Source organism: Amycolatopsis sp. CA-211722 (assembly GCF_056828465.1).
This window is the reverse complement of the sequence record NZ_CP184752.1, coordinates 2,409,279-2,523,050: the sequence shown is the minus strand read 5'-3', so window position 1 is coordinate 2,523,050 and position 113,772 is coordinate 2,409,279. Positions and strand designations below refer to the sequence as shown.

Annotated in this window: 107 protein-coding genes (2 of these 107 running past the window's edge); 39 read left to right on the top strand and 68 right to left on the bottom strand. The window is 69.3% G+C overall.

Annotated features, from left to right (window positions below):
• The 5 genes from ACOCEP_RS12365 to ACOCEP_RS12345 form a co-directional block, all read right to left on the bottom strand.
• Positions 1-4,333, bottom strand: the start of a protein-coding gene (locus tag ACOCEP_RS12365; protein ID WP_482337352.1) for a polymorphic toxin-type HINT domain-containing protein. It extends 5,369 nt beyond the left edge of the window; the window shows 4,333 of its 9,702 coding nt (coding positions 1-4,333); the start codon lies at positions 4,331-4,333; its stop codon lies beyond the left edge, outside the window.
• Between the two features lie 352 nt (positions 4,334-4,685).
• The gene (locus tag ACOCEP_RS12360; protein WP_482337351.1) at positions 4,686-6,149 is read right to left on the bottom strand and encodes a hypothetical protein; all 1,464 of its coding nucleotides are present in this window, start codon (positions 6,147-6,149) and stop codon (positions 4,686-4,688) included.
• A 12-nt stretch (positions 6,150-6,161) separates the two neighbouring features.
• Entirely contained in the window at positions 6,162-6,710 is a 549-nt protein-coding gene (locus tag ACOCEP_RS12355) for a DUF3558 family protein (RefSeq protein WP_482337350.1), read from the bottom strand.
• A 6-nt stretch (positions 6,711-6,716) separates the two neighbouring features.
• Positions 6,717-7,193 (bottom strand): hypothetical protein, encoded by a 477-nt coding sequence (locus ACOCEP_RS12350; RefSeq protein ID WP_482337349.1) that lies wholly within the window; start codon positions 7,191-7,193, stop codon positions 6,717-6,719.
• A gap of 145 nt (positions 7,194-7,338) precedes the next feature.
• Complete coding sequence (locus ACOCEP_RS12345; protein ID WP_482337348.1) at positions 7,339-8,103, bottom strand: ESX secretion-associated protein EspG; 765 nt, start codon at positions 8,101-8,103, stop codon at positions 7,339-7,341.
• Between the two features lie 114 nt (positions 8,104-8,217).
• Between ACOCEP_RS12345 and ACOCEP_RS12340 the strand changes: the two genes are divergently transcribed.
• The gene (locus ACOCEP_RS12340) at positions 8,218-8,460 is read left to right on the top strand and encodes a hypothetical protein (protein WP_126732425.1); all 243 of its coding nucleotides are present in this window, start codon (positions 8,218-8,220) and stop codon (positions 8,458-8,460) included.
• On the opposite strand, the gene ACOCEP_RS12335 is transcribed toward ACOCEP_RS12340, so the two are convergent.
• The 3 genes from ACOCEP_RS12335 to ACOCEP_RS12325 form a co-directional block, all read right to left on the bottom strand.
• Positions 8,457-9,473: an acyl-CoA dehydrogenase family protein gene (locus ACOCEP_RS12335; RefSeq protein ID WP_482337347.1), complete on the bottom strand. Its 1,017-nt coding sequence runs from the start codon at positions 9,471-9,473 to the stop codon at positions 8,457-8,459. The two genes, ACOCEP_RS12340 and ACOCEP_RS12335, sit on opposite strands and share 4 nt — an antisense overlap.
• Before the next feature lie 261 nt (positions 9,474-9,734).
• Positions 9,735-11,660 carry a glycosyltransferase gene (locus tag ACOCEP_RS12330; RefSeq protein ID WP_482337346.1) on the bottom strand — a complete coding sequence of 642 codons (1,926 nt, stop codon included), beginning with the start codon at positions 11,658-11,660 and terminating at the stop codon, positions 9,735-9,737.
• Positions 11,661-11,666: 6 nt separating this feature from the next.
• Positions 11,667-12,149, bottom strand: a complete 483-nt coding sequence (locus ACOCEP_RS12325) for a GtrA family protein (RefSeq protein ID WP_192747497.1) — start codon at positions 12,147-12,149, stop codon at positions 11,667-11,669.
• Between the two features lie 101 nt (positions 12,150-12,250).
• Between ACOCEP_RS12325 and dprE1 the strand changes: the two genes are divergently transcribed.
• From dprE1 to ACOCEP_RS12295, 6 genes are all read left to right on the top strand, one after another.
• The gene (gene dprE1, locus ACOCEP_RS12320; RefSeq protein ID WP_482337345.1) at positions 12,251-13,621 is read left to right on the top strand and encodes a decaprenylphosphoryl-beta-D-ribose oxidase; all 1,371 of its coding nucleotides are present in this window, start codon (positions 12,251-12,253) and stop codon (positions 13,619-13,621) included.
• The gene (dprE2, locus tag ACOCEP_RS12315) at positions 13,618-14,373 is read left to right on the top strand and encodes a decaprenylphospho-beta-D-erythro-pentofuranosid-2-ulose 2-reductase (RefSeq protein WP_482337344.1); all 756 of its coding nucleotides are present in this window, start codon (positions 13,618-13,620) and stop codon (positions 14,371-14,373) included. Before dprE1 ends, dprE2 begins: the two co-directional genes overlap by 4 nt.
• Before the next feature lie 71 nt (positions 14,374-14,444).
• Positions 14,445-14,930, top strand: a complete 486-nt coding sequence (locus ACOCEP_RS12310; protein WP_257483709.1) for a YbaB/EbfC family nucleoid-associated protein — start codon at positions 14,445-14,447, stop codon at positions 14,928-14,930.
• The gene (locus ACOCEP_RS12305; RefSeq protein WP_482337343.1) at positions 14,927-16,417 is read left to right on the top strand and encodes a WXG100 family type VII secretion target; all 1,491 of its coding nucleotides are present in this window, start codon (positions 14,927-14,929) and stop codon (positions 16,415-16,417) included. The genes ACOCEP_RS12310 and ACOCEP_RS12305 overlap by 4 nt, the downstream gene beginning before the upstream one ends.
• The gene (locus tag ACOCEP_RS12300) at positions 16,414-17,100 is read left to right on the top strand and encodes a hypothetical protein (RefSeq protein WP_482337342.1); all 687 of its coding nucleotides are present in this window, start codon (positions 16,414-16,416) and stop codon (positions 17,098-17,100) included. Before ACOCEP_RS12305 ends, ACOCEP_RS12300 begins: the two co-directional genes overlap by 4 nt.
• On the top strand, positions 17,100-17,693 hold the full coding sequence (locus ACOCEP_RS12295; RefSeq protein WP_482337341.1) for a hypothetical protein: 594 nt from the start codon (positions 17,100-17,102) through the stop codon (positions 17,691-17,693). Before ACOCEP_RS12300 ends, ACOCEP_RS12295 begins: the two co-directional genes overlap by 1 nt.
• Before the next feature lie 76 nt (positions 17,694-17,769).
• Here ACOCEP_RS12295 and ACOCEP_RS12290 read toward each other — a convergent pair whose 3' ends face one another.
• The 5 genes from ACOCEP_RS12290 to glf form a co-directional block, all read right to left on the bottom strand.
• Positions 17,770-19,275, bottom strand: a complete 1,506-nt coding sequence (locus tag ACOCEP_RS12290) for a hypothetical protein (RefSeq protein ID WP_482337340.1) — start codon at positions 19,273-19,275, stop codon at positions 17,770-17,772.
• 38 nt (positions 19,276-19,313) lie between these two features.
• Positions 19,314-19,670: a hypothetical protein gene (locus ACOCEP_RS12285; protein WP_482337339.1), complete on the bottom strand. Its 357-nt coding sequence runs from the start codon at positions 19,668-19,670 to the stop codon at positions 19,314-19,316.
• Positions 19,671-19,766: 96 nt separating this feature from the next.
• Positions 19,767-20,726 carry a decaprenyl-phosphate phosphoribosyltransferase gene (locus ACOCEP_RS12280; RefSeq protein ID WP_125679113.1) on the bottom strand — a complete coding sequence of 320 codons (960 nt, stop codon included), beginning with the start codon at positions 20,724-20,726 and terminating at the stop codon, positions 19,767-19,769.
• Positions 20,723-21,238, bottom strand: a complete 516-nt coding sequence (locus tag ACOCEP_RS12275; RefSeq protein WP_037333445.1) for a phosphatase PAP2 family protein — start codon at positions 21,236-21,238, stop codon at positions 20,723-20,725. The genes ACOCEP_RS12280 and ACOCEP_RS12275 overlap by 4 nt, the downstream gene beginning before the upstream one ends.
• Positions 21,231-22,457 carry a UDP-galactopyranose mutase gene (gene glf / locus ACOCEP_RS12270; RefSeq protein ID WP_482337338.1) on the bottom strand — a complete coding sequence of 409 codons (1,227 nt, stop codon included), beginning with the start codon at positions 22,455-22,457 and terminating at the stop codon, positions 21,231-21,233. Before glf ends, ACOCEP_RS12275 begins: the two co-directional genes overlap by 8 nt.
• 81 nt (positions 22,458-22,538) lie before the next feature.
• Between glf and ACOCEP_RS12265 the strand changes: the two genes are divergently transcribed.
• Positions 22,539-24,548 (top strand): DUF6541 family protein, encoded by a 2,010-nt coding sequence (locus ACOCEP_RS12265; RefSeq protein ID WP_482337337.1) that lies wholly within the window; start codon positions 22,539-22,541, stop codon positions 24,546-24,548.
• Positions 24,549-24,784: 236 nt separating this feature from the next.
• Here ACOCEP_RS12265 and ACOCEP_RS12260 read toward each other — a convergent pair whose 3' ends face one another.
• The gene (locus tag ACOCEP_RS12260) at positions 24,785-25,678 is read right to left on the bottom strand and encodes an LLM class flavin-dependent oxidoreductase (protein WP_482337336.1); all 894 of its coding nucleotides are present in this window, start codon (positions 25,676-25,678) and stop codon (positions 24,785-24,787) included.
• 81 nt (positions 25,679-25,759) lie between these two features.
• Between ACOCEP_RS12260 and ACOCEP_RS12255 the strand changes: the two genes are divergently transcribed.
• Positions 25,760-26,560 carry an HAD family hydrolase gene (locus ACOCEP_RS12255; protein WP_482339695.1) on the top strand — a complete coding sequence of 267 codons (801 nt, stop codon included), beginning with the start codon at positions 25,760-25,762 and terminating at the stop codon, positions 26,558-26,560.
• Here the strand turns inward: ACOCEP_RS12255 and ACOCEP_RS12250 are convergent.
• Genes ACOCEP_RS12250 through ACOCEP_RS12235 form a run of 4 tightly spaced genes read right to left on the bottom strand, consistent with a single transcriptional unit; the run spans position 26,557 to position 30,655 of the window.
• The gene (locus ACOCEP_RS12250; protein ID WP_482337335.1) at positions 26,557-26,823 is read right to left on the bottom strand and encodes a DUF7683 domain-containing protein; all 267 of its coding nucleotides are present in this window, start codon (positions 26,821-26,823) and stop codon (positions 26,557-26,559) included. The two genes, ACOCEP_RS12255 and ACOCEP_RS12250, sit on opposite strands and share 4 nt — an antisense overlap.
• Before the next feature lie 9 nt (positions 26,824-26,832).
• Positions 26,833-27,567, bottom strand: coding sequence for a lysophospholipid acyltransferase family protein (locus ACOCEP_RS12245; RefSeq protein WP_482337334.1), 735 nt, complete (start codon positions 27,565-27,567; stop codon positions 26,833-26,835).
• A 53-nt stretch (positions 27,568-27,620) separates the two neighbouring features.
• A complete protein-coding gene (gene wsfD, locus ACOCEP_RS12240) occupies positions 27,621-29,048 on the bottom strand; it encodes a glycan biosynthesis hexose transferase WsfD (protein WP_482337333.1) in 1,428 nt (475 codons plus the stop codon).
• Complete coding sequence (locus ACOCEP_RS12235; RefSeq protein ID WP_482337332.1) at positions 29,045-30,655, bottom strand: hypothetical protein; 1,611 nt, start codon at positions 30,653-30,655, stop codon at positions 29,045-29,047. The genes wsfD and ACOCEP_RS12235 overlap by 4 nt, the downstream gene beginning before the upstream one ends.
• 259 nt (positions 30,656-30,914) lie before the next feature.
• Between ACOCEP_RS12235 and ACOCEP_RS12230 the strand changes: the two genes are divergently transcribed.
• Entirely contained in the window at positions 30,915-32,852 is a 1,938-nt protein-coding gene (locus ACOCEP_RS12230) for a DUF6541 family protein (protein ID WP_482337331.1), read from the top strand.
• Between the two features lie 55 nt (positions 32,853-32,907).
• On the opposite strand, the gene ACOCEP_RS12225 is transcribed toward ACOCEP_RS12230, so the two are convergent.
• Genes ACOCEP_RS12225 through ACOCEP_RS12195 form a run of 7 tightly spaced genes read right to left on the bottom strand, consistent with a single transcriptional unit; the run spans position 32,908 to position 39,304 of the window.
• Complete coding sequence (locus ACOCEP_RS12225) at positions 32,908-33,879, bottom strand: lysylphosphatidylglycerol synthase transmembrane domain-containing protein (protein WP_063275944.1); 972 nt, start codon at positions 33,877-33,879, stop codon at positions 32,908-32,910.
• Positions 33,880-33,913: 34 nt separating this feature from the next.
• A complete protein-coding gene (locus ACOCEP_RS12220) occupies positions 33,914-35,155 on the bottom strand; it encodes an acyl-CoA reductase (protein ID WP_482337330.1) in 1,242 nt (413 codons plus the stop codon).
• Positions 35,152-36,204, bottom strand: coding sequence for a LuxE/PaaK family acyltransferase (locus ACOCEP_RS12215; protein WP_482337329.1), 1,053 nt, complete (start codon positions 36,202-36,204; stop codon positions 35,152-35,154). Before ACOCEP_RS12215 ends, ACOCEP_RS12220 begins: the two co-directional genes overlap by 4 nt.
• The gene (locus ACOCEP_RS12210; protein WP_482337328.1) at positions 36,201-37,598 is read right to left on the bottom strand and encodes an AMP-binding protein; all 1,398 of its coding nucleotides are present in this window, start codon (positions 37,596-37,598) and stop codon (positions 36,201-36,203) included. The genes ACOCEP_RS12215 and ACOCEP_RS12210 overlap by 4 nt, the downstream gene beginning before the upstream one ends.
• Complete coding sequence (locus ACOCEP_RS12205) at positions 37,598-38,323, bottom strand: SDR family NAD(P)-dependent oxidoreductase (RefSeq protein ID WP_020632875.1); 726 nt, start codon at positions 38,321-38,323, stop codon at positions 37,598-37,600. Before ACOCEP_RS12205 ends, ACOCEP_RS12210 begins: the two co-directional genes overlap by 1 nt.
• Positions 38,323-38,562 (bottom strand): acyl carrier protein, encoded by a 240-nt coding sequence (locus ACOCEP_RS12200; protein ID WP_482337327.1) that lies wholly within the window; start codon positions 38,560-38,562, stop codon positions 38,323-38,325. Before ACOCEP_RS12200 ends, ACOCEP_RS12205 begins: the two co-directional genes overlap by 1 nt.
• 10 nt (positions 38,563-38,572) lie before the next feature.
• On the bottom strand, positions 38,573-39,304 hold the full coding sequence (locus ACOCEP_RS12195; protein ID WP_482337326.1) for a UDP-N-acetylglucosamine acyltransferase: 732 nt from the start codon (positions 39,302-39,304) through the stop codon (positions 38,573-38,575).
• A gap of 158 nt (positions 39,305-39,462) precedes the next feature.
• On the opposite strand from ACOCEP_RS12195, the gene ACOCEP_RS12190 reads away from it, so the two are divergent.
• Together ACOCEP_RS12190 and ACOCEP_RS12185 are read left to right on the top strand one after the other, a co-directional pair.
• The gene (locus ACOCEP_RS12190) at positions 39,463-40,569 is read left to right on the top strand and encodes a DegT/DnrJ/EryC1/StrS family aminotransferase (RefSeq protein ID WP_482337325.1); all 1,107 of its coding nucleotides are present in this window, start codon (positions 39,463-39,465) and stop codon (positions 40,567-40,569) included.
• Positions 40,566-41,525, top strand: a complete 960-nt coding sequence (locus ACOCEP_RS12185) for a Gfo/Idh/MocA family protein (RefSeq protein WP_482337324.1) — start codon at positions 40,566-40,568, stop codon at positions 41,523-41,525. Before ACOCEP_RS12190 ends, ACOCEP_RS12185 begins: the two co-directional genes overlap by 4 nt.
• Positions 41,526-41,594: 69 nt before the next feature.
• Here ACOCEP_RS12185 and ACOCEP_RS12180 read toward each other — a convergent pair whose 3' ends face one another.
• The 8 genes from ACOCEP_RS12180 to ACOCEP_RS12145 all read right to left on the bottom strand — a co-directional run bounded on the left by ACOCEP_RS12180 (position 41,595) and on the right by ACOCEP_RS12145 (position 48,212).
• On the bottom strand, positions 41,595-42,332 hold the full coding sequence (locus tag ACOCEP_RS12180; protein WP_482337323.1) for a hypothetical protein: 738 nt from the start codon (positions 42,330-42,332) through the stop codon (positions 41,595-41,597).
• Complete coding sequence (locus ACOCEP_RS12175) at positions 42,329-42,838, bottom strand: SigE family RNA polymerase sigma factor (protein ID WP_482337322.1); 510 nt, start codon at positions 42,836-42,838, stop codon at positions 42,329-42,331. Before ACOCEP_RS12175 ends, ACOCEP_RS12180 begins: the two co-directional genes overlap by 4 nt.
• 45 nt (positions 42,839-42,883) lie before the next feature.
• Positions 42,884-43,459, bottom strand: a complete 576-nt coding sequence (locus ACOCEP_RS12170; RefSeq protein ID WP_482337321.1) for a copper resistance CopC family protein — start codon at positions 43,457-43,459, stop codon at positions 42,884-42,886.
• 146 nt (positions 43,460-43,605) lie between these two features.
• Positions 43,606-44,121, bottom strand: coding sequence for a Uma2 family endonuclease (locus ACOCEP_RS12165; RefSeq protein ID WP_482337320.1), 516 nt, complete (start codon positions 44,119-44,121; stop codon positions 43,606-43,608).
• Positions 44,122-44,308: 187 nt separating this feature from the next.
• Positions 44,309-44,935, bottom strand: coding sequence for an acyltransferase (locus tag ACOCEP_RS12160; protein ID WP_038507474.1), 627 nt, complete (start codon positions 44,933-44,935; stop codon positions 44,309-44,311).
• Positions 44,922-46,118, bottom strand: coding sequence for a glycosyltransferase family 4 protein (locus ACOCEP_RS12155; protein WP_482337319.1), 1,197 nt, complete (start codon positions 46,116-46,118; stop codon positions 44,922-44,924). The genes ACOCEP_RS12160 and ACOCEP_RS12155 overlap by 14 nt, the downstream gene beginning before the upstream one ends.
• Before the next feature lie 26 nt (positions 46,119-46,144).
• Positions 46,145-47,074 carry an NAD-dependent epimerase/dehydratase family protein gene (locus ACOCEP_RS12150; protein ID WP_482337318.1) on the bottom strand — a complete coding sequence of 310 codons (930 nt, stop codon included), beginning with the start codon at positions 47,072-47,074 and terminating at the stop codon, positions 46,145-46,147.
• A gap of 7 nt (positions 47,075-47,081) precedes the next feature.
• Complete coding sequence (locus ACOCEP_RS12145) at positions 47,082-48,212, bottom strand: DegT/DnrJ/EryC1/StrS family aminotransferase (protein ID WP_482337317.1); 1,131 nt, start codon at positions 48,210-48,212, stop codon at positions 47,082-47,084.
• Between the two features lie 160 nt (positions 48,213-48,372).
• Between ACOCEP_RS12145 and ACOCEP_RS12140 the strand changes: the two genes are divergently transcribed.
• Positions 48,373-51,486, top strand: coding sequence for an AfsR/SARP family transcriptional regulator (locus ACOCEP_RS12140; RefSeq protein WP_482337316.1), 3,114 nt, complete (start codon positions 48,373-48,375; stop codon positions 51,484-51,486).
• On the opposite strand, the gene ACOCEP_RS12135 is transcribed toward ACOCEP_RS12140, so the two are convergent.
• Positions 51,483-52,151 carry a hypothetical protein gene (locus ACOCEP_RS12135; protein WP_482337315.1) on the bottom strand — a complete coding sequence of 223 codons (669 nt, stop codon included), beginning with the start codon at positions 52,149-52,151 and terminating at the stop codon, positions 51,483-51,485. The two genes, ACOCEP_RS12140 and ACOCEP_RS12135, sit on opposite strands and share 4 nt — an antisense overlap.
• Positions 52,148-52,363: a hypothetical protein gene (locus ACOCEP_RS12130; protein ID WP_482337314.1), complete on the bottom strand. Its 216-nt coding sequence runs from the start codon at positions 52,361-52,363 to the stop codon at positions 52,148-52,150. Before ACOCEP_RS12130 ends, ACOCEP_RS12135 begins: the two co-directional genes overlap by 4 nt.
• Before the next feature lie 133 nt (positions 52,364-52,496).
• Between ACOCEP_RS12130 and ACOCEP_RS12125 the strand changes: the two genes are divergently transcribed.
• Together ACOCEP_RS12125 and ACOCEP_RS12120 are read left to right on the top strand one after the other, a co-directional pair.
• On the top strand, positions 52,497-53,588 hold the full coding sequence (locus ACOCEP_RS12125) for a C45 family autoproteolytic acyltransferase/hydrolase (protein ID WP_482337313.1): 1,092 nt from the start codon (positions 52,497-52,499) through the stop codon (positions 53,586-53,588).
• On the top strand, positions 53,585-55,135 hold the full coding sequence (locus tag ACOCEP_RS12120; RefSeq protein ID WP_482337312.1) for an MFS transporter: 1,551 nt from the start codon (positions 53,585-53,587) through the stop codon (positions 55,133-55,135). The genes ACOCEP_RS12125 and ACOCEP_RS12120 overlap by 4 nt, the downstream gene beginning before the upstream one ends.
• Positions 55,136-55,197: 62 nt before the next feature.
• Here the strand turns inward: ACOCEP_RS12120 and ACOCEP_RS12115 are convergent, their stop codons facing one another.
• The gene (locus ACOCEP_RS12115) at positions 55,198-55,686 is read right to left on the bottom strand and encodes a nuclear transport factor 2 family protein (RefSeq protein ID WP_482337311.1); all 489 of its coding nucleotides are present in this window, start codon (positions 55,684-55,686) and stop codon (positions 55,198-55,200) included.
• Complete coding sequence (locus tag ACOCEP_RS12110; protein WP_482337310.1) at positions 55,683-56,279, bottom strand: TetR/AcrR family transcriptional regulator; 597 nt, start codon at positions 56,277-56,279, stop codon at positions 55,683-55,685. Before ACOCEP_RS12110 ends, ACOCEP_RS12115 begins: the two co-directional genes overlap by 4 nt.
• A gap of 8 nt (positions 56,280-56,287) precedes the next feature.
• Here ACOCEP_RS12110 and lhgO point away from each other — a divergent pair, with 8 nt between their 5' ends.
• A complete protein-coding gene (gene lhgO / locus ACOCEP_RS12105) occupies positions 56,288-57,541 on the top strand; it encodes an L-2-hydroxyglutarate oxidase (protein WP_482339694.1) in 1,254 nt (417 codons plus the stop codon).
• On the opposite strand, the gene ACOCEP_RS12100 is transcribed toward lhgO, so the two are convergent.
• On the bottom strand, positions 57,538-58,530 hold the full coding sequence (locus ACOCEP_RS12100; protein WP_482337309.1) for a DUF3558 family protein: 993 nt from the start codon (positions 58,528-58,530) through the stop codon (positions 57,538-57,540). The genes lhgO and ACOCEP_RS12100 overlap by 4 nt on opposite strands.
• A 27-nt stretch (positions 58,531-58,557) precedes the next feature.
• Complete coding sequence (gene serS, locus ACOCEP_RS12095) at positions 58,558-59,826, bottom strand: serine--tRNA ligase (protein ID WP_482337308.1); 1,269 nt, start codon at positions 59,824-59,826, stop codon at positions 58,558-58,560.
• A gap of 133 nt (positions 59,827-59,959) precedes the next feature.
• Between serS and ACOCEP_RS12090 the strand changes: the two genes are divergently transcribed.
• Positions 59,960-61,243, top strand: coding sequence for an aspartate aminotransferase family protein (locus tag ACOCEP_RS12090; RefSeq protein ID WP_482337307.1), 1,284 nt, complete (start codon positions 59,960-59,962; stop codon positions 61,241-61,243).
• 69 nt (positions 61,244-61,312) lie between these two features.
• Here the strand turns inward: ACOCEP_RS12090 and ACOCEP_RS12085 are convergent, their stop codons facing one another.
• Genes ACOCEP_RS12085 through ACOCEP_RS12070 form a run of 4 tightly spaced genes read right to left on the bottom strand, consistent with a single transcriptional unit; the run spans position 61,313 to position 64,497 of the window.
• Entirely contained in the window at positions 61,313-62,218 is a 906-nt protein-coding gene (locus ACOCEP_RS12085) for a haloalkane dehalogenase (RefSeq protein WP_482337306.1), read from the bottom strand.
• Between the two features lie 55 nt (positions 62,219-62,273).
• Positions 62,274-62,726 carry a DUF350 domain-containing protein gene (locus ACOCEP_RS12080; RefSeq protein WP_482337305.1) on the bottom strand — a complete coding sequence of 151 codons (453 nt, stop codon included), beginning with the start codon at positions 62,724-62,726 and terminating at the stop codon, positions 62,274-62,276.
• Between the two features lie 58 nt (positions 62,727-62,784).
• On the bottom strand, positions 62,785-63,951 hold the full coding sequence (locus ACOCEP_RS12075; RefSeq protein ID WP_340685924.1) for a glutathionylspermidine synthase family protein: 1,167 nt from the start codon (positions 63,949-63,951) through the stop codon (positions 62,785-62,787).
• Entirely contained in the window at positions 63,952-64,497 is a 546-nt protein-coding gene (locus ACOCEP_RS12070; RefSeq protein WP_482339693.1) for a hypothetical protein, read from the bottom strand. It abuts the gene before it with no gap.
• 193 nt (positions 64,498-64,690) lie between these two features.
• Here ACOCEP_RS12070 and ACOCEP_RS12065 point away from each other — a divergent pair, with 193 nt between their 5' ends.
• From ACOCEP_RS12065 to ACOCEP_RS12050, 4 genes are all read left to right on the top strand, one after another.
• A complete protein-coding gene (locus tag ACOCEP_RS12065) occupies positions 64,691-65,671 on the top strand; it encodes a septum formation family protein (RefSeq protein ID WP_482337304.1) in 981 nt (326 codons plus the stop codon).
• A 4-nt stretch (positions 65,672-65,675) separates the two neighbouring features.
• Positions 65,676-66,026, top strand: a complete 351-nt coding sequence (locus tag ACOCEP_RS12060) for a metallopeptidase family protein (protein ID WP_410647158.1) — start codon at positions 65,676-65,678, stop codon at positions 66,024-66,026.
• A gap of 216 nt (positions 66,027-66,242) precedes the next feature.
• Positions 66,243-67,502: an MFS transporter gene (locus ACOCEP_RS12055; protein ID WP_482337303.1), complete on the top strand. Its 1,260-nt coding sequence runs from the start codon at positions 66,243-66,245 to the stop codon at positions 67,500-67,502.
• A gap of 61 nt (positions 67,503-67,563) precedes the next feature.
• The gene (locus ACOCEP_RS12050) at positions 67,564-68,001 is read left to right on the top strand and encodes a hypothetical protein (protein ID WP_482337302.1); all 438 of its coding nucleotides are present in this window, start codon (positions 67,564-67,566) and stop codon (positions 67,999-68,001) included.
• A gap of 123 nt (positions 68,002-68,124) precedes the next feature.
• Here the strand turns inward: ACOCEP_RS12050 and ACOCEP_RS12045 are convergent, their stop codons facing one another.
• From ACOCEP_RS12045 to pheA, 3 genes are all read right to left on the bottom strand, one after another.
• Entirely contained in the window at positions 68,125-68,775 is a 651-nt protein-coding gene (locus ACOCEP_RS12045) for a DUF4232 domain-containing protein (RefSeq protein WP_482337301.1), read from the bottom strand.
• A 213-nt stretch (positions 68,776-68,988) separates the two neighbouring features.
• On the bottom strand, positions 68,989-69,609 hold the full coding sequence (locus tag ACOCEP_RS12040) for a histidine phosphatase family protein (protein ID WP_482337300.1): 621 nt from the start codon (positions 69,607-69,609) through the stop codon (positions 68,989-68,991).
• Positions 69,606-70,514 carry a prephenate dehydratase gene (gene pheA, locus ACOCEP_RS12035; RefSeq protein ID WP_482337299.1) on the bottom strand — a complete coding sequence of 303 codons (909 nt, stop codon included), beginning with the start codon at positions 70,512-70,514 and terminating at the stop codon, positions 69,606-69,608. Before pheA ends, ACOCEP_RS12040 begins: the two co-directional genes overlap by 4 nt.
• Before the next feature lie 97 nt (positions 70,515-70,611).
• On the opposite strand from pheA, the gene ACOCEP_RS12030 reads away from it, so the two are divergent.
• The 3 genes from ACOCEP_RS12030 (at position 70,612) to ACOCEP_RS12020 (ending at position 73,089) form a co-directional block, all read left to right on the top strand.
• On the top strand, positions 70,612-71,253 hold the full coding sequence (locus ACOCEP_RS12030) for a macro domain-containing protein (protein WP_482337298.1): 642 nt from the start codon (positions 70,612-70,614) through the stop codon (positions 71,251-71,253).
• 157 nt (positions 71,254-71,410) lie between these two features.
• Positions 71,411-72,343 carry a type I pantothenate kinase gene (gene coaA, locus ACOCEP_RS12025; protein ID WP_482337297.1) on the top strand — a complete coding sequence of 311 codons (933 nt, stop codon included), beginning with the start codon at positions 71,411-71,413 and terminating at the stop codon, positions 72,341-72,343.
• A gap of 575 nt (positions 72,344-72,918) precedes the next feature.
• The gene (locus ACOCEP_RS12020) at positions 72,919-73,089 is read left to right on the top strand and encodes a hypothetical protein (RefSeq protein WP_482337296.1); all 171 of its coding nucleotides are present in this window, start codon (positions 72,919-72,921) and stop codon (positions 73,087-73,089) included.
• A 122-nt stretch (positions 73,090-73,211) separates the two neighbouring features.
• On the opposite strand, the gene ACOCEP_RS12015 is transcribed toward ACOCEP_RS12020, so the two are convergent.
• The 5 genes from ACOCEP_RS12015 to ACOCEP_RS11995 form a co-directional block, all read right to left on the bottom strand.
• Positions 73,212-73,628: a PIN domain-containing protein gene (locus tag ACOCEP_RS12015; RefSeq protein ID WP_482337295.1), complete on the bottom strand. Its 417-nt coding sequence runs from the start codon at positions 73,626-73,628 to the stop codon at positions 73,212-73,214.
• Positions 73,625-73,924 carry a type II toxin-antitoxin system Phd/YefM family antitoxin gene (locus tag ACOCEP_RS12010; protein WP_482337294.1) on the bottom strand — a complete coding sequence of 100 codons (300 nt, stop codon included), beginning with the start codon at positions 73,922-73,924 and terminating at the stop codon, positions 73,625-73,627. Before ACOCEP_RS12010 ends, ACOCEP_RS12015 begins: the two co-directional genes overlap by 4 nt.
• 64 nt (positions 73,925-73,988) lie before the next feature.
• On the bottom strand, positions 73,989-75,545 hold the full coding sequence (locus tag ACOCEP_RS12005; protein WP_482337293.1) for a DUF1841 family protein: 1,557 nt from the start codon (positions 75,543-75,545) through the stop codon (positions 73,989-73,991).
• 166 nt (positions 75,546-75,711) lie between these two features.
• Positions 75,712-77,019 (bottom strand): hypothetical protein, encoded by a 1,308-nt coding sequence (locus tag ACOCEP_RS12000; protein ID WP_482337292.1) that lies wholly within the window; start codon positions 77,017-77,019, stop codon positions 75,712-75,714.
• Complete coding sequence (locus tag ACOCEP_RS11995) at positions 77,016-77,876, bottom strand: nitrate- and nitrite sensing domain-containing protein (protein WP_482337291.1); 861 nt, start codon at positions 77,874-77,876, stop codon at positions 77,016-77,018. The genes ACOCEP_RS12000 and ACOCEP_RS11995 overlap by 4 nt, the downstream gene beginning before the upstream one ends.
• A gap of 151 nt (positions 77,877-78,027) precedes the next feature.
• Between ACOCEP_RS11995 and ACOCEP_RS11990 the strand changes: the two genes are divergently transcribed.
• On the top strand, positions 78,028-78,348 hold the full coding sequence (locus ACOCEP_RS11990) for a nucleotide pyrophosphohydrolase (RefSeq protein WP_482337290.1): 321 nt from the start codon (positions 78,028-78,030) through the stop codon (positions 78,346-78,348).
• Here ACOCEP_RS11990 and ACOCEP_RS11985 read toward each other — a convergent pair.
• On the bottom strand, positions 78,335-79,852 hold the full coding sequence (locus ACOCEP_RS11985; RefSeq protein WP_482337289.1) for a 3'-5' exonuclease: 1,518 nt from the start codon (positions 79,850-79,852) through the stop codon (positions 78,335-78,337). The two genes, ACOCEP_RS11990 and ACOCEP_RS11985, sit on opposite strands and share 14 nt — an antisense overlap.
• Positions 79,853-80,039: 187 nt before the next feature.
• Between ACOCEP_RS11985 and ACOCEP_RS11980 the strand changes: the two genes are divergently transcribed.
• From ACOCEP_RS11980 to ACOCEP_RS11960, 5 genes are all read left to right on the top strand, one after another.
• Complete coding sequence (locus ACOCEP_RS11980) at positions 80,040-80,879, top strand: thermonuclease family protein (protein WP_482337288.1); 840 nt, start codon at positions 80,040-80,042, stop codon at positions 80,877-80,879.
• A gap of 107 nt (positions 80,880-80,986) precedes the next feature.
• On the top strand, positions 80,987-83,485 hold the full coding sequence (locus ACOCEP_RS11975) for a M14 family zinc carboxypeptidase (protein ID WP_482337287.1): 2,499 nt from the start codon (positions 80,987-80,989) through the stop codon (positions 83,483-83,485).
• Between the two features lie 9 nt (positions 83,486-83,494).
• A complete protein-coding gene (locus ACOCEP_RS11970) occupies positions 83,495-84,637 on the top strand; it encodes a hypothetical protein (protein ID WP_482337286.1) in 1,143 nt (380 codons plus the stop codon).
• A gap of 9 nt (positions 84,638-84,646) precedes the next feature.
• Entirely contained in the window at positions 84,647-85,273 is a 627-nt protein-coding gene (locus ACOCEP_RS11965; RefSeq protein WP_034309658.1) for a response regulator, read from the top strand.
• A 71-nt stretch (positions 85,274-85,344) separates the two neighbouring features.
• The gene (locus tag ACOCEP_RS11960) at positions 85,345-86,877 is read left to right on the top strand and encodes a hypothetical protein (protein ID WP_482337285.1); all 1,533 of its coding nucleotides are present in this window, start codon (positions 85,345-85,347) and stop codon (positions 86,875-86,877) included.
• Here ACOCEP_RS11960 and ACOCEP_RS11955 read toward each other — a convergent pair.
• From ACOCEP_RS11955 to ACOCEP_RS11915, 9 genes are all read right to left on the bottom strand, one after another.
• Complete coding sequence (locus tag ACOCEP_RS11955; RefSeq protein WP_482337284.1) at positions 86,858-88,975, bottom strand: AAA family ATPase; 2,118 nt, start codon at positions 88,973-88,975, stop codon at positions 86,858-86,860. The two genes, ACOCEP_RS11960 and ACOCEP_RS11955, sit on opposite strands and share 20 nt — an antisense overlap.
• 63 nt (positions 88,976-89,038) lie before the next feature.
• On the bottom strand, positions 89,039-89,665 hold the full coding sequence (locus tag ACOCEP_RS11950) for a histidine phosphatase family protein (protein ID WP_482337283.1): 627 nt from the start codon (positions 89,663-89,665) through the stop codon (positions 89,039-89,041).
• Positions 89,666-89,674: 9 nt separating this feature from the next.
• Positions 89,675-90,307, bottom strand: coding sequence for a class F sortase (locus ACOCEP_RS11945; RefSeq protein ID WP_482337282.1), 633 nt, complete (start codon positions 90,305-90,307; stop codon positions 89,675-89,677).
• Entirely contained in the window at positions 90,304-90,930 is a 627-nt protein-coding gene (locus ACOCEP_RS11940) for an excalibur calcium-binding domain-containing protein (RefSeq protein WP_482337281.1), read from the bottom strand. The genes ACOCEP_RS11945 and ACOCEP_RS11940 overlap by 4 nt, the downstream gene beginning before the upstream one ends.
• A gap of 86 nt (positions 90,931-91,016) precedes the next feature.
• Entirely contained in the window at positions 91,017-92,162 is a 1,146-nt protein-coding gene (locus ACOCEP_RS11935) for a GAF domain-containing sensor histidine kinase (RefSeq protein ID WP_482337280.1), read from the bottom strand.
• A 14-nt stretch (positions 92,163-92,176) separates the two neighbouring features.
• Positions 92,177-95,428, bottom strand: a complete 3,252-nt coding sequence (cydD, locus tag ACOCEP_RS11930) for a thiol reductant ABC exporter subunit CydD (RefSeq protein ID WP_482337279.1) — start codon at positions 95,426-95,428, stop codon at positions 92,177-92,179.
• Positions 95,425-96,432 carry a cytochrome d ubiquinol oxidase subunit II gene (gene cydB / locus ACOCEP_RS11925; protein WP_482337278.1) on the bottom strand — a complete coding sequence of 336 codons (1,008 nt, stop codon included), beginning with the start codon at positions 96,430-96,432 and terminating at the stop codon, positions 95,425-95,427. The genes cydD and cydB overlap by 4 nt, the downstream gene beginning before the upstream one ends.
• A 365-nt stretch (positions 96,433-96,797) precedes the next feature.
• The gene (locus ACOCEP_RS11920) at positions 96,798-98,309 is read right to left on the bottom strand and encodes a cytochrome ubiquinol oxidase subunit I (protein WP_482337277.1); all 1,512 of its coding nucleotides are present in this window, start codon (positions 98,307-98,309) and stop codon (positions 96,798-96,800) included.
• 81 nt (positions 98,310-98,390) lie between these two features.
• The gene (locus ACOCEP_RS11915; RefSeq protein ID WP_482337276.1) at positions 98,391-99,344 is read right to left on the bottom strand and encodes a S41 family peptidase; all 954 of its coding nucleotides are present in this window, start codon (positions 99,342-99,344) and stop codon (positions 98,391-98,393) included.
• Positions 99,345-99,532: 188 nt separating this feature from the next.
• Here ACOCEP_RS11915 and ACOCEP_RS11910 point away from each other — a divergent pair, with 188 nt between their 5' ends.
• Positions 99,533-100,120, top strand: a complete 588-nt coding sequence (locus ACOCEP_RS11910; protein ID WP_482339692.1) for a TMEM165/GDT1 family protein — start codon at positions 99,533-99,535, stop codon at positions 100,118-100,120.
• A gap of 88 nt (positions 100,121-100,208) precedes the next feature.
• A complete protein-coding gene (locus tag ACOCEP_RS11905; protein WP_482337275.1) occupies positions 100,209-100,871 on the top strand; it encodes a DUF998 domain-containing protein in 663 nt (220 codons plus the stop codon).
• A gap of 4 nt (positions 100,872-100,875) precedes the next feature.
• Here ACOCEP_RS11905 and ACOCEP_RS11900 read toward each other — a convergent pair whose 3' ends face one another.
• Together ACOCEP_RS11900 and ACOCEP_RS11895 are read right to left on the bottom strand one after the other, a co-directional pair.
• Positions 100,876-101,517: an IclR family transcriptional regulator gene (locus tag ACOCEP_RS11900; RefSeq protein WP_482337274.1), complete on the bottom strand. Its 642-nt coding sequence runs from the start codon at positions 101,515-101,517 to the stop codon at positions 100,876-100,878.
• Positions 101,518-101,674: 157 nt separating this feature from the next.
• Complete coding sequence (locus ACOCEP_RS11895) at positions 101,675-102,529, bottom strand: hypothetical protein (RefSeq protein WP_016330606.1); 855 nt, start codon at positions 102,527-102,529, stop codon at positions 101,675-101,677.
• An 85-nt stretch (positions 102,530-102,614) separates the two neighbouring features.
• On the opposite strand from ACOCEP_RS11895, the gene ACOCEP_RS11890 reads away from it, so the two are divergent.
• From ACOCEP_RS11890 to ACOCEP_RS11880, 3 genes are all read left to right on the top strand, one after another.
• The gene (locus tag ACOCEP_RS11890; RefSeq protein ID WP_482337273.1) at positions 102,615-103,790 is read left to right on the top strand and encodes a homogentisate 1,2-dioxygenase domain-containing protein; all 1,176 of its coding nucleotides are present in this window, start codon (positions 102,615-102,617) and stop codon (positions 103,788-103,790) included.
• A gap of 186 nt (positions 103,791-103,976) precedes the next feature.
• Positions 103,977-105,794, top strand: a complete 1,818-nt coding sequence (locus tag ACOCEP_RS11885) for a substrate-binding and vWA domain-containing protein (protein WP_482337272.1) — start codon at positions 103,977-103,979, stop codon at positions 105,792-105,794.
• Positions 105,795-105,805: 11 nt separating this feature from the next.
• A complete protein-coding gene (locus ACOCEP_RS11880) occupies positions 105,806-106,546 on the top strand; it encodes a hypothetical protein (RefSeq protein WP_482337271.1) in 741 nt (246 codons plus the stop codon).
• Positions 106,547-106,548: 2 nt separating this feature from the next.
• Here the strand turns inward: ACOCEP_RS11880 and ACOCEP_RS11875 are convergent, their stop codons facing one another.
• The gene (locus ACOCEP_RS11875) at positions 106,549-107,556 is read right to left on the bottom strand and encodes a hypothetical protein (RefSeq protein WP_482337270.1); all 1,008 of its coding nucleotides are present in this window, start codon (positions 107,554-107,556) and stop codon (positions 106,549-106,551) included.
• A gap of 94 nt (positions 107,557-107,650) precedes the next feature.
• Here ACOCEP_RS11875 and ACOCEP_RS11870 point away from each other — a divergent pair, with 94 nt between their 5' ends.
• Positions 107,651-108,442, top strand: coding sequence for a DUF2470 domain-containing protein (locus ACOCEP_RS11870; protein ID WP_257483647.1), 792 nt, complete (start codon positions 107,651-107,653; stop codon positions 108,440-108,442).
• Here the strand turns inward: ACOCEP_RS11870 and ACOCEP_RS11865 are convergent.
• Positions 108,439-108,900 (bottom strand): PPOX class F420-dependent oxidoreductase, encoded by a 462-nt coding sequence (locus ACOCEP_RS11865; protein ID WP_482337269.1) that lies wholly within the window; start codon positions 108,898-108,900, stop codon positions 108,439-108,441. The two genes, ACOCEP_RS11870 and ACOCEP_RS11865, sit on opposite strands and share 4 nt — an antisense overlap.
• 147 nt (positions 108,901-109,047) lie before the next feature.
• Here ACOCEP_RS11865 and ACOCEP_RS11860 point away from each other — a divergent pair, with 147 nt between their 5' ends.
• From ACOCEP_RS11860 to ACOCEP_RS11850, 3 genes are all read left to right on the top strand, one after another.
• On the top strand, positions 109,048-109,845 hold the full coding sequence (locus ACOCEP_RS11860; protein ID WP_482337268.1) for a CPBP family intramembrane glutamic endopeptidase: 798 nt from the start codon (positions 109,048-109,050) through the stop codon (positions 109,843-109,845).
• 67 nt (positions 109,846-109,912) lie between these two features.
• Entirely contained in the window at positions 109,913-111,124 is a 1,212-nt protein-coding gene (locus ACOCEP_RS11855) for an arginine deiminase (protein ID WP_482337267.1), read from the top strand.
• Positions 111,125-111,281: 157 nt separating this feature from the next.
• Positions 111,282-111,833, top strand: coding sequence for a ferritin (locus tag ACOCEP_RS11850; RefSeq protein ID WP_482337266.1), 552 nt, complete (start codon positions 111,282-111,284; stop codon positions 111,831-111,833).
• 69 nt (positions 111,834-111,902) lie between these two features.
• On the opposite strand, the gene ACOCEP_RS11845 is transcribed toward ACOCEP_RS11850, so the two are convergent.
• The 3 genes from ACOCEP_RS11845 to ACOCEP_RS11835 form a co-directional block, all read right to left on the bottom strand.
• The gene (locus tag ACOCEP_RS11845; RefSeq protein ID WP_482337265.1) at positions 111,903-112,745 is read right to left on the bottom strand and encodes a hypothetical protein; all 843 of its coding nucleotides are present in this window, start codon (positions 112,743-112,745) and stop codon (positions 111,903-111,905) included.
• Positions 112,742-113,254, bottom strand: coding sequence for a SigE family RNA polymerase sigma factor (locus ACOCEP_RS11840; protein WP_482339691.1), 513 nt, complete (start codon positions 113,252-113,254; stop codon positions 112,742-112,744). Before ACOCEP_RS11840 ends, ACOCEP_RS11845 begins: the two co-directional genes overlap by 4 nt.
• Positions 113,255-113,438: 184 nt before the next feature.
• Positions 113,439-113,772, bottom strand: partial view of a DUF952 domain-containing protein gene (locus ACOCEP_RS11835; RefSeq protein ID WP_482337264.1) — the 3' portion only. Its footprint extends 20 nt past the window's final position; 334 of the gene's 354 nt are visible here — the last part of the coding sequence; the start codon falls outside the window, past its right edge; the stop codon is at positions 113,439-113,441.

Below are 113,772 nucleotides of genomic sequence, written 5' to 3'. Positions count from 1 at the left end.
CAGCGCTCTCACCGTCGGTGTAGAAGTGCTTCACCGTCGAGCCGTCGGGCGTGACCTGGCTGTCCAGATCACCACGCGGCGTGTAGGCGAACGTGGTGCGGTAGGTGTTGTCGGTCGCGCTCGTGGACCGGCCGTCGCGCGCTTCGAGCTGCTTGTCGATCCGCGGGTCGGTGTCGTTCGCCTTACCCGGAGCGGGCTTGTAGTAGGTGAAGTACTCCGTGTCGCACACGCCGGGCTCACGGCACGTCCGGCGAGACAGGACGTTGCCTCGCTCGTCGTTGTGGAGCACGACCTGGTGGCCGTTCTCGTCGGTGATGGTCTGCTGGAATCCGCTTTCGTCGTAGTCGTAGCTACGCACGCCGATTCCCTGAACCGGGCCACCGACCCAGTCCGGCGTGTTGTGGCCGGGGCCGCCGCAGTAGACCGGGCTGCCGTCCGGGTTCGGTGGCGGCGTTCCGGTACACGCCGGCGCCGTCGTCGGGGGTGAGGTCGGCACCACCGACGGGTCGGGCCGGTCTTCGTCACGGGTGCCCAGCCCGAGCGGGCTCGACGTGCGGATGACCCGGCCGCGGATCGGGTCGTAGTCGTAGAACCTCGACCGGTTCGCGGGATCGGTGACCTCGATCGACCGGACGAGGTTACGGATGGGACGCTTCTGCTCGTCGAGCTTCTCGGTCCCGCTCACGTTCGGCACGCCGAGGGTCCATTTGCCGCCGTTGTCGTCCGTGTAGGTCCGGATCCGGTCGTTGACCGTGTCGTAGGCGAGCTGCGCGGCCACCCGGCCGCCCGGCATGGTGACCTTGGTGAGCTGGTCGGCGGCGGCACGGGCGGCGAAGTGCGCTTTCGCCGCCGACTCGCCCAGCGGATGCTGGTAGAGGGCGACCTCGTCGATCTCGCCCGCGAAATGCTTGACCGCCTGTCCCGGCCACCATCCGGCGGGTTCCCAGTTGGCCGGGCCGACGACGTGCGAAGCACCGATCTGCCCGTAGGTGAGCAGGCTGTCGTCGATCTCGCCGTCGGTGGTGCCCACCTTCACGCCGTCGAGGAACATCGTCTGGGTCGCCAGCGAACCGGACAGCACGACGTGATGCCACTGCCCGTCGTTCACCGCGCCGGTGGTGGTGATCGGCGCGACGCGGCCGTGCCAGAACTGACCGCGCAGCTTCCCGTCGCGGTCGACGTAGAGCGCCGGGACCGCGCCGCCGGGCGCCCGGTCGAACGGCTGGTGCTGGAAACCGACCAGCGGCCCGCCGCTGGTGGTCTTGAACCACATCTCGATGGAGAGATCCCGGCTTTTCTTGATCGCGCCGTCGGGGAGCTTGACGTAGGAATTGGTGCCGTTGAAGGTCGAGGCGGTGTCGGGGCTGCCCGCCGCCATGCCCGGGCTCCCGAGCTGGACGGTGCGATAGGCGCCGTGGTCCTTGCCGAGATTCGTGGCGACCTGGCTCTTCGCGACGTCGCCTTCCGTCTCGCCAAGGCGCCAGTAGGAATCCGGCTTGGCGTCGATAACCGCACTGCGATAGTGCGAGCCGGTGTCGTACTCGTAGGACGTACAACCGTTCTTCGGATCGCACACCCGGGTCAGCCGGTCGCCGTCGTACTCGTACTTCCAGCTGATGGCCGCGCCGTCGACCGGATCGGTCTTGACCTCGGTGACATGCGCGCCGGTCCAGGTGAAGTACAGCGTCCTGCCGCTGGTCCGGCTGATCGCCCGCTTGAGCTGCCCCGTGGCGCCGTAGTCGAACTCGACCCATCGGCCCGCGTTGTCGTGGACGGTGATGAGCTTTCCGTCGAACGGGCGGAACGTGTAGGTGGTGTTGGACTTGTCGATCAGCACGTAGTTCTGCGCCGGCGTCACGACGTCCTGGTAGAACGTCGCGAACCTGCCGGGCGGCGGCGCGAAACTGCCGTTCTCGGCGTTGTGCCCGAACCGGACCTGCTGGCCGTCCGGGTAGGTGACGACGACGTTGCCGGAACCGTCGAGATCCGGGACGACCCGCATGTCGTACCGCGTCGCCCAGCCCGCCCCGAACGCGAGATCCTTGCGTGGGTCCAGGCTGTTGTACGTGCGGGCGACGTTCAGGTCCGGGCCGGTGACCCCGACCGCCGCGTCGATCGCGCCGGTCGTGTAGTTGCCGACCTGCGGATCGAAGTCCAGGTCACCGGCGCTGTAGGGCGCGCCTCCGAGGTGCGAGGTGATGTCCGGCTGAGGAACCGCCGTGAGCAACGCGCTGAACGGGAGCTGTTCGCTGCGGGTTCCGCTCGGATCGACCGCGAACGCGCGCCAGTGGTACGTCTCGCTCCACCGCAACCGTCCTTTGGGGACGGTCCAGGTCTTCGCCTTGGTACGCGGGGAAAGCGTGCAACCGAAATCGATCGCGCCGGTGGCCTCGTTGCGCTGGCAGATCTCGAACTCGTAGTCGATCGTCGTGTTCGGAGGCGCGTCGATGTCCACCGCGTCGGCCCACAGCTGCGGGGTCAACGTCGGCGCGGTGTGCCCGGCGGGCGGGTACTGCCCCTTGACCACGGGCGGCAGTTCGAACACCGTCATCGAAAGCCGGGCGGGCGGGATCTGCTCGTCGGTGAAGAAGGTGTTGTTGTGCACCATGCTGAAATCGAGCAGGTAATCGCCCGGTTCCATCCCGAACACCGTGGCGTCGAGAGTCACCGTGTCACCCGGCGGCACGTCACGCGGCAGCTTCGCCGACTCACGTGCGTCCTTCGGCCTGCCGTCGGTGGTGAACGCCCGGTAGGACAAGCGGTACTCGGCAGGAGTCCAGGTCCGTGAGCCCCGGTTGGTCACCGCGATCCGCACCTTCGCCTTGTCACCGCTGGTGCGGTGCACGGGCGGTTCCGGTGTACCTCGTTCGATGCGATAGCCGGCGTCGTAGGGAGTATGCGTCACGAACAGGCGCGGCTTGTTCGCCGTCTGGTGTCCGGTGAACTTCTTCCAGCCGCGGACGGCCTTCACCGCCAGCCCGTGGTTCGGCTGGCCCTTGACCCAGCCCTGCACCAGGTCGCGGCCTCCGTCGCCGAGGTCGATCGCGTGCGCGGCGGTGGGGCACGGCGAATACGACTGCCCAAGGCCGACGTAGCCGTGCGCGAAGCTCGCGCCACCGAGCGGTCCACCGGTCGGCGGGGTCCCGGACGTGCCCCATGGCGCGGTCACCGGATGCACGGTGATCGGCTCCGGACGGCAGGACGGCGCGTCGAAGTTGGTCAAGTACAGCTGGGCGCCGAAGATCTTGTGCCCGGACAGCGCGCCCGACACCCCGCCGAAGTCGAAGTAACCGACCGAGCCGTTGCCCACCAGCAGCTCGCTCGCGCCGCTGCGCCGCTGACCACCGGAGACGTACATGCTGTTGCCTGCCACGCCCTGGTGCACGCTGGGATCCACCAGCACCGGATAGTGCCTGGCCGGGTCACGCAGCCATGCCTGGTCGAGGTCGACCTTCAGCGCCTGTCCACCGCCGTGCGGCACGAGCGAGTAGGTGACGCCGTAGGACGTGGCGGGGTTCTCCGCGGCCGAATCCGTCATGAATCCCGCGGGGATGTGCGCCTGCTCGGCACCCGCACCGTCGAGCAGCGCGACCCGGCCGTCGATCAGTTTCGGAGTCAGACCACCGAGACGCAACGGGAAGAGCCAGCTGGTGGCGGCTTGGGGAGAACCGAGAACCAGTGTTTCCTTGATCCCGCCGGGCAGGACGTCGATCCGCAGATCGGCGCCGCCCGCCACCCCCGGATAGGTGATGGCGCTGCCTTCGACACGGGCGGGGACGGCCTGCGCGCCCGCCAGGCCGAAGGCGAATTCCTGGGCGCCGGGCAGCCGCATCGACACGAACGGCTCGGGCGACGCCTTACCGGCGAACCTGGTGTCGACCTGGTCCGCCGCGTTGCGCCAGCCGCCTCCGTCGGGAACGACGGCCGGGTCGATGGGCTGCCAGCCGCCGTCAGGGCGACGGAAGTTCAGCGGCCCCTCGGAGAACTCCGTGGTCTCCGTCCCGTCGGGATTGGCGAAGGTCCGTTCCCTCGGCCCACGGCGGTCCGGCAGTTCACGGCTGGCCCGCTCGTCGAACCCGGTGACCTTGGCGGACACCGGTTGTTCGGCCACCGGGTTCGGCTTGGGCTTGTCCGAGTGGAAGACCGGCTGGGGGTACTTCGCGAGTTCGGACTTCGGCTCGGCACGGTTCCCCGTCGCGGACTCGACCTCGTGCTGCTGTCCCTCCGCGGTCCCCCACTCCTGCCGGGGCGCGAGATCACTCGGGTTAGCCGGGTCCACGCTTCCGGGATGGAGGGCGTCGGCGCTCACCATCCCGAGTAGAAGCACGATCACCAATCCAAGGGCACCTAGTGCTCCACCGAATCGGGATCCGGAAAAAGGCATGCGTCTACCCTGAATTCGGCCGGCGGCCATCAGCGATCCCCCCTGCTCACAGGCGGACATCCGTCGCCGCCCAAGGCAAAACCTCAGCTAACGTAGCGGCCGCTGATCATCGGAACAATAGTTGTCCAGACAACTTTCTTATTACCGCGAGACTCACGGAAAGTAACGCTCGCGAACGTTACCTTTTTCGACGGAGATCACACTTCGAAAAGGGCGGCGGCACCCATTCAGACGATTCAATTCTCCCCGGAACACGAATGGCCCCCTTGCTCGTGAGCAAGGGGGCCATTCGCCAGAAGAGCTACTCGCCGATGACCGGCGGAGCGGTGCGCATGTCGGTCCCGAAGACCTCGTCCGGGTCGCCCTCGACGAGGTACGTCGGACGCTGGTGCTCGGTGTCCTCGTCTCCGTCCGCGTGCTGGCCGCGACCACCCATACCGCCGCCCATACCCGGCCCGCCACGACCGGCGGCGCCACCGCCGAGACCGCCCATCCCGCGGCCTGCCGCCGCTTCGGCGGCACCGATACCGCCGGGGCGGGCCGCGCCGGACGCGGAGCCCGAACCGGGCGTGGAGCCCCCCGATCCACCGCCGGGGCCGAACCCGCTTCCGCCGCCACCGCGGGCGGTGCGGCTGTTGTGCTCCGCGTCGCCGAGGCCGCCGCCCATCATGGGCGGCGCCATCGGCATGGGGCTGATCGGCATCGAGGTGTTGTTGTTCGGGCCGGGACCGGTGATCGGTGCCGGCGTGTTCTGGAAGCCGGACGGCGTCGTCCCCGAAGGGATGCTGCCGGATCCCGTGCTGCTGCCGGGGCCGGGGAGGTTGGTCGAGCCGAGGCCCCCACCGCCGCCTCCACCGCCGCCGTTACCTCCGCCGCGGCTGCCTGGCGGGATGTAGGTGTTGCCGGGGTTGCTGGAACCGGGATTGCTGGAGCCGGGCGGAACCTGGTAGATACCGGCCCTGCCGGTGTCGTCACCGCCGCCACCCACGCCGAACTTCGGCGGCTCGGCGAAGGCCGGCTGCTTCGACGCGGCCTCGTACAGCGCCTTGTCGTAGCTGTGCATGGCGGAGGCCGCCTCGGTGTGCGCCTCCTGGCTGTCCTTCTGCTTCTGGATGGACTTGTCGATGTTCTCCCCGAGGTTGAACGGGTTCGACGTCATCCACCCCCCGACCTCGTCCTTCCAGTTGAAGGGGATCGGCTTGGGCATCGTGTTCTTCACGGTGGAAGCCGCGTTGCCCTGGTCGTAGATCGTCTCCGAAGCGAGCTTCGCGTTCTGGGAGTTCGCTTCGGACCACGTGCTGAGGCTCTTGAAGTAGCCCTGCGCGTTGCCCGCCGCGTCACCTTCCCAGGTGCCCTGGGACGAAGTGACGGCCTTGTCCATGGTCTTCGAGAAGGTGTCGAAGGCCTTGTGCAGGTCGTGGTACGCCGTGGAGACCTGGGTGACCTGCTCGACGTTCAGGTCCGTGTTGACGAACTGTTCGAGCCGCTCGTGGTCGTAGCCCTGGTAGTCCGCGTTCGACGGCTCCAGACCCTCGACGTACTGGACGTCGCCGTTCTGGGTCAGCTTGTCGACGTTCTTGTCGCCGACCTCCTGCGACTGCTGATGGGCCTTCCCGGAGGCGATGAACTGATTGACCGCGCCGAACAGCCAGCCGTCACTGGGGTCGACGCCCTCCTGCGCCTTCTGCTGGAAGTACGCGTCGCGAGCCGCCGGCGAAAGGTCGGAGACCTGCTGCTCGGTCAGGTTCGGTGTCTTGGTGGTCATCCTGGTTCCCCCTTAGCCCTTCGGAAGCTTCGGTTCGACGATGTCGGCGACCTTCTCGGCGATCCCGCACGCCTTCTGCGCGTCGTCGGCCGCGACGAGGAGATCGACCCGCGCGGACGGGCCGAGTTCGAGCGCCATCAGGCACCCACCCGGCGGCCTGGGCGCGAGGACCGCCTTGCGGCCGTTGACGTTGCCGGTGGTCTTGCCGTTGCCGGAGTCGCTCACGGTGTCGAGGCCCTGCGCGTCACGGACGCCGACACCGATCGAGAGCGTCTCCGAAGCGGTCGCCGCTTCCTTGTTCAGCGTGCAGAGCCGCGCCCCGCCCGCGGATTCGTTCGTCGGCGGCTTGAAGGTCCCGTAGGACGCCAGGTCCGCCGCGGTGACGAGCGAACACGGGTCGATCGACGCGGTGTCCCCGCCGGAAGCGGGCGCTGAGCTGGAAGCGCTCGACTGCGCCGGAGGAGCCGACGGCGCGGGACTGGCGCTGCCCGGCTTTTCGCTGGAACACGCGGCCAGTACCAGGGCGGCCGCGGCGAGCGGCAGCACGCAGAGTTTCTTCATCGTCCCTCAGGCCTGAATCTTCTTGGTGGCGTCGATCGCGCGGTCTTCGACGTCCTTGTACAGTCCGGCGGCCCTGGCCAGCGCCTCGTCGGCGTCCTTGACCACCTGCTCGAACTGCCCGATGATCGCGTTCGCCGAGTTGGCGGACTGGGCGGCGCCCTTGTGGTCGTGCGCGGCGACCGCCTTGCCGTACGGGTGGCCACCCAGCTGCGGGGCCTCGTTCAGCGCCATGGTCTTGACCTTGAGCGCGCTGAGCTCTTCCGACATGTTCGCGAGCGCCTCACGCAGCGGCTTGACCCCCTCGGCGGTGATCTTGAACCCGCCGCTCTTGGCGGCCGAGACCAGCTTCTGGGTCTCGGCGCTCACCTTGGCGATCGCGGCCTGGTTCAGGCCGCCGGCCGCCACGTAGTTGGCCGCCGCCCCCATGGCGGAGCCGATCGAGAAGTCCGGTGCCGCCTGTCCGCCGTCCGCTTCGAAAGCCATCGCCCGCCCCACTGCATCGTCTGCTCGCCCGTGCGTTCCGCCCGGAAGTCTACTAGCCGGGCACTCAGCGCAACGGTGATTCCCCGATCACCGAAGATCCCGCCGGAACTGTGACGAAACGGGCGTCACGCCGGTTCCCGTCGGTTCAGAACTGGCCTTCGAGCTGGGCGTACAGCTGCTGCGCGATCCTCGCGTTGTCGGCGGGAGCGTAGGTCAGCCAGCTCTGCCCGTCGGCCGCCTGGCGCGAAGTCATCATGAACCGGCCCGCCTCGGTGTCGAACCACGCCAGCGGCGGGAAGGCCTGGCCGCCGCGGATGAACACGCTGAACTGACCCACGCGCTTCATCGGCTTCTCGAAGATGCGCTCCACCTGCCGCTGCTGCGGGTTCGACCCGTGGGAGCGGGGTCCGCTGACCTGGGCGAACGGGTCGTACACGTCGTCGTTCCGGGGGCGCTTCGGCGCGCTCACCGGCTTCGCGATGGTGACCGATTGGCCAGGGCCCGCCGGGGTGAGCGGCAGAAGGTCGACGATCGACGCGACGATCGCGGTGGGCCGGGTCTCCTCGAAGATGAGCAGGTTCTCGTCCTGCCGCGCGAGGACCGCGAACTGCCCGTTCGTCGCCGCCCGCGCGAACAGCTGCTTGTCCTTGTCCATCTGCGCGACCGCCCAGACGGCGAGCTGCGGGTTGGCGAACGTGGCGAGCGCCAGCTCGACGTCGGCGTCGAGCCTGCCGCCGCGCATCATGCCGCGGCCTTCGAGGTCGCGGAAGACGGCCTCTCGCACCATCGCGCGCTGATCGGTCGTCGTGCCGATGTGCGGGACCTCGAACGGGACCGGCGCCGGACCGAACCGGCCGTGTTCGAGCAGGATGTCCACCGCCGCCAGCGACAGCGAGAACGAATGCGGCATCGCCATTTCCCCCCGCGGGTGTCTTGTTCGTCGGGATGAACGTAGTCCACACACCCGATACGCCCGCAGCGAACCCGCTTGCCCGGCCGTGATCACGGCTGGTGCCATGGATTCATGGCAGACCAGAAACCCGCGCTCGTCCTCCATCTCGCCGCCGGGGGCGAGCCGCTGCTCTTCGCGCTCACGGCGGAGGAAACCGAACGGCTGACCAAGGATCTCTCGCATTTCGTCCGCACCGGCGCGGTGCAGACGGTCCGGACGAGGGACGACTCCGAGGTGGCGATCAACTTCTCCCACGTCGCCGCCGCCTACATCGACGACCTGAACCGCAAGACGAGGGTGTTCGGGCTGCACTAGTTCCGGGAGAAGAGCTCCAGCAGGCCCGATTTGATCTCCGGGCGGCTGGCGGCGACCAGCAGGAAGGTGGCTTCCCGGACGAGCCGCTGGGGGTGTCGTCCGACGAGTACCGACGTGCTGCCGTTGGCCGCGACCAGCGCGCCCGCGGCCCGGAACGCGAGCTCCGCGCCCGCCGCCCTGGCCGCGGGCAGCGACGGCGGATCGGTGAGCGCCGCGTCGAGCCTGCCGCGAACGGCGTCGATCTCGGCCCGGATGCCGGCGGCGACGTCGGCCTTCCCGAGGTCTTCGAGGAGCCGCGCGGCACGGGCGGCCAGGCCGAGGGGCGCGCAGCCGTTGAGGCGGGAGGCGAAGGTGTTGCCCGCGACGAAGTCCGCGTGCGGGGTCTTCCCGTAGACGCGGTCGTCGGCGAGGAAGTAGCGGGTGAAGCCGAGGTGCACGGTGGACGTGCCCTGCGCCGCGACGAGGTCGAGCGGCTGGACCTCCAGCTGCTCCCCCTCGACCGGATCGATGATCGCGCCGACGACGGTGTCACCGTCGCGGGCGCTGAGCTGGAGCACGTCGATGACGCCCCAACCGCTGACGAAGGGCGCTTCGCCGTCGAGGAGGTAGCCGCCGTCGACGCGTTCCGCGCGCAGCCTTGGCGGGGTCGGGATCACCGCGGCGAACGCGGCACCGGCCTTGAGTTCGCCGCTGATCAGCGACGGGAGGTAGCGGTCGCGCAGTTCGGCGGCTGTCCCGGCGCCGGTGAGCGCCGCGACCAGGCCGTGGTGCTGGATCCAGGTGAACGTCGTGCTGAGGCAGCCGCCCGCCAGCGTCTCGAGGATCTCGACGATCTCCGGCAACCCGGCGCCCGGACCGCCGGCTTCTGTGGGCGCCGCCAGGCCGTAGAGGCCTTCGGCGGCGAGAGCGTCGAAGTGGCTTGAGGGGACTTCGCCCTTGAGGTCGACTTCGGTGGCTGCGGGGAAGAGGAGATCATCGGCGAGGGCGTGGGCTCGGGCGACCAGATCCGTCATGCGGGTAAGGCTACCCTTACTTGAGCTGGCGTGGTTCTAGCGGCGCTAGTAAAGCTAGCGGTACTAAAGGTCCCTTGCTCCCCCGTCCGGCGGCCGTGGCGCGGCGCGCGAGGGGTTGCGAAAGCCACTTTCGCAACGTTGAAGGTTGCGAAAGTGGCTTTCGCAACGTGCCGGCAGCGGTGACCAGAGCAGACAGAAAGCGAAGGGCCCTTCACCGCGCGTACGCAGTGAAGGGCCCTTTCAGCTCACGTCAGGCAGTGCCTACAGCTTGTAGAGGCGCTTCCAGTTGTCCCGCGAGGTCAGCTCGGGCATGGCGCGCTTGTACTGCTCCTGCACCGCCGCGCCTTCCTTCCGGAGCCGCTGGATCACCTTCGCGCCCCGGCGCGCCAGGTCGAACATCTTCGCGCGGTCGTACGAGCGGACCCGCACGCCTTCCTGCGAAGCGTCGGTGACGACGGCGGTGTCGAAGGTCGCGACGTGCCACCAGTGGGCCTCGTCGATCGGGATCGCGCCGAGCGAGTGGCGGCTGCGGCCGAGCACCCGGTCGAGGATCCGCTTGATCAGCACCAGCCGCTGCATGCTGGGCCGCGGCGCGCTGTTGATGATGCCGATGTCGTTCGACGCGATACCCGGGACGTCGGTGGCCTTGTGCCGTTTGGTCTCGGGGTACTCGTCGCGGATCCGGCGGATCTCCTTCATCGCGGCGACGCCGCCGTCACGCAGGACCTCCGGCCCTTCGAGGAAGTCCTCGACGGCCTTGATCAGCGTGGCGGACAGGCCGTACTGCATGCCGAGCAGGTACCGGACCAGCTGCGCGATGAGCACGCGCGAGAGCAGGTTCAGGTTGAACGGCGAGTGCAGCGCTGCGGTGATGATCGAGTTCCGCAGGTTGAAGTAGCGGTGCCACTCGTCCCAGTCCTTCCAGTGGAAGTCGGCGTGCCAGACGCCGGCGCCCGGAAGGGTGACCGTCGGGAAGCCGGCTCCGCGCGCGCGGTAGCTGTACTCCGCGTCGTCCCACTGGAAGAAGAACGGCAGCGGGTAGCCCGTGGCCTTGACGACCTCGTACGGGATCAGGCACGACCACCAGCCGTTGTACCCGGCGTCGAGGCGGCGCTCCTGGCGGTTCGGCTTGAGGGTCTCCTCGTCGACGCCGAGCAGGTCGGCGGTCGAGAGCGAGTGCTGCACCGGCTGACCGGGCTCCAGCGTGTTCAGCCGGGCGTATTCGGCGCCGACGTGCAGCTGGTTCGGGTGCAGCAGGTTCAGCATCTGCCCGCCGACGATGACCGGGTTGACCGTGCGGTTGGAGAACGCGGTCATCCGGATCACCAGATCCGGCTCCAGCAGCACGTCGTCGTCCATGAACAGGACGTTCGCGTGCTCGGTCTCGGTGTGCCCGGCGACCTCGTAGAGGCCGCGGGTGAACCCGCCGGCACCACCGAGGTTCGGCTGCTTGATGTAGTGCAGCTTGTCGCCGAGGTCCTTCGCGACCTGCTCGAAGCCGTCACGCGACTCGACGAGGTCGGTGCCCTGGTCGGCGACGTAGATCGCGTCGAGCGTCTCCAGCGAGGAGACGTCGGCGGCGAGCGCCTGCAGGTTGGACAGGCAGTCGTCGGCGCGGTTCATCGTGCAGATGGTCACCGCGGTCGGGCGGATCTTCTCCGGCGCTTCGACCGTCCAGCGGACCTTCTCGACGCTCAGCGACTGGCCGCCCTCGGTCTCGAGGTCGAGCCAGAGCGCGCCGCCGTCGTAGAACTTGTCGAGCTTCGCGGTGAGCGTCACCTTCTGCTGCTTCGCGCCCGAGACGATCTCGGCGGCGACCACGCGGGGGTCGCCCTCGATGTCGGAGGCACCGACGGACAGCTGGCCGTCACCGGAGACGACGGCCTCGACCTGGACCTCGGTCACATCGGTCCAGCGCTGCCAGTAGCTCGCGGGGAAACGGCCGAAATAGGTGTTGCCGGACACCTTCGACGCCGGCTCGATGGTGATGCCCGCACGCTCGCGCACGGCACTACCCCACTGGAGCTCGGCGTAGAGGTCTTTGCTGACGATGGGGGCCGGGCCGGCATAGAGCCCGCGCTGCGCGGTGAGACGGCCCTGCGGGGTGCGTTCCGCGAAGCGGGTGTCGTCGACAGTGCTCACCATGGCGCTCGGGGCCTCTCCGGTGACGGCGGCTTTACCGGGCATGAATCCTCAGTTCTCCTCTTTGCTGGTGGCGATGGCGCGGGGCTCACGGAAGACGACCCACTTGAGCATGACGAAATTGATCATGGTCGCGGTTGCCTGCGAAACGACCCAACCGAAAGTGGCCTTCCAGGCCGACTCCGGCAGGACGTGCAGCATCGTGCGGTTGACGCCGACGGCGACGAGGAACGTCACCGCGTACAGGAGCACGAAGCTACCGATCTGACGCGCGCCCTCCTGGCGTCCACCGGCGAAGGTGAACTTGCGGTTCAGGAAGAAGGCGGTCGTGGTGCCCACGATGAAGCTGAGCGCGCGGGCGATGTCCACCCACGGCGTCGCGTCCATTCCGAGGGCGCGAAGCCCCTGGTAGACGCCGAAATCGACCAAGGCGCAGAAGCCGCCGATGAGGCCGAAGCGGATGAGCTGCCCGAGCAGCCCAGGAGAGGACGGCGCTGCTGCCGTCACGCCGGCTTTCGGGTCGGTCGCCACCACTGCTCTACCTCATAAACTGCTGGGGCTGGTGCGCAAAGTGTAGAAGCGAGCACTTCAGGGTCACGTTCCGGGCATTGTTCGGCGTGGTTACCCTGGTCGGCGTGACCCAAGCACCCAAGACACAGCGGCAGTCGCTCATGGGCTGGGCAAGGACGTCGCCGAGTATCGCGGACGTCCTGAGCACCCCCGACGTGGAAGCCATCGCCCGCGCGGTGACGCGGGCCGGGGAGCGCGGGGTCATCGCGCGCGGTCTCGGCCGGTCCTACGGCGACCCCGCGCAGAACGCGGGCGGCCTGGTCGTCGACATGACCGCGCTGGACCGCATCCATTCGATCGACCCGGATTCCGGCATCGTCGACCTGGACGCGGGCGTCAGCCTCGACAAGCTGATGCGCGAGGGCCTCCCGTACGGCCTGTGGGTCCCGGTGCTGCCGGGCACGCGCCAGGTCACCATCGGCGGCGCGATCGCCAACGACATCCACGGCAAGAACCACCACTCGGCCGGCAGCTTCGGCAACCACGTGGTGTCGATGGACCTGATCACCGCCGACGGCCAGGTGCGCACGCTCACCCCGGACGGCCCCGACGCGGAGCTGTTCTGGGCGACCGTGGCCGGTATCGGCCTGACGGGCATCATCGTCCGCGCCAAGATCCGGATGACGAAGACCGAGACGGCCTACTTCAAGGCCGACATCCAGCGCACGGCGAACCTCGACGAGACGCTGGCGCTGGTCACCGACGGCTCCGAGGCCAACTACACGTACTCCTCGGGCTGGTTCGACTCGATCTCCAGGGGCGCGAAGCTCGGCCGCGCCGCCTTCCAGCGCGGCTCGCTCGCGAAGCTGGACGAGCTGCCGCCCAAGCTGCGGGCCGACCCGCTCAAGTTCAACCCGGGCACGCTGGCCACCCTGCCGGACATCTTTCCGAACGGACTGGCGAACAAGCTGTCGTTCTCCATGGTCGGCGAGCTGTACTACCGCAAGACCGCGAAGAACGCGCGCGACCAGATCCAGAGCCTGACCGCGTTCTACCACCCGCTCGACCTGTTCGGCGAGTGGAACCGCGCGTACGGCACCAAGGGTTTCCTGCAGTACCAGTTCAGCACGCCGCTGAACGCGCACGAGCCGCTGCGCCGGATCATCCAGAAGGTCGCCGACTCCGGGCACGTGTCGTTCCTCAACGTGTTCAAGCAGATGGGCGAGGGCAACGCGGCGCCGCTGTCGTTCCCGCACCCCGGCTGGATGGTCTGTCTCGACTTCCCGATCAAGGACGGGCTGAGCCGGTTCTGCCAGGAACTCGACGAGGACGTCCTCGCGCTCGGCGGCCGGCTGTACACGGCGAAGGACTCGCGCACCTCCGCGGAGAACTTCGCGAAGATGTACCCGCGGCTCGAAGAATGGCGCAAGGTCCGCGCCTCCGTTGACCCCGAAGGCGTTTTCGCCTCTGACATGTCCCGAAGGTTGGAACTGTGATCGACGCTGTGGGCAACCCCCAGTCCCTGCTGCTGCTCGGCGGCACCTCCGACATCGCGCTCGCGATCGCGGAGAAGTACCTGGCCGAGAAGCCGCTTCGGGTCGTGCTGGCCGGACGGCAGTCGCCCCGGCTCGACGCGGCCGCGCAGCGCCTGAAGGACAAGGGCGCCGAAGTGTCCACTGTGGACTTCGACGCCAAGGCCCTGGACACCCACCCCGCCGTGCTGGACAAGGCCTTCGAGGGTGGCGACATCGACGTCACCGTCGTGGCGTTCGGCCTGCTCGGCGACCAGGAAGAGCTGTGGCAGGACCACGCGAAGGCCGTCGAGGCGGCCACCGTGAACTACACGTCCGCGGTGTCCGTCGGGGTCGCGCTGTCGAACAAGCTCAAGAAGCAGGGCCACGGCAAGGTCATCGCGCTGTCGTCGGTCGCCGGTGAGCGGGTCCGCCGGTCGAACTTCGTCTACGGCTCCTCCAAGGCCGGTTTCGACGGCTTCTACCTCGGCCTCGGCGAGGCGCTGGCGGAGTTCGGCGTGCAGATCACCGTCGTCCGCTCCGGCCAGGTCCGGACCAAGATGACCGAAGGCCTCAAGGACGCCCCGCTGACGGTCGACGTCGAGCAGGTCGCCGAGACCGCGGTCGCCGCCTCGCGCGCCGGCAAGGAACTGGTGTGGTCGCCCGCGCCGTTCCGCCTGGTCATGTCCGCCCTGCGGCACATCCCCCGGCCGATCTTCCGGAAACTGCCGATCTAGGGAACGAGCGCGTTACGCCCTTCGTCTCACCCGGGCACGGACGTCCTCCGTACCCGGGTTGAGAGGAATCGATGGCTGACCAGGAAGCCAGGCTCGACGCGGCCATCCGGTCGTTTCAGGAGCAGGCCGCCAAAGCAGCGGAACTGAAGGACAAGATCGCCGGGCTGCGCGGATCCGCGCGCAACGCCGACGGCTCGGTGACGGTGACCGTCGCCCCGTCCGGCGCCCTGCTGGGACTCCAGCTGTCCCCCAAGGCGATGAACCGCACGCACACCGCGCTGCAGCAGGAGATCCTCACCGCGGTCAGAGAAGCGACCCAGCAGGCCGCGGCCGCGATGCAGCAGACCGTCCAGCCGATCCTCGGCGATCGCGCGGACCAGTTCAAAGAGGCGTTCAACGCCCACGTCGAACCGCTCGGGCCGAGCGCTCCCCCGCCCGCGGAATCCCTCGCCGGCCCGGCCGCGCAGCAGCCCGTCCGCACCCAGCGCCCGGCGCGCCCCGCTCCCGCCGACGATGACGACTTCGGTGGCCCGATCCTGCGGAGGGACTCGTTTTGACCGGCTTCGGCGTACAGACGGAAGCGCTCACCGCGCACGCGACAGGGTCCAAAGAGGCCTCGGGGAACTTCGGCAGCCTCGCGAGCCTGCTGGAGCAGGCCAGGGTCTCGGACGACTGTTTCGGCCCGCTCGGCGAACTCATGGCCTTCAAGTACTTCGAGGGGCTGCAGGAATGCCAGGGCCTCGCCGAGCAGGCGAAGTCCTTCATGGACCAGATCGCCGACAAGACCACCACCGCGGCGAAGACCTATCTCGACCACAACCAGGGCACCGCCGAGGTCATCACCGGCCTCGGCGCGGGGCTGGACGACGGCGGAAGCGGTCCCGGCAGCCTGAGCGACCTCAACAGCGCCGGCGACTCCGGCCGCAAGGGGTTCTGGGAGCAGAACGGCGGCTACGGCAGCTCGTGGATCAGCACGTCCTCGGAGGTCGCCAGGGCGAGCAGCCCGCCGGACGTCGCGATCGCCGCGGTGCACGCGCGGATGGAACAGCTCCAGCTCGTGACCAGCCCTGGCCAGTCCTTTCTGGACAACGGGCTCGGTTTCCTGATCGGGATCGTGATCAGCCCGCTGGTCGAGCTGGTGCTGGAACCCGCCATCGGCGACCCCGAGCAGATGCGCAGCACCGCCAAGGGCTGGGAGCAGACGGCGAAATGGCTCGACGGCGTCGCCGAGCACGAGCAGAAGCGCGCCGAAGGCACCACGGAAGCTTGGAAAGGCCAGGCGGGCGACGCGTTCCGCGGCCAGATGACCGAGTTCTCGGGAGGTGCCAAGGCGTTCGCGAACGACGTCCGCGGGCTGCAGCAGATCCTGGAGATCGCGGCCGACCTGTTCGACGCCTTCGTCGAGATCGTCATCGACATCATCCAGGAACTGGTGATGGGCCTGATCATCGAATGGCTGGCCGCGCTGGCCGCCTCGTGGATCACGGCGGGCGCCTCGGTCGGTGCGGCGGGGGCGGCGACGGCGGGCCAGGTCGCGGTGACCGGCGGACGGCTCGGGATGAAGGTGAAGCAGCTGCTCGGCAAGCTCAAGCCGTTGATCGACAAGCTCGAAGACATCCTTAAGGCACTCCGCAATGGCCCGCTGAAGAAGGTCGTCGAGCGCACCGAAGGGCTGCGCGACGGCAACTGGGTGCAGAAGCGGCTCGCCGACCAGATCGACAAGAACCCGCTGGCCAAGATCGTCACGAAGGCCAACCCCGCGACCGGGGCCTCCAAGACGGCCAACCGGTTCGCGGACCGGTACGGCGTCGGCGGCGAGGGCTCGGACGCGCTGACCACGAACCTCACCGAGGCCGGGCTGCGGGCGATGGGCATGAGCGGTACGACCAGCGTCGGCAAGGCCGCTTTCCGCGGCAGTGCCGGTAACCTGGCCGAACTGGGCGTCGAGCAGGGCGTCAAGGCGGGCTACCACGAGTCGCAGGACTCGTCGTCCGAGGAAGAGCGCCGCGCGGCGACCGACAGAGGGTTCACGATCGAAGAATGAATCTCGGCTACCCGCTCGGGGCCGCGTCGCAGGCCCTGCCTTCGCTGCACCCGGGCGAACGGTTGCTGTGGGCCGCGTACGGCCGGACGCTGAACTACGACGTGCGCGGCCTCGACCCCTGGGGTGTGCCGAAGAAGAGCGTGCTGGGCAAGATCGGCTCGGGTGCGGCGAACTTCGCGGGCGACGTGGTCGGCGCGGCGCTGGGCGGGGGCGACGACGGCGGCAAGTCGAATCCGCCGTCGCCGCAGGTCGTCGTGCTCGGCGAACAGGGCGGCCTCGCGCACGCGGCGGTGCGGGAGCTGCCCACCAGCGGCTCGCTTTCGCGGCTGTGGGCGCTGACCAGCGCACGGCTGCTGGTACTGGAGAAGTTCGTCGCGCCGGAACAGCCCTCGAAGAAGTCGTTCATGTCGAAGGCGATCGGGTTCGGCAAGGACATCGCTTCGATCATGACCACGAAGACCTACGGCGAGAACGCCGAGGGCGTCCCGATCGCGCGGCACGAGATGGTGCCGTGCGCCGAGATCCCGCGCGGGGCGATCGCCGGTTTCGCGGTGGCCGAGCACGGCAAGAAGAGGCGCCCGTGTCTTCGAGCGTCCTTTGTGGACGGTTCGGGAATGGATTTCCTTTTCGGCTGCGAGGATCCCGGGCAGTTCGCCTGGCTGCATTCGGTGACGGTGAGCTGATGGAGAACACCCTTCCGATCGCGAAGTCCGTCGACGAGATCGTCGAACGGGAGCTGCACCAGTTCTGGCTCGCGCCCGGCGAGCGGCTGGTCGTCGGCTGCCCGCCCGCGCACGGATACGTCGGCCTGCTGCTCGACGGGAAGCTCACGCTGCCGTATGAGCCGTCGCGGGAAACCCCTGCGGTGACAGGGAAAACGCGGTGGCCGCTACCCGCGTCCGACGTGCTCGAAGGCGACTGGACCGACGACCCGACAATCGCCTATTGGGCCGTCGCGCGGACCGAGGACCAGACCGCCGCGCGGCTCGCGGACCATCTCGCCGGTGGTAAGGGTGAGGCGCGGCTGACGCTGTCCGACCGGCGGCTGGCCGTCGTGTACCCGGCGAAGATGCTGGAGGGCGAGGACCCCGCCCAGCCGTTCCGGACCTTCGAGGAGATGCCGTCGGCGGTGGTCCGTTCGGTGTCCGCGCTCTACCTGGGGCGGAGTTTCCCGCCGCGGCCGGTGCTTCAGTTCGTCTTCGCCGACGGCTCCGTGATCTGCCAGCGGGACCTGCTGGCCGTCACGAAGGCCGATCGCGCCCGCTCCCGCCGCTGACCACCCTCGCATTTCGTCCTCTAAATGCGGTAGTTCGCGATGCCAACTACCGCATTTAGAGGACGAAATGCGGGAATCAGCGCGCCGGGAGGAGGTACAGGCTTTGGGTGCCCATCCAGGGTGAGCTGATCGTCCAGGTCGCCAGCGCGTTCGGCGGCGGCGCCTTCCTGGTGGTGGCCAGCACGAGATCCGGGGTCGCGGGCGGGACGCTGTGGTCGAAGAACCGGAAATTCGCCGCCAGCAAGGCCTTTCCGAGATCGCCGCTGCGGTTCTTCGTCTCGACGATCGCCGGGTCGACGGAGCCGCGGTCGGAGAACTGGTCGACGATGTCGCAATCGCAGGAGTACGCCAGCGCGCCGACCTCGCCCGCGCTCTCCACCTTGCGTCCCTTGGCCAGTTCGCCCAATCGCGCGCCGATCGCGCGGTATTCGTCGGACGCGGCGTGATTGCTGGTGATGGGCGCGAACCGGCGCGGCAGTTCGGGAGCCGCGTAGGCGACGGCGCTCACGAGAAGGAAGGCGCCCGCGAGAATTCCCGCGCCGAGCCGGGCCCGTCCGGGCACCGCGCAGGCTCCGGCGGCGAGGAAGATCGTCGCGCCGACGAGGCTCGGCGCGTAGTACCAGTGGTACGGCGGGACGTTCAGCCAGCAGTAGGCCAGGTAGTGCGCCGCACCGGCGATCGCGAGCGCGGCGAACGGAAGCAGCCGCTTCGCCCGCTCCGAACCGCGCCGGAAGTGGACCGTCCACAGTAGACCGGCGAGCCCGCCGATCACGAGCGGCAGGAAGGAAAGCGTCGCCGCCACCGGGAAGTTGCGCAGGTACAGCAGCGGGCCGTTGGTGAAGCTGAACGGCCCCCACGAGCGCTGCATGATCTTGATGACCAGGGTGTCCGGCACCGCCGAGCCCAGCACCAGCCAGCTGAACACGAACCACGGCAGCGTCACCGCGAGCGCGGCGAAGGTCATCCGCCAGATGCCCACCCAGAATTCGCGGCGCCCGAGGAACAGGACGAACGCGATCAGCAGCAGATCGATCCGGATCAGCGCGATCAGGCCGATCACCGCGCCCGCGGTGGCGGGGCGGCGTTCGTGCAGCAGCACCATCGACCAGACGACGGCGGTCGCGCCGAGGGCGACTTCGAGCCCGACCGACGACAGCAGCAGCGGATTCACCAGCAGCATGCCCAGCGCGAGCGGGGCGAACCAGCCGGAGAGCCCGGTCGCGGCGCCGATGCGGCGCAGGCCGAGGACGAGCGCCACCTGGCTCGCGACGAAGACGATCCCCGCGGCGAAGACGGCGTCCCGCACGATGAAGGTGACGAGCGCCAGCACGAGAACGTTCAGCGGCGACGTCGCGGTGTTGGCGGTGCCCTCTTCGATCAAGCCCCAGTGGCCGTGGAAGGCGAGGTTCTTCGCGTACGAGAGCGTGATGTACGTGTCGTCGATCAAATGCCCGCTGACCAGCACGAACACCAGGGCCGAAGCGACCGCCGCCCCGGCCGGGAGCACCCAGGGGCGGGTAAGGACGGCGGCTCCCGGCAGCGCACCGGGAGCCTGGGGCAGATCGGCGGAGGCGCTTCGCATCACGAACACCGTACACGGCGACGTGATGATTCCGTTATCTACCGGCCGTGGGACTCGTCACGCCAGCCGCGGTCGCCGGGACCGTCACGGAAGTCACGGTGCGCGCCGGGACCGCCGTGACCACGGTGTTCACGGGAGAAGCCGGGCCGGTCACCGTCGCGGGAGGCCAGGCCGACGGCGGTGCCGACGATGCCGCCGCCGAGGAGGAAACCGAGGGCGCCGACCGCGACCAGCTGCGTCGCACGGTGCCCGGCGAACCGGCGGAATCCGCCCTTCCGGGGCGGGGTCTGCGGCACCGGCGGAGGCGCGGCGGGCTGCTTCGGGGTTTCGTCCGCCACTGAAGGCTGCTCGACCGTCTTGTCCTCGTCTTCGGACGGCCGCTGCGGGTCGCTCATCTTTCGCTCCTCAAGGTGCTGGGGCGGGCTGTGTGCCCGCCCCCAGCACCGAGGATGCGTGCGCTTCCTATGGATGCGCTGTGTGTGAGCTGTCGATCAGAGATAGAACGACAGGAACAGCGTGACGACCCAGCTCGCGCCGAGCACCTGGAGCACGCGGTCCTTGAGCGCGATCTCCTCCGGCTCGCCCGCGTTGCCGCCGTCGACGTCGACGGCGTAGCGCAGGACGGCCACCACGAACGGGACCATCGAGACGACCGCCCAGACCGAGTCGTGCTCGACCTGGCGGATCTCGAACGCCCACAGGCAGTACGACATGATCAGGATGGCCGCGGACGTCGCCCAGACGAACCGCAGGTAGCTCGCCGAGTACTTCTTCAGCGAAGAGCGGATCTTCGCGCCCGTGCGCTCGAAGAGCATGATCTCGGCGTAGCGCTTGCCCGCCACCATGAACAGCGAGCCGAACGCGGTGACCAGCAGGAACCACTGCGAAAGCGCGATACCCGCGGCGACACCACCGGCGATCGACCGCATCAGGAAGCCCGAGCCGACGATGGCCAGATCGACCACCGGCTGGTGCTTGAGCCCGAAGCAGTAGCCGAGCTGGACGGCCTCGTAGACCGCCAGCACGACCGCGAGCTGCCAGCTGGCGAGGAACGAGATGCCGAGGCCGGCGGCGAAGAACACGGCCGCCGCGACGAACGCCACCGGCACCGGCACGATCCCGGCCGCGATGGGCCGGTTCCGCTTGGTCGGATGCGCCCGGTCGGCCTCGACGTCGATGGCGTCGTTGATGAGATAGACCGAGGAGGCCACCAGCGAGAACGCCGCGAAGGCGATCAGCGCGGCGATCAGCAGGCCGGTCCGGTCCGTCGACTTCGAAAAGGCGAAGAACGGTGCGGCGAACACCAGCACGTTCTTCACCCATTGACGCGGGCGTGCCGTCTTGATGATGCCGCCGACGAGACCGCCGGCGACCTTCTTCGGTTCGGCCGCCTCGGCCACGGGTTCTACGTCGTCAGGCTTGGAATCGGCCTTCTCGGTCGTTTCACTCATCGTCGCTTCAGCTTCCTACGTATCAAGCCGCCGACTACGCCCCCAAGGGCCGCTCCGGCCAGAACGTCGGTCGGGTAGTGGACGCCGAGCACGAGCCGGGAGGCCAGCATCGGCGGTACCAGGGCCGGGACCAGGTTACGCCCGGTCAATCCGGAGTAGAGCACCGCCGCCGCCGTAGTCGATGTCGCGTGCGAGGACGGGAAGCTCAGCTTGCTCGGCGTGGAGACCAGGACCTCGACGCTGGGGTGGTCCGGCCGGGGCCGCCTGACCACGCGTTTCACCGCGATGGACGCGGCGTGCGCGCCGACGACACCGGCCGCCGCGACCAGCCAGTCCTTGCGGCGCTTCTTGTCGACCGCCGCCCCGACGAGCCCCAGCGCGAACCATCCCGCGCTGTGCTCGCCGAAGTGCGAAAGACCCCGTGCCGCCTTCACCGTGACGTCGCTCTTCAGGACGCCCTGAGCCTTCGCGAGTACGGCTACCTCACCCGTGGGTGCGCCCTTCTCAAGCATCGAGGGACCCGTCGAGAGGCGCGCCATCGGTCAGGTGCGGCGCGATCTTGTTGTCGAACACCGACAGCGCGGAGCCGATGGCCATGTGCATGTCGAGGTACTTGTAGGTACCGAGACGGCCGCCGAACAGCACGTTCTTGTTCTTGGCCTCGGCCTTCGCCAGCTCGCGGTAGGCCTCGAGCTTCTCGCGGTTCTCCGGGGTGTTGATCGGGTAGTACGGCTCGTCGGCCTCGCCGGCGAAGCGGGAGTACTCGCGGAACACGACCGTCTTGTCGTTCGGGTAGTGCTTGCGCTCCGGGTGGAAGTGCCGGAACTCGATGATCCGGGTGTAGGGCACTTCTTCGTCGTTGTAGTTGACGACCGAGGCGCCCTGGAAGTCACCGGTTTCGACGACCTCGGACTCGAAGTCCACCGTGCGCCAGGTGAAGCGGCCCGCGGAGTAGTCGAAGTAGCGGTCCAGCGGCCCGGTGTAGACGGTCGGGGTGCCGGCGGGGATGTGCTCGCGGACGTCGAAGTAGTCGACGTTCAGCCGGACCTCGATGTTCTCGTGCGCGGCCATCTTCTCGAGCCACGCGGTGTAGCCGTCGACCGGCAGACCCTCGTAGGTGTCGTTGAAGTACCGGTTGTCGAAGGTGTAGCGGACCGGGAGCCGGGTGATGATGTCGGCGCCCAGGTTCTTCGGGTCGTTCTCCCACTGCTTGGCCGTGTAGCCGCGGATGAACGCCTCGTAGAGCGGGCGGCCGATCAGCGAGATGGCCTTTTCCTCGAGGTTCTGCGCGTTCGCGGTCTCGAACTCCGACGCCTGCTTGGCGATCAGCTCGCGGGCCTCGTCCGGCGTGTGGGACTTGCCGAAGAACTGGTTGATCAGCGCCAGGTTCATCGGCAGCGGGTACACCTGACCCTGGTACTTGCCGAACACGCGGTGCTGGTAGTTCGTGAACTCGGTGAAGCGGTTGACGTACTCCCACACACGCTTGTTGGAGGTGTGGAACAGGTGCGCACCGTAACGGTGCACCTCGATCCCGGTCTCCGGCTCGGCCTCGGAGTAGGCGTTACCACCGAGATGGTGCCGCCGCTCCAGCACGAGGACCTTCTTGCCGAGCTCGGCCGCGGCCCGCTCGGCGACGGTCAGCCCGAAGAATCCGGAGCCGACCACGATGAGGTCGTAGCCGGTGTAATCGGCTTCAGTAATCTTGTCGGGGTTCGTGTGCGCGCTCACGGGCGTCGAGGGTACGCACGTCGACTCCGAGCCCTGCAGCGAGCATCGGTTTTCACCTTCGACAGACACATTTAGGAAGCAGTGCCTACTCCGGACACCTTCTGGTCGTACTTCGGTGCGACCCTCACCTATCTGGCCGTCCTGGCGGTCCCCGGCGGGCTCGTCGGCCGGGCCGCGGGCCTGCGCGGCTGGGCACTGGCGGGCCTGGCCCCACTGCTGTCCTACACGGTAACCGGACTGGCCGGTCCGTGGCTGGCACTCGCGGGTGTGTCGTACAACCCGCTGACCGTGGCGGCCGTCACGGTCGTGCTCGCCGGGATCGGCTTGGGCCTGCGCAAGCTGGGCCAGGCACGCGGCTGGATCAAGCCGGGCGCCGAGGAGCCGCCGACGAAGTGGCACCCGCGCGCGCACTACGCCGTCGCCGCCTGCGTCGCGCTGGCCGTGGGGATCTCGATCCTCGTGGTGCTTTCGGCCCGCGGCGGGACGACGGCGGTGTTCCAGCGCTGGGACACCGTCTTCCACGCGAACGGCATCCGCTACATCGCCGAGACCGGTGACGGCTCGCTGACCGGGATGGGCACCATCAACTGGTACCCGGACGGCTCGTTCTACCCGAACGCGTATCACCTGGTCGGCTCGCTCGTGTACTCGATCTCGGGCACGACGATCCCGGTCACGCTGAACGCCATCACGATGCCGGTCGCCGGCGTCTTCGCGCTGTCGATGGTCGCCCTGATCCGCCAGCTCGGCGGGCGGGCGGTGTTCGCGGGCTGCACGGCACTGGTGGCCGCGGCGGCCACCACCGGCGCCTACGAGTCGGTGTCCAGCGGGCTGCTGCCGTTCGCGCTGGGGATCGTGCTGACGCCGCTGGCCGTCGTCGCGCTGGCCCGGTTCCTCGCGCGGCCGGGCCTCGACACCGGTTATGTGCTCGCGCTGACCGCGGTCGGCCTGCTCGCCGCGCACTCGTCGGCGCTGTTCGGCGCGCTGCTGTTCGCCTTCCCGCTGGTGGTGCAGCGCTGGTACCGCGCGCTGCGGCACAAGCCGCTCGACGGGGTGCCCGAAGGTCGCGGCGGCTGGCGGGTGATCGGCGGCGACGTCGTCAAGATGGTGCCGGTGATGGTGGGCAGCGGGCTGCTCGCGGCGCCGCACATCCTCGGTGCCCTGAAGTTCACTTCGGGTTCATACCCTTATTACGCGTGGGGCTCGGATCTGCCGGTGCTGAAGTCACTGGGGCTCCTGGTGACCTTCCGGCAGGTGCTGAGCGCCCCGCAGGTGTGGCTGACGGTGCTGCTGGTGATCGGCGTGCTGAGCCTGTTCCGGCTGGGACGGATGCGCTGGCTGGGTCTTTCGGCGATCGGCTTCTCGGCCCTGTTCGTGCTGGTCGCGTCGTTCGGCGCCGAACCGTGGGTGATCTCGCTGTCGCGGCCGTGGTGGAACGACCGGTACCGCCTGATGGCGCTCGCCGCGATCCCGCTGTGCCTGCTCGCCGGGCACGGGATGGCGGAGCTGCAGCGCTGGTTCGCGAAGTGGGCGAGCGGACGGTCCTGGGTGAAGAGCCGCCCCGCGCTGCCCGCCCGGCTGGGGCTGGCGACAGCGGTGTTCGTCGTGGCCGCGTCGGCCGTGCTGACCAAGGGTTTCTACACCGAGTCGAACGCGCACGCGGTGTCGTTCCTGTACTACAACGGGCCCGAGGGCGAGGTCACGCCGCCGGTCAGCGCCGACGAGCTGGCCGCGATGAACGAGCTGACCAAGATGAACGTCGGACCGGACGAGAAGGTGCTCAACGAGCGCTTCGACGGGACGGCCTGGCTGTACGCGATCACCGGAATCCACCCGGTCGCCGGGCACTACGACCCGGGTGTGCCGCCGCCGGACGCGAAGTACCTGGCGCTGCACTTCCGCGACTACGACACCGACCCCGAGGTGCGGGCCGCGGTGAAGCGGCTGAACATCAAGCACGTCCTGATCGGGAGCACGCCGATCAAGATCGGCGAGCCGCCGGCGCCGGGGCTGCGGGATCTGGACGGGCTGAGCTTCCTGCGGAAGGACTTCTCGAACGCGGGTGCCTCGATCTACACGCTGACGCGCTGACGGCCTCGTGAGTGGTAAGGACGGTTCTAACCGTCCTTACCACTCACGAGGATAAAAGGCTCGCGTGGTCGCGGACTGCCCCTGCCGCGACCACGCGAGCCTTTCGTCCCCCATTCACCCCCGGGGTGACCCATGAGGGGTAGCCGCCGTCGGCCACACCCACTCGCTGTACTTGTCCTTCAGACGACTGCTGGGCGGAACCGGTTTACCCGGCTCGCCAACGTCACCCGAACGGCCTAAGAACTTCTTCCCTGGAGTACCGGGAGTACGTCGCTCACGACCTCTTCGAGCGTCGACTCGCGGCCGACGTAGTAATCCCCGGACCGCGGCCAGTGAGTGACGATGTCGGTGAAGCCGAGCTCCCCCGCCCGCCCGGCGGCGTCGGTGAACGCGCCCACGCTGGAGAGCGAGAAGACCGGCGCCGAGTCGAGGCTCAGGAACCGCTGCACGCTCGCCTTGTCCCGGCCCACGACGTCGAGCCTCTCGTCGAAGGTCTTCACGAGCTCCGCGACGCCCTTCCACCACTCGTCCTGGGTGTCCGCCTTGCCGCCCGTGGTGGCCCAGCCCGCGCCGAACCGCGCGGCGAGCGTCATCGTGCGCGGGCCGTTCGCGGCCACCAGGAACGGCAACCGCGGCCGCTGCACGCAGCCCGGCTGGTTCCGCGCGCCCTTGGCCCGGTAGTACTCGCCCTCGAAGTCGAAACCGTCGGTCATCAGCAGCCCGTCGAGCGCTTCGACGAACTCGGCGAACCGGTCCGTGCGCTGTTTGACCGACAGCTCGGGGCCGTCGAGGACGACGGCGTCGTAGCTGGTGTTCGTGACGCCGGCGCCCACGCCGAGGATGAAGCGGCCGTCGGAGATGTCGTCGAGCGTGGTCAGCTCGCGGGTGAACGGCACCGGATGCCTCGCGACCGGCGAGGCGACGAAGGTGCCCAGTCTGATCCGCGACGTCACCATCGCGGCCGCCGTCAACGTCGGCATCGCACTGAACCACGGGCCGTCGACGAGCGTCCGCCAGCCGAGGTGGTCGTACGTCCAAGCGTGGTCGAAGCCGTACTCCTCGGCGGCCCGCCATTTCGGCTCGGCCGCCCACCAACGATCTTCCGGAAGGATCACGATGCCTACGCGCACACCGGCAAGGTAGCGGTGCCCGCCGACACTTCGCCCGATGGGCGGATCTTCGGGGATGATGTGCCGGTGGACAAGCCCCTCTTGATCGCCTCCGACGTCGACGGCACCCTGCTCGGCCCGATGGAGGTCCTGTCCGAACGCACGATCGACGTCGTCCGGCGCGTCGCCGAGGCCGGCGTGCCGTTCGTGCTGGCCAGCGGCCGTCCGCCGCGCTGGATCGCGCCGATCGCGAACCCGCTCGGCCTGACCGGATACGCCGTGTGCGCGAACGGCGCGGTGCTGTACGAGATCGGAACGGACCGGATCGTGGCGGTCCACGGACTGCTCGAACCCCAGTTGCTGCACGACACGGTGAGTGCTCTTGATCACGCCCTGCCCGGCTGCCGGTTCGCCGCGGAGCGGGTCGGCGGGTCCGCGCTCGACCCGGAGATGCGCAACTTCGTGATCGAGCCGGACTACCACAACCCCTGGGGCAACCACGAGGGCACGGAGGCGCCGCGGGCCGAGGTGCTCGGGCATCCGGCGATCAAACTGCTGATCAGCAGGCGCGGGATGAACTCCGACGAGATGGCGCGGGCGGCGCGCGAGGTGCTCGACGGCTCGGTCGACATCACCTACTCGATCAACACCGGCCTGATCGAGGTCGCCGCGCACGGCGTCACGAAGGCGACCGGGCTGGCCGAGGTCTCCGAGCGGCTGGGCGTCCCGGCCGAGCGCGTGATCGCGTTCGGGGACATGCCGAACGACGTCGAGATGCTCGGCTGGGCCGGGCACGGCGTCGCGATGGCCAACGGGCACCGGTACGCCCTCGACGCCGCCGACGAGGTGACCGCGCCGAACTCCGAGGACGGCGTCGCGCAGGTGCTGGAGCGCTGGTTCTAGCGGTCCGTGGCGTATCCCTCGACGAAGTAGTCGAGGCCGGGGTCCGCCGGGCCGCAGCGCAGCACCCGCTCGATTTCCGGCCAGACAGTGGGCGTGACCTCGTAGCAGTGGGTCATCCAGTGATCGTCGCCCACGTCGAAGAGGGAACGGATCTCGATCATCTGCTCGCGGGTGATCGAGAACCCGGTCTCCATGGACTCGGTCCGCTTCGAGAAACCGGTCAGTCGCCAAGCCGTGTTGCGGCCATCGGCGTACTTGTTCATCTTGGCGGTCTAGCGGCCTTCGCGGTCCAGCTTGGCGGCCTCTTCCGGCGTCGGCGCGGTGCCGCCGAGGTGCGCGGGCAGCCACCAGCGCTCGTCGTCGGACGACGGCTTCTCCGGGTAGCCGGCCTGGACGCGGTCCACGAGCGCGGACATGCGCACGCGAAGGTCCTTCGAGAGGACTTCGGCATCCTCGTCGGCCTTCGGATGCATCGGCTCGCCGACGAGGATCGAGATCGGGACGTGGCGTTTGGTGAGGTCCTTCGGGCGGCCCTTGGTCCACAGCCGCTGCGTGCCCCACAGCGCCATCGGCACGACCGGGACACCGGCCTCGGCGGCCATCCGGACCGCGCCGGACTTGATGTCCTTCACGGTGAACGACCGGCTGATCGTGGCCTCGGGGAACACGCCGACGACCTCCCCGGCCTTCAGGCGCTCGACGGCTTCGCGGTACGACGCGAGACCGGCGCCGCGATCGACGGAGATGTGGTGCATGCCGCGCATGAGCGGTCCGGCGATGCGGTTGGCGAAGATCTCCTTCTTCGCCATGAACCTGACCAGGCGTTTCGCCGGCTGCGCCCCGAGCCCGCAGAAGATGAAGTCGAGGTAGCTCACGTGGTTGCAGGCGATGACCGCCCCGCCCGTCGACGGGATGTGCTCGGTCCCCTCCACCCGGATGCGGTTGTCCAGCACCCGGAACATCAACTTCGCCGCCATGATGACGGGCGGGTAAACGAGCTCAGCCATTCGTTCAGGTTACGCTACCGTAGGGTAACCAACCTACGGTCGCGTAGGTCACATCACTCCGAGCGCGCGAAGGTCACCAGCGCGAGGGCGACGCCGAGCACCGTGCAGTACAGCGCGATCACCTGGTGCTTGACGTTCTCCAAGCCGTCGCCCAGCGCGGCCAGCACGAACTGCCCCGCGGCGACGGCGAGCAGGAAGCCCAGCGCGACACCCAGCGCGGCGCGCCGCGTCTTCCAGCCACGCCAGGCGATCAGGGCCCATATCGGCAGCAGGGCGAAGAAACCCAGGGGTGCCAGCAGTTTCGTCACGGTCGAAACGATCGGGACGCGGTATTCCTGGGTTTCCGGGGCGAAACCGGCCGACCGGTCGAAGCTGCCGAGGTAGGGCGGCCGGGCGGTGAGCAGATCGCCCGCCGCACGGTTCAGGATCTCGACGGTGCGCCAAGGATGCGTCGCGAAGAACTCGACGACGTTGCGCCTGCTGATCTGTTCGCGGTACTTCGGGTACTCGGGGTCCTGCGTCGCGGGCTTCGGATGCCACCAGCCGTTGCCCGCGTACTGGCCGAACGACGCGGGCAGTCCCAAAGCCGCGAGGTCGGCTCCGGTGTCGTGCCGACCGTCCACAATGGTCAAGAAGATCGTGTTGAACATGTTGATCTCACGAGAATCGTCGCCCGGCCGCGCGGCGAGAGAGCCGTCGGGCAGCTTCGCCGGTTCGACCGTCTGCTGTGCGTAGGCCGTGCCACCGGCGAGCGCGCCGATGACGAACACCACGGGCAGCCAGCGCTTCAGGCCGCGGACGCCGTCCGGACGGACCAGCACCGCGGCGAGCGCGAGCAACGGCAGGATCATCAACGTCTGGACCTTGGCGTTGACCGCGATCAGACCGCCGAAGACCAGCACGGCAAGGCCCGCGTAACGCCACCAGCCAGGCCGCGCGGCGACCAGCAATCCGCCGACGGCGAGCAGCAGACCGAGGAAGGCGGCACCTTCGCCGAGCACCGAGGCGAAGTAGCCGAAGAACGCGGAGTCCGCGACGACCAGCAGCAGCCCCACCGCCGCGAAACCGCGGACGCGCCGCGAGTACGGCAGCCCGACGACGATCAACGCGACCGCCGCGGCGGCGAGGACGCTGGTGAGCACGCCGAGGACGACCAGGCTGAGCGTCGATTCGAGGCCGAGCCACCCACCGGCCGATCGCGCGAGCCGCGCGAACCAGCTCTGGGTGAGGAGGTAGGTGGCGTCGCATTCGCCGGCCGGGACGGTGTAGGCGAGGTGGACGAATCCCTCCGGCTCGCCCTTCCACGGGATACCCGCGCCGCACAGCACGCGGAAACCGTCGCCGTTGTCGGACATCGCGACCGGCCGCGGCACCAGGAAACGAACCAGGAGCACGGTGAGCGCGGCGGCGAACACACCGGCCCCGAACAGGCGCGAGGACGTCTCACGCGCTACCGGTCTGCTGGGGGAAACGACACTCACGAAGGGCACGGTACGTGGCGGAAATCGGGCGAGCGGTCGAGGGCCGACGTGACCGCGCGCTCGACGTCCGCCCGCGGGAACACGGTGATCCACGACGAGGTTCCTTCACGCGCGAAGGTCGCGACGCGGTACCTGGCCGCGTACGCCGGGTCGATCACGCAGGCCTGCTTCGACGAGTAACCGCTGTCTGTGATGACGGCGATCGTCGGATGCCGCCGGGAGACGACGGCCTCGCCCGCCTCCTCCGTCTGGCCCCGGACGCCGACGATCTGCAGCTGCGTCCCGGCGTGATACGACAGCACACCGGGCGCCGAGGTGCTCACGACCGATCCGGGCGGCAGGTAGGCGTCGAGCCAGCTGCCGATCTCCTCCATCTGCGCGCCGTGGTCGTGCCAGGCGCGCACGCGGGCCAGCATCTCCGGGCTGAACACCGACACCAGCACCGCGAGCCCGGACAACGCCACCGCGGCGGCGGGCATCAACCGCTGGATCGGCGGACGCGGCCGGGGGCTCGGCTTGGCGTTCGCGACGAGCACGCCGTAGACCGACACGGCCGCCACCGACAGCAGAGGCGGGATCGGCGCGAGCAGCCGCCAGGCGGGCCCGGCGTCGCCGCCGAAGAAGACCACGAAACCGGTGAGCGCGACGGCGGTGACCAGCATCAGCCAAGTCAGCGACCTGGCTTCGGCCTCGTGCGGCGTCCGGCCGGTGCGGCGCAGCAGCAGGGCCACCACGGAGATCAGGCCGAGCAGCAGGAATCCCTGGTGGACCAGCGAGAACCCCGACAGATACCGCCATCCGCCGTCGATCCGGGCGGACAGCTCGAGATCGAACGGGATGATGACCGACGTCGGCAGGACGTGGTCGTAGTAGGTCACCCGCCAGGCCGTCCACGGCGCCGCGAAGACGAGCCCGCCGAGCAGCCACCCCACCGGCGACCACCAGGTGTAGCGGCCACGCAGGGCCGCGACGACCAGCCAGATCCCGACCAGTATCGCGAGCAGGAACCCTGCCGGGCGCGTCATCGTCGCGAAGGCGACGAGCACCCCCGCGACCACCGGCCGCCGAGCCGCGAGCGAGGCGAAGACACCGAACACGAGCAGCACGAACAACGGCGTCTCGGTACCGGATCCGCCGTACGCGGCGAGCCCGCCCGCGCCCGCGACCAGCACCGCCGCGGCCACGCCATAGGCCGGGCGCGCCTCACCGGCCGCCCGCGCGACCACGCGGTTCACCGTCACGTGGGCGAGCAGGACCGCGCCGAGCGTGGCGAGAACGCCGAGCACGACCGCGGACGTCTCGATGTCGGCGCCGAAAGCGGCCTTCGGCAACGCGATCACGATCATCCACAGGAAATTCGCGTAGCCCTCGATCCGCTCGCCGGGGTTGAACACCGGGCCGTTGCCGTCGGCGATGTTCTGGGCGTAGCGGAAAGTGATGTACGCGTCCTCCGCGATGGTCGAAAACATCAACTGGTGCACCAGCGAGAAAACGAGGGTCAGCAGCAGCGCGCAGACACGCCAGGCCTTGTCGGCGCCGATCCTCGGCCAGGCCACCACTACGAAGATCGCGACCAGGAACCAGGCGACGACAAGCGCGATCACCACCTGATCCCCACCCTTCCGGGCCGAACCACTCCGTGTGCGAAGACTACGGTCAAGTATCGATCACCGCGCCGATGCGTTTCTTTCGGCGGAGTCAATTGACACGAATGGGTCAGCAAGTGTGCGCAAAGTAGGCAACGTTCCGCCCTTTTGCCTGGCGGGATGTGACTCCTTAGGGTAACGGTCCCCGGCGGTTACTCTGGATTCCCATTCCGTTCCGCACCTCGGGGGTTCTGTGCGGATTCCCCACCCGAGGTAGCCCGTGCCCACCCAAACCTCGCTGGCGGCCGACGTCGTCACGCTGTGCGTAGCGCTGCTCGTCATCGGCCTCCCAGGTCTGCTCACCGGACTCGCCGCCGGCCTGCGCGGCTGGGTGCTCGCGGGGATGACGCCGTTGCTGAGTTACGCCATCGGCGGCCTCGCCGGGCCGTGGGCGGCCGCGCTCGGGCTCCCGTTCGGCCCGGTGACCCATCTGGTGGCGACGGCGTTGTTCGCCGGAGTCGCGTTCGGTCTGCGGCGGCTCACCCTGCGCCGATGGCCGCCCACGCCCGAGGAGCCGCTGTGGGGGCGGTCCGGGCATCTCGCGGTCGGGGCGTGCCTGCTGCTCGCGGCCGCCGTCGGGATGTACGCGGTGGTGCGCGGGATGGGCAGGCTGGACGCCATCCCACAGGGGTTCGACGCCGTCTACCACGCCAACGGTGTCCGGCAGATCGCCGAAACCGGGGACGGCGGCCTGTTCGGCACCGGCGAGGTCAACTGGTACGGCGGCGCGGCGCCGGTGTTCTACCCGAACGCGTACCACCTGCTCGCGTCCGTCGTGTACCTGCTCAGCCCGGCGACCATCCCGCTGACCCTGGACGTGAACACCGCGCTGCTGCCCGCGCTCCTGGCGTTGTCGCTGGTCACGATGGTGCGGGTGTTCCGGGGGCGCGCGGTGTTCGCGGGCGCGGTCGCCCTCGTCTCCATCGCGCCGGTGATGGGCCTGTACGAATCGATGAGCAGGGGACCTTTGCTCCCGTTCCTGCTCGGCCTCGCGCTGACGCCGCTGGCCGCCGTCGCGGTGAAGCGCTACCTCGACCGGCCCGCGCCCGACACCGGTTTCGTGCTGCTGGCCGCCGCTGCCGGGCTCCTGTGCGTGCACTCGTCCGCGTTGTTCGGCTCGATCCTGTTCGCCGGGCCGCTCCTGCTGCAGCGTTGGGTCGCGCCGGGCGAACAGTGGCGGCGGATCGGCCGGGACCTGCGCGCGCTGGCGATCGTCGCCGTCGTCGCGATCCTGGTGTCGTGGTTGCAGCTGTTCGGCGCGATCGGGCTCGCGAACGGCGAGGTGCCCTACCGCAGCTGGCCGGTCGAATGGCGGGCGACGACGGCGCTCGGCGCGCTGCTGGGCTTCCAGCACCACGAGCCGCATCCGCAGGTCTGGCTTTCGGTCGCGTTGCTGCTGGGCTTCATCTTCTTCTCGCGGCTGGGCGGGCTGCGCTGGATCGGCGTGACGGCGTTGATCACCGGGTTCGCCTACATCGCGGTGACGTCGTCCGAGCAGCCGCTCGTCCTGGCGCTGTCCCGGCCGTGGTGGAACGACCCGTACCGGTTCATGTCGATGGCGGCGATCCCGCTGGCGGTCATCGCGGCGCACGGCCTCGCCGAGACGCAGGCGTGGCTCCGGGACAGCGTGGCGCACCGGAAGCTGCCCGCGTTCGCGGTCGCGGTGGTGGTGTTCGGCGCGTTCGCCTTCCTGAGCAACGGTTTCTACGCGCCGTCCAACGCGGCGAAGGTCGCGCCCGGCTACGCGAACACGCCCGGTGTGAATCCGCACAAACTGCCGGTGAGCCCGGACGAGGTCGTCGCGATGGAGAAACTCGCCGAGTTCGTGAAACCCGGCGAACGCGCGCTGAACGACCGGCTGGACGGGACGGTGTGGACCTACGCGCTCTCCGGTGTCCGCACCACTTCGGGGCATTTCGACGAGACGCTGCCGCCGCCGGACGTGGGGCTGCTGGAGTGGCACTTCCGCGAGTACCCGTCGAACGCCCAGGTACGGGCGGCCGTGGCCCGGCTGAACGTGCGGTGGGTGATCCTCGGACAGTACGGCTACCCCACCGGCGCCCCGCGCCAGCCCGGACTGCGCGATCTGGAGGGGCTGAACTTCGTGACCGAGGTGTACCGCAACGCCGACGCCGTCATCTACCGGGTGAACCCCTGACGCGTTTAGTCCTCTGAATGCGGTAGTTGCACGCGCAAGGACCGCAACTAGAGGACTAAACGCGGGAGGTGACGAGGCGGGCCGAGAGGGCGGCGCCGCCGGCGGTGATCAGGTCGGCGACGGTGAACATGACCCGGGAGGCGATGGCGAAGGCCGTCGCCTGGACGACGGTGAGGCCAGACGCGGTCAGCACGGCGACCTGCGCGACCTCACGGACGCCGACGCCGCTGGGCAGGATGAACGCGAACGTCCCGACGGTCATCGCGACCGCCATCGCGCCGACGCACAGCACGAAACCGCTGAATCCCGGCGTGCCGACGGAGTTCGCCAGCAGCCACAGGTGCACGCCCTGGAGCGCCCAAGCGGCTGTCGACGAGCCGAAGACCTTCCCGACGACCGACCAGCTCAGCCGGTGGTCGAGCGGCGGGCGGCGCAGGATTCGCAGCACCAGCGACGTGCCCCAGGTGAGCACGCGTGGGTGGAGCATCGCCAGCCCGACCGGGATGAGCACGAACAGCCACAGCGCCCGCGGGCTGTTGCTGAACACCGCGGGGGCCGCGAGCAGCGAGACGACCAGCGCGGACACCACGCCGACGCCGAGCTGGATCAGCGAGCCGGTGAAGATCCGGGCCCTGGCGAGCCCGGCCTTGCGGCCCAGCTCCATCTGCAGCAGATACGCCCACACCGAGCCCGGCACGTACTTGCCGAGCGAGCCCACGAGGCAGATCTGCGCGCCGCGGGCGTAGCCGATCGGCTTGCCGAGGTCGTCGACCATGACCTGCCAGCCGTAGGTCGACACCATGATCGCGGCGATGAGCGCGAGCAGGCTCAACGTGGAGGATTCCCACGCGACCTCGGACAAGGTCCGCCAGAATTCACCCCAATTGGTGACCAGTGTCTTCGCCGCGAAACCGACGACCAGCAGGATGGCGACCCAGCGGACGACGTCGAGGATCTTCGCCTTCGTGGATTTCGGTTGTTTTACCGCAACCGAAGTGTCCTCTTCGGGCGTTTCGACGGTCGTCACTGAACCTCCTCTGCTGCTACCTCGTCACCGCAGGTCAGGCCTGCACGGTCACCAAGCGGCTGAACTCGGTCAGCAGATCGTAGCCGTCCCAAATCGCGGAGAACGTCAGGGCCGAGCCGAACGGAACGACCCGGTCGACGCCGCGGCCCGCCAATTCCGTCACGAATTCCGTCAATTCTTCTTTGGTGAAGCCGAATTGACCGACGGTCTGATCTTTGCGGAGCACGATCGGGACGAGGTCGGAAAGCGTGTCGACCCGCGCGTTGGCGAAAGTGCCCGCGCCGAGCCATTCACGCGGCAGGACCGCGGGGTCGGCCAGCTCCAGGGTCGCGATGCCGTTGCCCTGGAACTCGATGCCGTTGACGAGCCCGTCGACGGCCGCGCCGTACGCCGAAACCCGCTTCTGCACGGCCATGGCGGGCTCGGTGACGTGCTGTTTCGTCGCCAGCACCTCGGCGAGCAGCTTCCGGAACTCCTGCCCTGCTTCGCGGGCGCCGTCTTCTTCGCCGACCCAGAACACCGCGCGCGGTGACGAGCAGGCGGCCTGGTCGAACCAGTACGAGTCGTTGTAGAAGCCCTCGGCGGCACCGCGGCGCTCGGCCTCGGAGGCGTTCTGCCAGCCGCGGACCGACGCGACCGCGAACGACGACCGGTCCGGGAAGGTCAGGTCGCGGGCGTGCGGCGCGAGCGGGTACTTGCGCAGCGCGGCGACCGAGGCGTCGCCGCCCCAGATGACCCGCAGATCCGCGGCGACCGAGAGCGCGCCGCTGATCTCGTCGCTGCGGTCGTAGGTGACCATGCGCTGCGTCGCGGTGATCGCGGCGGCGGTGTCGGCGTCCACTTCGGACAGTGCGGCGTTCAGCGCCTCCAGCACCGTCTCGGCGGCACCGGCCGAACGCGAGGACACGCGGACGACGTTGTGGTTGCCCGCCAGCGCGGAAAGCGCCCACGAGTACACGAAGATCGTGTCGACGTTGGCGGGCGGCACGTGGAAGACCAGCCCGCGCGGGAAGCGCAGCGCGTCGCCGGAAGTCTCCAAAGTGGACAGTGCTTTGGCGATCTCTCCCTTGCGCAGGAAGAAACCAAGGGACGCGAGCTCCGGGAAACGACGGGCCGTCGCGGGCGCGAGCAGCTTGCGCGCGAACTTCGTCAGGAACTCGACGACCCGCGGGTCACCGACGCGAAGCCGTCCGCCGACGGGTTCGGCCCGCAGCTCCTCGACCAGCGAGGAGACCTCGATGCCGTCGCCGAGCGGAAAACGCTGGTTCAGGCTCATGCCGCAGCTCCCTGGAAGGTGTCCGAGCAGCCGCGGGCTTCGGCCTTGGGCAGCCTGCCCATGACCGAGAAGTGCTTGCCCGGCCAGTCGCCGTCGTCGATTCCGTTGTAGACACCGAGATCCTCGGTGAGCAGGACGTGGCCGGGGTACGAGTGCGGCAGGGTGCTGACGACCTCGATCACGCCGGGTTCACCGACCGGCTGCTCTTCCCAGGTCTCCGGGTTCCGGATCACCACGTCGGCGAAATCGGGGCAGTACAGCGAGTTCCCGGACGGTCCTTCGAGGAACACGGTGCCGATCTGCTCGATCATCCCGTAGTAGTTGTGGATCCGGGTGAGCCCGGTGTCCTCTTTGAACCGACGGCGGAACTCGCTGTTGTCCACCGCGCGATCGATCAGCTTCTTCCAGCCGCCGGAGTGGATCAGGATCCCGTTGGACAGATCGAGCTTGTGCTCGCGGGCGACCTCGTAGAGGTACTGCCACACCATGAAGGTGAAGCCGAAGATCAGGAACGGCTTGTCGCCGTACGTCGCCAGGAACGTCTTGACCGCCTCGACGTCCGGCTGGTCGTTCTCGTCGAGCACGTAGGTGTGCTTGCGGCCGAAGTTCGCCATGCCCAGCACGCCCGCGCCGCGCGCGGAGAACGAGCGGCGATTCTTGATGATGCCGATGGTGTCGACCATCAGCATCGGCAGGCGCTCGCCGCCGAGGACCTCCTGCAGCGTGGCGCCGAGCTGCTTGGTCTGCGCGCCCGCGGCGGCCTTGTCCAGGTAGATCCGCGACGCGCCCGCGCCGGTGGTGCCCGAAGAGGTCAGCGTCTTGAAGATCTCGGACTCGGGGATGCTGCGCAGGTCGTGCGTCTTGAACATCCGCACCGGCAGCCACGGCAGGTCCGCGATGGAGGCGAACTCCGCGTCCCGCGCGATGCCCAGCGACGAGAGGATGCGCTCGTAGCCTTCGGAGTTCTCGCGGTGGTGCGCGGTCAGTTCGGCGAGCTGCGGAAGCAGATGCTTCTCACGCTCGGCCTGGGACAACGTAAAGACGCTCATACCTGGGCCTCCAGCGACCGGTAGTCGATCTTGCCGCTGGCCAGCAGCGGCACGGTGTCGATGGGGCGGACGTCGAACCCGCTCGTGTGCAGGTGCAACCGCTCGGACAGGGCCTTCGCGGCGTCCTTGCAGATCTCCTTGTCGGCTCCCTCGGCGAACAGGACGACCTTGTCCCCGGCCGGGACGGCGGCCACGACGTCGATCCCCACCGATGCCGAACGCACGGCGTGCTCGAGATCATCCAGGCTGACGCGGTTGCCGAAGACCTTGCCGATCCGCTTGAGGCGTCCGGTGATGTAGAGGAACCCGTCCTCGTCGAGGTAGCCGAGGTCGCCGGTGGCCAGCACGCCGCCGTACTCGTCGCCCGCGGCCAGCCCCGCCTCGTCCTCGGCGTAGCCCATCATCACGTTGGGCCCGCGGTAGACGACCTCGCCGACGATCTTCGGATGCGTGGTCTCGGAACCGTCCTCGCGCCGGATCGCGAACGAGCCGCCGGGCAGCGCGGGCCCGGCCGAACCGAGCTTCTCCGCGAGCCGTTCCGCCGGGACCGTGGTCATCCGCGGGGCGGCCTCGGTCTGCCCGTACATGACGAACATCCGCCCGCCGACCTCGCGGATCTTGTCGTTGAACTGGGCGACCAGATCGTCGCGGAGCTTGCCGCCCGCCTGGGTCAGCGTGCGCAGCGTCGGGTACTTCGCCGGGTCGAACTTGAGGCGCCGCAGCATCTCGTAGTGGTACGGAACCCCGGCGAGCGAAGTGACCTTGTGCTCGTTGACCGCGTCCCAAAACCCGCGACCGAGCACACCCGAGGGCTCGATGACCACGGTCGCGCCGCGGACGAGATGCGAGTTCAGCACGGACAGGCCGTAGCTGTAGTGCAGCGGCAGGCTGGTCGGCGCGATCTCGTGGCGGTCGATGCCGAGCACCTCGGCGATCGCGTCGGCGTTGGCGAACATCGCGCCCCGCGAGAGCCGCACCAGCTTCGGATTCCCGGTGGAACCGCTGGTCGGCAGCAGGACCGCGAGATGCGGATGCGGCTCGACACCTTCGGCGGACTTCCGGACCCAGTGCCCGTCGGAGACGCCGTAACCCTCGGGTGCGGGCGCGTCCGGCGCGGACAGCACGGCGGCCGGACGGAAACGCTCGATGAGCCCCGCCAGGACGTCGGCGTCCAGCGCCGGGTCGATCAGCGCGATCGCGCGGCCCGCCTCGAAAGCGCCGAGGTAATTCAGGACGCTGGAGAGGTCCACCGACATCCGCGCGAACAGCGCGCCCGGCGGCAGCAGCGACAACGCGGCACCCACGCGGGTGACCTCGGTGTCGAGTTCCTCGCCCTCGAGCGTCCTGCCGCTCGTGACGTCGATCAGTCGCGCACCCACACCCAGAAGGGTCATTACAGAACCAAGCCTCCGTCGATGCCCAGCACCTGCCCGGTGATGAACGAAGCGTCATCACTGACGAGGAACCGGATCGCGTTCGCCACGTCCTCGGGCGTCCCGAGGCGCCCCAGCGGGGTCTTGCCGATGTTCTCGGCCTTGGCGTCCTCGGTCAGGCCGGAGGTCAGGTCGGTGTCGATGACGCCGGGCGCCACCGCGTTGACCCGGATCCCGGACCGGCCGAGTTCCTTCGCGGCCGAACGCGCGATGTTCGCCACCGCCGCCTTCGAGGCCGCGTACACCGTCTGACCGGCGCTTCCGTGCTCGCCGACGATCGAGGCCAGCACCACGATGGCGCCGGTCTTCTTGCGCATCATCGCCCTGGCCGCGGCCTGGACGGTGTGCAGCGTGCCGGCGACGTTCGTGCTCAGCGTGGTGTCGACCAGTTCCTCGCGGATCATGCCGAGGAGCGCGTCCTCCATGATCCCGGCGTTGGCGACCACGATGTCGAGCTTGCCGTGTTCCTTGGCCACCCCGCGGACCAGCGTCGACACGGCCTTGGCGTCGGTGACGTCCAGGGCGAGCCCGCTCGCGGCACCCGCCGCGGCCGCCGCTTCCTTGGCCTTCGCCTCGTCGCGGCCGGTCAGCACGACGGTGGCGCCCGCTTCGGCGAGCGCCCGCGCGGTGGCCAGCCCGATCCCCCGGGTGCCCCCGGTGACCAGGGCGACCTTCCCGTCCAGCATCACTGGGACTGGAGGTCGGTCACCATGTCGACGGCGACCTTGAAGCTGGACATGTCGATCACCTGGTCGGTGTCGAACTCCACGTCGAACTCGTCCTCGATGGCCGCGACCAGCGCCATGTGACCGACCGAGTCCCAGGCCTCGATGTCGCGGTACTTCAGGTTCTCGACATCGACCTCGCCGTCGAGGTCCAGCGCCTCGACGAAGACCTCACGCAGCTTGCCGGCGACATCCGCCATGTCCGTACTCCTAATGATCGTCGCGTGGACGGGCGTCCCACGCCTTCACCAAGGTAGAGAGGTCGCCGGGCAGCCGGTCGGCCAGCCCGTCCTCAGGGAGACCGGCCTTACCCTTCAGCCACGGTCCCAGCGCCTCGATGGCGGCCTCGTCCAGGCCGCGGCGGGACAGGCCCACCGTGTTGACGCCGGTCACCCGCGCGGGGTTGCCGACGGCGATGGTGAACGCGCCCACCTCCTTGCGGACCGCGGAGCTCATCCCGACCATCGCGCCGGGGCCGACCACGACCCGCTGGTGCAGGATCGCGCCCATGCCCAGGTTCGCCCCGGACCAGATGTGGCAGTGGCCACCGGTGATGACGTTCGAAGCGACCGTGACGGCGTCCTCGACCAGGCAGTCGTGGGCGATGTGCGAACCGCGGAGGAAATAGCCGCCGTCACCGATGGTGGTCGCGCGCCAGGTGCCCTGGTGGACGCTGACGTACTCGCGGATCCGGTTCCGGCTGCCGACGACGACGCCGTGGCCGTCGTGATCGGGATCACCGCTCGGCGCGGCCTCCCAGGCGGCCGGATGCTCGCGGCCCCGGTCCTCGCCAGGGGTCCCGATGGTCACGTGCGGGCCGATCCAGTTGCCGTCCCCGATCCGCGTGGGACCCACGATGACCGTGAACGGTCCGATCACGTTGTCCTCGCCGAGCTCGACGCCCTCGCCGATGACTGCGGTCGGGTGGATGCGGTTCACCACGTGAAGATCCGTTCGTCGTGGCTGGAGACAGCCTGGGGTAATGGGCGCTTCGGCGGTCCCGGTAACGTGTGGCCCGCGCCAGAGAGGGCGGCCGGGCGCAGAACCGGCGGCTCACTGTACCGGACGCACCAGAACGCCCAGTCGAGAGAGACTTGCAGATGATCCCCATTACCGTGGTCGACGTCCGTGACGCGGAGGACCTCGTCGTCGAGGTGCTGCGATCCGGCGCCATCGCACAGGGACCGATGGTCAAGCGCTTCGAGGACGCGTTCGCGAGCGTTTCCGGCACGAAGCACGCGATCGCCGTCAACAACGGCACCACCGCGCTCGTCGCCGCCATCCAGGCGCTCGACCTCAAGCCGGGCGACGAGGTCGTCACCTCGCCGTTCACCTTCGTCGCGACGCTGAACGCGATCCTGGAAGCCGGCGCGACCGTCCGCTTCGCCGACATCCGGCGCGACGACTTCGCGATCGACCCGGACGCCGTCGCCGCCGCGATCACCGACCGCACCAAGGTCCTCATGCCGGTCCACCTCTACGGGCAGACCGCGGACATGGGCAAGCTCGCGCCGCTGGCCGCCGAGCACGGTCTCAAGGTCATCGAGGACTCGGCACAGGCCGTCGGCGCGTCGTTCCAGGGCAAGCCGTCGGGCTCGTTCGGGATCGGCTGCTTCTCCTTGTACGCCACCAAGAACGTGACCACCACCGAGGGCGGCGTGATCACCACGGACGACGACAAGCTGGCCGACAGCCTGCGCGTGCTGCGCAACCAGGGCATGCGCGCCCGGTACCAGTACGAGGTCGCCGGGCACAACTACCGGATGACCGACCTGCACGCCGCGGTCGGCATCCCGCAGCTGGAGAAGCTGGACCAGCTCACCGCCGCCCGCCAGGCCAACGCGAAGCGCCTCACCGAAGGCCTCGCCGGCACTCCGGGCCTCGACCTCCCGCAGGTCCTGCCGGGCCGCGAGCACGTGTGGCACCAGTACACCGTGCTGGTCGGCCCGCACGCGATGCTCTCGCGCGACGAGTTCGCCGCCGCGCTGACCGAACGGGGCATCGGCAACGGGATCTACTACCCGAAGATCGTCTTCGACTACGACTGCTACCGGAACAACCCGCTGATCCCCGACGCGAAGGTCGAGGACTTCCCGGTCGCCGCTTCCGTCGCCGCGCAGGCGCTTTCCCTGCCGGTGCACCCGCACCTTTCCGAGTCCGACCTGGACACCATCATCGAAACGGTTCGCGAGGTACTCGGCGCATGAGCACCCACAAGATCGCCCTCATCGGCACCGGGAACATGGGTTCGCTGCACGCCCGTGTCCTGGCCGCGAACGAGCGCGTGGACCTCGTCCGCGTGATCGACCCGCGCGAAGAGGCCGGCCGCAAGGTCGCCGATCGCTACGAAACCCAGTGGACGCCCGAAATCGGCTCGCTGTCCGATGTGGACGCCGTCGTGCTCGCTTCGGCCACCGAGGCGCATTACGAGCTGGCGCAGGAGATCCTGGGCCAGGGCAAGCCGATGCTGGTCGAGAAGCCGGTGTGCAACAGCTTCGAATTCTCGCAGGAGATCGTCGGGCTTTCGGCGAAGAAGGACGTCCCGCTGATGTGCGGGCTCCTGGAGCGCTACAACCCGGCCGTGATGACCGCGCGGGCCCTGGTCAACGAGCCGATCCACCTGATGGCCCGCCGCCACGGCCCGTACGCGCCGCGCATCAAGACCGGTGTCGCGTGGGATCTGCTGGTGCACGACGTCGACCTGGCGATCCAGTTCTTCGGCGGCGCGACCCCGCAGCGGGTCGCCTCCGGCGCGGGCTACTTCCACCCGAGCTCCGTCGAAGGCGCCGAGGACACCATCGAGACGGTGCTGTCGTTCGAGTCCGGGCTCGCCACGGTTTCCGCGTCGCGCCTCGGCCAGCGCAAGGTCCGCTCGCTCTGGGTGTCCGAACTGGACCGCATGATCGAGATCGATCTGCTCCGCCGCGACGTCACCATCTACCGGCACGTCTCGCACGACTCGGTCACCGAAGACGGCCTCGGCTACCGGCAGCAGACCGTCATCGAGATCCCTGAGCTGGTGACCGCGCGCGAGCCGCTCGCGACGCAGCTGGACCGCTTCGTCGACCTGCTCGAAGGCAAGATCGACGCCGACACCGAGCGGGACCTGATCCTGCCGTCGCACGCCGTCGTCGACCAGGTGCTGACGCAGGCCGCGACCTGACCTCCCGCGTTTAGTCCTCTAGTTGCGGTACTTGCACACGCAACTACCGCAACTAGAGGACTAAACGCGTTATTTGGTGAGGCGCTGGCCCTTCGCGTCGTACGCGACGAGGGGGGTCAGCACTCCCGCCGACTCCACTTGGGCGCCGTCGAACCAGAAGATGACGACCGACGGATCCTCACTCCAGGGAATCGCCTTGGCCTCGACCGGTTTCCCGCGGACGGTGCTGGTGATCCGCGCCGCCGGACCGGAGAAGTAGCCGAACACGGGCACGAACGTCCCCCGGATCACGTCGCCGCCGTCCACCGCGTGGAAGCCGAACGACCGATCGGATCCCTTGAACTCGTTGGCGGCCAGGAGCGCGTCGAGCTCGCCCGCCTGGTCCCGATACGCGACCTGGAGGCCGAACCTGACGTCCGGCATCCGCGGCTCTTCGATCGCGTAGGCGTAGAGCACCAGTTCACGGCCGCCTTCGCCCTTGACCCCGAGCGGGATCGCCTCGCCGAAAGGCTGGTCGGCCGGGGCCTCGGTGACCGTCGGGCTCACCGGGGCCGGCGGGGCGGGCTGGGGGGCCGACGCGCTCGCGGCGGGCGGAAGCGGGCGCTGGGCCGGTTCCTTGAGCGCGACCGCGCCGACGATGACCAGCACCGTCACCACGGCGGCGGCGATCCCGCCCCCACCGGTCACCAGACGGCGACGACGGCGGATACGCCTGCCCTTGGCCATGATCGCGCCGAGGTCGGGCTCGGCGAACCCTTCGGCGGGCGGTTCCCGCAAGGCCGAACGCAGCGTTTCGAGGTCGGTCATCGGCCCAGCCCCCCGATCAGTTCCGTTCCGTCCTCGGCGGTGATCCGCAGCTTGCTCAGGGCACGGGAATTGGTGCTCTTCACGGTGCCGATCGAGACACCCAGTTCACCGGCCACGTCGGATTCCTTCAAATCGAAGAAGTGCCTGAGCACCACGACGGCCCTTTCCCGGTCTGTGAGCGTACGTAACGCGTCGAGCAGCCATTTCCGCTCGACGACGGCACCGGCGACGTCCATGCCGCTCGACTGCTCGGGGATGTCCTCCGTGGCGTTCTCCCGGAAAGGGCGCCGCCAGCCGTCGATCACATGGTTGACGAGGACCTGGCGCGCGTACGCGTACGCGTCCTTACGGCGTACGCGCGACCAGGCCGCGTACGTTTTCGCGAGCGCCGTCTGGGTGGCGTCCTCGGCCTGATGACGGTCGCTGGTGAGCAGGTAGGCGGCATGCTGAAGACGGTTCGCCGAGTTCCGCACGAACTCGACGAACTCGTCATCGCCGCGAGCCACCCTGGTCCTCATCTCCGTTCGACGGTTGACCACCGGAAAGGTTGCTTAGTCCTTCCGACGAGTGAAGCGGAGCGCGACGACGAGTCCGGCGACGACCACGGCGACCGCGAGGACGATCCACACCCAGGCCGGCACCAGGCCTTCGGGGGTGGTGGTCTCGCCCGCCTGCGGCGCCGGGGCCGCACTACTGGCCGGAGCCTGGCTGCTCGCCGGGGCCTGGCTGCTCGTCGGGGCCTGGCTCGGGCTCGATGCGGGCGCGGTGAGGTTGAACTTCACCGCGCCGCTCGCGGCGTGCGAGTCCTCGAAGGTCACCTTGTAGCGGAGCGTGTACTCGCCCGCGGGGCCGACGGCCTGAACCGGCGCCGTGACGACCGTTCCGGCGACTTCCGCCCGGCCGACCGTCCACGAGGCGTTCTCGGGGCCGGTGATCTGGATCGGGTTCTCCGCGAGGGTGACCGGGCCCGAGAAGGTCAGCTTGATCTGCGTCGGCGGCGTCGCCAGCGAAGCGCCCCTCGCCGGGTCACTGCTCTTCAGCTCCGAGTGGGCCAGTGCCGGGGACGCGGTGCCCAGCAGGGCCAACCCGGTGACCAGCAACGACACGCCGAACCGTGTGAACCTCATCTGACACCCTTCTCACCCGGGGACTCCCCATCGAGCCTAGTAGTCGGGCCGGGAAGGGCGTTGGTTCCGGCTCGTGAGCGGCCCTGCGGCGTTGTCGAATGTCATGAACGACCCTTTCCTGACGTTTTTTGTCAGGAAAGGGTCGTTCATGACATCCAGGGACGCTGCGCATGGCGGGTGGTCAGCGCGTCGAGGTCGAGTGTGAGCGGAGTGCCGTCGAAGCCGAGGCTCACCTTGCCGGTGTGCTCGCCGAAGTTCTCGTACTCGCCGTCGGTCAGGCGGTACGTGGTCATGCTCGCCGGTTCTTCGAGGTCGACGATCCAATAGTGCTCGATGCCGACTTCGGCGTATTCGGAGAACTTGGTGACCCGGTCGGTACGGACGGTTCTCTCGGAGAGCACCTCGATGACCAACCGCACGTCCGACGGTGAGGCTCGGCGGACGTTCAGCTCGGTCGAGCTCGTGACGAGGACGTCCGGTACTCGAATACTCAACGGTTCTTCGGCGAGCAGCAGTTCGACTCCGGCGAGGGCGACCAGATCCGGAAGGCGCTCGTCCAGCCAGTACGCGAGCCGCGTGACCGCCAGTTGATGCCTGGTGTCCAGGAATGGCGCCGCGACCAGGACACCACCGGCCACTTCGGCGCGATTCCGGCAGCCCACTCGTCCAGGGTCACCTGAGTCATCGGTGCCGAGCGTAGTGCGGACTCGAGTGAGAATTCACCACTCGGCCCAGTGATGGGCGGCCGCACTCTTGCGGACTCGCAGCGGCGTGTCACGAAAGCCACTTTCGGGACATCAGACGTCGCGAAAGTGGCTTTCGCGACGTGGTCGCCGGAGCGCTCGGCGGCTACTCCGTGAAGTCGCCCGCCGGGGCGCCCCAAGAACCGGCGGCGTCCCCCCGTTCCTCGGCCAGCGCACGCCGCCGCGCGTTTTCGGCGCGCACACGCTCCACTTCGGACTGGATGTACTCGTCGTCGTACTTCTGGAACACCCGGGCCGGGTTGCCGGCGACCAGGCTGCGCGGCGGGACGTCCTTGGCGACCACGGAATTCGGCTGCACGGTGGCGAAATCGCCGATCGTGACGCCGGCCATGATCACCACGAGACCGCCGATGAAGCAGCCTTTGCCGATCTTCACGGGTTTGCGCTCGATGAGGTCGCTGCCGGAATGGTTCTGCAGCGTCATGTTCGCGAGCCAGCTGGAATGGGTGAAGATCAGCGTGTTGAGCCCGATGCTGGTGTGTTCGCCGATCTCCAGCCCGCCGCTCGCGTCGAGCGCGGCGCCCTCGCCGATCCAGCAGTGTTCGCCGATCTTCAGGTTCTCCGGGCTGATGATCTTGACGCGCTCGCGGACCCTGGTCGACTCCGGCAGCCCGTAGAAACGAGCGCGCTCGGCGTCGTTCATGTACTGCGAGACGAGTTCGGTCAGGATCTGCGGGCGCAGGCGGTTGCTGCGCTCGTCATCGAAGAACATCGGCCTCGGTCACCAGTTTCTCGAAGGTACGCAGGTGTTCTTCGGCGACGACGTCGAGGCCGAAGTTGGCCCGCACCATCGCGCTTTCCCGCTGTGCCACCAAAGCCCGCTTCTCCGGATCGTCGAGCAGCTCGATGACGGTGTTCGCCACCGCCTCGCTGTCGTCCGGCCGCACCAGCAGGATGTTCTCGCCGTTGCGCAGTTCGATGCCCGGGTAGTTGTCCTCGGTGACCGACGCGATGGTCGCGGTGCCCGAAAGCATCGCCTCCAGCGACGCGGTGCCGCAGCCGCCGTTGAGGTCGTGCGTGACGATGTCGGCCGCGGCGAAATACGAAGGCACGTCGGCCTTCGGCACGGCGCCGGTCACGACGATGGCGTCCGCGACGCCCAGTTCTTCGGCCCGCTTCAGGAAGACGTCGTGGTAGACGCGGCCGACGACGACCACCTTCACGCCGGGGTGTTTGTCCAAAATGGACGGAAGCGCCTCGACCAGCGGGAGCCGGTTGCGCAGCGGGATCACGTGCCCGAGCGAGACGATCACCGGGCCGTCGCCGAGTCCGTGCTCCGCCCGGACGTCGAGGGTCAGCGGCTTCTCGAAGTTCCCGGTGTCGACGGCGATCGGGAAGTAGTCCGAGTTCGCGTCGCTCGTGCCGTAGCGCTCGACGCAGTAGTCGACCCCGAGTTTGTCGAGGATGACGTAGCGCGGCTTGAGGTAGCGCAGGATCGGGTTCACCAGCACCTTGTCCAGGAACCGGAAGACCCCGCCGTACAGCTTGTTGTCGCTGATCAGCAGCGTGTGGATGGTCAGCAGCATCGGCAGCTTGCGCCGCCGCGCGTACAGCCCGGCCAGCCACGACAGATCGAAGAACTGCCCGTGCAGGTGGACGGCGTCCGGCTTGAACTCGTCCAGCAGTTTCCACAGCCGCCGCCAGTTCCCCGGCCGCAGCGAGGCGAAGCTCATGTCGAAGTCGATCGACAGGCCCAGCTGCGGCATCTTCACCGCGGGCAGGCGGACGACGCGGTAGCCGTCCTTCGTCTCGTCGGCCGGGGCGTCGGCGTACGCGGCGGTGATCGCGAGCACCTCGTGCCCGCGTGCCGCGTACTGCTCGGCCAGGGACGCCGCCATGTGCGCGCTTCCGCCCACCCTCGGCGGGAAGAAGTTGTTCACCACGGCGATACGCATGGGGCGGCTCTCCCCTGGCCCGGCGGTCACTCGGAGGCCTTCACCAGTTCGTACATGCCCTCTTCCACGGAGATCTTCGGCTCCCAGCCGAGGATCTCGCGGGCACGGGTGATGTCGGCGGCGCGCCGCGAGACCAGCACGTCGCGCTCGTTGAACAGCGGTTCGACGTTGACGCCGACGGCGTCGATGAGGATCTTCGCCAGCGTCGCGATGGAGGTGTCGATCCCGGTGCCGATGTTGATCGGCAGGTTCGCCTTCTCCGACTCCAGCGCCGCGACGACGGCGCGGGCCAGGTCGGTGACGTGCACGAAGTCCATCGACTGGTCGCCGCGGCCGTCGATGATCGGCGGCTGGCCGGCGCGCAGGCGCTGGATGAAGTGGTTGATCACCGACGTGTAGTAGGCCTCGATCTTCTGGCCGGGGCCGTACACGTTGAAGAACCGCAGCGCGTTCCAGGACAGGCCCTTGGTGCGCTCGTAGAAGCCGAGCATGTCCTCGCCCGCGCGCTTCGAGATGCAGTACGGCGTGAGCGGCTTGAGCTCGTCGTCCTCGTGCATCGGCAGCCGCTTCGGGTCGCCGTAGACGGACGCGGTCGAAGCGAACACCAGCCGCTCGACCCCCTCGTCCGCCGCGGCGGCGAAGACGTTGTGGTTGCCGACCATGTTGATGTCGATGGACTCGTGCGGGTCCGCGACCGACTTGTTGATCGACACGGTGGCGAAGTGGATGACGTGCGTGCAGCCGCGCATGGCCTCGCGCACGGCGCCGCCGTAGCGGACGTCCTTCTCGACCAGTTCGACCTTGCCGGTGGCGACGAAGTCGTTGATCCGGGCGCGGTCGCCGCGGGTCATGTTGTCGAAGACGCGGACGGTGTAGCCGCCCTCGATCAGCATCGGGATGACGTGCGCGGCGATGAAACCGCCGCCCCCGGTGAAGAGGACCTTCTTGTCGGGCATTTCTCTCCTAGCTCGCCCACGCGGTGCTGACGGTCTCGATGACCCGGTCCACGTGAGTATCGGTGAGGTTGGCGTGCATCGGGATGGCGAGATGACGGGCGAAGAGGTCCGCCGAAACCGGCAAGGCCTGCTTCTTGCCGTAGATGGGCTGCAGGTGCGAGGCGTAGGTGCCGAAGTTGCACTGCACGCCCTGCTCGCGGATGCGCAGCGCGAGCGCGTCGCGGTCGATCTCCGGGGCCACGGTGAGGATGTAGGCCTGCCACGGGTGCTCGCGGTCCGGAAGTTCCACCGGGACGTCGAGGCCGGGCAGGTTCTCGAAGGCCTCGTGGTAGCGCTTGGCCACCGAACGGCGGGCCGAGAGCAGGTCCGGAAGCCGGTCCAGCTGGACGTTCATGATCGCGGCCTGCACGTCCGAGAGCCGGAAGTTGTAGCCCAGCTCGTGGAACTCCGGGATCGGCAGCGCGCCGGAACCCTCACGGGTGATGGCGGGCTCGATGCCGTAGGTGTGCAGCTTGCGCGCGTGCGCGATGAGGTCTTCGCGGTCCGAGACCAGCGCGCCGCCTTCGCCCGCCGTGATGCCCTTGCGGCCGTGGAAGGAGAACGCGGCCAGGTCGGCGAGGCTGCCGGCCGGGCGGGTCTTGTACGTCGCGCCCGCGGCGCAGGCGGCGTCCTCGAACAGCCACAGGCCGTGCTTGTCGGCGATGGCGCGGTATTCGTCGAAGTCACCGGGCTGCCCGGCGACGTCGACGGCGAGGATGCCGACCGTGCGCGGGGTGATCAGGGCTTCGATCGACGCCGGGTCGGCGCTCCACACGTCGGGGCGGATGTCGGCGAACACCGGGGTCGCGCCGGCCTGGAGCACGGCGTGCCCGGTGGCGGGGAAGGTGTAGTCACCGACGATGACCTCGTCGCCCGGCTTCACGCCGAGCACACGCAGCCCGAGGAAGAGTGCCGAGCCACAGTTGCTGGTGGTCAGGGCGTGCGCGGTACCGACGGTCTTCGCGAAACGTTCCTCGAAACGGCGGCACGCGGGGCCGGCACCGGCCAGCCAGCCGGACCGGAACACCTCCGCCACCGCGGCGAGTTCTTCGTCGCCGACGGTCGGCTGACCCAGAACGACGGTTTCCTGCGTAGACATACCTCTCCCATTGCGTGGGGACCCGGCGAAGTGTATAGACGCCGATCGGCGTAGTTCGGGCGGGCTGGATCCGCCCAGGTCAATGACGCCCTAGGTCCATCCATGCCCCCGCCACCGCCCTCAACGGAGAAGCTGCGCTTCCATCCCTAATCTCTAACCCATGCGATTCCGCGTGCTGGGGGCGACGGAGGTGCGCCGCGACGACGGCACCACCGTTCCGATCGGCGGGCCCAGGGTCCGGACGCTGTTCGCGTTGCTCGCCCTGGAGGCGGGCCGGATCGTCCCGGCGGAGCGGCTCATCGACGGTCTCTACGGCGAACAACCACCCGAAGGTGTGGCGAACGCGCTGCAATCGCAGGTCTCACGGCTGCGCGGCGCGCTGAAGGAGCTCGCGCCCGTCGAATTCAGCCCGGCGGGGTACCGGCTCGCCGTGGAGCCCGACGACGTCGACGTGCACCGGTTCGAGCGGCTCGCCGCCGAGGGGCGTCGCGCTCTCGCGGCCGGAGACACCGCGAAGGCGGCGGGACTGCTTCGCGACGCCCTCGTGCTCTGGCGTGGCCCGGCCTTCGCGGACATCACCGACGCGCCGTTCCGCGATCCGCAGGTCACCCGCTTGAACGAGCTGAAGACGTCGGCGATCGAGGACCGCGTCGAGGCCGAGCTCAAGCTGGGAAGACACGAAGACGTCCTCGCCGAGCTTCGCGAGGTCATCGACGAGCAGCCGCTGCGGGAACGGCCCCGCGCGCTGCTGATCCGCGCGCTGCACGCCGCGGGACGGCAGGCCGACGCGCTCACCGCGTTCGAGGACCCCCGCCGCGTCCTCGCCGACGAGCTCGGCGCGGATCCCGGGCCGGATCTCGCCGCCGCGCATCTGGCCGTGCTTCGCGGTGAAGCGCCGCCTGCCAAGGGCACGACCACGGCGCTCCCCGCGCAGCTCACCAGCTTCATCGGCCGTGAAGGCGATCTCCGGCACGTGCTCGGCAGGCTGGAGAGCTCGCGGCTGGTGACGCTGACCGGGCCGGGTGGGGCGGGCAAGACCCGGCTGGCCATCGAGACGGCGGCCGCGATCGAACTTCCGGCGGTTTTCGTCGAGCTGGCGCCGTACACCGAGGACGAGGACGTCGCCCACGCCGTGCTGACCGCGCTCGGCCTGCGGACGGTCCCGCGCGGATCGGTCACCGAGCCGGTGGAGAACGCGCCGGTGGAGCGGCTGATCGACGCTCTGGCCGAACGGGCGGTCCTGCTGGTGCTCGACAACTGCGAGCACCTGATCGAGGCCGCCGCGAAACTGGCCGCCCGGCTGCTCGGCGCGGCCCCCACGCTGCGGGTGCTCGCCACCAGCCGCGAGCCGCTGGGCATCACGGGCGAAATCGTCTCCCCCGTGCCGCGGCTCGCCGTGCCGCCGCCGGGCACACCGCCCGCCCGGTCGCTGGAGTTCGCCGCGGTCCGGCTGTTCGCCGACCGCGCGCGGGCGGGCGATCCGGGTTTCGTGGTCGACGACGACACCGCGGGCGACGTCCAGCGTGTCTGCGCCGCGCTCGACGGGCTGCCGCTGGCCATCGAGCTCGCCGCCGCGCGCGTGCGGACCCTGCCGGTCGGCGAGATCGCGTCCCGGCTGGACGACCGGTTCGGGTTGCTTTCGCGGGGCAGCCGGGTCGCCGAGAGCCGTCATCGCACGCTGCGCGCCGTCGTCGAGTGGAGCTGGGATCTGCTCGACGAGGACGAACGCCTGCTCGCCAGGCGGCTGACCGTCTTCGCGGGTGGCACGACGCTGGACGACGCCGAGGCGGTCTGCGCCGTGCCGGACATCGCGGAACTGCTTCCGTCCCTTGTGGACAGATCGCTGGTCGAGCGTACCGGGGACCGGTATCGGATGCTCGAAACCATCCGGGCGTTCTTCGCCGGGAAACTCGCCGAAGCGGGCGAGACCGAGCGCTTGCGGCGGACACACGCCGAGTATTTCGTCGCTCTCGCCGAGGAAGCGGCTCCGATGCTGCGCGCCGGCGACCAGCTGATCTGGCTCGCCCGGCTCGACGCCGCCTACGACGATCTCCTGGCCGCGTTGCGCTGGGCCGCCGAGGCCGACGTACGGCTCGCGCTCCGGCTTTCGGCTTCGCTGGTGACGTACTGGTGGATGCGCGGTCGCCGCTTCGAGGGTTCGACGCTGTGCTTGGAAGTGGTCAAGCGGCTCGGGGAGCGAGCGCCGGAGGGCCTCGAAGAGGAGTACCAGCTCTGTGTGCTCACCGCGGCCGCGGGACTGCGGGGGCACGAGGCGCTCGACCGGCATTTGCCGTTGGTGGACGGTCTCATGCTGAACCTGGTCAAAGCACCGCGGAATCCGGCACTGCTGCTGTTGCTGGGCGTCGTGTCCGGCCCGCCCGGTGACGACGACGCGCTGATCGAACGCAGCCGGATGCTGCTGGCGAACAGCGACGCCTGGAGTCTCGCCCTCGCGCCGACCGGCTACGGCCTGCGCGCGCTGATGCAGGGCGATCTCGGCACGGCGGAGGAATTCCTGCGCGAGGGTGCGCAGGCGTTCCGTTCGATCGGGGAACGCTGGGGCCTTTCGATGGCCCTCGACCATCTGTCCCAGATCCTGATCTGGACGAACCGGCAGGCCGAAGCGCTGGAAACGATGAACGAGGCGCTGCGGCTGATGCGCGAACTCGGCGCGTCCGACGACAACGCGGACCTGCTGTGCCGTCGCGGCGGCAGCAAGCTGCTCCACGGCGACGCGGCGGGCGCGCGGGCGGATCTCGAGCTCGCCATCGAGATCGCGCGCCGGGCCGGGATGCCCGAAAGCCGGGCGGCCGGGTACGTCGGGCTGTCGTTCCTCGCCCGGCACGAGGGCGATCTGGCGGCGGCCCGCGCGCTGAGCGAACGCGCCCTCGCGGAATGCTCCGGTGGTTCGTTCGCGGCCGAAGGGGTGCGCGCCGGCGCGAAGATCTCCCTCGGCTGGGTCCTGGCCGCCGAGGGTGACGTCGACGGGGCCGAGGAACTGCACCGGCTGGCCCTGGTGTCGGCGGACCGCTGGCACGACAGCACCACCATGGCCTGCGCCGTCGAGGGGCTCGCCGGCGTCGCGCTGATCCGGGGTGACGCCGAGCGGGCGGCGGTCCTGATCGGCGCGGCGGTGACCATGCGGGGCACCCCGTTCGCCGTCGATCTGGACGCCGCCCTGCTCAGGACGACCGTGCGGGAGCGGCTCGGTGACGACTTCGACCTGGCCTACCGCCGCGGGCTCGGCCTGCGGGGCGCCGCTCAGCTGGCCTAAGCGCGGGTCAGCTGAGTGCCCTGCGGCGCGAAGCGGCCGACGGCCTCGGCGAGGAGCCGCTGGTCGAGTTCGCTGTCCTGGACCGCGACGTACAGCGGCGCCGCGTTGACCGGGACCGCGCCGAGGCGGGTCATCCCCGGGCCGACCGGGTCGATGGTGAGCCGGGTGACGTCACGCCACGGCACGACCGTCCGCTCGATCCGGACACCCACCGCGTCCAGTTCGAAGAGCACCCACTGCTGGTCGTGCAGCGTCTTCACGTAGCCGATGGCCGCGCAGCCGATCGCGATCGCGATGATCCGCAGCACCCCGGGTCCCTCGATCGCGCCGACCAGGGCGATGAAGCCGAGGACGACCACCACCATCCCGGTCAGCTTCGCGGCGCCGACCAGGCCCGCGTTCGGTTTGTGCACCCGGAACCGCACGGCGCGCATCAGGTGCCTGGTGAGCAGCCCGCCGCCGATCGCGGCGGCGAGCGCGATCATCGTCACCACCAGCGAAACCGGGGAGAAGTCGGCGACGACGTTGTAGCCGGCGACGAGCGCGACGAAGCCGCCGACGACGGCGAGCATCAGCGCGAGCTTGCCCTTGCGCACGTCCTGCTCGCGACGTTGGAGGGAGGCCTGGTCGGGTGCGGCGAGGAAGCCGCCGTCGATGTTCCTCATCGGGCGTCACGCTGCGCTTCGGCCGCGCGACGCTCGCGCTGACGGCGGTCGAGGACGTACAGCAGCGCGCCGGCGCCCGCGCTCACGGCGGCGTAGAGCAGGTCCTGCAGGGCGTCGTCCGGGTAGCCGGTGGCGAACTCGACCATCGCGAGCGCGACGAAGAGGACGCTGACGACGGCCCCGCCGATGATGTACACCTTGTTGCTGAGCATGGTTTCCCTCGTTTGTCGTTGCCTGGTGGGACCACTTTCGCGCGGGGCACATGACATTCCGATGACAAGCACCGCCAAGCACTGACAGCGTTCGGTGCGTGGACGGTCAGCGGCGGCGGACACCCTCCGGGGCATGACCTACGTAGCGGGATCTCCCGAAGACTTCCTCGCCGTGCGGCATCTGACGCTGCGCGGCTCCCAGACCGAAATCGGCCACGCGCTCGGCGCCGAAGTGAAGACGCGCTCGGACTGGTCGCCGCCGTCGCTCGATCCGGTCGTGGCCGGGGCGCGGCGTACCTGGTTCGCCCGGAACTGGCCTCAGTACGCGGAGCGCACGGCCGGGTTCGCCGAGGCACACGGATTCGCCGCCGACGCGGCGGTCTCCTTCGACAACGCGAGTGCCCTGCCTCCCGGATCGGGTTGTTCGGCGCTCTGGACGGGGAGCGAGCTCGGCCGCAACTACGACTTCTTCACCATGAGCTGGACCCAGCTGGGCGCGGTGCTGGCCGGGGAGGAGCCGGTCGACGACGGGACCGTGCCGATGGCGTCACGGCCCTATGTCCTGACGACGATCCCCGACGACGGCATCGCTTCGACCGCGCTGACGATGTCCACAATGGACGGTGCCACGGAGGGGGTCAACGAGGCGGGGCTCGTCGTCACGCTGCTGATGGCCGAGGTCGAGACGGCCATGCCGCTGGACCACGGTCCGCAGGCGGGCCTCTCGGTGCTGCAGGTGTGCCGGTATCTGCTGGACACCTGCGAAACCGTCGACGAGGCCAAGGAAGCGCTGATGCTCGCCAAGCAGTACGCGCACGGGGCGCCCTGCCACTACGTCGTCGCCGACGCCTCCGGCCGCGGCTTCGTGTACGAACGCGGAGCGCACGACGTCGAGTACTTCGTCGAGGTGGCCGAAGGGCCGCTGTGTGTCACGAACCACCTGCTGCACCGTCATCCGGATCTCGAAGCGCTGCCCGAGGACACCCCGGAGAGCATGCGGACCTACGAGCGGCTTCGCACCATCACGAAGGAAGCGGACGCCGGAACGCGGGGCGCGCTCGACGCCGTGTCGTTCGCGGTCGAGCCCGGCGCGCCGTGGCGGACGTTGTGGCGCAGCGTCCTCGACCCGTCGGCCCGCACCCTGAGCACCCGGTTCTACCTGGGCGACGGCGAGAACGGCACCGCGCGGCACACGCCGGAACTCACCTTCGGGGTTTCGCGGTGACCATCGGCAAGGGCCGCAAGATCGGCACCGTCGCGGTCTGTGTGCTGGCGCAGCTGCTGATCGCGATCGACCTGACCGTGCTGCACCTGGTGCTGCCGTCGCTTTCGGAACAGATGCACCCGTCGACGACGGAACTGCTGTGGATCGCCGACGCGTACGGTTTCGCCCTCGCCGGGCTGCTGATCACGATGGGGAACGTCGGCGACCGGATCGGGCGCAAGAAGCTGCTGCTGATCGGGGCTTCGCTGTTCGGCGTCGCTTCGGTGATCACGGCGTACGCGCCGACGGCGGAACTCCTGATCGCCGCCCGGGCCCTGCTCGGGATCGCCGCCGCGACACTGATGCCGTCGACGCTGTCGATCGTGCGGAACGTGTTCACCGGCAAGGAACGCGCGGCCGTGATCGGGGTTTCGAGCGGGCTGACGATCCTCGGATTCGGCATGGGGCCGCTCGTCGGCGGGTTCCTGCTCGACCACTTCTGGTGGGGATCGGTGTTCCTGGTCAACGTGCCGGTGGTGGTGGTCATGGTGATCGCGGGCGCGCTGATCCTGCCCGAGTCGAAGAACCCGGTGTCCCATCGCATCGACGTGCCCAGCGTGCTGCTCTCGCTCGTCGGCATGGTCGGGATCGTCTACACGATCAAGGAAATCGCGTACAAGGGCTGGGGGCACTGGGACGTCGCGGTCGCCGCCGTGCTCGGTCTTGCCTGCCTGCTGGCGTTCGTCCTGCGGCAGCCGCGGCTGGCCGAACCGTTGATGGACCTGAAGCTGTTCGCCCAGCGGGCGTTCTCGGCGACCGTCGGCACCACGATCCTGGCGATGTTCGCGCAGCTCGCGGTCTCGTTGATGTTCGCGCAGTACCTGCAGCTGGTGGCGGGCTGGTCGCCGCTGAAGTCCGGGCTCGCCGGGCTGCCCGGGATGGGCGGCGCGATCCTCGGCGGGGTGCTCGCGCCGCTGGCGATCAAGGCACTCGGCCGCGCGGTCACCATCGGGCTGGGCTGTGCCCTGTCGGCGGTCGGGTTCGCGTTGTACTCGGCGGTCGGCGTGACGATCGTCTACACCGATCTGCTCGCCGCGATGATCGTCTTCGGCGTCGGGCTGTCGCTGATCCTGTCGGTCGCGACGGACACGGTGCTCGGCGTCGTGCCGAAGGCCAGGGCGGGCGCGGCGTCGGCGATCTCCGAGACGGCGACCGAACTCGGTGGGGCGCTGGGGATCGCGGTCCTCGGCAGTGTGCTCGGCGCGCTGTACCGGAACGAGCTCGTCCTCCCGGCGGGCGTGCCACCCGAAACGTCGGCGGCGATTTCGGACACCCTCGGCGGCGCCGTCCAGGTCGCGGCGCAGCTCCCGCCGGAGCAAGGCGCGCTGGTGCTGGCGAGTGCGAAGACGGCGTTCGTCGACGGGTTGCAGGTGACGATGCTGTGCTCGGCGGCGCTGATGGCGGTGCTGGCGATCAGCGCGCTGTTCACGTTGCGCGGGGTGCCGAAGGTCCTCGAAGACCCCGAAGACGAGCCTGCTCCGTCCCCGGCTCCTGTGGCTGTGTCCTGATCGCGCGTGAAGGCCCCCTTCCCTCGGCTGAGCCGAGGGAAGGGGGCCTTCACGCGCGATCGTCAACGCGGGCCGGCGAGCGGGACCGCGCGTTTGTCGCCGGACCGGACCATGGCCAGCAAGGGTTTCGCGGCCACCTTCAGCAGCCGGGCCGCGAAGGTGCGGCCGTTGCGGCGCGCGATGTCCGGGCCGAAGGCGTCCATCAGCGCGACGAGCCCCGGCAGCGGGCGCACGAACAGCGTCACTTCGGCGATGAGCCCGTCTTCGCCGAGTTTCAGCACCGCCGCCTCCTCGATCTCCTCGCCGCCGATACGCGCGGTGTAGACGACGACCCGTGTGGTCTCGTCGCCGGTGTCGGTGCAGAACCGGACGTCGCGCAGATGCGCGTACGCGACCTCAAGCAGCGGCCTGAGCTCCGCGTGCCCGGTGAACCGGACCCGGCTCGTCAACGGCGAGTGCACGACGGCGTCCGGCGCGAAGACGCTCAGCGCGAGCTCGACGTCCCGGGTCTCGAGGGCGCGGCGGTACCGCTCGGTGGTTTCGATGCTCATCCGTCCTCCTGGATCAGGTTCCCCAGCCCGCGCCACAACAGATCCGTCGTGAGCGCGACGACTTGCTCCCGCGGGATGTCGCGGTTGTCCCACCACCAGGTGGCGATGGCGTTCAGCGCGCTCTTCGCCGCTTCGGCGAGCGCTTCGTTCGCGCGGTCGCGCGGCAGGTCCGCGGTCAGCGCCAGCCCGGGGACGCGGGCGAACACCTCGGTCAGCTGCCCCGTGGCCCTGGCCTGTCCACGCCGGTGCACCTCGGCGACCGCCTCGTCGGACGGCGTCTCGGCGAAGATCATCCGCCAGCCGCGTTCGTTCGTCTCCATCCAGGCGAAGATCGCCGCCACCCTGGCGCGCAGCAGCCCCTCGGCGGTGTCCGAAGGCGGCAGCACCGCCCAGCCGGCCAGCAGACTGTCCACTTCGGACTCCAGGAGCCCGGCGTACAGCGCGGCCTTGGACGGGAAGTGGTCGTAGAGCACCGGCGTGCTGATGCCGGCGGCGGTCGCGACCTCGCGCATCCCGGCCGCGTCGTAGCCGGACGCGGCGAACACCCGCGCCGCCGCGGCGAGGATCCGCTCCCGGCGTTCTTCCCTGCTCAAACGCTTACCTGACATCGGTCAGGTACGCTACCACCAAACCTGACAGCTGTCAGGTAGCGCTCCGGGTAACCTGGTCGATCGTGCGCACAGTCGTAGTCGTCGGAGGCGGGATCGTCGGTCTCGCCACCGCCTGGGAGCTGACCAAACGAGGCCTGGACGTCACGGTGCTCGAGAAGGAGGACCGCTGGGCGGCCCACCAGACCGGGCACAACTCGAACGTCGTGCACGCGGGGCTCTACTACAAGCCGGGTTCGTTCAAGGCCAGGATGGCGAGCGCGGGCAACCGGTCCATCGTGGACTTCGCGCGGCAGTACGGGGTGCCGGTGGAGGTCTGCGGCAAACTCGTCGTCGCCACCTCCGAAGCGGAGCTTCCGGCGCTGAAGGTGCTCGCCGAACGCGCCGAGGCGAACGGTGTCCCGGCGAAGCTGATCACGCCGAGCGAGGCCCGCGAGTACGAACCCGAGGTCTCGTGCGTGGCCGCCTTGCGCGTGGAGTCCACCGGCATCATCGACTTCCCGGCCGTCTGCGCCGCCCTGGTGCGGCTGCTCGACGAATCCGACGCCGACCTGCGCCTCGGCACGCCCGCGCTGGGGATCCGGCCCGGCCGCACGGGCGGCGTCGAGGTGGCGACCGGTGACGAAGTGCTCCACGCGGACGCGCTCGTCAACTGCGCCGGCCTGCACGCCGACCGCGTCGCCCGCCTCGCCGGGCTGACCCCGGGCGCGCGGATCGTGCCGTTCCGCGGCGAGTACTACGAACTGAAGCCGGAGCGCCGCCATCTGGTGCGCGGCCTGATCTATCCCGTGCCGGACGCGTCGCTGCCGTTCCTCGGCGTGCACCTGACCCGCATGCTCGACGGCAGCGTGCACGCAGGCCCCAACGCCGTGCTCGCGCTTCGCCGCGAGGGCTACACGTGGCGCGACATCTCGGCGAAGGACCTCGCCGAAGTCGCCCGGTTCCCCGGCGTCTGGCGGCTCGCGCGCAAGTACGCGTACCCCACCGGGCTCGACGAGGTCCGCCGCTCCTTCTCGCGCCGCCGTTTCGCCGAAAGCCTCGCGCGGCTCGTCCCCGCCGTCACCGAGGACGACATCGTGCGGCACGGCTCCGGCGTCCGCGCGCAGGCGCTGCGCCCGGACGGCTCGCTCGTCGACGACTTCCTGATCGAGACCGCCCGGAACCAGGTGCACGTCCTCAACGCGCCCTCACCGGCGGCGACCAGCGCACTGGAGATCGCGAAGCACATCGCCGACGAATTGGTCTAGAACGCGGGCATGTTCCCGGTCACCAGCGGCATCACGGCTTGCGGGACCTCGCAGGCCTTCGCGTTGTCGCTGAGGTCACCGGTGTCGATCTTGACCGAGGAGGTCTCCGTGACCGGCAGCATCGCGACACAGATCGGGCTGTCCGGGCTCGAGTAGACGAACCATTTCTTGCCCGCCACCATCTGCTCGACCGGCGTGCCCTCCAGGCCGGGGACGTCCTCGAGTTTCGTCGCCGTGTAGATCCACAGGTCGAGCGCCTTCTTGCCCTCGTCGCCGTCGTTGTCGTCCCACTGGCAGCCGTTCTTCGGATCCCTCGACGAACCGTTCATCGGCCGCGCGGCCTGGAGGTTCAGCGGCGTCACCTGGTCCGGTTTGAGCAGGGAGCACGGGTCGACGGTCATGAGCGGCCCGGAGGGCTCGATCGGCTTCTGGCCGGGAGGCGCGGTGAGCGGCGGGCTCGGCTGCCCGCCGGGCAGGTGGGACGCGACCGCGGGAGCCGCGGCCTTCGCCAGGTCGCAGGCCTTGGTGACGTCGTCGCCGGGGGCTTCGCTCGTGATCTCGACGAAGGTCTTCGGATCGAGTTCGGTCATCAGCGAGCAGTGGCTCGGGCCGAAGATGGACGCGTAGCGGGTCCAGGTGAACCCGCCGATGCCGAACTTCTCCCCGGGGAGAGCGCCGCTGACGTAGTCGACCAGCGAGAGCTCGAAGCTCTGCGACACCTCCAGCGTGACCCCGTCGGGCGCGTCCTCCAGCTCCGGGTACCGGCAGGTCCCGGGGATCTTCCGAGCCTTGTCCGCCGGACGTTCCTTGCCGGGGAAGGTGACCCCGATGGCTTCCGCCTGCTCCTGCGAAAGCAGCTTGCACGGCTCGGCCTTCGTGATGACCGGGCCCTGCCCCGGTACCGGCGAAGCCGTACCGCCGACGACCGACGTGCAGCCGCCGAGCGTCAGCACCGCCAGCCCGATCACGAGCGAATTCCGATACCGCATGCGTCCTCTTCCCCTCACCGCCGACGGCTACTTGGATGCCGGCGTGAGCACCTCGGTTCCGCCGAGGAAGGGGCGCAGCGCCTCCGGCACCCGGACGGAACCGTCTTCGAGCTGGTGGTTCTCCAGGATCGCGACGATCCACCTCGTGGTGGCGAGCGTGCCGTTCAGCGTGGCGACGGTCTGCGGGCGGCCGTCGTCGTCGCGGTAACGGATGCCGAGGCGGCGCGCCTGGAAGGTCGTGCAGTTCGACGTCGAGGTCAGCTCGCGGTAGGTCTCCTGCGACGGCACCCACGCCTCGCAGTCGAACTTCCGGTACGCCGACGTGCCGAGGTCGCCGGTGGCGGTGTCGATCACCCGGTACGGGACCTCGATCTTGGCGAGCATCTGCTCTTCCCAGTCCAGCAGGCGCGCGTGCTCGGCTTCGGCGTCCTCGGGACGCGTGTAGACGAACATCTCGACCTTGTCGAACTGGTGGACGCGGATGATGCCGCGGGTGTCCTTGCCGTACGAACCGGCCTCGCGGCGGTAGCAGGAAGACCAGCCCGCGTAGCGCTTCGCGCCCTTGCCGAGGTCGAGGATCTCGTCGGCGTGGTAGCCGGCGAGCGGGACCTCGGAGGTGCCGACGAGGTACAGGTCGTCGTCACGCAGCCGGTAGACCTCCGAGGAGTGCGCGCCGAGGAAGCCGGTACCCGCCATGATCTCCGGCCGCACCAGGGTCGGGGTGATCATCGGGGTGAACCCGTTCGCGGTCGCCTGCGCGATCGCCATGTTCAGCAGGGCGAGCTGGAGCTGGGCGCCGATGCCGGTGAGGAAGTAGAACCGCGAGCCCGACACCTTCGCGCCGCGCTCCATGTCGAGCGCGCCGAGGCCCTCGCAGAGTTCGAGGTGGTCCTTCGGCTCGAAGCCGAACTTCTTCGGCTCGCCGACGTGCTTGAGCACGACGTAGTCGTCCTCGCCGCCCTCGGGCGCGTCGGGGTGGACGAGGTTCGGCACCAGGCGGTGCAGCTGCTCGAACTCCTCCGACGCCTCGGTCTGTTCGACCTCGGCCGTCTTGACCTGGGCGGCGAGGTCCTTCGCCTTGGCGAGCAGCTCGGCCCGCTCGTCACCCTGTGCCTTCGGGATGAGCTTGCCCAGCGACTTCTGCTCGGCGCGCAGCTTGTCGGCGGCGGCGATGGAGGACCGGCGACGGGAGTCGAGGGAGAGCAGCTTGTCGACCACTCCTTCGTCCTCGCCACGGGCGCGCTGCGAAGCGCGCACGACGTCCGGGTCATCGCGCAGAGTCCTGGGGTCAATCACGAGTGCTGAGAGTAGTCCGTGCCGACCGCACAAAATGTGCGGGTCCGCGCGGATAACCCGACAGTCTGATCGTTGCCGCCCGTTTCGCGCCGTCCCCATACTGAGATCTCCCTGCTGCGGACGGAGAAACCCGATGACCGATGCGGACCTGCTGGCGCGGCACAAGGCGGTACTGCCGTCGTGGCTGGCGCTCTACTACGACGAGCCGATCGAGATCGTGCACGCGCAGGACCGCCGGGTCATCGACTCGACCGGGCGCACCTACCTGGACTTCTTCGCGGGCATCCTGACGAACTCGATGGGCTACGACGTCTCGGCGATCAGCGACGCCGTGCGCAAGCAGCTCGACACCGGCATCCTGCACACGTCGACGCTGTACCTGATCCGGTCGCAGGTCGAACTGGCCGAGCGCGTCGCGAAGCTCTCCGGCATCCCCGACGCGAAGGTGTTCTTCACCAACTCCGGGACCGAAGCCAACGACACCGCGCTCATGCTCGCCACCCAGTACCGACGGAGCAACCAGGTGCTGGCGATGCGGAACTCGTACCACGGGCGGTCGTTCGCGACGGTCGGCATCACGGGCAACCGCGGCTGGTCGGCGTCGTCGCTCAGCCCGGTGAAGGTGAGCTACGTGCACGGCGGCTACCGGTACCGCAGCCCGTTCCGGGCGCTTTCGGACACCGAGTACATCGACGCGTGCGTCGCGGACCTGGTCGACGTCCTGGAGACGGGTACTTCGGGCGACGTCGCCTGCATGATCGCCGAGCCGATCCAGGGCGTCGGCGGCTTCAGCTCACCGCCGGACGGCCTGTTCAAGGCGATGAAGGAGGTTCTCGACCAGCACGGGATCCTCTTCATCTCCGACGAGGTGCAGACCGGCTGGGGACGGACCGGGGAACACTACTGGGGGATCCAGGCGCACGACGTCGTCCCCGACGCGATGACCTTCGCGAAGGGCCTCGGCAACGGGCTCGCGATCGGCGGTCTCGTCGCGCGTGGCGACCTCGTCGACTGCCTCACCGCGAACTCGATCTCGACCTTCGGCGGCAACCCGGTCGCGATGGCGGGCGCGGCTGCCGTGCTCGACCACATCGCCGACCACGATCTGCAGGCCAACGCGCTCGCCCGCGGCAACGAACTGCTCGACGGCCTGCGCGCGGCGGGGAACCCGCTGATCGGGGACGTGCGCGGCAAGGGCCTGATGATCGGCGTCGAGCTGGTCGAGCCGGGCGGGATGGAGCCGAACCCGGGCGCGGCGGCGCGGATGATGGAGGAGACCAAGGCGCGCGGGCTGTTGATCGGCAAAGGCGGGCTGCACGGCAACGTGCTGCGGATCGCGCCGCCGATGACGCTCACCGCCGAAGAGGCGGCGGAGGGCCTCGGGATCATCGTGGACGCGCTGGCCGCCATCTCCTGACGAATGTCATGAACGACCCTTTCCTGACGTTTTTCGTCAGGAAAGGGTCGTTCATGACATTCAAGGGGGTCAGGAGCGGGCGAAACGGGCGATGACCTCGCCCAGCCGTACGCCGGCGTCCTCCTGCAGGAAGTGGCCGGCCCCGGTGATCGTCGGATGCTCCAGTTCGCGGGCGCCGCGCATCGAACCCCGCAGTTCGAGGCCCCACGGCGCGGTGATCGGGTCGCCGTCGGAGAACGAGACCAGGAACGGCTTGTCCAGTTCCGAAAGCACCTTCAGCGCCGCCCGGTTGGCGGCCGAGGCCGGGTCGTCCGGGGTGATCGGCACCAGGGACGGCATCGCGCGCGGCGCGGCCTTGTACATCTCGTTCGGGAAGGGCGCGTCGTAGGCGGCGCGGACCTCCTCGGACAGCTTGGTCTGGCAACCCGACTGGACGAACCGCCCGACGTCGATGACCTGGGCGTTCTCCATGGCGTCGCGGAACTTGTGCCAGAGCTCGGGCATGTCGGTGTCGCCGGTGGGGAGGCCGGTGTTGGCCGCGACGACCCTGGCGAAGCGATCGGGGTTTTCGGCGACCAGCCGCAGGCCGATCAAACCTCCCCAGTCCTGGCCGACCAGGGTGACGTCGGTCAGGTCGAGGACGTCGAAGGCGAACGCGCGCATCCACTCGACGTGCCGCTGGTAGGTGTGGTCGACCATGTCGCCGGGTTTGTCGGATCGGCCGAAGCCGACCAGGTCGGGCGCGATGGCGCGCAGCCCGGCGTCGGCGAGCACCGGGATGACCTTGCGGTAGAGGTAGGACCAGGTGGGCTCGCCGTGCAGCAGGAGGACCGGCGGGCCGTCCTCGGGTCCGGCCTCCACGTAGCCCACTCTGATCACGCCGCCGTGAAGGTCGACGAGTTCCGCGTAGCGCGGTTCGAAGTCGAAATCGGGCAGGTCCGAGAACCGGTCGTCCGGTGTCCTCAAAAGGCGCACGACTCCCACGTTAGTGGGAATCGTGCGCCTATGCCGTTTTCAGTGCGTCAGAAAGTCACGAGATGGCAACGGCCACGATGAGGCCGAGCGCCAGGTGCGCGGAGGCCACCACGACGCTGGCGGGCGCGAACTTGTCGCTCTCGATGGTCGAGCGGATGTCGATCCGGGTCGCCCACTCCAGCAGCCGGACGGCGAGCACCTGCACGATGATGCCGAGCACGCCGTAGACCAGCGAGGTGATGAGGCCCTCGGTCAGATCGCTGGCCGAGTTCGCGATGGCCACGACGATGATGAACGCCATCGACAGCAGGCCCGAAGCGGTGACGATGACCGCGTTCGGCAGGCCGCGGGTCACCAGCTGGGACAGCTTGCCGGGGGTGGTCCAGTCGATCGCCCAGAACCCGGCGAACATCATCAGCAGGCCGACGACGCCGTACAGCAGGATCGCGCCGATCCCTCGCACGAGGTCGGAGCCGAACGTGTCGGACAGCGCAAGGGTGGTGGTCACAGGGTTCTCCCGGAGGTACGTGCTGGTCAGGAATGTCAGGTTTGTGCGGTTGCTTCTATCACGACTCGACGATGCGGTGCGGGACGAACGCCGCACCGTCGTCGGTGACGAGTCCCGCGGTCTCGCGGATCCCGAGGCCGGCGGCCTGGTCCCCGACGATCCACGCGCCGAGCGCGGGCCGGTAACCCTGGAACTCGGGGAGCGGGTCGAACGCCTGGTAGACGAACCCTTCCGCGCCGTAGACGCCGTCGGTCTGCGTCTCGTACCCGGTGGCGACGATCTGCACGTTCGCGCCCTCGCGGCCGAGTTTCGGCTTGCGGACGTACTCGGTCAGCAGACCGGGGTCGTCGGCGAAGGCGGGCAGCAGGTTCGGGTGGCCCGGGTAGTTCTCCCACAGGATCGCGAGCAGCGTCTTGTTGGAGAGGATCATCTTCCACAGCGGCTCGACCCACAGCGTGCGCGGCATGGTCTCGACGGCGAAGCGGCCGAACTCCTCGTCGACCACCCATTCCCACGGGTAGAGCTTCACCACGGTCGCCATCTGCGCCTCTTCGAGGTCGACGAACCGTTTGAGCACCGGATCCCAGCCGATCTCCTCGATCGACAGGCCGACGGTGTCGAGCCCGGCCTCGGCCGCGGTCTCCTGCAGATACGCCGTCGTCACGTGGTCCTCACCGGACGGATCGGCCGACGACCAGGTGAAATGCAGTTCGTTGGACGGCAGCTTGTCGGCGAGTTCGCCCCAGCGCTCGACCAGCTTCTCGTGGATCGAGTTCCACTGGTCGTTCTCGGGGAAGACCGCGGTCTTCCAGTGCCACTGCAGCACCGCGGCCTCGAGCAGCGAGGTCGGGGTGTCGGCGTTGTACTCGAGCAGCTTCGCCGGGCTCTTGCCGTCGTAGCGCAGGTCGAACCGGCCGTAGACGTGCGGATCCTGCCGCTTCCACGACTCGGCGATATGCGGCCAGACCCACTCGGGGATGCCGAAGCGGTGGTACTGCTCGGTGGTGATCACGTTGTCGACGGCTTCGAGGCACATCGAGTGCAGCAGTTCCACGTCCGCCTCGACGGACAAGATCTCGTCCATGTCGAAGACGTAGTGGACCGACTCGTCCCAGTACGGCCGGGACTTGCCGGAGCCGTCGCGGGCGGGCGTGCCGAAGACCAGGCCCTGCTCTTCGACGATGTTCTGCCAGTCCCGCCGGGGCGGCTTGGAATCCCGGTACACCTACGAGCCCCCGCTCTTGCCGCTGCCGCCGGAGCCGCTCTTCCCGCTGATGCCGAACCCGCCGCGCTGGACGGACTTGCCCGACTTCGTGCTGACGTTCGCGTTCGAGGGCGCGGTGTACGAGCCGCCGGACACGCGCTGCCCGATCGCGCCGGACCCGCCGTAGTTGTAGCGGTAGCTGTTGTAGTTGCCGCCGCCGATCGGGATGAAGAAGAAGCCACCGGAGTGGTAACCGCCGTGCGACGTCACGTACCGCTCGTCGCAGTTGTCGTCCTGGTCGACGATGCCGTCCTTGGTGGTGCAGACGGCCGTGACGTTCTCCGGCTTCGCCACCGTGTAGAACGTCGCGACCAGCCCGACCAGGCCGACGGTCACGCCGGTACCGATCAGGATCTTCTTCTTGGTCGAGGACTTCTTCTCCGCGGCGCGGGCGGCCTCGGCCGCGAGCGCCTCCTGGCGCTGCTGCTCGGCCAGCGCCTGCTGCCGTGCCCGCTGCTCGGCCAGCGACGGCTGCCGTGCCTGCGTGCTGCTGTCCTGGAAGCGCATGGTGCCGCGCTTCGGCGGCTGCTGTGCCGATGCGTCCTCGGGGGGAAAACGTCCCTCGGACGGTGGCACCTGTGCCCCCTGGTTGTCATCCTGCGTCATCGAAGCTCCGTAATCGCCCGCCGGCCCGAACCCGTGCCCAACACTAACCACCCGGTACGCGCACCTTACGTGCGGCGCGGGCATCATGGAGTGGATGTCTCAACAGGCCGAGCGGTTCCGTGATCCGCGAAACGCGCTGAGCACCCTGCGCACCCGGCTCGTCATGGCCGGTGTGTTCGTGGGCGCGATCATCGCGCTTTCGCTGAGTGTGGCGTTTTCGTGGAACGTGGGCCCGGAGGGCGGTGCGGGCGGCGGCGCCCCCAAACTGTCGCCCGCCGCGGCCGAGGCGTTCCAATCTCCTCCTGGCACCTGTCTGACCTGGAACAACGCGGACGCCACCGACGCGCGGCGGGTGCCGTGCGCCGAGGCGCACCTGTTCGAGGTCACCAGCATCGTCGACATCGGCGCGCAGTACCCGCCGGGGGCGCCGAGCCCGAACCTGGAGCAGTGGCAGGAGATCTCCAGGTCTCAGTGCACGATCGACGTCAAGCCGTACCTCGGCCGCACGCTGGATCCGTACGGCAAGCTGAGCATGAACCTGCTCCGGCCGACGCCCGCGCAGTGGGCCGACGGCGACCGGCAGCTGCGGTGCGGTCTGCAGTGGGCGGGCCAGGGCGGCAAGCTCCAGCCGACCAAGGGGCCCGCGAAGGAGCAGAACCAGTCAGCCGTCTGGGAGCCGGGCACCTGCCTCGCGCTGCTCAACAACAGCTTCGGCGACCCGATCGACTGCGCGCAGGCGCATTCGTACGAGATCATCGCGACGATCGACCTCAAGACGAAGTTCAAGGACGGATACCCGTCGCAGGAGCAGCAGAACACCTGGCTCGACACCGAGTGCTCGACGGCCTCGCAGGAGTACACCGGCAACGCGGACCTGGCGGCGAAGAAGCTCATCCTCAGCTGGGACGTCCGCGAGCAGGAGAGCTGGGACGCCGGGTCGACGCTGGTGAACTGCAAGGTCGCGGCGGTCCTGCCGGAGGACAAGGGGCTGGCGCCGGTCACCGGGAGCGTCAAGGTCGGCAACGGCGAAGCCCCGCCGCCGTCCTCGTCCTCCCCGCCGAAGACCGGAGGGTGATCGCGTGCCCGTCGAGATGACGCAGCAGCGGTTCGAGGAGCTGGTTTCGGAGGCGCTGGACGAGCTCCCGCCCGAATTCGCGGACGCCATGGACAACGTCGTGGTACTCGTGGAGGAGTTCAACGAAGAGTCGCCCACGATCCTCGGCCTGTACCACGGGGTCGCGCTGACCGAGCGGACCCACGAGTACGGCGGGGTGCTGCCGGACCGGATCTCGATCTACCGGCGCCCGCTGCTGGAGATGTGCGACACCGAGGACGACGTCGTCGAGGAGGTGCTGATCACGGTCATCCACGAGGTCGGCCACCACTTCGGCATCGACGACGCGCGTCTGCACGAACTCGGGTGGGGCTGAGCCACCGGCCGGGGCGGTAGCAAAGGTCCCTTGCTCCCCCGCGACGGATTCCGCGCCGAAGCCGGCATGGTCGGTGATTTTTGTGCGTGGAGCACCACGAGGGCTCCGGATTCTTAACTCGGTGTAACAACCCAGCCACTTTGGGCGACAGCCCCGGCTAAACTCTTCGACACGTTTGTCGCCGGCCGGTGCCGGCGAAGGCCTGGGGAGGCGGACATGGCCGGATCGGCGGCACGCGGGAGGGGTGACCGGCGGTTGCGCTGGCTGCTCGCCTCCAGCGCGGCGTCGAACCTCGGCGACGGGATCGGCAAGGTCGCGTTCCCGCTGCTCGCGGTCACCCTGACCCGGGATCCGCTGCTCATCGCCGGTCTCTCGGCGACCCAGTTCCTGCCGTGGCTGCTGTTCGCGCTCCCGGCGGGCGCGCTGCTCGACCGCGTCGACCGGCGGCGGGCGATGATCCTCGCGAACGGTGTCCGCGCGGTCGTCGTCGGCGGGACGGCCGCCCTGGTCGCGGCGGGCGGAGTGACGATCTGGCTGGTCTACGCCGCCGCCCTGCTCATCGGCTTCGCGGAGGTGGTCGCCGACAGCGCCGCGAACGTGCTCATCCCGGCGGTCGCCGGCGAAGGTTCCCTCGACAGCGCGAACAGCAAGCTCCAGGCCTGCGAGATCGTGGGGCAGACCTTCCTGGGCGGGCCAGTCGGCAGTGCCACCTTCGCACTCTTCGCGACGTTCCCCTTCCTGCTCAACTCGGTGGGCTTCGCGATCGCGGCCGCCGTGTTGATCGGTCTCGCCGGGAGCTATCGGCCGAAAGCCACCGGCACGGCGCCCGCCAACCTCCGCGCCGAGCTGGCGGAGGGTTTCCGCTGGTTGAGGCATAGCCGGCTGGTTCTGCGCCTGGTCGTCATCGCCGGGCTGATCAGCCTGGTCAGCGAGCTCGCGCAGGCACAGCTGGTGCTCTACGCCATCGAGTATCTGCGTCTCAGCGAAGCGGCCTTCGGGCTCTTCGCATTCGTCGGCGGCATCGGCGGCCTGCTCGGCGCGGCCGCCGCCCCGCGGCTGGTCAAGGCGACCAGCCGTCGCACGGTCCTCGTCGGGGGCACGGCCGGGTGCGGCGCGGCGTTCACCGGCATGGGCCTGACGAGTTCGCCGGTGGCCGGCGCCGCACTGTTCGGCCTGTTCGCGGCCGCCGTGGTCGCGGTGAACATCGTGCTCGGGACGGCGCGGCACACCCTCGTCCCCGGTGAGCTGCTCGGCCGGGTCCTCGGCGTGTGGCGCACCGTCGTATGGGGAGCGATCCCGATCGGGGCCCTGCTCGGCGGCGTCCTCACCCACGCCCTCGGTTCCCCGGCCCGGACCTTCCTCACGTCCGGGCTTCTGCTGTTCGGAGTAGCCGGTTTCGCGTTCGTCTCGTTACGGCAAGGAACCTTCGATGACGAATCGGCCACGGAGGAGCGGGTTCTCCACCGAGACCGGTGAAAACCAAGGTCTTTGGTGCTGAAATGGCCCATCACCGCCACGGGTGACGGGGAGGTCCGCGATGCAGCAGACACTGGTGCCGGAGGGCGGCGTGGGGACGACAGAACCTTCGAGACGTCCGCAAGTACTCACCGCCGTCGCCGGTTTCGTGATCGGTGGTGGCGTGATCGGCATGTTGTGGGCGCTTTCGGGTGTCGACGCGGGAGCGCTCGAAGACGCGCGAGACGCCTGTTCGGCACTGGCCAGGGTCGGCACGATCCCGGACACCACCGATTCGGCCCCCGGCGAGCGGACCGTGGCCGTCCTCGCCCCCGAAGTCCTGCACCGGATGACGGCCGCGCGCGAACTCTCCGCCGCGGCGGCCGCCGCCAACGACACCTACCGGCCGCTGGCCGACCACATCGACGGGGTCAGCCGGATGGTGTTCAGCCTGCACTTCAACCAGATCTCGGGCCAGCGGCACCTGGCACAGGCCGAACAGCTCTGCACCCAGCTCTAGGGCGGGTCGGGTTCGGCGGACTTCGTGATCCCGGTGGTTCCTGACGGTGCGAGCGGGTCGTACTCGGCCGAGCCCGCCCGTGCCGTCACGGAACACCTGGGCGCGGAGACCGCGACCATGGACCTAGCCCTTGTGGACGGTCCGGACGGTCAGCTGATTGCCCGGAATCTTCCCCGAGCAGCCGAGTCCCTGCACCGGCACGAAATTCGAGGCCGTCTCCTGCGGCAGGTACACCCGCAGCCCTCGGGTCTCGGTGGGCTTGCAGACCGCCTCGTCGTAGTTGCGGACGTTCACGAAACCGACGTCGGCGATCGCGCTCTCCCCGCCGCCGAGCTGAACGGGGGCGCCCTTGGCACCGTCGCGATACGCGGCCTCGCCGACCTGATGGCCGTCGGCTCCGGTCACGTAGGAGATGCCGGGGAAGCCCTGGATGGTGCACGATTTCCCGCTCGAATTGGTGATGACGAGCTTGCGGTACACCGTGCCCGCCGCGGCGTCACCGTCCTTGATGGACAGTTTGACGTCACCCGCCTTGCACAGCCCGTCGTTCTTCGGTGCCTCCGCGGGCGGCTGGGCGGGCTGCGGTGCGGGCGCCGGGCTCGAAGAGCTCGCGCTGGGCGCCGCGGAGGTGTCCGGCGCCGAACTCGACGGCGACGCGGACGTGTTCTGCGCGACGGGCGTGGTCTCCGTACCGCAGGCGCTGAGCAGCAGAAGCCCGGCGGTACCCGCGACGAGACCGCCGATGGAGATCAGTTTCGAACGAATCATGGTCATTCGCCTCCCTGTTACCGGACACTGCCGGATGACCCACCGTCCAGTAGACGTGTTGTCCGTCGCGGGGGTTGCGCCCGACCGGTTAATTCCCCACAAGGTGTTAATCGATCATGTGGGGGGTATTCCCCGCCGGGCATGGAGGCAAACGAGCTGAAGGGAGCCATCGCCGCACGAGACGCGGCGATGGGCGCTTTCAGCCCTCGGTGGGCCGGGTCAGCGTCCGACGGGGGCGTCCGCCCAGGTGAGGCAGGTCCAGCCGGCGGGAGCCGCGACGAGTTCGACGATCCCGGTGTTCGGAATGAGCCCCTGGTTGGCGACCTCGGCGGTGACGTTCCCGGCGAGCCATTCGCCACCCAGCCGGATCGCGCCGCCGTGGCTCACCAGCACCACCGTGCCGTCGGGGTCGGCCTGCTCGTGCTTGGCGCGGAGGCGGGCGACCGCGTCGAGCATGCGGGCGCGGACCTGCGCACCGGTCTCGCCGCCGGGGATCGGCGGGTCGAGTTCGCCGAGCGTCCACCGGCGCACGACGCTCATGTAGGTCGTGATCGAGTCCTTGTCCGTCTTGCCTTCGAGCTCGCCCGCCGCCACCTCGTGCACGCCGTCGAGGACCTGGACGTCCAAGCCCCGTCCGGCCGCCAGCGGCGCGGCGGTCTGCTGGGCGCGGACCGCCTGCGAGGCGTAGACCGCGACGATCGGCTCGCCGTCCAGCCGCGTGACGAGGTCCTGGGCCTGCTCGCGGCCCAGCTCGGTGAGCGGAGGCCCCGGCAGCGCGGTGTCGAGCGCGCCGCGCACGTTGCCTTCGGTCTGGCCGTGGCGGACGAGGAGAAGTTTCACGCCTGTGCTCCCTTCCGTACCGACTCGACCCAGCTGATCGCGTCGGTGAAATCCTCGTTGGCGGCACCCGGCTCGACCTCGGTCTTGCCGTTGTCCGCGCGCGGGTGGGAGCCGAGGAACCGCACGTTCCGGCAGCGGCGGCGCAACGCGGCCAGCGCGTCGCCGATCCGGGGTTCGGCCACATGTCCCTCGAAGTCGATGAAGAAGCGGTACTCGCCGAAGTTGTTCCTGGTCGGGCGGGCGTCGAGCTTGGTCAGGTCGATCCCGCGGACGGCCAGTTCGGTGAGGAGCTCGGCCAGGGCGCCGGTCCGGTTCGTCGCGGCGGCGACTATCGACGTGCGGTCCGCCCCCGTCGGCTCCGGCAGCTGACCGGGCGTGCGGACCAGCAGGAACCTGGTCTTGGCGTCACGGACGTCCGCGACCTCGGTGGCCCGCACCTCCAGCGGGTAGTGCTCGACCGCGACCGGCGCGGTGACGGCGGCGTCGAACTCGCCCGCGTCCACCGCGACCGCGGCCGCCGCCGTGGACGACGTCGCGACCGGGCGCGCGCCCGGCAGGTTCGCCTCGACCCAGTGGCGGACCTGGGCGAGCGCGTGCGGATGACTGGCGACGGTGCGGATCTCGGTGGTGCCCGGCCTGGTCAGCACGCTGAAGTGGACCGGCAGCAGGACCTCCGCCACGGCGACGAGCGGCTCGGCCTCGCTCAGGCTGTCGAGAGTGGCGGTGACCGCGCCCTCGACCGAGTTCTCGATCGGGACACACGCGGCGTCGGCCGCGCCCGAGCGCACCGCGGCCAGCGCCGCGGGGATGGTCTCGGCCGGGATCAGCTCCTCACCGGGGGCGAGGCGGCGCGCGGCCTGTTCGGTGAAGGTTCCCTGGGGGCCGAAGTAGGCGATCCGTGACACCCCGCCAGATTACGCACGGCGCGGGTGGCGACTTTCACTCGGACAGCCGGTACTCACACCGGTTACGCCGGGTGGCTTTTTTTGTCATGCTTAGGGCGTGACCGCCGAACCGGGCACGCGCACCGGCCACGAGGACGCCGGCTCCTCCTTCCCTCCCCTGTCGGACCGCCCTGCTCCGGAGCTGGTGTTGTGCGCCGTCGATGACCTGCTCGCACAAGCCTGGACGACCGTCGCGGACACGGTGGACGGCCGGATCTTCGTGCACCGCGGATCGGTGCTCGACGTCGTCGCGCAGGCCGTCGTCAGCCCCGCGAACTCCTACGGCTGGATGCGGGGCGGCATCGACGCGGTCTATGCCCGCGCCTATCCCGAGGTCGAGCAGAACGTGCGCAGCGCCGTCCTCGCCTACCACGGCGGGGAGCTCCCGATCGGCGAAGCGGTGATCGTGCCCACCGGCGAGGCCGAGCCCGCCTGGCTGATCAGCGCGCCGACGATGCGGGAACCCGGCGAACGCCTCCCGCGTGACACCGTGCATCCGTACCTGGCCGCCAGGGCGGTGTTCCGGCAATGGCGCGACGGCAGCCTCGACCAGGGCCGGATCCGTGATCTCGTGCACACGATCGCGATGCCCGGGCTCGGCACCGGCTTCGGCGGGGTCGCGCCCGCGTCGTGCGCACGGCAGGTCGCCGCGGCGTGGAACGAGGTCTTCGCGCCGAGCCGCACCCGTAACGGACGGTAACGCCCTGAAGCGGGGTACATCACATCGCAGCGCGTTCACGAGCCGTAAGCCCTACCGTTAAAGCGGCTTCATCCGGTTCGAGGCACGTTCACCCGCCGAGAACTCGTCAACACGGTTTTGTACGGCGCCAGCGCAGGCGACGGGCGAGGAGTGTGCGATGCCGCGGGTCCGTGAGCTCAGTCCCTACGTCGAGCTGCACCGTGAGCAGTGGCGCGAGCTGCGAAGGTCGACTCCTCTGCCGCTGACCGCCGCCGAACTGCTGCGGCTGCGCGGTCTCGGCGAACAGGTCGACCTGGCCGAGGTCGCCGAGGTCTACCTGCCGCTCTCCCGGCTGATCAATCTCCAGGTCGCCGCCCGGCAACGGTTGTACGAGGCCACCACCACCTTTCTCGGTGAAGACAGTCGGGGCACCAAGGTGCCGTACATCATCGGTATCGCCGGCAGCGTCGCCGTCGGCAAGTCGACCACCGCGCGCATTCTGCGCACCCTGCTCGCCCGCTGGCCGGATCACCCCAGGGTCGACCTGGTCACCACCGACGGGTTCCTCTACCCCCGTGCGGAACTGGTGCGGCGCGGGATCATGCACCGCAAGGGTTTCCCGGAAAGCTACGACCGGCGGGCGTTGCTGCGGTTCGTCACCGACGTGAAGTCCGGGGCGGAACGGGTCAGCGCTCCGGTGTACTCGCACCTCGCCTACGACATCCTTCCCGACGAGGAACAGGTCGTTCAGCAGCCCGACATCCTGATCCTCGAAGGGTTGAACGTCCTTCAGCCCGGACCTCGGCTCACCGTCTCCGATCTGTTCGACTTCTCGATCTACGTGGACGCGCCGACGACCGACATCGAACGTTGGTACATCGAGCGCTTCCTCAAGCTGCGGCACACCGCCTTCGCCGACCCGGCGTCGCACTTCCACCACTTCGCCGGCCTCCCGGACGACGAGGCCCGCGCCGAGGCACGCCACCTGTGGCGCACGATCAACGAGCCGAACCTGATGGAGAACATCAAACCGACGAGGCCCCGGGCGACCCTGGTCCTCCGCAAGGACGCCGACCACACGATCAACCGGGTCCGGCTGCGCAAGCTCTGAGCCCGGAGGCGGAACTCACGTGAGCCGAGGCGCAACTCACGTGATCGGGGGCGCAACACGCGTGCTTAGGCGCGTAACACGCGTGATCAGAGGCGCAACTCACGTGATCAGGGGCGCAACACGCGTGCTTAGGCGCGTAACACGCGTGATCAGAGGCGCAACTCACGTGATCAGGGGCGCAACACGCGTGATTGGGGGCGCAACACGCGTGATCGGGGGCGTAATTCACGAGTCACGTCGACGAGATCACAACGCCGCGTAACCGGGCCGTCGCGGATTCTCTACTCACGGCGAGCGTTTCACGACCAGCTTCAAGATCACTTCGCCTGAACCCGATCACACGGGCGACTTCCGGCCGTTCCCTCACAAGGACCAGCCTTCGCACCACCGGAGAGCCGGTGGTGCCCGCTGGTCGCGCACCGCTGTCGGCCGGTGGCCGCCCTCGGCCGATCGGCCGATCCACGCTCAGTACGTGTAACCGGTTGGCCGATACCGGCTACAGGCCCCCGAGGCGACCCTTGTCTCAGGGGTTCACGAGGTCTCGAAAAAGACCTTGAGCAGGGAGGAGGCTCACGATGCTCTCGATCATCCTGACCTGGGTCGGCTCGATTCTCGGACTCGCACTCCTGGTGGCCATGGCCGCCGGGGCCTTCGTCGTCGACTTCGACGACGCCCGTGGGGACCGTCGCCGGAAGAAGCCGCAAGTCACGGAGAGCAAGGGCACTCCCGCGGCACCACTGGGCTGAATTCGGTGGTCTGACACCCCGGTGGTCTGACACCAGGCGGACAGAACTCGGTGAGCCGAACCGAAGCCGGCAGGACTCCGGCCGATCAAGGCGTCCGGACGTCTTGATCCCGCGGAGTTCCTTCAGTCGAACGGATCGTGCACCTGCGCACCGAGGCCGGCCATGTCGGCGAGGTTCCTGGTGACCAGGGTCAGGTCGTGGACGCGGGCGGTCGCGGCGATCAGCCCGTCGACGGACGGCACTTTCCGCGGGGCGTACTGCCTGCCCCATTCGGCCGCGATCTCGGCGGTCACCGGCAGGATCCGTTCCGAGAACTGCGCGGTGAGGCCGGACAGCCACTCGGTCAGCGCCTCCGCACGCTCCCTGTCCCGCTCGCCTCGATGCCTGAGCTTCGTTATCCCCCTCTCGATCTCCCCCACCGTCAGCGCGCTCAGATAGAGCCTGCTCGACGACACTCCACCCCACCACCGGGCGAAACCCGGGTTCTGCGTGCGGCGCCGAGCCTCGGACACGATGTTCGTGTCCAGCAGAAAGGTCACCCGCTCACCTCCACGACATCTCTCGGCAGGTCTTCCGCGCGTTCGGCGGCGATCTCCTCCAGCACGTCGGCCAGCGCCTCCCCGTACTCGGGATGGTGCTGCTCCCCGGAGAGCACGAGCTTGAAATCGACGGCCTCGCCGCTTCCGGTCAACCTGCGGTAATCCACGATGTCCAGCACCACGGCCACCTCCTCCCCGTGTTTCGTGACGAACTGCGGCCCCTCGGACGCGGCACGGCGCAGCAGCTCGCTCAGCCGCTGCTTGGCGTCCTGCACTTGCCAGGTTGCTGCTTCCATCTAGACAGACTAGACAGACTTGGGTGGGTTGGCAAGGGTGGAGAGGTGTGACCGGGGGAAACCGTCAGGCGAGCTCGTCGAGCGCCTTCCGGTAGTCGTCGACGTCGTAGTCCATCTCGTGTTCGCCCGACTCGGTCAGCTGGGCGGACAGCGCGTCGATGAGGCGGTCGAAGATCTCCTCGCGCTCCTGTCCGGTCTCACTCAGCCGCCGCACGGCCTGCCAGACCTCGGCGGGCTCGTCGGCCCAGAGCTGGTCGACGATCGTGGTCTTGAGCGCGAGCCGCATCCGCGGTTCGCCGTCGAAGGTCTCCTCGGCCAGCGCCTCGTGGTACTCGGGGTGCTCGCCGATCACCAGCAGGCGGCGCTGTTCGGGGTCGGCGGGTTCGAGCTCCAGCTCCTCGTCCCCGATCTCCGCGTAGACCGTCGGGACGGCGAACATCCGGCGCGCCAGCGCCTCGGCGAGTTCCGCCGGGTCCTCGATCCCCTCGGAGCCGTCGAAGTAGACGTCGAGCGCGGAGTCCTCGTCCTGCGCGAATTCCTCCAGGAACTCGGTCGCGCTCTCCAGCAGCGCGACTCGCGCGGCCTCGGGGAGCCCGGCGCGGTCGGCGGCCCAGGTGACCCAGCCGAGCAGAGCGGGCTCCAGCGCGTCTTCGTACGCCTCGTCGATCTCGAATTCCCCGTCCAGCAACGATTCGAGGAACCGGGCGAGCTTCTCGGGGCCGACCCGCAGCGGGCTGCCCGGCTCGGTCTCGCAGCCGTGGTCGACCAGCAGGCGCGCGTAGAACCGCGTGGCCTCCGTGTCCTCCACCAGCCCGGAGCCGATGAAGTCGGCGACGACCTCTTCGCGAACCCGCTCCGGCCATTCGGTGATCTCGGGCGACGGCTCGGGCGCGGGAAGCGTCCGGATCCAGCCCAGCGCGAGCGCGTGGAACCGCGCGTAATCCTCGCTGACGTCGGGCTCCTCGACGACGTCCGTCGCGGCCAGCCCGTCGGCGAGCAGCTGGTGGGCGCGCTCGGGCAGCACCCGCTCCAGCGTGACCAGCTCCGGGTCGTCGGCGGCCTGCTGCCGCATCTCGGCCAGCACGTCCTGCGGCTTGTCGACCACGACGACGTCGCGGATCCGGCCACCCTCGGTGAAGTCGACCAGCGCGAGCAAGCCGTGCTCGGCACCGCCTCGGGTGAAGACGCACAGAAGGGAGGACTCGTCGCCGAAGACGTCACCGGTCCGCCAGCACTCCCCGACGGTCACCGCGGCCAGCTCCCCGGCCCATTCCGGTTCCGGGATGCCGCGGCCCAGCACGGTGTTCAGCGCCGAACCGGCCGCCTCGCGCTCCTCCTCGGTCTCGGCGAAGACCCGGAGCCCGGCGAGCAGCGCGGCCGCGGCGGGGGTGATCTTCCGCTCGGCGAACGCGATGAGCTCCAGGCCCAGCGGCGTTTCGTCCTCTTCGAGCTCGATCTCCCACCACTGGCCGAGCACTTCGGAGGTCAGCAGCTCGACGTCGAGCACCTCGGGCTCGGCACTCAGGGTCGAGAAGTCCCGGAGGACGTCCTTGAAGAGGCCCGTCACACTCGGAGCGGAGGGCTGGGCTGCCTTTTTGCGGGCACGGCTGACCGGACTCATGGCGACATGTTTTCACGCGGACCCGGCCAGGTTCGTCGCGGTGGTCCTGGGCGCGGAACTCGGGGTCCAGGACGCGGACGGACACCGGTTCACCGACCACCGCGACTTCACCTTCGTCGCCGGGTTTCCTCGGTTCACCTCGAATAACGACCGGTCGTGTTCCCGGTTACGCCCGGACCGATTTCGGAATGGCGATTCTCGCCGCCTTGACCTCGGCGATCAGTCGCGTCTTGCGTTTGTGTATTTCCACCAATGTGCCGAGGTACGAGCTGAATTCTTCAGCCGTACCGGCCTTTTTGTGCGCGGTGCGCAGTTTGCGCAGTTGCCGGGCCGCTTCGCGATAGGCGTTCGGATCCTTCCGCGTGATCAATTCTTCGACATGGTCCCGGTACACGGGAATGGTTTCCGCGGGATGGGCGACGGAACGGGAATCCGCGAGTTCGACCCGCGCCGGCAAAGAGGCCTCGAATCGCACGGCCGCCCGCCATGCCTCGTCGGCGCGGTCCTCGCCGAGCAACGCGCGGACGAGTTCGTCGGCGGCCTCCGTGCTCCCGGCGGCGAGTTCACGCAACCGGGCCAGCGCGGTCTTCCGCTGCGCGACCCAGCGCCCCGTTTCCAGCGACTCCGCACGCAGCGCGAGGTAGGTCGCGGCCGTGGGGTTCTCATCGAAATCCTTGCGCGACAAAGGATCTTTCTCCGCTGGAGGCGCTTCTTCCTTCTTGTCGTGCGTGAGCGCCCGCGCCGCGTGCGCGATGGCCTCGCTGTGCCGTCCGGCCGCGCGCAGCACGCGCACGATCTTGAGACTGACGTCCACCCGCGGCGGTTTGGCGGCGAGGATCGCGACGAGCGCGTCGACGTCGCCGGACACCTCCGCCAGCTCCTCACGCAGCCGCTCGGCGGTCTCGCGTTTCGCACCGGTCGGCCGCTCGGCCAGCACGCTGTCCACTGTGGACTTTATCCGCGCGATTCCCTTGTCTCCCAATGCCGAGGCGAAGTCGGCCAGCTCGATGGCGGGCCAGCCGGGGCCGTCGAACTCCACTTCGAGGATCCAGGCGGCCAGGCTTTCGGGATCCGGCGGACGCGCCACGCAGGCCCGTGCGTACAGCTCGACGGCCCGGTCCAGCCGGTCCGCGACCTCGCCCGAGGCGTCGTCGATCTGCTCCAGCATCTCGCTGATGTCGTCGACGGTCCGGCGGGCGAGCGGGGCGAGGTCGGCCCGGCTGCCTGCGTCGAGAAGCCGCTGAAGCGTGTCGAGGACTGAGCCGACCTTCGCGGCGTACTCGACGTTGCCGGCCAGCACGGCGGTGTCGAGGAGACGGTGCGCCTCGGCGACGTCACTCCCCTGGGTGGCGAAGCGACTCTCCAGTGCTCGCCGTAACACAGGGTCACGCTCGGCTTGGGCGTGCAGCAGGTCCGCCAGCGTTTCCGCGTCCAAAGTACGCAGGTAGGGGCGCAGATCCGTCGGGGAACTCACCCGGACAAGTCTGCCCGACCGCTTCGCCGACTCGTGTGGGCCAACAGCGTGCTCTTTTCGGCGTAATCGCTCACCAGGTGTGACCAGGTCAGGGGCGGGATCGGCAGCCGCCGGGCGAGCTGCATGACGATCGCCATCACCACCCCCGCGAGCAGCGAAATCGCCGCGGCGGCGGCGAGGGCGCCGCTCAGCACCCGGCGTCCGCCGTCGACCGCGAGCTGCGCCGAGTACTCGATCTGGCGGGCGGCGAGGTCGCCGAGGGTCCGGCCGACGACGCCGGCCGCGACCCGCCAGGAGTCCTGGCCGACGGGCGGCGGCGTGGCCGCGCTCAACGCGGTTTCGACCGCGCCGAACCGGCCCCAGTCCTCGCTTCCGACGAGCTCCCGATACGTCCGGCGGCTACTTTCCGTCAGTTTTCCGGCGATCGCGTCGAGTCTGGATCGGTAGGCGCCCACGGCGGCGGCGTAGTCGCGACGCCCCGCGTCGTCGATCCCGGCGACCGCGAGGGAATCGCTGCGGTCCATGCCTTCGACGGCGGTGAGCAGTTCGACGGCGATCGTCTGCTGGTAGCCGACCTCGGCGTCGGGCGCCGCCCGCGCGATCTCGCGCAGGGAGGAAAGCGAGGTGTCGATGCGATCGGCGTACGCGGTGTAGGTGGCGGAGCGACTGCCAGGCGCCTTCAGCGCGACCGCCCGTTCCCGCTGCAGCGACGCGATCCCGCGGCTCGCCTCGGCGAGGGTGACAGCCCCGCTCTCCGCGTCGTCGCGGTCCTCGATGGCCTGCTGGACGAGGAATCCGCCGATGAACAACGCGACGAGCACCAAGGCCGCGCTCGGCACGAACGCGATGGAGAGCATGCGAGAGCGAAGGCTTCGCTGGTACGTCAAGGCTTTCCTTCCGGATCGGTCTCCCGACGCCGAGCGACGTTATGCAATTTGCAAATTGCACGTCAACGGCCGTCCGCCATACGGCCGTTAGCGCACCGTGACGATCTGGTAGGCACGGCACGTGACTCTCGACGACCTCAACCAGCGCCTCCGCGACTTCGCCGCGGCACGAGCCTGGGAACCGTTTCATACCCCGAAGAACCTGGTCATGGCCCTTTCCGGGGAAGTCGGCGAGCTGACCTCGCTGTTCCAGTGGCTGACCCCGGAGGAGTCCGCGAAGTGGCGCTCCGATCCTGAGCTGGCACACAACGTGGTCGACGAGATCGCCGACGTCACGCTGTATCTCCTCCAGCTGGCGAACAGCCTCGGGGTCGACCTGATCGAGGCGGCCAACGCCAAGATCGACCGGAACGAAATCCGTTTCCCGGCTAATCGGCCCTGACGGCGATCTGCCAGCCGCCGAGCAGGCCACCGACACCCAGCACACCCACGAAGATGCCCGCCGCGAGCCCCGCGCCGCCGAACAACGCGAGCACCGTGATGACCATGAGCAGCATCCCGAACCCCATCAGGGCCCGGCCACCCCACAGTTTCACCGACGGCGGGGACGGCACCGGCGGCGCGAACCCGTGCTGAGCAGGCGCCCGCGGAGGCGGCACGAAGACGGCGGTCCGCTGCTCGACGGCGTGGACCGGCCAATGCACCGGAGCCGCGGGAGCCGGGATCGGGGGAACGAGGCCGAGCACTTCACGAGCCTCGGCGACTCCGAGCACCTTCGCGCCGAGTTCAACCGCCCTGGCGATCCGCGGCTCGGCACGGGGCACTCCGGAGCCCACGGCCAGATGGGTCACCGACGCGGTGAGTTTCTTCGCGAGCTGAAAGCCCGCGTCGAGCACGGCGGCGCGCAGATCGTCCTCCGCCAGCCCGTCGCCGAGAACCAGGACGCGGCGGCGCACGCCGGGTCCGGCCCCGGTGGCCCGGAGTCCGCGCAGTGTTTCGGGCACCCGCAACGCCGCCGCGACGGCACGCAGATCCCGTTCTTCCTCCGCGGTGATGACGCCGTCGCTTTCGGCGAGCTCGCGCATCGCCTTGACGAAGCCGGTGTGCACGCGGTGCAGGTCGGCGTCCGACATCCCGGCCGCCGAGGCCGCCGCGCCGAGGGCTCTCGCCTCGGCGTCGGAAACATGCCGGTCCGCCAAGGCGTTCCCGAGCAATTCGACATAGGCGTCCTGCAGCGAGCCGGTGGCTCCAAACGCGGCCTCGGGTACCCGGTCGACGAAGTCCGCCATCCAGGTGCCGCCGCTCGGCGCCACCACACGACGAGGCGACAGGCGCGCGGCGGGCGCGAACCGCGGCAGTTCCGGGAGCACCGGCCGTTCCGCGAACCTGAGGCCGTGCGTGTGCACCAGCGTCGTCACGATCCGGGCGCACACGTGGGCGTCGGCGAGCGCCGTGTGCGCCGCGAACTCGCCGACACCGACCGCCTCGGCGACCGTGGCCAGGCGGTAGTTCGGCAACCGCAGCGCGCGCCGCGCCGCGGCCAGTGTGCACACCCCCGGCATCGCCGGGATCCGCGCGCCCAACCTGCCGGATTCCCCGTCGAGGAATCGCGCTTCGAAGGGCAGGTTGTGTCCGACCAGGACACTGCCCTGGCAGACATCGAGGAAGTCGCCCAGCACCTCACCGAGGTACGGAGCGCCGTCGAGCTCACGGCGGGTGATCCGGTGCACGTGGGCGGGGCCGGGATCCACGCCGGGGCCCGGGTTGACCAGCGTCGAAAACTCCCGCAGGACCGTGCCGTCCGCCCGGATGCGCACGGCCGCGACCTCGACCACATGCCCTGGGTGCAGGCCGGTGGTCTCGAAGTCGATGGCGGTGAATTCGGTCGTCCCCACGGCGAACCGGCCGTCTGGAGTCAACGCGAGATTTTCGACTGTCTCCGCCATTTCGTTTCCTTTTCTCGAAGCGTCCATCGGTGGATCGTGAGGCCGCCGCCCGCGTAACGTCCGAAGGCCGACGGTGATCCGTTCGTGGCCGCTTCGTGACGGAAAACCCGCGGGTGTAACACCATTCCCCGGGTGAACGACAAAAACCGGCGAAGCTCACCCGAAGCAAGGAATTCCGAGGACGCCCATGCACACCGGTCCCTCCCGCGACAAGCGGATGCCCCGCTGGATGATGATCGTCCTCGCCGCCTTTTCGGTGCTTTTCGTTCTCGGCGCCGTCTTCGGGAAAACCCCTCAGCCACAACAAGAACAGCCCGTCGCGGCGAAGAGTTCCGCCCCGTCGACGTCGACCACGCCGCCCCCGACGACGTCCTCGTCCGCCGCTCCGAGCGCCTACCGGGTCGCCGGAATCGTGGACGCCGGCACGGTCAAGGTGACCGGCCCCGACGGGGAAAGAATCGTCAAGATCCTCGGTTTGACGACCCCGCCGAACACGAACGGATGTTTCGCCGAGGAAACCCTCACGTGGGCGAAGAACACACTGGCCGGACAAGAGGTCATCATTCGAGCCGTTTCCGATGAAGCCGGTGTCGCGCTGGCATCGGTGAGCCTGGTGAGCGGCGGCGACTACGCCACCGCCGCGCTCAAGGCCGGATACGCGAAATTCGCGAGCAGGGCGGTCGAGACGACCATCGGCACCGCGCTGAAGGCCGCCGAAGACACCGCGCGAGCGGCGGGGAACGGGCTGTGGGGGCCGCCCTGCTTCGGCAAGATCGACACTCCTCCCACCTCCGTCGCGCCACCACCGCAACCGGTCGCCCCGCCGATCACCCGGGCCGAACCCACCACGAAGAAGTCCACCCCTCCGCCCGCGGCGGCCGAACCGGATCCGCCCAAGGCGGTGTCCTATGCGAACTGCGACGCGGTGCGGGCGGCCGGAGCGGCACCGTTGTACGCGGGTCAGCCCGGCTACAGCCGCAAACTCGACCGGGACGGCGACGGCGTCGCCTGCGAGCCGAAGAAGTAGTTCCCGGCGCCCGGTTAGCCGCCTTTCGGGTCTTGTGGGGCGTTCGTTCGGCGGAAACACTGTGCCGACGTCCCTGGAGGTGGCCCTTGTCGCGTTCGGCTCGCACCGTGTTCCTGGCCCTTGTGCTGTCCCTGAGCGCGGTCGCCGCGCCGGCCTATGCGGCGCCGCCCCCGACGACGCATCGGGACCCTGGCAACGGGCCGGAACGCAACGAGATCGCCGCGACCGACCAGCCGATGAGCGTCGCGCGGGCCGCGGCGGGCGAGAACGTCGCGGGCGATCGTTCCGGCTACCCGCGCAAGACGAAACTGCGCGTGTACCCGGAGAACACGGCCGACAAGTCGATCAAGCTCGGGCTCGCGCCGTATCACGCGATCGCGCCGAAGCTGAACGCGTTGCAAGCGCGCAGTGACCGGATCTCCGTCGAGATCGCCGGGCAGTCCGGCCTCGGCCGGGACCTCTACCTGGTGACGATCACCGCGCCGGAGAGCCCGTCCGAGACGCGGCGGCAGGACGCTTGGCGGTCCCTGATCGAGAACGACCCGGCCCGCGCCGCGCGCGACCCGTTCCTGCGCCATGGCTACAAGGCGCCGGTGTGGATCAACAACAACATCCACGGCAACGAATGGGAAGGCACCGACGGCGCGCTCCGGGTCATCGAGAAGCTGGCGACGTCGAACGACCGCAAGACCGCCGAACTGCTGAAACGGAACCGGTTCTACTTCAACGTCACGGCCAATCCGGACGGTCGCGTCGCCGGCACGCGGCAGACGTCGCAGGGTTTCGACCCCAACCGCGACTTCGTCACCGCGTCGCAGCCGGAGGTGCGGGCCATGCGCGGGATCGCCATCGGCAAGCAGCCGCTGATGATGCTGGACGAACACGGGTACGTCGCGAACACGCTCATCGAGCCGACCACGCCGCCGCACGGCCAGAACTACGATTTCGACCTCTACATCAAGCACGGATACGCGAACGGGCTCGGCATGGAGAAGGCGGTCCAGGCGCTCGGACGGCCGGAGACGGCGAAGCCCGAGATCCCGTTCCGCGACTACGAACCCGGCAGCTGGGACGGCTGGGCGCCGATCTACACCGCCCAGTACGCGATGTACCACGGCGCGGTGTCCTTCACGATCGAGATCCCGATGCGGGTCAACAACGCGGACTACGAGACGCAGCCGGTGGCCGAGCTTCAGCGGCGCGCGGTGATCAACACCGAGGTCGTCGAGGCCACCATCGGCAGCACGCTGACCTACGTCGACCGCAACCGCGGCGAGCTCATCGCGAACCAGATCGAGATGTTCCGCCGCGGTACGGCGGGTGAGGCACAGCGCGAGATCCCCGACGGGTTCGTGCCCGGTTTCGGACCGGAAGACCGCTACCGCACCGAGTTCCCGCGCGCGTACGTCGTCCCCGGCGGCGCGGACCAGCGTTCCGCCGTCGCCGCTTCCCGGTTGGTCGACCACCTGGTGGCCAACGACGTCCGTGTCCGCCAGGCGGATCGTCCGTTCTCGCTGGCCGGACGCCGGTATCCGGCCGGTTCGTACGTGGTCGACATGCACCAGCCGAAACGCGGCCTGGCGAACGTGATGCTGGAGCAGGGCAGCGACATCTCGGCGAAGGTGCCGGTCATGTACGACATCTCCGGCTGGAGCCATCGCCTGCTGTGGGGCGCGTCGGTCGACATCGTCAAGCAGGGCCGCCTCGACCTCCGGGCGCACGACGTCGTCGCCGCGTCGCCGACCGGTGGCGTCGACGCCGCGCCGGGCCGTGACCTCGCGCTGAAGCTCGTCGACGGCAAGGACGTCAGCGCCGTCAACGACCTGCTGAACCGCGGCCTCGCCCTCGGCCGTACCGACGACGGCACGGTCGTCGTTCCCGCGTCGGCGCGGCAGGCCGCCGCGGAGGTGGCGGACCGCTACGGCGTCCGGTTCACCGAAGCGAGCGGGACGGCGACGCCGTTGTCGCGCAAGACCATCGCGGCAGCGGTCGGCCCGGACGAGCTGAAAGCGCTGCGGGACATGGGCTTCGACGTGCGGCCGGTGTCGGCGGCGGTGCTCAACGCGGGCTTCGACTGGTCCCGGGTGGACCTGCTGTTCGTCTCATCGGGACTGCGGTACACCGACCTCACCCCGGCCGCGAAGGACGCTTTGCGCGCCTTCCTCGCTCGCGGCGGCGTGGTCACCCGCGGTGCCACGGGCGCGCGGTTCAACACCGACGCGGGGCTTCTCGAAGCACGTCCGGTCGCGGGCTGGGAAGACGGGAACGGCGTCGTTTCGGTCGTCAACGGGACCGGGCCGGTGGGTAGTGGCGCGTTGCCGGACTCGTTCGTCTACGGGCCGTTCTGGTTCACCGACCTCGGCTCCTCGGTCACCGTCGAGCAGCGCTACGCGAGCGGGAATCCGCTGGTCGCGGGGCATTGGCGGACGCGGGACGACGGCACGGGCGGGCCGCTGCAGGCGGCGGGACAGGCCTCGGTCGTGTCCGGGACCTCGGGGCTCGGCGGACGGGCGGTGCTGTTCGGCACCGAACCGCTGTTCCGCGATCACCCGAAGGGCTTGTACTCGCAGGTGGCCAAGGCGATTTACTGGGCCGCCGCGAAGTAACGTGGGGGTATGCCCGTATCCCGTGGCCGGAAGCCGAAGAAGAACAAGAAGCCGGCAAGGGCGCAGAGGCCGCAGGCCATGGAGCCTGCGGCCCTGCCGGATTGGATGCCGGGGGCGATCGAGAACGCCCTCGACGAGGCGGGCGTTCTCCTGAAGGCGCAAAGCCCTCGCGAACTCGAGGAGGCGACGGCCTCGCTGCTCGGAGCCGAGCTGCACCGGGCGATTCAAGGCGAGAACGACGGCTTGGACTTCGACCTGTTCTTCGAAGCCGTCGTGCTCGCGGCGGCGAACGCGGAGCCGCGCCAGGAGCTTTGGCTGCTGCTACAGGGGATGAGCGCGATCTCCCCACCGGGCTTCGAGTCGTTCGTGCGCGCGAGCGTGAGCAGGCTGCGGAAGGCATTGCGGTCGGAAGTCCTGCCCGAATGGCCCCAGCTGGCCGCGAAGATCAAGGCGACGGGCGACGTCTGGGAACTCCAGGATGTCTACGGAACGCGCCTCGGCGTGTTCGCGACGTTCTCCTACCCCGGTGACGCGGCCACAACGGTGTACGAGTTCGAAATCGACACGTCGTGGATTCCCCGCCTCGTCGGTGGCGGCGTCCACGACTCGCTCGACCGGGCGGCCGAAGCATGGCGGAAGCGTTTCGGCGGGACGGCGGTGCCCAGACCGGTCACGGACCCGGGCCGTCTGGACGGTCTCGTCAACCGCTCGCTGGACATCCTCGGCGACGAATCGCGCACCGTCCTGGACAATTGGTACCGCGCCGAACGGCGGTACCTGACCCTCGATACCGCGCTGAAGAACCGCGGCCTGCGGTTGCCGCCGATCCGCTCCTATTACTCGGACATCGACCCGACGGTGATGACCGTCCCCTTCAACGCCTGGCACCTCGAGACCTTCGGTAACGAGCCCGACGATCTGGTGGTCGAAGAGCTGGCCGCCGAGTGGATGGAGGGCGTCGTCCCGGCTACCTGGTTCGCGGTGTCGCCGGACCGGCTCGGTCATATCACCGCGCTGATCGGCGACTGGGCGGACGACCCCGTCCGGCCCGCCGCGCAGGCGCTGCTGCCGACGTGGGCGCGCTGGCTGGGCGAGCGGTCCGGTCTGCCGTCAACGCTGGTGGACGGGGTGGTCGCCGTCGCGACGAAGTAACGTGGGGGTATGCCGATCCAGGTGCTGCTCATCGACGACCACGAGGTGGTGAGGCGCGGCCTGCGTGACCTCCTCACCGACGAGCCCGACATCGAGGTGGTCGCCGAGGCGAGCGGGGTCGACGAGGCCCTGGCCGTGGCGATGCACGTCGAGCCGGACGTCGCGGTGGTCGACGTGCGGCTCGGCGACGGCGACGGCATCGCGCTCTGCCGTGAACTGCGGTCGAAGCCGAACCCGCCGCAGTGCCTGATGCTGACCGCGTTCGACGACGAGGAGGCCATGGTCGGCGCGATCATGGCCGGCGCGGCCGGGTACCTGCTGAAACAGGTCCGCGGCCAGGACGTCGTCAACGCGGTCCGCGAGGTCGCGGCCGGCCGGTCCCTGCTCGATCCGCTCTCGACGGCGCGGGTGCTCGACAAGCTGCGGCATCCACCCGAGGACGAGCTCGGCTCCCTCACCGAACGCGAGCGCGAGGTGCTGGAGCTGATCGGGCAGGGCATGTCCAACCGCGAGATCGCGGAGCGGCTGTTCCTCGCCGAGAAGACGGTGAAGAACTACGTGACGTCGGTCCTCGCGAAGCTGGGCATGCAGCGCCGCACGCAGGCCGCGGCGTGGATCGCGCGCCGGGACAGGTAGTGCGCGAAATACGTACCCCCCCCCCGTCGTTTTGGCCGAAGGTCCCGGTCGAGCCGGGGTTCCGCTCCTGGTTGACCAACGCTCCCGAACGACAGCTCCTCGTGGTCGTCCGGACGTTGACGACGTTGAACCGGCTCCAGGACATCCTGACCCTGACGAGCGCCGATCTCCGGATCCAGACCACCTTCACCTTCGACGAGGCGCGGCCGGGGATCCTATCGGCCGGCGTGAGTGACGCGTTGCGTGCCCTGCGTGTCGCCGTCACCCCGTGGGAGCAGGCCGCGAAGAACACCTTCGACCTCATTCTCGCGGCGAGCGAGAACGACGCCCTGCACGAGCTGAACGGGCCGATCCTGCTGGTGCCGCACGGAATCGGTTACCAGAAGTACTACCCGGGCGGACGGGTCACGTCGGGGATGGATCCGGATCGGCTCGTGCACCACGACCGGGTGATCCCGGCGGCGATCGCGCTTTCGCACTCCGTGCAACGGGAACAGCTGAAGTCGGCCTGCCCGGAGGCGCTGGACCGGGCGGTCGTCGTCGGCGATCCCTGCCACGACCGGATGCTGGCGAGCAGGCACCGGGTGGCGGCGTATCGCGCGGCGCTCGGCGCCGGGAACCGGAAGGTCGTCGCGATCGCGTCGACCTGGGGCCGGCATTCGCTCTACGCCACGCATCCGCGCCTGCCTCACCGGCTGCTGGCCGAACTGCCGCTCGACGACTACCAGATCGTCCTCACCCTGCATCCCGGCGTGTGGGCGGCGCACAGCCCGTGGCAGCTGGAGTCGTGGCTACGGCCGGACCTCGCCGCCGGGCTCACCCTCGTTCCCCCGGATCACGGCTGGCAGGCCGCGTTGCTGGCCGCGGACCTCGTGCTCTCCGACCAGGGATCCGCCGCGCTTTACGCCGCCGCGGCGGGCAAACCCGTGCTTCTCACCGCGTCCGCCGCCACCACGACGGTGGACGACTCGCCGCTCGCGATGCTGACCCGGGTCGCGGCGGAAGTGGCGGGCGAAGGGCTTCGAGAGCAGATCGACGCGGCCATCGAGACCCATGTCCCGGAGCGCTACCGGCCGATCGTCGACCAAGCCGTCGAAGACGCCGCGAGCGGTCCGCGGCTGGGAGATGTGCTCTACGACCTGGTGAACCTGACGCGGCCCGATCCTCAGCCGGGCTTCCCGCCCGTACCCGATCCGGCACCGGTGACCCATCCGGTGGCGGCGCTCGCCGCCGGCCGGGACGAAACCGGGAAGCTGGTCCGGTTTCCCGCTGCCACCCGGCCGGAAGGCCTGCGCCACCGGCATGTTCTCGCCCACGCGGATCAAGCGACGCTGCGCGAGCTGGACGGCGCGGCCATCGTGTTCGCCGAGGATCCCGGCCGGTTCGACGAGCTGCTCACCCACTGGCCGCTCGCCCGGCTCGTCGCCGCTCCCGCCCCCGGCGGCTGTCTCGCGCGGGTCCGGGACCGCGGCGATTTCCTGCTGTCGGCGGAAACCGACCCGACCCTCCTGGCGAGTCATCTCTACCTTCTGCTCGCCTCGCACGCGGATGTCGAAGGGACGCACACGGTCGGCGGGCGGCCCGTCACCGTCGCCCGGTGTTAGCCAGGACCGAACGGAACTCCGCCTCCCGCGGATGCCCCGCGTCGAAGTACGTCTGCCAGGCACGCTGGAAATGCGTGTGCGCCCGGCCGTGGTCCCCGCGCGCCGCGGAAAGCCTGCCGAACTCCTCCTCGAACTCGGCCGTGTACTGCGTCGCACCGGAAACCAGCCGCCACGCTGCGAGCAGTTCGCGTTCGGCGTCGTCGTAGTGGCCGACCGTCCGGAGGTACTTGGCCCGCACCATGGACACCCGGCCGAGGTTCCGGCTGTCCGACGCGGGGAACTGCTGCGCTGACTCGGCGAGCAACGCCCAGACGTGCTCGTACGCGCCGGCCTTCAGCAGCACGTTCGCCAGCATGCGGGTGTGGATGCCGAGTGACCGGCGGCCCGCCTCGGCCATCGCGCGGTCCAGCGTCACGGCTCGCCACAGGAAGTCCGCGGCCGCCGGGAGAAGCCCCTTCTCTTCGTGAAACCGGCCGCAGAACTCCTGCACGGAAGACTCCAGCGCGGGATCGTCCAGGGTCCGGACCGTTTCGAGCGCCTCTTCCAGCAGCGGCTGGGCGCGGTCGAAATCGTGCAGCAAGAAGAAAGTACGGCCTTGCTGGCTGAGAATCCTCGTGGTCAGCGCCGGTTCGCCGTGCCGCCTCGCCGCAAGGAGGCCGAAGTGGTTGATGTGGGCGAAAAGCCGGTGATGCCCGCGGTTGAGCATGAGCACTTCCAGCGCGCCGCAGATCTGCCCGAGTTCGACGTCCCGTTTCCGCTCGTAGGCCTGAAACGCCAGCGCGCCATAGGTTTCCCGCGCGTCCTCGACCCAGTCGAGCGGCGCCTTGCCCTCGAAATCCGGGGCGGGCACGGAAACCGGCTCGTAGCAACGCAGGCGATCCGGGCTGGTGCGGTGGTCCGCGGCGACGGCCTGGTCACGGAAGAAGACCAACGCCCGATCGGTCGCGACGTCCCTGGTCCCGCGCCGGCGCGCCCCCTCCCGGATCAGGTTGAACAGCCGCTGCCGAGGAGTGCCCGTGGGCGCCAGGAACCCGGCGTCCGTGAGTTCGTCGAGCGCGTCTCCGGCGGGTCTTCCGAAGACCGCGGCCGCCGACGCCGTCGTGAAATCGGGCCCGGGATGGGCGGCCAGCAGTTCGCAGAGCTCGGCGGCGTCGGCGGACAACTCGGCGAACGACTGCTCGAACGCCATCGCGATGACGTCGACGCCCCCGAGCACCCCGGTCCGCCGGAAATCGGCGAGTACCGACGCGACCACGCCGGGCCCACGCCGCAGCCGTTTGCGGATCCGGATTCCCGCCTGCACCAGGGCGAACGGCATGTGGTCGCACAGGGCGGCCAGCTCGGCGGCGGCGTCGCGTTCCGCCTCGACGGCCGCCGGATCCGACGCCTTGCCGAGGAGTTCGAGGGCGAAATCCCGTTCGAGGGAGTCCAGTTCGATCGGCGCGGCGACAGTGCCGGCCAGCAGGTCGTCGTCCTGGCGGATGGCGGTCACCAGCACGAGACTCGACGGCGACGGAGGGATCAGCTCGCGGACGTCCGTGGCCACTTCGGCGTTGTCCAGTGCCAGGAGGAACCGGCGCCGGGCGGTGACCGACCGGTACTGGGCCCACAGCTCGGCGGGGTTCGTGGTCACCAGATTCGTCTCGACCCCGAGCGCGCGCAGGACCCTGGTCGCCACCTCCGAGCGGCGCAGCACGGTGCCGTCGCGATAGTCCGCGAGGTCGACGTAGACCTGATCCGGATACCGGTCGCGGAGGTCGTCCGCGAGCCGGTACACGAGCGCGCTCTTCCCGGCCCCGCGCGGACCGGTGATGACGTGGACGCCCGGCCCCGAAGCGCTCTGCCGTTCCCTGTCGCGGTCGACGAAATGCGCGGGCGCGCCTGGCACGTCGCGGACGCCGGTGCCGTCTCCGGCGAGGATCTCCTGCAGCCGCTCGGCGAATCCGGGATCGGTTTCGACCAGTTCCCGGACCGCGCGCTCGGCGCTGCCGGGATCCGCGAGCAGCGCCTCGACGTCCTGTGCGGTGCGGCGCCGGGCGAGCCGCTTGGCCACCAGGTCCTTCACCCCGCCGGCGGCGCCGACCGCCAGCGCTTTCACGGCTTCACCCAGAACGGCTTCCCACACGGCGTGTTCCCCTCGTCACGGCTCGTACCGAGGCTATCAACGATCGGCCTCTCCGGTCGGGAGACGGCCGATCACGACCTGCCGGTTGTGGAAGAAGTCGTCCTCGCGCAGCACCGTGACACTGCCGGGTGAAGCGCGGAAGTCGACGTACCCGGCCGATTCGAGCGGCATCCGGATCCACGCGGCGATCACGAAGGTGAGCGCACCGCCGTGTGTGACGACGATCTGGTGTTCGCAACGGCTTTCCAGGATCGACTCCATGGCCGCGTACACCCTGGCCGCCATCGCGCCTTTCGTTTCGGCGCCGGGGATTCCCTCGTCGTGCCCCAGCCGGTCGCCGGACGCGGGCGGCGGGACGAACCTGCTGTCGAGCCATTCCTGCGGCTTGCCGCCGGCTTCCCCATACGACTTCTCGCGCAGCCGCCGGTCCAGGATCGGGGCCACGCCGAGCCGTTCGCCGATCAGTTCCGCGGTCCGCGCGGTGCGGCGCAGATCCGAGGAGTAGAGCTCCACCTCGTCCGGCACCTTCGTCCGCAGCGATTCGGCGACGACCGCGGCCGCGCGTTCACCGTCGGGGGTGAGTTCGGCGTCGAACCAGCCACCCACCAGGCGGTCGACGTGGTGGGTGGCCTCCGGATGCGTGACGACGTAGACGGTGCGCATCCTCCGAATCTAAACGCGGGTCAGCTTCGCATAGGCGATGACGTTGTCGAGGTAGTTGCCGGTCGAGGAGTCGAAATCACCGCCGCAGGTGATCAGGCGCAGTTCGGGCCCGGTCGTGTCGCCGTAGACCTTCTCCGTGGGGAAGGACGCCTTCGCATGCCTTTCGACGGCGTACACGGTGAACACCGCGGTGATCCCGTCCTCGCGGTGGACGAGGGCTTGGTCGCCGGCCTTCAGTTCCTTGAGCCGGACGAAGACGCCGGGGATCTTCTTGTAGTCGACGTGTCCGGCGAGGACGGCCGGCCCGATCTCGCCGGGTGCCGGGCCACCGGTGAACCAACCCGTGGTGATCGCGTCGTGCGGCACCTCCAGGGTGCCGTCACCGGCCAGGCCGAGGTCGATGATCTCGCCGGTGCGGACCCCGATCGCGGGGATTTCGAGCTTCGCGGGCCGGGCGGGCGCGAGCGGGGAGACAGCCGTAGGAGAAGGCGTCGCCGAGGAGATGGTGGTTGGCGGCGCCGGCGCCGCGACCTTGCCCGGCGGCGGAACGGCGCACGCGGTCAGCACGACCGCGCACACCACCCCGATGAGGGCGCCGATGACCAGTGGAAACGGCCACCGGCGCCAGAACGCCCCGGTCATCGTTCGGCACGCCGCCGGAGCACCAGGGACGCGCCCGCCGCCGTCGCGGTCAGCAGGGCCGCGCCGGTCAGCGCGACCGCGGCGACCTCCAGGGGGCCACCGTTGGCCTCTCCGCCGCCGGTCGCGACGCCGCCGACGGGTTTGACCTTGACCTGGCCCGATTTCGCCGGTTCGCCGAACCGGGATTCGCAGGCGTATCCGTCGTGGTCACCGTCGAGCTTGTGCGGGTCCCGCGGATTCTTCTCGAGCTCGGCCTGCGCGGCGGCCTGTGACGGGAAATCGGCGCAATCCTTGTCGGTGGATCGCGGCGCCGTCGTTTTCGTGGTGCTCGGCGGTTTCGTGGTGCTCGGCGGCGCGGTGGGCGTGGTCGTTCCGGACGGCACCGTTCCGCGCTTGGGAAGGTCTTCGCAGGCGACACCGTCCTTGTCTCGATCGAGCCCGTGCGGATCGGATCGATCCTTCTCGAGTACGGCTTGCGCCTCTTCCTGGAACTGGAAGTTCCCGCAGTCCAGGTCGGCGATCGAGGGCGCTTCCGCCAGCGCGAACGCCACGGAAGCGGGGCCGAACAAGGAGAATCCGGCGAGGATGACAGCCGTGCCGAGGGCGCGACGAACCGAGGACATGGGGAGTCCTTTCACTGGGAATTCGCGCTCCGAGCGCGTTCGATGCACTTACAGTCGCGCACCGGCTCCAGCTGTTACCGTTAATTTCACCCGTTTTGATCGAGCGGAACGTCGAAAGCGACCAAAGTCCCCAGACTCGGGGAGGAATTGATCGAAAAGCGCCCGCCGGATGTCGTCGCTCGTTCGGCGAGATGCCGGAGACCGCGTTTGGCCACTCCCTGCGGAACACCGGATCCGTTGTCCCGCACGCGGAGCTTGACGCCTTCCACGTCCCGGCTGAGGGTCACGCGGGTCTCGCTCGCGCCGGAGTGTCTGACCACATTGGACAGTGCTTCGCGCAGGGCCGCGCGGATGTGGTCCGCCTGTTCGGCGGGGATGTCGGCCAGCTCGCCCGACAGTTCGAGGGTCGGTGGGTAGCCGAGCAGCTCGCCCGCGATCCGTACTTCGCCGCGTGCGGACTCGGCGAGGTCGGTGGCGGTGACCGGCTGGTTCGCGGGTTCCGGGCTGCGCAGGGCGCGCACCGTGCCACGGATCTCTTCGATGGTCTGGTCGAGCTGGTCGATCGCCTCGGACAGCCGCGCGCCGTCGGCCTGCGCGAACCGTTTCCGCATGTTCTTGCGGACGCGGTCGAGCTGCATCCCGGCGCCGTAAAGTCGCTGCACGATGACGTCGTGCAGCTCGCGCGCGATGCGTTCACGCTCTTGATAGAGGGTGACGCGATGCCGGGCGTTGGCGCCTTCCGCGAGCGCCAGCACCACACCCGCCTGCGCGGCGAACGCCGTGAGCACCTCGACCGTGCTGGCGGAGAACGGTTCCCCGCCGTGGCGGCGGTACACGGTGAGCGCGCCGAGCACGCGCCCGCCCGCGCCGAACGCCGACGCGGCGAAAGGCCCGAAGCCCTGAAGCTCCGGCGGCACGAACGGCGCCGTGCGGGGGTCGACGGTGAAATCCTCGCTGACCACCGGTTTCCCGCCCCTGGCGACCTGACCCGCGGCGGAATCGGCGGAAAAAGCCAGCCCCCGGAGCCCTTGGGTGGTGTCCCCGTGCGCCGCCTCGGCGACCACCTGGCCGTCGTCCGCGCGCACCATGACGAGACCGAGGTCGGCCTCGGCCAGTTCGACGGCGCGGGCGACCACGGTCTCCAGCACGTCGCCCGGGTCTTCACCCGACAGGGCGGTGCCGGTGATCTCGGTGGCGGCGGACAGTGCGCGCGCGGCAAGCGTGGGATCCATGAGCGCTATCGACATTAGTCGGCTCCGGCCATCGCGCGCGCTGTGACGCGGCCCTCCCGCACCTCCAGGATCACGTCCGCGCCGTCGGCTTCGGCGGCGTTGTGCGTGACGTGGACGACGGTCTTCCCGGCGAGCGCCTCACCGAGCCGTTCGCGGACGGCGCGCGCGGTCGGCTCGTCGAGATGGGCGGTGGGCTCGTCGAGCAGGACGAGATCGGCCCGCGCGGCACCGAGCACGGCCCGTGCCAGCGCGACCCGCTGCGCCTGCCCGCCCGAGAGCCCGGCGCCGGCGCTGTCGAGCATCGTCGTGAGCTCGACGTCCTCGAGAACCGCCTGGTACAAGGCTTTCCGCAGGTCGGCCTCGGATGCCGTCGGCTTGGCCAGGCGCAGGTTCTCGGCGACCGTGGTCGAGACGAGCATCGGCTCCTGCGGCGCCCAGGCGACGTTCTCGGGAACGGCGACGTCACCCTTGCTCGGCTTGAGGAAACCGAGCAGGGCCGCGACGAGCGTCGACTTCCCGGCGCCGCTCGGGCCGACGACGGCGACGTGCGTGCCGGGCGCGATGTCGAGGTCGACGCCGGTGAGGACCGGGTGCTCGGTGCCGGGCCAGCCGAGGTCGGCGTCGCGGATCCGCACCCCGCCGGTGTCAGGAACGGGGCTTTCCTTGCGAATTTTGCAAGGAACGGACCGTTCATTGCACGCGGCGAGGCGCAGACGGGCCTGGCGCAGGGTGTCCCAGTGCTGCGCGGCGGGCGGAAGAAGGGAGAGGACCTCCGCCAGTGCGAGCGGCACCAAGGCGACCACCGGCGCGAGGACCGGGTTCAGCGCGCCTGCGGCGACGGCGCTCACGGCGAACCCGGTGCTCACGACGGTGGCGACCCCCGTCGCCAGGATGATCAGGGCGTCGGCCGCGCCGGCGCCGAAGGCCTGTCGCCGGGCTTCGGCGGTCAGCGCCGCGTCGGTCGTGGCGATTCGGCGACGTCGCTCTTTGTCGACCCCGTACGCGATCAGTTCGGCGGCGGCTTCGAACAGGCTCAGCACCTGCGCCGACACCGAACGCCGTCCGGCGGCCAGCGCACTGGTCGCGCGGCGTTCCACCCGGAGCGCGAGCAGCGGCGCGAACGCGCTGACCAGCACGGCCGCGGCCAGCGCGAGCCCGGCTTCGGGCAGCACGGTGGCCTGGACCGCGACGGCGCCGACGGCCACCAGCGCGACCACGATCAGCGGCGTGATCACCCGCGGGAGCAGGTCGCGCACGGTGTCGGTGTCGCCGACGAGCCGTCGTTGTTCCTCACCGGCCCGAAGCGCGCGAGCCGGGCCGAGCCGCACCAGCGAGTCCCACAGCCGGACGCGCAGGCTTCCGGCGATCCGGAACGCGGCGTCGTGCGTGACCAGCCGTTCGAGGTAGCGCAGCCCCGCGCGGGCGAGGCCGAACGTCCGCACGCCGACGATCAGCACCGTCAGGGTCAGGATCGGCGGCTGTTGTGACGCCTTGGCGATCAGCCAGCCGGAAAGCGCGGTCAGCGCGACCCCGGCGAGCAATGCGGCGGCACCGAGCAACGCGCCACCGAAGAACCTCGGGTGCAGCAGGTCGCGCCAAGGCAGCGGCCTGACGGTCTGTCCGTCTTCAGTGGTTCCGGAGTCGACCGTCGCCGTGGTCGACATGTCGACACCGGAAGTGCGCTCGTGGGCGGCGATGATCGCGGCGGCACCGTGGCCGACGGCCTTCCGGACGGCGGCCATGACGCGCGAGGCGTTGGCCTCGTCGAGGTGGGCGGTGGGTTCGTCGAGCAGGAGCAGCCATGCGCCCGCGCGGACCCGCGTCAACGCCCGCGCCACCGCGACGCGCTGGCGTTGTCCCTGTGAAAGCTTCGAAACCGGCCGTTCGGCGAGCCCGGCCAGCCCGAGTTCACCGAGGAAGTCTTCGCCGCCGGCCTCCTCGCGGACGGTGCCCCCGCCGAACACCGGCGACTGCGGCACCCAGGCGACGTTCTCGCGCCAGCGCTCCAGGTCGGCGTCGGCGAGGTCGGTACCGGCGACGGTGATCGTCCCGTCGTGCGCCTGCACGAAACCGAGCAGCGTGGCGAGCGTCGTCGATTTGCCGCCGCCGCTGGGCGCGCGCAGCCAGGTGATCTCACCGGGCCGGACGCTGAACGTCTCGCCGTCGGGCGCGAATCCGCCGCGCCTGGCGACGCGCAGGCCCCGGACGTCGATCTCGCCCTTGGTGGTCGCCCCGGAACCGTTGGGCGGCAAGGGTTCCGCGAGCACGTCGGCGACGCGGCGGACGGCCTCGACGCCGTCTTCGCTGGCGTGGAACGCGGCGCCGACCGCGCGCAGCGGCTGGTAGCACTCCGGCACGAGGATCAGCACGCCGAGCCCGATGGCCAGCGGCAGTTCGCCGGAGACCAGGCGGACGCCGATCACGACCGCGACCAGCGCGACCGAAAGCGTCGCGATCAGTTCCAGCGCGAACGCCGACGCGAACGCGACCTTCAACGTCTTGAGCGTCGTGCGGCGATGACGTTCGGAGATCTTCCGGACCGTCTCGGCCTGCGCCCCGGCGCGGCGGAACGCGCTGAGGATCGGCAGCGCGCGGACGAGTTCCAGCAGATGCCCGGACAGCCGTTGTTCGGCGTCGGCGGCTTCGGCGACGCGCTCGGCGGTGTGCTTGCCGATCAGGATCGCGAACATCGGCACGAGCGGCACGGTGATCACGACGAGCAGGGCCGACGGCCAGTCGGCGAACAGGATCGCGACACCGGCGGCGAGCGGCACGATCGCGGCGGTCACCAGTGCCGGGAGATACTGGGTGAAGTAGGCGTCGAGCGCGTCGAGTCCCTTGGTGGTCAACGACGTCAGCTCGCCGTGACCGCGGCGCGCGATCCATTCCGGGCCGAGTTTCAAGGCGTGGTCGAGGGCTTTGGCGCGCAGCTCCTCCTTCGCGCGGGCGGCCGCGCGAACGGAAACGATCCGCACCGCCCAGCCGGTCGACGCGCGCCCTGCGACGAGCGCGAGCAGCACGGCCAGCTGGGCGGTGCGGTCCCCCGGTGTTCCGCGGACGACCGCGGAGAGGACGTCGGCCAGCAGGAACGCTTGTCCCACCAGCAAGAGCGCGTTGACGAAGGACAGGATCCCGCTGAGGATCAACGCCCGGCGCGCCGCACTCGAAAGTGGAGCCAGCGCGCCGAGCGGACCCTTCCCCGGTCGCGCTGAGTCCATTGTGGACTCCGTGGCGGAAAGGGTGTCGCGGCCGGGAAGTTCGGTCATGGTGCGTGCACCGGTGGGATGTGCCGGGTGCCGATGCGCTTGCGGAACACCCAGTACGTCCAGCCCTGGTAGATCAGGACGGCGGGCGCGCCAAACAGCGCGACCCAGGTCATCACGGTCAACGTGTACGGGCTCGACGCCTCGCCCGCGATCGTCAGCGTGTTCGCCGGGTCCAAAGTGGACGGCAGGACGTTCGGGTACAGCGCGACGAAGATCGCGACCGCGGCGGCGCCGATGACCCCGCCGAGCGCGGCGAACGCCTGTCCTTCGCGACCGGCGCGGATCTTGAACCACGCGAGGACCGCGGCGACGACGGCGACACCGACGAGGAACAGCGTCCACAGATCACCCGAGCGCAACTGCACGACGATGAGGAAAGCGAGCAACGGCAGCAGCGCGACCGGGAGCAGGCGCGTGGCGAGGTTCCGGGCGCGATGGCGGAGGTCGCCTTCGGTCTTGAGCGCGAGGAACGCGGCGCCGTGGACCAGCGAGAACCCGACCACCGCGATCGCGCCGAGCAGGGTTTCGAGGCTGAGGGCGGCGAACGGGCCGCCGACGCGGTCGCCGTCGGCGTCGAGCGGGAGGCCGAGGACGGTGGTCGCGAGGAGCAGGCCGACGCCGAACGGCGGGACCCACGAACCGATGCCGATGACGCGGTCCCAGTTGCGGCGCCAGCGGTCGGAGTCGACCTTTCCGCGGTACTCGAACGCGACGCCGCGGCCGATGAGGGCGAGCAGGACCACCAGGAGCGGCAGGTAGGCGGCCGAGAACAGCGACGCGTACCAGCCGGGGAACGCGGCGAACATCGCGCCGCCGGCGACGATCAGCCAGACCTCGTTGCCGTCCCAGACCGGGCCGATCGTGTTGACCATGACGCGGCGCTCGGTGTTGTCCTTCGCGAGGACCGGCATGAGCATGCCGACGCCGAAGTCGAAGCCTTCGAGGAAGAGGTAGCCGAGCCAGAAGAGGGCGATGACGCAGAACCAGATCGTTTCGAGGGTCATCGGATGCTCACTTTCCTGGCTTCCGGGGGCTGAAGGACGCTTTGCCCGCATGCGACGCGGTGAAGGACGCTTTCAGCCCGCCCGGAACGGTCGGGCTGCTCTGCGCTTGCCCTGGCGTGTGGCCGGCCCAAGGGTTGCGAAAGCCACTTTCGCAACCTTGAGCGTTGCGAAAGTGGCTTTCGCAACCCGCCTCCATCGCCCCAGACCGCCTGAACGTCCCCCGGTCGCCCTGAGTTATCCACAACCGCTCAAGTTGTCCACAGATCCGCTGTGGGTAACCCGCCTGAGCGATACCCCTGATACGCTGGGTGCGGGGCCGTCCCCCGGGAAGGGCGGGGGGCTGGGTAGGTGACATCAAGAGGCGATCAGTAGGCGAAGGCCAGCGCGTCGTCATCGCCGTCACCGCCTTTCGCATCGTCGTTCTTGCTGGTCGAGGCTGGTTTCTTAGGTGGCATGACGGCGTCGACGCCGCCCCGCACGTACTTCCTCATCAGGTAGACCTCGACCACGCCGAGCACCGCGTAGACGGTCGTCAGGGCGATCAGCGACGTCCAGACCTCGCCTGTGGACAACTTCGAGACCGCCTGCGCGGTGAACATCCACACCCCGTCGACACCGGTCGGGTTCGGCACCACCACGAACGGCTGACGGCCCATCTCGGTGAAGATCCAGCCGGCGCTGTTGCCGATGAACGGCGTCGCGATCCCGCCGAGCACGAGCCACGGGAACCAGCGTCGCCCGGGGATCCGCCCGCGCCGGGTCAGCCACAGCGCGAGCACCCCGATCCCGGCCGAGATCGCGCCGAAGCCGATCATCGCGCGGAAACCCCAGTAGGTCACCGGCAGGTTGGGCACGTAGTCGATCGGCTTGCCCGCCAGCGAACCGAGCTGCGGGTCGTCCGGGTAGTTCGTGCCGTACTTCGCCTGGTACTCGGTCACCAGGTTCTCCACGCCCTTGACCTCGGTCGTGAAGTCGTTGTGCGCCAAGAACGAGAGCAGGGCGGGCACGTTGAACGTCTTGACGTCCTCACAGTTCGAGCCGCGCACGTCGCCGATCGCGATGATCGAGAAACTCGCCGGCTTCTCCGTGTGGCACAGCGCTTCCGCCGACGCCATCTTCATCGGCTGCTGCTCGAACATCAGCTTGCCCTGCAGGTCGCCGGTGATCGCCAGCACCGCGAACGCCACCACACCGGTCCAGCCGCCGAGACGCAACGACGAACGCCACACCGCGCGGTGCTCGTCGTCCTCCGAACGCTTGCGCCACAGCTGCCAGCCCGCGACACCGACCAGGAACGCCGCCGCCACCGAGAACGCGCCCGCGAGCGTGTGCGGGATCGCGGCCAGCGCGGTGTTGTTCGTCAGCACCGCCCAGATCGAGTTCATCGTCGGCTTCCCATCGACGAACTCGACCCCGACCGGATGCTGCATCCACGAGTTCGCCGCCAGGATGAAGTACGCGGACGCCACCGTCGCCAGCGAGTACGCCCACGCGCACGCCAGGTGGACCTTCTTCGGCAGCTTGTCCCAGCCGAAGATCCACAGCCCGAGGAAGGTCGACTCGACGAAGAACGCGACGAGCCCCTCCATCGCCAGCGGCGCGCCGAACACGTCACCGACGAACCGCGAGTACGCGCTCCAGTTCATCCCGAACTGGAACTCCTGCACGATTCCGGTGACCACGCCCATCGCGAAGTTGACCAGCAGGAGTTTCCCCCAGAACTTGGTCATCTTCAGGTACCGCTGATCACCCGTGCGGACCCAGGCCGTCTGCATCCCGGCGACCAGGACGGAAAGCCCGATGGTCAGCGGGACCATCAGGAAGTGATAGACGGTGGTGATACCGAACTGCCATCGAGCGAGATCGAGAACTTCCACGCCTCAAGCCTGCTCAACGCCCGATGCGCCCGCCAGTCCAAGTGGTCCCGATCTCGCCGGGACGTAGGTCCCGCGCCCAGGTCAGCCGAGGCCGGCGAGAGTGAGCCTCGCCTCGTCGGCGACCTGCCGCCGCACGCCCGAATCCCCCAGCGTCAGCACCTGTTCCAGCGCCAACGCGTACGCCGTGTCGAAAGCGGCCTCGACGTCGACGGCGATATCGGGCTGGACGCCGACGCCTTCCCAGTTGGTCCCCGTGACCGGGTTCACGGCCCGTCCACCCGGGACGGTGACATCCAGATGGGTGTCCACTTTGTACTGACGCCGCGGGTTCGCCCCGCCACCGGTGACCGCGCCGACCGTCTTCGCCCGCCCCAGTTGCTGCAACGAGTAGCTCAGATCTTCGGCACCGGAGAACGTCGTCGGCCCGGTCAGCACCCACACCGGCTTGTCCGCGCCGAACTTGCGGCCCGGTACGTACGGCAGTGTCCAGAACTGGTTCGTCACGTCGCCGTCGCGCAGATGGATACTGTTGAAATGCGTCGGCTCGCCGACCAGGTAGCTGATGATCAGTGCGACCGCCATCGGATCCCCGCCCCGGTTCTCCCGGACGTCGATGATCAGCGCGTCGGTGGTCGCGAGCAGCGTCATCGCCGCGGCCAGCGCCTCGCCGGCGACGTCCGCCCCGTAGAGCAGCTTGGTCTCCAGGTAGCCGACGTTGCCCGCCAGCCGCCGCGCCGACGCGATGCCGTGGCCGTTCAGCTCCGCCTCGCGCCGGTACCGCTCGGGATCGAACGACTCCCCGTCCACCTCGGGCAGCGGATCGACGTGGTGCCGTAGCCGCAGGTGTTTGTCCCCGTTGACCGATTGCAGATCCGCGGTGACCGCGACGGCGAACGCCTGATCGTCGAGCCCCGCGTACGCGCCGTCACGCAACCGCGCCCGCAGGAACACGGTCAGCTTCTCGGCGACGTCGGGGAACACGTAGTGCTCCTTCAGCCGCTTGCACACGTCCTCGATCCGCGCTCTCTCGTCCATGCGCCCGGACGCTACCAGTGGAGCCGGAAAAAAGAATTCGGTTTGCCGAAATCCCAATTCAGCCCGGCCGCGAAAAACAATTCGCCCGCACATGCCGGGCGATTCGGAAAAGCCATCAGCTTGCCTTTCTCTGAATCGCCCCTTTATCGTTGCAGTGAAAGGGGTGAAGCACTGTCATGTCGAGCTCGATGTTGGCGCTGATCAGCGCGTTTGGCCTGGTACTGGCCGTGGAGCTACCGGACAAGACCCTCGTCGCCACCCTCGTTCTCACCACCCGTTTCCGCGCGTGGCCGGTATTCGCCGGGGTCACCGCCGCATTCGCCGTGCAATCCGCGATCGCCGCCACCTTCGGCAGTGTGCTCACTTTGCTGCCGGAGACACTGGTGACCGTGATCGTCGCCGCGATGTTCGGTATCGGCGCGTTCATGCTGCTTCGTGAAGGGTTCAGTCCCGCCAAGGACGGCGGAGAGGACGCGTCGCGTTCCGGCCCGGGCCCGGCGACCTTCTTCCGCTCCGCGCTGACGTCGTTCGGTGTGCTGTTCGCCGCCGAATGGGGTGACGCCTCCCAGCTCGCGACGGCCAGTCTCACGGCCCGCTTCGGCAATCCGTTCGCGGTCGCCATCGGCTCGTTCGCCGCGCTTGTCGCCGTCGCCGGGCTCGCCGTCTTCATCGGCGCGAAGGTCCGCAGCCGGATCCGCCCCAAGCTCATCCAGCGTGTGGCCGGGTTCGTCTTCGCCGGGTTCTCCCTGTTCGCGCTGGCCCAGCTGGTGTTCTGAACCGCACGGGTTCTTCACAGGGTCGCCGGGTAACCTTTCGGGAACGAAAAGGTGAACACCCGCCCCGACTTGCCTGGAGAAACCGGTCGTGACCTCGCCGAAGACGCTTGCCGTTTCCCCTGTGCACGGCAGGCTGGCGGTCTTCGGCATGGCCGTCGCGGTCGCCATCTCGATCGACCTGCACCTGAGGCTGTCCAGCCAGGTCAGCCCGGTCTGGCAGACGCTGTCCGAGTACGTCTACGGCTACCTCTCGCCCGGCTCGACGGCGGCCCCGCTGTTCGGCGCGATGTGCCTGGCGCTGGGCTTCGGCTCGCTCGCGCTGCTCGGCGGGATCGCGAAAGCGCACCGCCGGGGCTACGAGTCCGTCCTCGCCCTCCTCGGCGTGTGGTGCGCCGGGCTGTTCGTCCTCGCGCTCGTCCCCGTCGACCCTGAGGGCCAGGCCCGGTCACTGGCCGGGCAGATCCACAACTACGCGGCGCTCGCGGCCTTCCTCGCGCTGCCCGCCGCCGCCTGGGTGCTGACCCGCCGCGGCCGGGCGCGATGCCCGTGGGAGCCGCGCCGCACGACGATCCGGCGGCTTTCGGTGGCCAGCTTCGCCGCGGTGGTGATCGTGCTCGGCGGGTTCGTCTGGACGATGGTCACCGGTCCGTCGCATCAGGAGGTCACGCTCGGCCTGTTCGAGCGGCTGCTGTTCGCGGTCGATCTCACGCTGCTGGCGACCATGGTCCGCCCGCTGCTCAGCCACCGCTGACGCGCTACTCGGGCTGCTTCAGCACCTCGGCCAGCCGGACTGCGGCCGCCACGACCGCCGGGCCCACCACGGACGCCTCCAGTGGCTCGAGGGACACGACGCCGACGCTCGCCTTCAGGCCGGGCACCCCGCGAACGGGCGCGGCGACCCCGGACGCCCCCGCCTCCAGCTCACCCGACGAGGTGACCCAGCCTTCGCCGCCGCCGGGACGCAGCGTGATCGCCTTGCCCGCGGCGCCGGCGGACAGCGGATGCCGGGTCCCGACGCGGTAGGCGACGTGAAAGCTCGTCCAGGACGGTTCGACGACCGCGACGGCCTGTGCCTGGTCCCCCTGCGCGACCGACAGGTGCGCCGTCGCGCCGACCTTCTCCGCCAGCTCACGCAGGACCGGCCTCGCGGCCTCGCGGAGCTGCGGGAGGACCTGTCCGGCGAGCCGGAGCAGGCCGACTCCCAGCCGCACCTTGTTGCCGTCGCGCCACACCAGGCCACGCTCGGACAGCGGGACGAGCAGCCGGTAGACGGCGGCCCGGCTCGCGCCGATGGCGACGGCGAGTTCGGAGATCGTCGCCGCCTCGCCACCGGCGTCCGCCACGGCCTGCAACAAGGCGAGGCCCCGGTCGAGGGTGAGTGACCCTTCGCGGGTCACGGCCGACCCGCCCGAAGCGACCAAAGGTCCCTTGATCCCTTGAAGTCGCGCCTTTCGGCCGAAGGCCCCGCTATCGCGATGACAGGGCGCCCTCCAAGAACACGTGACCATCGACGGTCACGAGCGCCCTGGCAGCGCGATAGCGGCAGCGCGATATTCACAGCAGCCCGAGTTCTCCGAGGTCGGCGACCGGCTCGTCGAACGAGGCGGCCGCGTAGGAGGCGAAGAGCCCGCGAACGGCCTTCGCCGCCTCGTCCGACATCCCCTTGGCCTCGGCGGCCAGCGCGGCGCCGTCGGTCGATTCGAGGGCGGCGCGCACGTCACCGCCCGAGAGGCAGCGCGCGGACGCCACGATCAGGTTCAGGAACCCGTGGTGGGTGAACCCGCTCGACTCCTCGGTGTGCCGGACGGCGCGGTGCAGGCTGTTCGTCGCCTTGAACGACGCCCCGGTCGAGCCGCTGACCACGGCGAGGAAGTCGGCGACCTCGTCGACGCTGGGGAAGTTCTCGCCCGCCTTGCCCCCGCAGCGGATCTTCGGCCAGCTGCCGTGCTCGATCACCTTCCGCACGCCGTCCAGCCAGCCGACGCCGCGCCGCGGCTCGACCACGCGGATGACGTCCTCGGGCACGAACTCGGAGACGCGCTCCAGCCAGACCTCGTCGACGTCCGACGGCGCCGGCATCTCCACCATGCGCAGGCTGAGGATCTCGCTGCGCGACTCGACGATCGAAATCGCCTTCGGGACGCCGCCGAGGCCGGTGTCGATGATGAGCGACAGCGGCAGCGGTTCCTTGGGTTTGATCTTGATGAGCTCCGTGATGAGCTCGGGCAGCCGCGACGCCTGGCACAGGAACACGCCGAGGACGCCGGAGTGTTCACCGGCCCTCGACGCGAAGTGCGCACGCAGCGCTTCGGGCATGGACGCCTCACCGGGCGGGAACAACGCCGAGTCGTCGACGAGCCGCGCGAACAGGGGAGGGATTCCTCGGGGGCCGGGTGGCGTGAGTTCCACAGCGCTTGACACGACTGACACGCTAGTAGCGTACGACATGAGGACAAAATCGTTCGCACAACGGACACGTTCCGGGGAGATTCCGATGCCTTACTACCGGCAGGTAGGCGAGATCCCGCACAAGCGCCACACGGCGTTCCGCAAGCCCGACGGGGGCCTGTACGCCGAGGAACTGATGGGTGTCGAGGGCTTCTCGGCGGACTCGGCGCTGCTCTATCACCGCGGCCTGCCCACCGCGATCGTCGACGCCGTCGCGATCGAGGACGAGCGCGGCCCGATCGCCCCGAACCACCCGCTCAAGCCTCGCGCCTTCAAGACCCACGACCTCAAGTTCGGCGAGGCCGACGCGGTCACCGACCGGCGGCGGCTGTTCGGCAACGCCGACGTCACCATCGGTTTCGTCCACGCGACCAAGCCGTCGCCGCTGTACCGCAACGCCGCGGGCGACGAGCTGTTCTACGTCCAGGGCGGCGGCGCGACCGTCGAGACGATCTACGGTTCGCTGGAGGTCGGCGACGGCGACTACCTCGTCATTCCGACGTCGTGCACCTATCGGGTGCTCCCGCACGACGGCGACGGGGTGAAGCTGCTGACCATCGAGGCGCGCGGCCACATCGGCCCGCCGAAGCGGTATCTGTCGGCGAAGGGCCAGTTCCTGGAGCACTCGCCGTACTGCGAACGCGACATCCGCGGCCCGTCGGAGCCGCTGGTCGTCGACGGCACCGACGTCGAGGTCCTCGTGCGGCACCGCGCCGGGCTGACGCGGTACACCTACGCGACCCACCCGTTCGACGTCGTCGGCTGGGACGGCTGCCTGTACCCGTGGGTGTTCAACATCGACGACTTCGAGCCGATCACCGGCCGCGTGCACCAGCCGCCGCCCGTGCACCAGACGTTCGAGGGCCCGAACTTCGTGGTCTGCTCGTTCTGCCCGCGCAAGGTCGACTACCACCCCGAGTCGATCCCGGTGCCGTACAACCACGCGAACGTCGACTCGGACGAGCTGATGTTCTACGTCCGCGGGAACTACGAGGCGCGCAAGGGTTCCGGGATCGAGGTCGGCTCGCTTTCGCTGCACCCGTCCGGTTTCACGCACGGGCCGCAGCCCGGGGCGGCGGAGGCGTCGATCGGGGCGCAGTTCTTCGACGAGACCGCGGTCATGGTGGACACCTTCGCGCCGCTGGATCTCGGTGAGGCGGCCGACGCGTCGGAGGATCACGGCTACGCGTGGACCTGGTCCGGCCGGGGCCCTGGCGCCTGACGGCATGCATTTAGTCCTCTAAATGCGGTGTTCGAGGGCTGCCGCGAGCAGGTGCCGACGCATTTAGAGGACTAAATGCGGGAACATGGCGGGATAAGTACCGCCATGGCCGCAACGGTTCGGCAACGCCAAGCCCGGCAAGGCGAAACCTCCGGATAATCGGTGTTTCTCACCGGGAGGTTCTCCATGGTCGTGAATCCAGGGCAGTCCCGCGGCGGCCGGAAGGTCCTGGCGTTCGTGGCCGCGGCGGTGGTCGCGATCGGATTGATCATCGGTTTGCGCGCGCTCACGAGCGACTCCGGCGAGGAGGCCGTGGAAGCGAAGTGCACGACGGGTGACGCGGTCAAGCTGCAGGTGTCGTCTTCGCCGGAGAAGGCGGGCGTGGTCGCCGAGATCGCCAAGGGCTACAGCGGCCGCACGGTGGCGGGACGCTGCGTGGACGTGCTCGTGCAGTCGAAATCGTCCGGCACCGCGATGCAGGCGCTGTCCCGCGGCTGGAACGAGGCGGTGGACGGCCCGCGCCCGGACGTCTGGACACCCGCCGCGTCCGGCTGGGTGAACCTGTTGCGCCAGAACCTCACCGGCTCCGACCATCCCGCGCTGGTACCCGAGGGCGACCCGGAATCGGTCGCGAACGCCCCGCTCGTCGTCGCGATGCCGAAGCCGATGGCCGAGGCGCTCGGCTGGCCCGGCAAGGGCATCGGCTGGAAGGATCTCGCCGCGCTGGCCACGGATCCGCAGGGCTGGGCGAAATACGGCCATCCGGAGTGGGGGAAGTTCCGGCTGGGCAAGACGAATCCGAACATCTCGACCTCCGGCCTCAACGCCACCATCGGCGCCTATTACGCGGCGACGGGCACGTCTTCGGACCTCACCGCGAACGCGCTCGCGAAGCCGGAGGCCCAGACGTTCGTGCGGAACGTCGAGCAGGCCATCGTCCACTACGGCGACAACACGCTGACGTTCCTGACGAATCTGCAGAAGGCCGACGACCGTGGCGCCGCGATGTCGTACATCTCGGCGGTCACGGTCGAGGAGAACTCGCTCGTCGGCTACAACCAGGGCAATCCCACCAACGACCCGGCGAAACGCGGGCAGCACGCGCCGCCGAAGGTGCCGCTCGCCGGGATCTACCCGAGCGACGGCACGCTCAACTCCGACCACCCGTTCACCGTGCTGAACTGGGCCGACGACCTCCACAAGCAGGTCGCGGCGGACTTCCTCGCGCATCTGCGCGGCGCCGAAGCGCAACAGAAGTTCAGCGACATCGGCTTCCGCACGTTCGACGGCAAACCCGGTTCGCAGACCACGAAGGAGAACGGCGCCGAGCCGGACTCGAAGCTGAACCTGATCCGCCCGCCCAGCCCGCCGGTGCTGACCGAGGTGCTGAAGTCGTGGAAGGACCTGCGGAAGAAGGCGAACGTGCTGCTGGTCGTCGACGTCTCCGGGTCGATGGGCGACGGCGTCGGCGGGACCGGGAAGAACAAGATGGATCTCGCGAAACAGGCGGCTGTGGCGTCGTTGCCGCAGTTCAGCGACGCGGACAAGGTCGGGCTGTGGATGTTCTCGACGAAACTCGACGGAGACAAGGACTTCGTCGAGCTGCGGCCGGTGTCGCCGATCGGTGGCGAGCCGGGCAGGCAGGAGCTCGCGTCGCGGCTGAACGGCTTGACCCCGCAGAACGGGACGGGGCTCTACGACTCGTCGCTGGCCGCCTACGAGTTCATGAAGCAGCGGCTGGATCCGGACGCGATCAACGCCGTCGTCGTGCTCACCGACGGCCGGAACGAGGATCCCGGCGGAATCGATCTGCCGAACCTCATCGGGCAGTTGCGGACCGAGGGTGGTGGTGAGGCGGTGCGGATGTTCACCATCGCGTACGGTTCCGACGCCGATCTGGACGTGCTCAAGGAGATCGCCGAGACCACCCAGGGGGTCGGGTACGACTCGTCCAAACCGGACTCGATCGACCAGGTCTTCACCGCAGTGATCTCGAATTTCTGAGATCCTCGGATATGCGCTTCGTCCGTGAGCTCGCCGAACCGTGGGGACTGCTCCTCGCGGCGACGTCGGCGGGCGCGGCCTGGGCGGTGCAGCTGCCGGTGCTCGCCGCGCTCGGCGTCGGCGTGACCGTGCTGGCCGCACGCGCCGGTGTCGCCGCCGCCACGCGGCCGAAGCCCTTGCCAGAGCCCGAAGAACGGCCACTCCCCGACGTCGAGCCCGGTTCGCCGGAGGCGGGCTGGCTGCGGCGCGCGGAAGCCGCGGCCGACGGTTTCGGGTCGATTTCCGCTTCGCTCGACACCGGCCCGCTCGCCGACCGGGTGGCCGACATGGAGCCGGTGGTGCGGGAAACCGTCGACACCCTCCGGCGGCTGGCCGCCCGCACGTCCGCCACCGGAAAGGCGCTGGCGCGAGTGGATCTCGGCGCGGTGTCGGCCGAGAAAGCCCGGCTGCGGAAGGATTTGAAGACCGCCGGCGACGACATCCGCGGTGACCTGATCCAGTCGCTCGAAGCCGTGCAGGCACAGGAGGACGTGCACGCGCGGCTTACGAGCGCGCAGCGGAAACTGCTGGCACAGCTGCGATCCGGGGCGCTCGGCCTCGACGGCCTGGTCGCCAGGGCGGCCGAATTGTCGGCCGCCACCGGAGATTCACTGCTCGACACCACGACCATCGGCGAACTGAGTGAACAACTGGAAGGGATCCGGCGAGGTGTCGTGGAGACCGAGGAAGCGACGCGGCGCTCCCTCGGCTGACTTCACCGGCCGAACCGGACCGGCCCGAAAACCGCGTGACCGGGCACTCCGGCCTTCGCCGTCTTCCCGGCCACGGGCACGCCGAGCACCCACAGCCGCCCGGTCGCGGCGATGTTCGCGGCCAGCGACTGATCCGAACCACCGGCGGTGACGGTGACCTCGCGGCCGTCGGGGAGGACGGTCCGGCCCTTCACCGTGACCATGCCGAAGTGGGTGATCGACGCCGGCCCGGACACGACGGCGAGTTCGGTCCATCGAGGTTCGGGCAGCTTCCTGAGCAGCACCAGCGCGACGATCGCGAGCCCGAGTGCGCCCACCGCGCAGCCGTGACCGAACAACCACGTGGCCTCCACCAGGATGCTGTCCCGCTTCGGATAGTCCGCCGACGTCCAGAAGCTGAAGGCGCTCATGACGAGCAGCATCACGACACTGATGAAGTAGTACGCCGAAAGCAATCTCCGCTGCGTCGCGAGCATCCGGCCCGGTGACACCGGCTCGAAGGCCAACGGGACCGAGCCCTTCACCGGAGCGTCGCGGAACGCGCCGCGGCGCGGGACGACGACACCGGGCAGCACGACGAACGGGCCGAGCACCCAGAGCCGTCGCTGTGCCGCGAGTTGCGTCCGGAGCGGGATGGGGAACCGCACGACGAGCCACCGCCCGTCCAGGGGAACGCTCACCCGTGAACCGGCGACGACGGCGCCGTCCAGCCCGCTCACCAGCCGGAACGGCTTGCCGGTGAGCTTCCGCATCGAGGAGGATCCGGCAAGGGCGGAGTAGCCGAAGTAGACCGAAGACGGTGTCATGAAGACCAGCAGGGCCAGAGGCGCGGCGATCCCGTGTCCCCCGGAGACCGCGAGCAGGACGCCCACCGCCACGAGCAGTCCGGTCGCGATGGCCATCGTCCCCGCGGTGACGGTGTTGCGATCGAGAAGAGGTGCCAGGACCGGCATGTTCGTCGCCGGAATCCCTTCGGGTGGTTCGAGCACCCGGATTCTGTGGGCTTCCACCTGGTCAACGTATACGGAAACGGTGAGACGTGATCCACGCTACTTCCACTCGGCGACCAGATCAGGTTAGGCTCACCTAACTAGGAGGTGAGCCGTGACCACACCGACGTCCATCCGCCGCCCGCCGGCGCCGAACCCCGCCGAACGCGCGAAGACGATCGCCACCCGCAACGGGCCGGCGACGCTGATGCCGACCGCGGAGCAGCGTGACCAGCCAGGACAGTGCGGCCGTGTCATCCCGGAGCTGCACCACGTGCACACGAGCGGCAGCGTCAGCATCCTGCTGCCGGACGAGCACCACCTGGTGAAACGCGCGCACGAGGCCCAGCGCGGCGAGCTCGCGGTGATGGTCGAGCTGACCGATCAGGCGCCGGTCGACCTGCGGGAACCCATCCGCGGACTGTTGTGGATCACGGGCTGGCTCCGCCCGCTGTCGGAGGTTTCGGCGCGGGCCCGCGCGGTCTCCATCGCCGAGACCCGGCCGGACGAGCGGCTGCTGGACGTCGGGCACGGCGTGACCTTGCTGCGGCTGACCCCGGCGTCGCTGGTGCTCGCCGACGCCGAGGGCACGCATTCGCTCCGTCCGCACATGTTCAGCGCCGCGCCGCCGGATCCGTTCCACGACTACGAAGCCGCGTGGCTGCGGCATCTGGAGACCGACCACGCCGACGTCGTCCAGCAGCTCGCCAAACACGTGCCCGCCGAACTGCGCGGCGGCTGGATCCGGCCGCTCGGGCTGGACCGCTACGGGCTGCGGCTGCGGGTCGAGGCCGACTCCGGCGACCACGACGTCCGGCTCGCGTTCTCGCGTCCGGTCGAAGGGCCGCAGCAGTTGAGCGGCGAGATCCGCCGTCTGGTCGGCTGCCCGTACTTCCCGCAGGGCTAGGCGAGTTCCGCCGGGAAACCGCCCTTGGCGACCGGGCCCCACGACTCGATGGTGACGCGGATGATGCTCTTGCCCTGCTTGACCATCGCTTCGCGGTATTCGTCCCAGTCGGGATGCTCGCCGGAGATCGCGCGGAAGTAGTCGACCAGCGGCTCGACCGAGTCGGGCAGGTCGAGCACCTCGGCGGTGCCGTTCAGCTGGACCCACTGGTCGTTCCACTCGTCGGAGAGGACGCAGGCGGACACCTTCGGCTCTCGCCGGATGTTGACGACCTTCGCGCGCTTCGGGTACGTGGAGATGACCAGGCGGCCCTCGGCGTCGACACCGCAGGTCACCGGGGAGAGCTGTGGACCGCCGTCGGCCTTGGTGGTCATCAGGATGGCGCGATGCCGGGTGGACAGGAAGTCGACGAGCGCGGCGCGGTCGACGGTTTCGTTGGTCGCGATACTCCTTGCCATGACCCGACGGTAGCTCGTGACCGATCGCCCGGCAGGGGCTGAAGGGAACCATGCCCGCATGCGACGTGGTGAAAGCTCCCTTCACCACGTGACATGAGGTGAAAGCGTCCTTCAGCCCCCGGAAAGCCACAAGGTAGCGTGCGGCCGATGAGCTGGCTGCGTCCCGAACGCCCGGCGCTGCCGGAATTCGTGGAAGATCCGGCGCGCCGCCGCGCGATCGTCATCGAACTGGTCGTCGTCTTCGGCATCACCCTCGGCCTGTCCGGGCTGCGCAGTCTGCTGTCCCTTGTGGACTCACTGCTGCAGCCGGTGCCGCTGGCGCAGCAACAGGCGCAGCTGAACGTCCCCCAGGCGACTTTGAGCCTGGTCGACCTGCTCAAACAGCTCCTGAGCGCCGGCCAGCTGGTCGGCTGGGGCGCGCTCGGGCTGTACCTGTTGTGGCGTGGCGGGATGAAGCTCGCCCAGATCGGCCTCGACCGGCGGCGCCCGGGCCGCGACGTCGTCCACGGTCTGCTGCTCGCCGCCGCGATCGGGATTCCGGGACTGGGGCTGTATTTCCTGTCCTACGGGCTCGGGTTCAGCCTGTCGGTGCAACCGTCCACTTTGGGCGAGACGTGGTGGCGGCCGATCACGCTGACGTTGTCGGCCTTCGGGAACGCGTTCGCCGAAGAAGTGCTCGTCGTCGCGTACCTGCTGACCAGGCTGCGCCAGCTCGGCTGGCGGGAGAACACCGCGCTGGTCGCGTCTTCGGTGCTTCGCGGGTCGTATCACCTGTACCAGGGTTTCGGCGGGTTCGTCGGCAATGTCGTGATGGGCCTGGTGTTCGGCAGGCTGTGGCAGAAGACGAACCGGCTGTGGCCGCTGATCGCCGCGCACACCGCGCTGGATTTCGTTTCCTTCGTCGGATACGCGCTGCTCAAAGGGCGAGTTTCCTGGTTGCCCTAGCTAGGTCCATCCATGCCCCCGCCGCCACCCTCAACGGAGGAGCTTCGCTCCGCATACTCTGAACAGGGTGATTGACGAGACGACTCCACCCCGAGTTGACAGCGAAGTCGGCCCCCTGCGTGCGGTGCTCCTGCACAGGCCCGGCAACGAGCTCAAAAGGCTCACGCCTCGCAACAACGACCAGCTCCTGTTCGATTCCATCCCCTGGGTGGACCGCGCGCAGGAGGAGCACGACGCGTTCGCCGAGGTGCTGCGCGGCCGAGGTGTCGAGGTGCTGCTGCTGGCCGACGCGCTGCGCACGGCGCTCGCGGACACCCGTGCCCACGCGGCGGGTGTGCACGCGGCCGTCGACGAGCGGCGGCTCGGCCCCGACCTCGCCGATTCGCTGCGCTCCCACTTGTCGAGCGCCACTCCGGCGACGCTGGCCGAGGTCCTGATGGCGGGGATGACCTTCGAGGAGCTGCCCGCCGCCGAAGGCGCCTCGCTGGTCCGGCTGATGAACCATCCGAACGACTTCGCCGTCGATCCGCTGCCGAACCTGCTTTTCACCCGTGACTCGTCGGCGTGGATCGGCGACCGGGTCGCGGTCTCCTCGCTGACCATGCCCGCCCGGGTCCGCGAGACCGCCGTGCTGGACCTCATCTACGCCTACCACCCGTGGTTCCGCCACGCGGCCCGCGCGTACGGCGCGCATTCGGCGCCTATCGAGGGTGGTGACGTCATGCTGCTTTCGCCGGGCGTGCTGGCCATCGGCGTCGGCGAGCGGACGACCGCGGCGGGCGCGGAGTCACTGGCGCGGTCGGTGTTCGCCGACGGGATCGCGCACACCGTGCTCGCCGTGCCCATCCAGCAGACCCGCGCGACGATGCATCTGGACACCGTCTGCACGATGGTCGACGCCGACGCCGTCGTGATGTATCCGCTTTCCCGCGATTCCTTGACCGCCTTCACGATGCGGCCGACCGACGACGGTTCCGTGAAGGTGGAAGGCCCGGCCCCATTCCTCACCGCGGCCGCCGAGGCAATGGGAATCGATCGGCTCCGGGTCATCGACACCGGGCTCGATCCGGTCACCGCGGAACGCGAGCAATGGGACGACGGGAACAACACTCTCGCCCTCGCGCCCGGCGTGGTCGTCGGGTACGAACGTAATGTGGAAACCAACGCGCGCTTGGCCGACGCCGGTATCGAAGTACTGGCCATCACCGGCTCCGAACTGGGCTCCGGCCGCGGCGGACCGCGCTGCATGTCGTGCCCCATCCGGCGCGAAAGCATCTGACCCACAAATTAAGTAAGCCTTCCCTAATTGATTTCCATTCATTAGGGAAGGCTTACTTAATTGAGGTGAACCTATTATCGGTAATACTAACCTAATAGGGGGTACGTCACCAGAGAAAAGTGGAAATCGAATAAGGAGTTGGCGTATCGTCGAACACATGGCCCTCCTCAAGAAGCAACCGCGCTCGAAGTTCTACGAACTGCTGCAGGCGCAGATCCACAACGAGTTCAACGCCTCCCAGCAGTACATCGCGCTGGCGGTCTGGTTCGACGCCGAGGACCTGCCGCAGCTCGCGAAGCATTTCTACAAGCAGTCCGTCGAGGAGCGGAACCACGCGATGGCACTGGTCCAGTACATGCTGGACACCGACCACCACGTGGAGATCCCCGGCACCGGCGACGTGCGCAACGACTTCTCCGACGTCACCGAGCTGATCGAGCTCGCGCTGCGGCAGGAGAAGGACGTCGCGACCGACATCCAGCAGCTGGCCAAGGCCGCCCGCGCCGAAGAGGACTACATCGGCGAGCAGTTCACGCAGTGGTTCCTCAAGGAGCAGGTCGAGGAGATCTCCCAGATGTCCACGCTGCTCAACATCGTCAAACGCGCGAACGGCAACCTGTTCGAGGTGGAGAACCACCTGCACCGCGAATCCGTCGGGGACGGCGGCGCCGACTCGGGGATGCCCCCGGTCGCCGGCGGCGCGCTCTGACGCACTGACCACCGCTCCCACCACGGGAAAACCCGGGCTCTCCTCCTTGGAGAAGCCCGGGTTTTCTCGTCAGCTGAACTGGCAGCCCTGGTCGACGCGGGTCAGCAGGATGCCGATGGCCGACCCGTCGGCGGCCAGTGAGATCCGGTACGCGCTCCCCGCACCGGCCGGCGCGAAGTAGGCGCTGCCGTCCTTCGTGCTGCCGGGGTACGCGGCGAGGATGTCCGACTCGGTCGAACCGACCCCGATTCCTTCCGGGGTGTGCACGGTCCCGGCCGGGTTGATGACGGTGATCCCGTCGGCCTCGGTCAAGGACACCGACGTCGGCCCTGGAACGGCGGCTCCCTCGAGATAGCCGTAGACGCAGGATTGCCGCCAATCCTTCGCGCGCAGGGGACCGGCGGCGGCCTCCGCCTCCTCCTCGCTCATCCCGAGCCGGAGCTTGCCGAAGCCGGCGGGGCTCAGCAGCGCGCCGGTGGTCACCTTGCGCGGCGCCGGCGGCTTCGTGGAAGCCGTGCTCTTCGGCGGCTGGACGGGCTCGTCGGAGACCGTCGAGTGCGGTGGCGCGGACGTCGGATTCGGCGGCGCGGCCGGAGACGAGACCGGCGGCGCCGAACTCGCCGGCCCGGGCCGCGCCAGGCTCGACGAGGCCGCCCCCATGGTGAGCTGGTCGCCGCCGGGGAAGGCTGCGCCGTTGTCCCTGTCGTGGATCGTGAAGACCGTGACCCCGCCACCCAGCAGAACCACCGCGGCGGCCATCCCGCTCGTCGTCTGCATCAGCTGGCGACGGCGTCGGCGACGGCGGGCGCCCGCGACGATCGTCTCGGGATTCAGCGTGGGTCCCACGCCCAGCCGCTCATCGGCGAACAGGTCACGCAGCTTCCGCTGCACGTCCTCTTCGGACATGTTCATTCCGCTTTCCTCCCTTCGTCCTCGGGCTCGATCAAGGCGAGCTTCGTGCGCAGCGACGCGATCGCCTTGCTCGCCTGGCTTTTGACGGTGCCCTGGCTGATCCCGAGCGAATCCGCGATCTCGGCTTCGGACAGGCCTTCGTAGTAACGCAGCACCATCACCGCGCGTTGCCTCGGCGGCAGCGCGCGTAACGCCTGCCACAACGGCTCGTGCTCGAACGGGTCGGCCTGGTGGTACGGCTGGGTGTCCGGCAGCTCGGCGACCAGGCTTTCGCGTTTGGTCCGGCGCCAGCGGCTGATGTGCGCGTTGGCCATCGAGCGGCGGATGTAGGCCATCGGGTCGCCGGTCTTGTGCTGGACGTACGACCAGCGGGAACCGATCTTCTCCAGCACGGTCTGGACCAGGTCGGCGGCGTCGTGCGGGTTCCCGGTGAGGGCGTGGCCGTACCGCAGCAACCCCGGCAGACCGGCCCGCACGAAGTCGCCGAAGTCGGTGAGCTCACCCGGCACGTCACTCCTCCGGCTCTCGCCGGCCCCCCACACGTCCGTGCCCGGTACGACCGTCGCGGCAGCGGTCACCGTATCGCCTCCTCCCGGGGTCACCCGGCCAGGTTCGCCTGGCCCACCTCTCCCGAAACGCATGACCGCCCCCACAGGTTGTCTCTCTCCGCGAACCAGTTCGAGTGACGCTCGCTCAGCGCCTCGACACGGAGTCGGGAATTCTGAACGTACCGTCCCCCTGAACAGGGAATTCGTGGACGGCCACCACGGCGTTACGGGGTATCGGGCCGTACACGTGGGGGAACTGGAGACCGGCCGGATGCGGCGGGTCGCCGTCCTCCCAGACGACGGGCGCGCCGACGAGCGCCGGGTCGATTTCCAGCAGCAGGAGATCGGCGCGACCGGGGAACACGGCGTTGGCCGGGATATGCGCCGTCCCCGGGTCCGAGCAGTGGATGAAGCCGTCGGAGCCGAGCGACGCGGCGGTGTAGACGCCGCCTTCCGGCACCTCGGCCCAGTCGCCCTTG

Coding starts and splice junctions, on each gene's coding strand:
- ACOCEP_RS12210 (WP_482337328.1), bottom strand. CDS start 37,598: ATGACCCTTCTGGGTGTGGGTGCGCGACTGATCGACGTCACGAGCGGC.
- ACOCEP_RS12185 (WP_482337324.1), top strand. CDS start 40,566: ATGAGCACCCACAAGATCGCCCTCATCGGCACCGGGAACATGGGTTCG.
- ACOCEP_RS12345 (WP_482337348.1), bottom strand. CDS start 8,103: ATGCCGCATTCGTTCTCGCTGTCGCTGGCGGCGGTGGACATCCTGCTC.
- ACOCEP_RS12200 (WP_482337327.1), bottom strand. CDS start 38,562: ATGGCGGATGTCGCCGGCAAGCTGCGTGAGGTCTTCGTCGAGGCGCTG.
- ACOCEP_RS12145 (WP_482337317.1), bottom strand. CDS start 48,212: ATGTCTACGCAGGAAACCGTCGTTCTGGGTCAGCCGACCGTCGGCGAC.
- ACOCEP_RS12355 (WP_482337350.1), bottom strand. CDS start 6,710: ATGAAGAAACTCTGCGTGCTGCCGCTCGCCGCGGCCGCCCTGGTACTG.
- ACOCEP_RS11985 (WP_482337289.1), bottom strand. CDS start 79,852: ATGGCGGAGACAGTCGAAAATCTCGCGTTGACTCCAGACGGCCGGTTC.
- ACOCEP_RS11940 (WP_482337281.1), bottom strand. CDS start 90,930: ATGTCCTCGGTTCGTCGCGCCCTCGGCACGGCTGTCATCCTCGCCGGA.
- ACOCEP_RS12335 (WP_482337347.1), bottom strand. CDS start 9,473: ATGACGGATCTGGTCGCCCGAGCCCACGCCCTCGCCGATGATCTCCTC.
- ACOCEP_RS12285 (WP_482337339.1), bottom strand. CDS start 19,670: ATGAGCGACCCGCAGCGGCCGTCCGAAGACGAGGACAAGACGGTCGAG.
- ACOCEP_RS11935 (WP_482337280.1), bottom strand. CDS start 92,162: ATGGATCCCACGCTTGCCGCGCGCGCACTGTCCGCCGCCACCGAGATC.
- ACOCEP_RS11850 (WP_482337266.1), top strand. CDS start 111,282: ATGGCCCTCCTCAAGAAGCAACCGCGCTCGAAGTTCTACGAACTGCTG.
- ACOCEP_RS12205 (WP_020632875.1), bottom strand. CDS start 38,323: ATGCTGGACGGGAAGGTCGCCCTGGTCACCGGGGGCACCCGGGGGATC.
- cydB (WP_482337278.1), bottom strand. CDS start 96,432: ATGACCCTCGAAACGATCTGGTTCTGCGTCATCGCCCTCTTCTGGCTC.
- ACOCEP_RS12020 (WP_482337296.1), top strand. CDS start 72,919: ATGCTCTCGATCATCCTGACCTGGGTCGGCTCGATTCTCGGACTCGCA.
- ACOCEP_RS11885 (WP_482337272.1), top strand. CDS start 103,977: ATGGTCGTGAATCCAGGGCAGTCCCGCGGCGGCCGGAAGGTCCTGGCG.
- ACOCEP_RS11860 (WP_482337268.1), top strand. CDS start 109,048: ATGAGCTGGCTGCGTCCCGAACGCCCGGCGCTGCCGGAATTCGTGGAA.
- ACOCEP_RS11915 (WP_482337276.1), bottom strand. CDS start 99,344: ATGGACGAGAGAGCGCGGATCGAGGACGTGTGCAAGCGGCTGAAGGAG.
- coaA (WP_482337297.1), top strand. CDS start 71,411: ATGCCGCGGGTCCGTGAGCTCAGTCCCTACGTCGAGCTGCACCGTGAG.
- ACOCEP_RS11970 (WP_482337286.1), top strand. CDS start 83,495: ATGCCCGTATCCCGTGGCCGGAAGCCGAAGAAGAACAAGAAGCCGGCA.
- ACOCEP_RS12170 (WP_482337321.1), bottom strand. CDS start 43,459: ATGAGGTTCACACGGTTCGGCGTGTCGTTGCTGGTCACCGGGTTGGCC.
- ACOCEP_RS12050 (WP_482337302.1), top strand. CDS start 67,564: ATGCAGCAGACACTGGTGCCGGAGGGCGGCGTGGGGACGACAGAACCT.
- cydD (WP_482337279.1), bottom strand. CDS start 95,428: ATGACCGAACTTCCCGGCCGCGACACCCTTTCCGCCACGGAGTCCACA.
- ACOCEP_RS12340 (WP_126732425.1), top strand. CDS start 8,218: ATGGCAGACCAGAAACCCGCGCTCGTCCTCCATCTCGCCGCCGGGGGC.
- ACOCEP_RS11910 (WP_482339692.1), top strand. CDS start 99,533: ATGTTGGCGCTGATCAGCGCGTTTGGCCTGGTACTGGCCGTGGAGCTA.
- ACOCEP_RS11980 (WP_482337288.1), top strand. CDS start 80,040: ATGCACACCGGTCCCTCCCGCGACAAGCGGATGCCCCGCTGGATGATG.
- ACOCEP_RS11945 (WP_482337282.1), bottom strand. CDS start 90,307: ATGACCGGGGCGTTCTGGCGCCGGTGGCCGTTTCCACTGGTCATCGGC.
- ACOCEP_RS12330 (WP_482337346.1), bottom strand. CDS start 11,660: ATGCCCGGTAAAGCCGCCGTCACCGGAGAGGCCCCGAGCGCCATGGTG.
- ACOCEP_RS12005 (WP_482337293.1), bottom strand. CDS start 75,545: ATGAGTCCGGTCAGCCGTGCCCGCAAAAAGGCAGCCCAGCCCTCCGCT.
- ACOCEP_RS11865 (WP_482337269.1), bottom strand. CDS start 108,900: ATGGCAAGGAGTATCGCGACCAACGAAACCGTCGACCGCGCCGCGCTC.
- ACOCEP_RS12180 (WP_482337323.1), bottom strand. CDS start 42,332: ATGACCGACCTCGAAACGCTGCGTTCGGCCTTGCGGGAACCGCCCGCC.
- ACOCEP_RS12360 (WP_482337351.1), bottom strand. CDS start 6,149: ATGACCACCAAGACACCGAACCTGACCGAGCAGCAGGTCTCCGACCTT.
- ACOCEP_RS12135 (WP_482337315.1), bottom strand. CDS start 52,151: ATGAGGAACATCGACGGCGGCTTCCTCGCCGCACCCGACCAGGCCTCC.
- ACOCEP_RS12100 (WP_482337309.1), bottom strand. CDS start 58,530: ATGCGGTATCGGAATTCGCTCGTGATCGGGCTGGCGGTGCTGACGCTC.
- ACOCEP_RS12150 (WP_482337318.1), bottom strand. CDS start 47,074: ATGCCCGACAAGAAGGTCCTCTTCACCGGGGGCGGCGGTTTCATCGCC.
- ACOCEP_RS12300 (WP_482337342.1), top strand. CDS start 16,414: ATGAATCTCGGCTACCCGCTCGGGGCCGCGTCGCAGGCCCTGCCTTCG.
- ACOCEP_RS12065 (WP_482337304.1), top strand. CDS start 64,691: ATGTCTCAACAGGCCGAGCGGTTCCGTGATCCGCGAAACGCGCTGAGC.
- ACOCEP_RS12010 (WP_482337294.1), bottom strand. CDS start 73,924: ATGGAAGCAGCAACCTGGCAAGTGCAGGACGCCAAGCAGCGGCTGAGC.
- ACOCEP_RS11995 (WP_482337291.1), bottom strand. CDS start 77,876: ATGCTCTCCATCGCGTTCGTGCCGAGCGCGGCCTTGGTGCTCGTCGCG.
- ACOCEP_RS12155 (WP_482337319.1), bottom strand. CDS start 46,118: ATGCGTATCGCCGTGGTGAACAACTTCTTCCCGCCGAGGGTGGGCGGA.
- ACOCEP_RS11890 (WP_482337273.1), top strand. CDS start 102,615: ATGCCTTACTACCGGCAGGTAGGCGAGATCCCGCACAAGCGCCACACG.
- ACOCEP_RS12130 (WP_482337314.1), bottom strand. CDS start 52,363: ATGCTCAGCAACAAGGTGTACATCATCGGCGGGGCCGTCGTCAGCGTC.
- ACOCEP_RS11965 (WP_034309658.1), top strand. CDS start 84,647: ATGCCGATCCAGGTGCTGCTCATCGACGACCACGAGGTGGTGAGGCGC.
- ACOCEP_RS11845 (WP_482337265.1), bottom strand. CDS start 112,745: ATGAACATGTCCGAAGAGGACGTGCAGCGGAAGCTGCGTGACCTGTTC.
- ACOCEP_RS12190 (WP_482337325.1), top strand. CDS start 39,463: ATGATCCCCATTACCGTGGTCGACGTCCGTGACGCGGAGGACCTCGTC.
- ACOCEP_RS11880 (WP_482337271.1), top strand. CDS start 105,806: ATGCGCTTCGTCCGTGAGCTCGCCGAACCGTGGGGACTGCTCCTCGCG.
- ACOCEP_RS12280 (WP_125679113.1), bottom strand. CDS start 20,726: ATGAGTGAAACGACCGAGAAGGCCGATTCCAAGCCTGACGACGTAGAA.
- ACOCEP_RS12115 (WP_482337311.1), bottom strand. CDS start 55,686: ATGAGCATCGAAACCACCGAGCGGTACCGCCGCGCCCTCGAGACCCGG.
- ACOCEP_RS12220 (WP_482337330.1), bottom strand. CDS start 35,155: ATGAGCCTGAACCAGCGTTTTCCGCTCGGCGACGGCATCGAGGTCTCC.
- ACOCEP_RS12045 (WP_482337301.1), bottom strand. CDS start 68,775: ATGACCATGATTCGTTCGAAACTGATCTCCATCGGCGGTCTCGTCGCG.
- ACOCEP_RS12125 (WP_482337313.1), top strand. CDS start 52,497: ATGACCTACGTAGCGGGATCTCCCGAAGACTTCCTCGCCGTGCGGCAT.
- ACOCEP_RS12250 (WP_482337335.1), bottom strand. CDS start 26,823: ATGAACAAGTACGCCGATGGCCGCAACACGGCTTGGCGACTGACCGGT.
- ACOCEP_RS12275 (WP_037333445.1), bottom strand. CDS start 21,238: ATGCTTGAGAAGGGCGCACCCACGGGTGAGGTAGCCGTACTCGCGAAG.
- ACOCEP_RS12290 (WP_482337340.1), bottom strand. CDS start 19,275: ATGCGAAGCGCCTCCGCCGATCTGCCCCAGGCTCCCGGTGCGCTGCCG.
- ACOCEP_RS12055 (WP_482337303.1), top strand. CDS start 66,243: ATGGCCGGATCGGCGGCACGCGGGAGGGGTGACCGGCGGTTGCGCTGG.
- ACOCEP_RS12245 (WP_482337334.1), bottom strand. CDS start 27,567: ATGGCTGAGCTCGTTTACCCGCCCGTCATCATGGCGGCGAAGTTGATG.
- ACOCEP_RS12215 (WP_482337329.1), bottom strand. CDS start 36,204: ATGAGCGTCTTTACGTTGTCCCAGGCCGAGCGTGAGAAGCATCTGCTT.
- ACOCEP_RS12310 (WP_257483709.1), top strand. CDS start 14,445: ATGGCTGACCAGGAAGCCAGGCTCGACGCGGCCATCCGGTCGTTTCAG.
- ACOCEP_RS12070 (WP_482339693.1), bottom strand. CDS start 64,497: ATGCGCTTCCAGGACAGCAGCACGCAGGCACGGCAGCCGTCGCTGGCC.
- ACOCEP_RS12295 (WP_482337341.1), top strand. CDS start 17,100: ATGGAGAACACCCTTCCGATCGCGAAGTCCGTCGACGAGATCGTCGAA.
- ACOCEP_RS11950 (WP_482337283.1), bottom strand. CDS start 89,665: ATGCGCACCGTCTACGTCGTCACGCATCCGGAGGCCACCCACCACGTC.
- ACOCEP_RS12160 (WP_038507474.1), bottom strand. CDS start 44,935: ATGTTCTTCGATGACGAGCGCAGCAACCGCCTGCGCCCGCAGATCCTG.
- ACOCEP_RS12090 (WP_482337307.1), top strand. CDS start 59,960: ATGACCGATGCGGACCTGCTGGCGCGGCACAAGGCGGTACTGCCGTCG.
- ACOCEP_RS12350 (WP_482337349.1), bottom strand. CDS start 7,193: ATGGCTTTCGAAGCGGACGGCGGACAGGCGGCACCGGACTTCTCGATC.
- ACOCEP_RS12140 (WP_482337316.1), top strand. CDS start 48,373: ATGCGATTCCGCGTGCTGGGGGCGACGGAGGTGCGCCGCGACGACGGC.